This window comes from Streptomyces sp. NPDC002853 (assembly GCF_053591915.1).
The window spans coordinates 226,929-340,115 of the sequence record NZ_JBSFUS010000010.1 but is presented as its reverse complement, the minus strand read 5'-3'; the positions used below and the strand labels follow the sequence as shown (position 1 = coordinate 340,115).

General features: G+C 70.6%; 103 protein-coding genes, 2 tRNA genes and 2 pseudogenes (2 of these 107 running past the window's edge). 37 read left to right on the top strand and 70 right to left on the bottom strand.

Annotated features, from left to right (window positions below; genetic code table 11):
• Window positions 1-428, top strand: the 3' portion of a protein-coding gene (locus tag ACWD02_RS28490; protein WP_451215248.1) for a DUF3180 domain-containing protein. 58 nt of this gene lie to the left of the window's left edge; the window shows 428 of its 486 coding nt (coding positions 59-486); its start codon lies off the left edge, out of view; the stop codon is at window positions 426-428.
• A 7-nt stretch (window positions 429-435) separates the two neighbouring features.
• On the opposite strand, the gene folE is transcribed toward ACWD02_RS28490, so the two are convergent.
• From folE to dacB, 6 genes are all read right to left on the bottom strand, one after another.
• A complete protein-coding gene (folE, locus tag ACWD02_RS28485; RefSeq protein WP_344522535.1) occupies window positions 436-1,041 on the bottom strand; it encodes a GTP cyclohydrolase I FolE in 606 nt (201 codons plus the stop codon).
• Between the two features lie 132 nt (window positions 1,042-1,173).
• Window positions 1,174-3,198, bottom strand: a complete 2,025-nt coding sequence (ftsH, locus tag ACWD02_RS28480; RefSeq protein WP_363210592.1) for an ATP-dependent zinc metalloprotease FtsH — start codon at window positions 3,196-3,198, stop codon at window positions 1,174-1,176.
• Between the two features lie 204 nt (window positions 3,199-3,402).
• Window positions 3,403-3,963, bottom strand: a complete 561-nt coding sequence (hpt, locus tag ACWD02_RS28475; protein ID WP_451215247.1) for a hypoxanthine phosphoribosyltransferase — start codon at window positions 3,961-3,963, stop codon at window positions 3,403-3,405.
• Window positions 3,964-4,014: 51 nt separating this feature from the next.
• Window positions 4,015-5,139 (bottom strand): tRNA lysidine(34) synthetase TilS, encoded by a 1,125-nt coding sequence (tilS, locus tag ACWD02_RS28470; RefSeq protein ID WP_451215246.1) that lies wholly within the window; start codon window positions 5,137-5,139, stop codon window positions 4,015-4,017.
• A 236-nt stretch (window positions 5,140-5,375) separates the two neighbouring features.
• Window positions 5,376-6,494, bottom strand: a complete 1,119-nt coding sequence (locus ACWD02_RS28465) for a zinc-dependent metalloprotease (protein ID WP_365826079.1) — start codon at window positions 6,492-6,494, stop codon at window positions 5,376-5,378.
• A gap of 97 nt (window positions 6,495-6,591) precedes the next feature.
• Window positions 6,592-8,172, bottom strand: coding sequence for a D-alanyl-D-alanine carboxypeptidase/D-alanyl-D-alanine endopeptidase (gene dacB / locus ACWD02_RS28460; protein ID WP_451215245.1), 1,581 nt, complete (start codon window positions 8,170-8,172; stop codon window positions 6,592-6,594).
• 85 nt (window positions 8,173-8,257) lie between these two features.
• On the opposite strand from dacB, the gene ACWD02_RS28455 reads away from it, so the two are divergent.
• Window positions 8,258-8,746, top strand: a complete 489-nt coding sequence (locus ACWD02_RS28455) for an inorganic diphosphatase (RefSeq protein WP_135330561.1) — start codon at window positions 8,258-8,260, stop codon at window positions 8,744-8,746.
• A gap of 129 nt (window positions 8,747-8,875) precedes the next feature.
• Window positions 8,876-10,549, top strand: coding sequence for a threonine/serine ThrE exporter family protein (locus ACWD02_RS28450; protein WP_451215244.1), 1,674 nt, complete (start codon window positions 8,876-8,878; stop codon window positions 10,547-10,549).
• A 21-nt stretch (window positions 10,550-10,570) separates the two neighbouring features.
• Here the strand turns inward: ACWD02_RS28450 and ACWD02_RS28445 are convergent, their stop codons facing one another.
• Complete coding sequence (locus ACWD02_RS28445; RefSeq protein WP_451215243.1) at window positions 10,571-11,263, bottom strand: DedA family protein; 693 nt, start codon at window positions 11,261-11,263, stop codon at window positions 10,571-10,573.
• A gap of 139 nt (window positions 11,264-11,402) precedes the next feature.
• Between ACWD02_RS28445 and ACWD02_RS28440 the strand changes: the two genes are divergently transcribed.
• Window positions 11,403-11,771 carry a YbjQ family protein gene (locus tag ACWD02_RS28440; protein WP_451215242.1) on the top strand — a complete coding sequence of 123 codons (369 nt, stop codon included), beginning with the start codon at window positions 11,403-11,405 and terminating at the stop codon, window positions 11,769-11,771.
• A gap of 83 nt (window positions 11,772-11,854) precedes the next feature.
• Here the strand turns inward: ACWD02_RS28440 and ACWD02_RS28435 are convergent, their stop codons facing one another.
• Window positions 11,855-12,613, bottom strand: coding sequence for a MerR family transcriptional regulator (locus tag ACWD02_RS28435; RefSeq protein ID WP_451215355.1), 759 nt, complete (start codon window positions 12,611-12,613; stop codon window positions 11,855-11,857).
• A gap of 156 nt (window positions 12,614-12,769) precedes the next feature.
• Here ACWD02_RS28435 and ACWD02_RS28430 point away from each other — a divergent pair, with 156 nt between their 5' ends.
• On the top strand, window positions 12,770-14,197 hold the full coding sequence (locus ACWD02_RS28430; RefSeq protein ID WP_451215241.1) for a glutamate decarboxylase: 1,428 nt from the start codon (window positions 12,770-12,772) through the stop codon (window positions 14,195-14,197).
• Between the two features lie 13 nt (window positions 14,198-14,210).
• On the opposite strand, the gene ACWD02_RS28425 is transcribed toward ACWD02_RS28430, so the two are convergent.
• From ACWD02_RS28425 to ACWD02_RS28415, 3 genes are all read right to left on the bottom strand, one after another.
• Entirely contained in the window at window positions 14,211-15,038 is an 828-nt protein-coding gene (locus ACWD02_RS28425) for an ABC transporter permease (protein ID WP_451215240.1), read from the bottom strand.
• Window positions 15,035-16,009, bottom strand: coding sequence for an ATP-binding cassette domain-containing protein (locus tag ACWD02_RS28420; RefSeq protein WP_451215239.1), 975 nt, complete (start codon window positions 16,007-16,009; stop codon window positions 15,035-15,037). The genes ACWD02_RS28425 and ACWD02_RS28420 overlap by 4 nt, the downstream gene beginning before the upstream one ends.
• A 120-nt stretch (window positions 16,010-16,129) precedes the next feature.
• The gene (locus ACWD02_RS28415) at window positions 16,130-16,771 is read right to left on the bottom strand and encodes a PadR family transcriptional regulator (RefSeq protein ID WP_451215238.1); all 642 of its coding nucleotides are present in this window, start codon (window positions 16,769-16,771) and stop codon (window positions 16,130-16,132) included.
• 42 nt (window positions 16,772-16,813) lie between these two features.
• On the opposite strand from ACWD02_RS28415, the gene ACWD02_RS28410 reads away from it, so the two are divergent.
• The gene (locus ACWD02_RS28410) at window positions 16,814-17,407 is read left to right on the top strand and encodes a bleomycin resistance protein (RefSeq protein ID WP_451215237.1); all 594 of its coding nucleotides are present in this window, start codon (window positions 16,814-16,816) and stop codon (window positions 17,405-17,407) included.
• Window positions 17,408-17,416: 9 nt separating this feature from the next.
• Here the strand turns inward: ACWD02_RS28410 and ACWD02_RS28405 are convergent, their stop codons facing one another.
• The 3 genes from ACWD02_RS28405 to ACWD02_RS28395 all read right to left on the bottom strand — a co-directional run bounded on the left by ACWD02_RS28405 (window position 17,417) and on the right by ACWD02_RS28395 (window position 20,504).
• Window positions 17,417-17,962: a DinB family protein gene (locus ACWD02_RS28405; protein ID WP_451215236.1), complete on the bottom strand. Its 546-nt coding sequence runs from the start codon at window positions 17,960-17,962 to the stop codon at window positions 17,417-17,419.
• 159 nt (window positions 17,963-18,121) lie between these two features.
• Entirely contained in the window at window positions 18,122-19,579 is a 1,458-nt protein-coding gene (locus ACWD02_RS28400; RefSeq protein ID WP_451215235.1) for an aldehyde dehydrogenase family protein, read from the bottom strand.
• 61 nt (window positions 19,580-19,640) lie between these two features.
• A complete protein-coding gene (locus ACWD02_RS28395; protein ID WP_451215234.1) occupies window positions 19,641-20,504 on the bottom strand; it encodes a helix-turn-helix domain-containing protein in 864 nt (287 codons plus the stop codon).
• Between the two features lie 329 nt (window positions 20,505-20,833).
• Here ACWD02_RS28395 and ACWD02_RS28390 point away from each other — a divergent pair, with 329 nt between their 5' ends.
• Window positions 20,834-21,319 carry an ATP-binding protein gene (locus ACWD02_RS28390; protein ID WP_160506374.1) on the top strand — a complete coding sequence of 162 codons (486 nt, stop codon included), beginning with the start codon at window positions 20,834-20,836 and terminating at the stop codon, window positions 21,317-21,319.
• 86 nt (window positions 21,320-21,405) lie between these two features.
• On the opposite strand, the gene ACWD02_RS28385 is transcribed toward ACWD02_RS28390, so the two are convergent.
• The 5 genes from ACWD02_RS28385 to rpmG form a co-directional block, all read right to left on the bottom strand.
• Window positions 21,406-21,645 carry a DUF397 domain-containing protein gene (locus ACWD02_RS28385; protein WP_363210578.1) on the bottom strand — a complete coding sequence of 80 codons (240 nt, stop codon included), beginning with the start codon at window positions 21,643-21,645 and terminating at the stop codon, window positions 21,406-21,408.
• A 319-nt stretch (window positions 21,646-21,964) separates the two neighbouring features.
• A complete protein-coding gene (rpsR, locus tag ACWD02_RS28380) occupies window positions 21,965-22,204 on the bottom strand; it encodes a 30S ribosomal protein S18 (RefSeq protein WP_451215233.1) in 240 nt (79 codons plus the stop codon).
• Entirely contained in the window at window positions 22,205-23,365 is a 1,161-nt protein-coding gene (locus tag ACWD02_RS28375) for a CobW family GTP-binding protein (protein WP_451215232.1), read from the bottom strand. It lies immediately after the preceding gene.
• Between the two features lie 5 nt (window positions 23,366-23,370).
• A complete protein-coding gene (locus ACWD02_RS28370; protein WP_451215231.1) occupies window positions 23,371-23,616 on the bottom strand; it encodes a type B 50S ribosomal protein L31 in 246 nt (81 codons plus the stop codon).
• Between the two features lie 5 nt (window positions 23,617-23,621).
• Window positions 23,622-23,786: a 50S ribosomal protein L33 gene (rpmG, locus tag ACWD02_RS28365; RefSeq protein WP_009719228.1), complete on the bottom strand. Its 165-nt coding sequence runs from the start codon at window positions 23,784-23,786 to the stop codon at window positions 23,622-23,624.
• An 82-nt stretch (window positions 23,787-23,868) separates the two neighbouring features.
• Here rpmG and rpmB point away from each other — a divergent pair, with 82 nt between their 5' ends.
• From rpmB to ACWD02_RS28350, 3 genes are read left to right on the top strand one after another with little or no spacing between them, the layout of a single operon-like run.
• Window positions 23,869-24,105, top strand: coding sequence for a 50S ribosomal protein L28 (gene rpmB / locus ACWD02_RS28360; protein WP_451215230.1), 237 nt, complete (start codon window positions 23,869-23,871; stop codon window positions 24,103-24,105).
• Window positions 24,105-24,410: a 30S ribosomal protein S14 gene (rpsN, locus tag ACWD02_RS28355; protein ID WP_451215229.1), complete on the top strand. Its 306-nt coding sequence runs from the start codon at window positions 24,105-24,107 to the stop codon at window positions 24,408-24,410. Before rpmB ends, rpsN begins: the two co-directional genes overlap by 1 nt.
• A gap of 57 nt (window positions 24,411-24,467) precedes the next feature.
• Window positions 24,468-24,965: a hypothetical protein gene (locus ACWD02_RS28350; protein ID WP_451215228.1), complete on the top strand. Its 498-nt coding sequence runs from the start codon at window positions 24,468-24,470 to the stop codon at window positions 24,963-24,965.
• A gap of 67 nt (window positions 24,966-25,032) precedes the next feature.
• Here the strand turns inward: ACWD02_RS28350 and ACWD02_RS28345 are convergent, their stop codons facing one another.
• On the bottom strand, window positions 25,033-27,465 hold the full coding sequence (locus ACWD02_RS28345) for an FUSC family protein (protein WP_451215227.1): 2,433 nt from the start codon (window positions 27,463-27,465) through the stop codon (window positions 25,033-25,035).
• An 83-nt stretch (window positions 27,466-27,548) separates the two neighbouring features.
• Window positions 27,549-29,072 (bottom strand): DUF2786 domain-containing protein, encoded by a 1,524-nt coding sequence (locus tag ACWD02_RS28340; RefSeq protein ID WP_451215226.1) that lies wholly within the window; start codon window positions 29,070-29,072, stop codon window positions 27,549-27,551.
• Window positions 29,073-29,155: 83 nt separating this feature from the next.
• On the opposite strand from ACWD02_RS28340, the gene ACWD02_RS28335 reads away from it, so the two are divergent.
• The 3 genes from ACWD02_RS28335 to ACWD02_RS28325 all read left to right on the top strand — a co-directional run bounded on the left by ACWD02_RS28335 (window position 29,156) and on the right by ACWD02_RS28325 (window position 34,562).
• Window positions 29,156-29,977, top strand: a complete 822-nt coding sequence (locus ACWD02_RS28335) for an ABC transporter ATP-binding protein (RefSeq protein ID WP_451215225.1) — start codon at window positions 29,156-29,158, stop codon at window positions 29,975-29,977.
• Window positions 29,977-32,112 (top strand): FtsX-like permease family protein, encoded by a 2,136-nt coding sequence (locus ACWD02_RS28330; protein WP_451215224.1) that lies wholly within the window; start codon window positions 29,977-29,979, stop codon window positions 32,110-32,112. The genes ACWD02_RS28335 and ACWD02_RS28330 overlap by 1 nt, the downstream gene beginning before the upstream one ends.
• A gap of 734 nt (window positions 32,113-32,846) precedes the next feature.
• Window positions 32,847-34,562: a bifunctional 3'-5' exonuclease/DNA polymerase gene (locus tag ACWD02_RS28325; RefSeq protein WP_451215223.1), complete on the top strand. Its 1,716-nt coding sequence runs from the start codon at window positions 32,847-32,849 to the stop codon at window positions 34,560-34,562.
• A 13-nt stretch (window positions 34,563-34,575) separates the two neighbouring features.
• Here ACWD02_RS28325 and ACWD02_RS28320 read toward each other — a convergent pair whose 3' ends face one another.
• Window positions 34,576-36,651, bottom strand: coding sequence for a tetratricopeptide repeat protein (locus tag ACWD02_RS28320; RefSeq protein ID WP_451215353.1), 2,076 nt, complete (start codon window positions 36,649-36,651; stop codon window positions 34,576-34,578).
• 132 nt (window positions 36,652-36,783) lie between these two features.
• Here ACWD02_RS28320 and ACWD02_RS28315 point away from each other — a divergent pair, with 132 nt between their 5' ends.
• The gene (locus ACWD02_RS28315; RefSeq protein ID WP_451215363.1) at window positions 36,784-38,004 is read left to right on the top strand and encodes a hypothetical protein; all 1,221 of its coding nucleotides are present in this window, start codon (window positions 36,784-36,786) and stop codon (window positions 38,002-38,004) included.
• Here ACWD02_RS28315 and ACWD02_RS28310 read toward each other — a convergent pair.
• The 4 genes and pseudogenes from ACWD02_RS28310 to ACWD02_RS28295 all read right to left on the bottom strand — a co-directional run.
• Window positions 37,921-38,676, bottom strand: a pseudogene (locus ACWD02_RS28310) (AfsR/SARP family transcriptional regulator); the annotation flags it as partial. The gene ACWD02_RS28315 and the pseudogene ACWD02_RS28310 overlap by 84 nt on opposite strands.
• 440 nt (window positions 38,677-39,116) lie before the next feature.
• A complete protein-coding gene (locus ACWD02_RS28305; protein WP_451215222.1) occupies window positions 39,117-41,489 on the bottom strand; it encodes an ATP-binding protein in 2,373 nt (790 codons plus the stop codon).
• The gene (locus ACWD02_RS28300; RefSeq protein WP_451215221.1) at window positions 41,479-42,288 is read right to left on the bottom strand and encodes a response regulator transcription factor; all 810 of its coding nucleotides are present in this window, start codon (window positions 42,286-42,288) and stop codon (window positions 41,479-41,481) included. The genes ACWD02_RS28305 and ACWD02_RS28300 overlap by 11 nt, the downstream gene beginning before the upstream one ends.
• A gap of 85 nt (window positions 42,289-42,373) precedes the next feature.
• Window positions 42,374-42,769, bottom strand: a complete 396-nt coding sequence (locus ACWD02_RS28295; RefSeq protein WP_451215220.1) for a hypothetical protein — start codon at window positions 42,767-42,769, stop codon at window positions 42,374-42,376.
• A gap of 320 nt (window positions 42,770-43,089) precedes the next feature.
• On the opposite strand from ACWD02_RS28295, the gene ACWD02_RS28290 reads away from it, so the two are divergent.
• Window positions 43,090-43,605, top strand: a complete 516-nt coding sequence (locus ACWD02_RS28290; protein WP_451215219.1) for an FxLYD domain-containing protein — start codon at window positions 43,090-43,092, stop codon at window positions 43,603-43,605.
• 46 nt (window positions 43,606-43,651) lie between these two features.
• Here the strand turns inward: ACWD02_RS28290 and ACWD02_RS28285 are convergent, their stop codons facing one another.
• Complete coding sequence (locus ACWD02_RS28285) at window positions 43,652-44,245, bottom strand: TetR/AcrR family transcriptional regulator (RefSeq protein WP_451215218.1); 594 nt, start codon at window positions 44,243-44,245, stop codon at window positions 43,652-43,654.
• A gap of 98 nt (window positions 44,246-44,343) precedes the next feature.
• Here ACWD02_RS28285 and ACWD02_RS28280 point away from each other — a divergent pair, with 98 nt between their 5' ends.
• Window positions 44,344-44,616: an LppU/SCO3897 family protein gene (locus ACWD02_RS28280; protein WP_451215351.1), complete on the top strand. Its 273-nt coding sequence runs from the start codon at window positions 44,344-44,346 to the stop codon at window positions 44,614-44,616.
• Between the two features lie 67 nt (window positions 44,617-44,683).
• Here ACWD02_RS28280 and ACWD02_RS28275 read toward each other — a convergent pair.
• From ACWD02_RS28275 to bldG, 11 genes are all read right to left on the bottom strand, one after another.
• Window positions 44,684-44,757, bottom strand: a tRNA-Thr gene (locus ACWD02_RS28275).
• 103 nt (window positions 44,758-44,860) lie between these two features.
• Window positions 44,861-46,408 (bottom strand): alpha/beta hydrolase, encoded by a 1,548-nt coding sequence (locus tag ACWD02_RS28270; protein WP_451215217.1) that lies wholly within the window; start codon window positions 46,406-46,408, stop codon window positions 44,861-44,863.
• Window positions 46,409-46,521: 113 nt separating this feature from the next.
• Window positions 46,522-47,727 carry a DNA polymerase III subunit delta' gene (locus tag ACWD02_RS28265; RefSeq protein ID WP_451215216.1) on the bottom strand — a complete coding sequence of 402 codons (1,206 nt, stop codon included), beginning with the start codon at window positions 47,725-47,727 and terminating at the stop codon, window positions 46,522-46,524.
• A 118-nt stretch (window positions 47,728-47,845) separates the two neighbouring features.
• Entirely contained in the window at window positions 47,846-51,043 is a 3,198-nt protein-coding gene (gene tmk, locus ACWD02_RS28260; RefSeq protein ID WP_451215215.1) for a dTMP kinase, read from the bottom strand.
• Window positions 51,044-51,167: 124 nt separating this feature from the next.
• Window positions 51,168-54,008: a type I DNA topoisomerase gene (topA, locus tag ACWD02_RS28255; RefSeq protein ID WP_451215214.1), complete on the bottom strand. Its 2,841-nt coding sequence runs from the start codon at window positions 54,006-54,008 to the stop codon at window positions 51,168-51,170.
• A gap of 295 nt (window positions 54,009-54,303) precedes the next feature.
• Window positions 54,304-54,501: a hypothetical protein gene (locus ACWD02_RS28250; protein ID WP_363210556.1), complete on the bottom strand. Its 198-nt coding sequence runs from the start codon at window positions 54,499-54,501 to the stop codon at window positions 54,304-54,306.
• A 305-nt stretch (window positions 54,502-54,806) separates the two neighbouring features.
• Window positions 54,807-56,339, bottom strand: a complete 1,533-nt coding sequence (locus ACWD02_RS28245; RefSeq protein ID WP_451215213.1) for a DUF7059 domain-containing protein — start codon at window positions 56,337-56,339, stop codon at window positions 54,807-54,809.
• Window positions 56,340-56,515: 176 nt separating this feature from the next.
• Complete coding sequence (locus tag ACWD02_RS28240) at window positions 56,516-57,097, bottom strand: small secreted protein (RefSeq protein ID WP_351166883.1); 582 nt, start codon at window positions 57,095-57,097, stop codon at window positions 56,516-56,518.
• Between the two features lie 199 nt (window positions 57,098-57,296).
• Window positions 57,297-59,708 carry a sodium-translocating pyrophosphatase gene (locus ACWD02_RS28235; RefSeq protein WP_451215212.1) on the bottom strand — a complete coding sequence of 804 codons (2,412 nt, stop codon included), beginning with the start codon at window positions 59,706-59,708 and terminating at the stop codon, window positions 57,297-57,299.
• Window positions 59,709-60,037: 329 nt separating this feature from the next.
• A complete protein-coding gene (locus tag ACWD02_RS28230) occupies window positions 60,038-60,475 on the bottom strand; it encodes an ATP-binding protein (protein WP_451215211.1) in 438 nt (145 codons plus the stop codon).
• A gap of 114 nt (window positions 60,476-60,589) precedes the next feature.
• Complete coding sequence (bldG, locus tag ACWD02_RS28225) at window positions 60,590-60,931, bottom strand: anti-sigma factor antagonist BldG (protein ID WP_003975386.1); 342 nt, start codon at window positions 60,929-60,931, stop codon at window positions 60,590-60,592.
• A gap of 80 nt (window positions 60,932-61,011) precedes the next feature.
• On the opposite strand from bldG, the gene ACWD02_RS28220 reads away from it, so the two are divergent.
• Window positions 61,012-63,465 carry a DEAD/DEAH box helicase gene (locus ACWD02_RS28220; protein ID WP_451215210.1) on the top strand — a complete coding sequence of 818 codons (2,454 nt, stop codon included), beginning with the start codon at window positions 61,012-61,014 and terminating at the stop codon, window positions 63,463-63,465.
• A 303-nt stretch (window positions 63,466-63,768) separates the two neighbouring features.
• On the opposite strand, the pseudogene ACWD02_RS28215 reads toward ACWD02_RS28220, so the two are convergent.
• The 7 genes and pseudogenes from ACWD02_RS28215 to ssd form a co-directional block, all read right to left on the bottom strand.
• Window positions 63,769-63,984 (bottom strand): annotated as a pseudogene (locus ACWD02_RS28215) (Rv3654c family TadE-like protein); the annotation flags it as partial.
• 74 nt (window positions 63,985-64,058) lie between these two features.
• Complete coding sequence (locus ACWD02_RS28210; RefSeq protein WP_451215209.1) at window positions 64,059-64,451, bottom strand: TadE family type IV pilus minor pilin; 393 nt, start codon at window positions 64,449-64,451, stop codon at window positions 64,059-64,061.
• Window positions 64,438-64,641, bottom strand: a complete 204-nt coding sequence (locus ACWD02_RS28205) for a DUF4244 domain-containing protein (protein ID WP_451215349.1) — start codon at window positions 64,639-64,641, stop codon at window positions 64,438-64,440. Before ACWD02_RS28205 ends, ACWD02_RS28210 begins: the two co-directional genes overlap by 14 nt.
• A 73-nt stretch (window positions 64,642-64,714) precedes the next feature.
• Window positions 64,715-65,500, bottom strand: a complete 786-nt coding sequence (locus tag ACWD02_RS28200) for a type II secretion system F family protein (RefSeq protein ID WP_451215208.1) — start codon at window positions 65,498-65,500, stop codon at window positions 64,715-64,717.
• The gene (locus tag ACWD02_RS28195) at window positions 65,497-66,345 is read right to left on the bottom strand and encodes a type II secretion system F family protein (protein WP_451215207.1); all 849 of its coding nucleotides are present in this window, start codon (window positions 66,343-66,345) and stop codon (window positions 65,497-65,499) included. The genes ACWD02_RS28200 and ACWD02_RS28195 overlap by 4 nt, the downstream gene beginning before the upstream one ends.
• Window positions 66,342-67,517, bottom strand: coding sequence for a TadA family conjugal transfer-associated ATPase (locus tag ACWD02_RS28190; RefSeq protein ID WP_451215206.1), 1,176 nt, complete (start codon window positions 67,515-67,517; stop codon window positions 66,342-66,344). The genes ACWD02_RS28195 and ACWD02_RS28190 overlap by 4 nt, the downstream gene beginning before the upstream one ends.
• On the bottom strand, window positions 67,514-68,665 hold the full coding sequence (gene ssd, locus ACWD02_RS28185) for a septum site-determining protein Ssd (protein WP_451215205.1): 1,152 nt from the start codon (window positions 68,663-68,665) through the stop codon (window positions 67,514-67,516). Before ssd ends, ACWD02_RS28190 begins: the two co-directional genes overlap by 4 nt.
• 520 nt (window positions 68,666-69,185) lie before the next feature.
• Between ssd and ACWD02_RS28180 the strand changes: the two genes are divergently transcribed.
• Entirely contained in the window at window positions 69,186-70,025 is an 840-nt protein-coding gene (locus ACWD02_RS28180; RefSeq protein ID WP_451215204.1) for an HAD family hydrolase, read from the top strand.
• A 330-nt stretch (window positions 70,026-70,355) separates the two neighbouring features.
• Here the strand turns inward: ACWD02_RS28180 and ACWD02_RS28175 are convergent, their stop codons facing one another.
• Window positions 70,356-71,171 (bottom strand): oxidoreductase, encoded by an 816-nt coding sequence (locus tag ACWD02_RS28175; RefSeq protein WP_451215203.1) that lies wholly within the window; start codon window positions 71,169-71,171, stop codon window positions 70,356-70,358.
• Window positions 71,172-71,272: 101 nt separating this feature from the next.
• Between ACWD02_RS28175 and ACWD02_RS28170 the strand changes: the two genes are divergently transcribed.
• Entirely contained in the window at window positions 71,273-72,253 is a 981-nt protein-coding gene (locus ACWD02_RS28170; protein ID WP_451215202.1) for an ATP-binding protein, read from the top strand.
• Between the two features lie 28 nt (window positions 72,254-72,281).
• Here the strand turns inward: ACWD02_RS28170 and ACWD02_RS28165 are convergent, their stop codons facing one another.
• Complete coding sequence (locus ACWD02_RS28165; RefSeq protein ID WP_451215201.1) at window positions 72,282-73,562, bottom strand: hypothetical protein; 1,281 nt, start codon at window positions 73,560-73,562, stop codon at window positions 72,282-72,284.
• Between the two features lie 397 nt (window positions 73,563-73,959).
• On the opposite strand from ACWD02_RS28165, the gene ACWD02_RS28160 reads away from it, so the two are divergent.
• The 6 genes from ACWD02_RS28160 to ACWD02_RS28135 all read left to right on the top strand — a co-directional run bounded on the left by ACWD02_RS28160 (window position 73,960) and on the right by ACWD02_RS28135 (window position 81,874).
• The gene (locus ACWD02_RS28160; RefSeq protein ID WP_451215200.1) at window positions 73,960-76,323 is read left to right on the top strand and encodes a bifunctional SulP family inorganic anion transporter/carbonic anhydrase; all 2,364 of its coding nucleotides are present in this window, start codon (window positions 73,960-73,962) and stop codon (window positions 76,321-76,323) included.
• 49 nt (window positions 76,324-76,372) lie between these two features.
• The gene (acs, locus tag ACWD02_RS28155) at window positions 76,373-78,376 is read left to right on the top strand and encodes an acetate--CoA ligase (RefSeq protein ID WP_451215199.1); all 2,004 of its coding nucleotides are present in this window, start codon (window positions 76,373-76,375) and stop codon (window positions 78,374-78,376) included.
• 200 nt (window positions 78,377-78,576) lie between these two features.
• Window positions 78,577-79,986, top strand: coding sequence for a Na+/H+ antiporter NhaA (gene nhaA, locus ACWD02_RS28150; protein ID WP_451215198.1), 1,410 nt, complete (start codon window positions 78,577-78,579; stop codon window positions 79,984-79,986).
• A 98-nt stretch (window positions 79,987-80,084) separates the two neighbouring features.
• On the top strand, window positions 80,085-80,591 hold the full coding sequence (locus tag ACWD02_RS28145; protein WP_451215197.1) for a phage holin family protein: 507 nt from the start codon (window positions 80,085-80,087) through the stop codon (window positions 80,589-80,591).
• Window positions 80,588-81,535, top strand: a complete 948-nt coding sequence (locus tag ACWD02_RS28140) for an alpha/beta fold hydrolase (protein WP_451215196.1) — start codon at window positions 80,588-80,590, stop codon at window positions 81,533-81,535. Before ACWD02_RS28145 ends, ACWD02_RS28140 begins: the two co-directional genes overlap by 4 nt.
• A 150-nt stretch (window positions 81,536-81,685) precedes the next feature.
• Window positions 81,686-81,874, top strand: a complete 189-nt coding sequence (locus tag ACWD02_RS28135; protein WP_451215195.1) for a hypothetical protein — start codon at window positions 81,686-81,688, stop codon at window positions 81,872-81,874.
• A gap of 97 nt (window positions 81,875-81,971) precedes the next feature.
• Here ACWD02_RS28135 and ACWD02_RS28130 read toward each other — a convergent pair whose 3' ends face one another.
• From ACWD02_RS28130 to nth, 3 genes are all read right to left on the bottom strand, one after another.
• Complete coding sequence (locus ACWD02_RS28130; RefSeq protein WP_451215194.1) at window positions 81,972-83,174, bottom strand: MarP family serine protease; 1,203 nt, start codon at window positions 83,172-83,174, stop codon at window positions 81,972-81,974.
• A 49-nt stretch (window positions 83,175-83,223) separates the two neighbouring features.
• Entirely contained in the window at window positions 83,224-83,886 is a 663-nt protein-coding gene (locus ACWD02_RS28125) for an NUDIX hydrolase (RefSeq protein ID WP_451215193.1), read from the bottom strand.
• Window positions 83,887-84,127: 241 nt separating this feature from the next.
• Entirely contained in the window at window positions 84,128-85,171 is a 1,044-nt protein-coding gene (gene nth / locus ACWD02_RS28120) for an endonuclease III (protein WP_451215192.1), read from the bottom strand.
• A gap of 311 nt (window positions 85,172-85,482) precedes the next feature.
• Between nth and ACWD02_RS28115 the strand changes: the two genes are divergently transcribed.
• A complete protein-coding gene (locus ACWD02_RS28115; RefSeq protein ID WP_016642758.1) occupies window positions 85,483-86,157 on the top strand; it encodes a Crp/Fnr family transcriptional regulator in 675 nt (224 codons plus the stop codon).
• Between the two features lie 150 nt (window positions 86,158-86,307).
• Here the strand turns inward: ACWD02_RS28115 and ACWD02_RS28110 are convergent, their stop codons facing one another.
• The 4 genes from ACWD02_RS28110 to ACWD02_RS28095 form a co-directional block, all read right to left on the bottom strand.
• On the bottom strand, window positions 86,308-87,138 hold the full coding sequence (locus tag ACWD02_RS28110; protein WP_451215191.1) for an MBL fold metallo-hydrolase: 831 nt from the start codon (window positions 87,136-87,138) through the stop codon (window positions 86,308-86,310).
• A gap of 76 nt (window positions 87,139-87,214) precedes the next feature.
• Window positions 87,215-88,090, bottom strand: a complete 876-nt coding sequence (locus ACWD02_RS28105) for an NUDIX hydrolase (protein ID WP_451215190.1) — start codon at window positions 88,088-88,090, stop codon at window positions 87,215-87,217.
• A gap of 87 nt (window positions 88,091-88,177) precedes the next feature.
• The gene (locus ACWD02_RS28100; RefSeq protein ID WP_363210529.1) at window positions 88,178-88,648 is read right to left on the bottom strand and encodes a RidA family protein; all 471 of its coding nucleotides are present in this window, start codon (window positions 88,646-88,648) and stop codon (window positions 88,178-88,180) included.
• Window positions 88,645-88,806, bottom strand: coding sequence for a DUF4177 domain-containing protein (locus tag ACWD02_RS28095; RefSeq protein WP_010986011.1), 162 nt, complete (start codon window positions 88,804-88,806; stop codon window positions 88,645-88,647). The genes ACWD02_RS28100 and ACWD02_RS28095 overlap by 4 nt, the downstream gene beginning before the upstream one ends.
• Before the next feature lie 82 nt (window positions 88,807-88,888).
• Between ACWD02_RS28095 and ACWD02_RS28090 the strand changes: the two genes are divergently transcribed.
• The gene (locus tag ACWD02_RS28090) at window positions 88,889-89,869 is read left to right on the top strand and encodes an ArsA-related P-loop ATPase (RefSeq protein WP_365825913.1); all 981 of its coding nucleotides are present in this window, start codon (window positions 88,889-88,891) and stop codon (window positions 89,867-89,869) included.
• Window positions 89,866-91,329 carry an ArsA family ATPase gene (locus ACWD02_RS28085; protein WP_451215189.1) on the top strand — a complete coding sequence of 488 codons (1,464 nt, stop codon included), beginning with the start codon at window positions 89,866-89,868 and terminating at the stop codon, window positions 91,327-91,329. The genes ACWD02_RS28090 and ACWD02_RS28085 overlap by 4 nt, the downstream gene beginning before the upstream one ends.
• Before the next feature lie 93 nt (window positions 91,330-91,422).
• On the opposite strand, the gene ACWD02_RS28080 is transcribed toward ACWD02_RS28085, so the two are convergent.
• Complete coding sequence (locus ACWD02_RS28080; protein WP_167828965.1) at window positions 91,423-91,767, bottom strand: WhiB family transcriptional regulator; 345 nt, start codon at window positions 91,765-91,767, stop codon at window positions 91,423-91,425.
• A 417-nt stretch (window positions 91,768-92,184) separates the two neighbouring features.
• Between ACWD02_RS28080 and ACWD02_RS28075 the strand changes: the two genes are divergently transcribed.
• Window positions 92,185-94,461, top strand: a complete 2,277-nt coding sequence (locus ACWD02_RS28075; protein WP_451215188.1) for a transglycosylase domain-containing protein — start codon at window positions 92,185-92,187, stop codon at window positions 94,459-94,461.
• Window positions 94,462-94,703: 242 nt separating this feature from the next.
• Here the strand turns inward: ACWD02_RS28075 and ACWD02_RS28070 are convergent, their stop codons facing one another.
• Window positions 94,704-95,168 (bottom strand): GatB/YqeY domain-containing protein, encoded by a 465-nt coding sequence (locus ACWD02_RS28070; protein WP_451215187.1) that lies wholly within the window; start codon window positions 95,166-95,168, stop codon window positions 94,704-94,706.
• A 75-nt stretch (window positions 95,169-95,243) separates the two neighbouring features.
• Here ACWD02_RS28070 and ACWD02_RS28065 point away from each other — a divergent pair, with 75 nt between their 5' ends.
• The 3 genes from ACWD02_RS28065 to ACWD02_RS28055 all read left to right on the top strand — a co-directional run bounded on the left by ACWD02_RS28065 (window position 95,244) and on the right by ACWD02_RS28055 (window position 96,811).
• Window positions 95,244-96,170 carry a metallophosphoesterase gene (locus tag ACWD02_RS28065; protein WP_451215186.1) on the top strand — a complete coding sequence of 309 codons (927 nt, stop codon included), beginning with the start codon at window positions 95,244-95,246 and terminating at the stop codon, window positions 96,168-96,170.
• A gap of 133 nt (window positions 96,171-96,303) precedes the next feature.
• A tRNA-Pro gene (locus tag ACWD02_RS28060) sits at window positions 96,304-96,377 on the top strand.
• Between the two features lie 92 nt (window positions 96,378-96,469).
• Window positions 96,470-96,811 (top strand): MarR family winged helix-turn-helix transcriptional regulator, encoded by a 342-nt coding sequence (locus ACWD02_RS28055; RefSeq protein ID WP_451215185.1) that lies wholly within the window; start codon window positions 96,470-96,472, stop codon window positions 96,809-96,811.
• 249 nt (window positions 96,812-97,060) lie between these two features.
• Here ACWD02_RS28055 and ACWD02_RS28050 read toward each other — a convergent pair whose 3' ends face one another.
• Complete coding sequence (locus tag ACWD02_RS28050) at window positions 97,061-97,420, bottom strand: VOC family protein (protein WP_451215184.1); 360 nt, start codon at window positions 97,418-97,420, stop codon at window positions 97,061-97,063.
• 695 nt (window positions 97,421-98,115) lie between these two features.
• Here ACWD02_RS28050 and ACWD02_RS28045 point away from each other — a divergent pair.
• Both ACWD02_RS28045 and ACWD02_RS28040 read left to right on the top strand, forming a co-directional pair.
• Window positions 98,116-98,826: a TetR/AcrR family transcriptional regulator gene (locus ACWD02_RS28045; RefSeq protein ID WP_451215347.1), complete on the top strand. Its 711-nt coding sequence runs from the start codon at window positions 98,116-98,118 to the stop codon at window positions 98,824-98,826.
• 149 nt (window positions 98,827-98,975) lie between these two features.
• The gene (locus ACWD02_RS28040) at window positions 98,976-99,575 is read left to right on the top strand and encodes a GNAT family N-acetyltransferase (protein ID WP_451215183.1); all 600 of its coding nucleotides are present in this window, start codon (window positions 98,976-98,978) and stop codon (window positions 99,573-99,575) included.
• A 39-nt stretch (window positions 99,576-99,614) separates the two neighbouring features.
• Here ACWD02_RS28040 and ACWD02_RS28035 read toward each other — a convergent pair whose 3' ends face one another.
• On the bottom strand, window positions 99,615-100,454 hold the full coding sequence (locus tag ACWD02_RS28035) for a class I SAM-dependent methyltransferase (protein WP_451215182.1): 840 nt from the start codon (window positions 100,452-100,454) through the stop codon (window positions 99,615-99,617).
• Window positions 100,455-100,594: 140 nt separating this feature from the next.
• Here ACWD02_RS28035 and ACWD02_RS28030 point away from each other — a divergent pair, with 140 nt between their 5' ends.
• A complete protein-coding gene (locus tag ACWD02_RS28030; RefSeq protein ID WP_451215345.1) occupies window positions 100,595-102,370 on the top strand; it encodes a S9 family peptidase in 1,776 nt (591 codons plus the stop codon).
• 103 nt (window positions 102,371-102,473) lie between these two features.
• Window positions 102,474-103,304, top strand: coding sequence for an SURF1 family protein (locus tag ACWD02_RS28025; protein WP_451215181.1), 831 nt, complete (start codon window positions 102,474-102,476; stop codon window positions 103,302-103,304).
• Between the two features lie 218 nt (window positions 103,305-103,522).
• On the opposite strand, the gene ACWD02_RS28020 is transcribed toward ACWD02_RS28025, so the two are convergent.
• The 11 genes from ACWD02_RS28020 to ACWD02_RS27970 all read right to left on the bottom strand — a co-directional run bounded on the left by ACWD02_RS28020 (window position 103,523) and on the right by ACWD02_RS27970 (window position 111,813).
• Complete coding sequence (locus ACWD02_RS28020; RefSeq protein WP_451215180.1) at window positions 103,523-105,004, bottom strand: hypothetical protein; 1,482 nt, start codon at window positions 105,002-105,004, stop codon at window positions 103,523-103,525.
• Window positions 105,001-105,660: a SigE family RNA polymerase sigma factor gene (locus ACWD02_RS28015; protein WP_363210486.1), complete on the bottom strand. Its 660-nt coding sequence runs from the start codon at window positions 105,658-105,660 to the stop codon at window positions 105,001-105,003. The genes ACWD02_RS28020 and ACWD02_RS28015 overlap by 4 nt, the downstream gene beginning before the upstream one ends.
• A gap of 337 nt (window positions 105,661-105,997) precedes the next feature.
• The gene (locus ACWD02_RS28010) at window positions 105,998-107,062 is read right to left on the bottom strand and encodes an aspartate-semialdehyde dehydrogenase (RefSeq protein WP_451215179.1); all 1,065 of its coding nucleotides are present in this window, start codon (window positions 107,060-107,062) and stop codon (window positions 105,998-106,000) included.
• On the bottom strand, window positions 107,059-108,330 hold the full coding sequence (locus ACWD02_RS28005) for an aspartate kinase (RefSeq protein ID WP_249588720.1): 1,272 nt from the start codon (window positions 108,328-108,330) through the stop codon (window positions 107,059-107,061). Before ACWD02_RS28005 ends, ACWD02_RS28010 begins: the two co-directional genes overlap by 4 nt.
• A 239-nt stretch (window positions 108,331-108,569) precedes the next feature.
• Entirely contained in the window at window positions 108,570-108,752 is a 183-nt protein-coding gene (locus ACWD02_RS28000) for a hypothetical protein (RefSeq protein ID WP_451215178.1), read from the bottom strand.
• 3 nt (window positions 108,753-108,755) lie between these two features.
• A complete protein-coding gene (locus tag ACWD02_RS27995; RefSeq protein ID WP_451215343.1) occupies window positions 108,756-109,097 on the bottom strand; it encodes a globin domain-containing protein in 342 nt (113 codons plus the stop codon).
• Between the two features lie 161 nt (window positions 109,098-109,258).
• Complete coding sequence (locus ACWD02_RS27990; protein WP_451215177.1) at window positions 109,259-109,510, bottom strand: DUF397 domain-containing protein; 252 nt, start codon at window positions 109,508-109,510, stop codon at window positions 109,259-109,261.
• The gene (locus tag ACWD02_RS27985) at window positions 109,507-109,779 is read right to left on the bottom strand and encodes a Scr1 family TA system antitoxin-like transcriptional regulator (protein WP_451215341.1); all 273 of its coding nucleotides are present in this window, start codon (window positions 109,777-109,779) and stop codon (window positions 109,507-109,509) included. Before ACWD02_RS27985 ends, ACWD02_RS27990 begins: the two co-directional genes overlap by 4 nt.
• Before the next feature lie 277 nt (window positions 109,780-110,056).
• Complete coding sequence (locus ACWD02_RS27980) at window positions 110,057-110,800, bottom strand: DUF5063 domain-containing protein (RefSeq protein ID WP_451215176.1); 744 nt, start codon at window positions 110,798-110,800, stop codon at window positions 110,057-110,059.
• A complete protein-coding gene (recR, locus tag ACWD02_RS27975; RefSeq protein ID WP_125514107.1) occupies window positions 110,793-111,392 on the bottom strand; it encodes a recombination mediator RecR in 600 nt (199 codons plus the stop codon). The genes ACWD02_RS27980 and recR overlap by 8 nt, the downstream gene beginning before the upstream one ends.
• A gap of 79 nt (window positions 111,393-111,471) precedes the next feature.
• The gene (locus tag ACWD02_RS27970) at window positions 111,472-111,813 is read right to left on the bottom strand and encodes a YbaB/EbfC family nucleoid-associated protein (protein WP_125514106.1); all 342 of its coding nucleotides are present in this window, start codon (window positions 111,811-111,813) and stop codon (window positions 111,472-111,474) included.
• A 357-nt stretch (window positions 111,814-112,170) separates the two neighbouring features.
• On the opposite strand from ACWD02_RS27970, the gene ACWD02_RS27965 reads away from it, so the two are divergent.
• Window positions 112,171-112,977: an SLATT domain-containing protein gene (locus tag ACWD02_RS27965; RefSeq protein WP_451215175.1), complete on the top strand. Its 807-nt coding sequence runs from the start codon at window positions 112,171-112,173 to the stop codon at window positions 112,975-112,977.
• A 186-nt stretch (window positions 112,978-113,163) separates the two neighbouring features.
• On the opposite strand, the gene ACWD02_RS27960 is transcribed toward ACWD02_RS27965, so the two are convergent.
• A protein-coding gene (locus tag ACWD02_RS27960; RefSeq protein ID WP_451215174.1) for a hypothetical protein crosses the window boundary here: on the bottom strand, window positions 113,164-113,187 show its final stretch. It continues 627 nt past the right edge of the window; only the last 24 of its 651 coding nucleotides appear in the window; its start codon lies off the right edge, out of view — the gene reads right to left on this strand; the stop codon is at window positions 113,164-113,166.

The window sequence follows — 113,187 nt, the reverse complement described above, 5'->3', positions numbered from 1 at the left end:
CCTGGGCGGGCGCCCGGCTGTGGGACTCCGTGGGCACCCTCCCGCGGGTCCCGCTGGCCGCGCCCATCGTGCTCGCGGTGATCGCCGCGGTCCTGCTGGCCACGGCCCTCTCCCTGCGCGCCCGGCTGCGCGCACAGCGCGAGCGGCGCCCCGGAGCCAAGGGCGTCGAGCCGATGATGGCCGCCCGCGCGGTCGTCTTCGGCCAGGCGAGCGCCCTGGTGGCTGCCCTGGTCGCCGGGATGTACGGCGGCACGGGCGCCTTCCTCCTGGAGTATCTGGACGTCCCGTCCCGCCGCGACCAGGCGATCTACGCCGGCCTCTCCCTGGTGGCCGGCATCGCGGTCATAGCGGCCGCCTTCTTCCTGGAGCGCGTCTGCAGGCTCCCGGAGGACGACGACGAAACGGGCGGAACGGCCGCGGCCGCCTGACCTTCCGCTAGCGCGCCATGATGAGGCTCATCGCCTCATTGCGCGTCGCCGGGTCGCGCAGCTGCCCGCGCACCGCCGAGGTGATCGTCTTGGCGCCGGGCTTGCGCACCCCGCGCATGGTCATGCACATGTGCTCGCACTCGACGACCACGATGACGCCGCGCGGCTCCAGGATCTCCATCAGTGAGTCGGCGACCTGCGTGGTCAGCCGCTCCTGGACCTGCGGACGGCGTGCGTACACGTCCACGAGGCGGGCGAGCTTCGACAGGCCGGTGATCTTGCCGTCGGAGGACGGGATGTAGCCGACGTGCGCGACACCGTGGAACGGGACCAGGTGATGCTCACACGAGCTCTGCACCTCGATGTCCTTCACCAGGACCATCTCGTCGTGGCCGAGGTCGAACGTCGTCGTCAGGACGTCCTCCGCCTTGAGCCACAGGCCGCCGAATATCTCCTTGTACGCGCGTGCCACACGGCCCGGCGTCTCCCTGAGGCCCTCGCGGTCCGGGTCCTCCCCGACCGCGATCAGCAGCTCACGCACGGCGTTCTCGGCCCGCTTCTCGTCGAAAACGCCGATCGTGCCCTCGCCGTCAAGCGTCACGGGGTCGGTCATCTGTGCCTCGTTCCTTGCGTTCCATGCGTCACTGCGTACGAAAGCGCTGCCGCGTACGAAAAGCTGCGCCCCCCAGGCTAGAACCAGGGGGGCGCAGCTTCCATTCCGGGCCTGTTGAGGCGACCGGGGGGATCAGCCTTCGGGGCGATCCTCCTTGGTCACGTCGATCGGCGTCTCCGTCGGGCCGGCGGTCACCGCGGGCGTGGCGCCGTTCGCACCGTTCGTCAGTGACAGCTCCCGGGGGGAGAGCACCGGCGGGCGGGTCGAGGGCGTGCGCCGCGAGGAACCGGTCCACGCCGGGCGGGCCGGGCGCTTCACGATGCCGGCGAAGACCTCGGCGATCTGCTCCTTGTTCAGCGTCTCCTTCTCGAGGAGCTGCAGAACCAGGTTGTCGAGAACGTCGCGGTTCTCGACCAGGATCTCCCAGGCTTCGTTGTGCGCGGTCTCGATGAGCTTCTTGACCTCTTCGTCGACCAGCGCCGCGACCTCTTCCGAGTAGTCGCGCGGGTGACCCATCTCGCGGCCCAGGAACGGCTCGGTGTTGTCGCCACCGAACTTGATCGCGCCGAGCCGCTCGGTCATGCCGTACTGCGTGACCATGGCCCGTGCGGTCGCGGTGGCCTTCTCGATGTCGTTCGCCGCGCCCGTCGTCGGGTCGTGGAAGACGAGCTCCTCGGCCGCGCGCCCGCCCAGCATGTACGCCAACTGGTCGAGCATTTCGTTGCGCGTGGTCGAGTACTTGTCCTCGTCCGGCAGGACCATCGTGTAACCGAGGGCTCTGCCGCGCGACAGGATCGTGATCTTGTGGACCGGGTCCGAGTTGGGAGATGCCGCCGCGACCAGGGCGTGTCCGCCCTCGTGGTACGCGGTGATCTTCTTCTCCTTGTCGGACATGATCCGCGTCCGCTTCTGCGGACCGGCCACGACACGGTCGATCGCCTCGTCGAGCGAGTGGTTGTCGATCAGCTTCTTGTCGCCGCGCGCCGTGAGGAGCGCCGCTTCGTTCAGCACGTTCGACAGGTCGGCGCCGGTGAAGCCCGGCGTACGCCGTGCCACCGCACCCAGGTCGACGTCCGGGGCGACCGGCTTGCCCTTCTGGTGAACCTTGAGGATCTCCAGACGGCCCTGCATGTCCGGACGGTCGACCGCGATCTGACGGTCGAAACGGCCGGGGCGAAGCAGCGCCGGGTCGAGGATGTCGGGGCGGTTCGTGGCGGCGATCAGGATGACGCCGCCCTTCACGTCGAAGCCGTCCATCTCGACGAGCAGCTGGTTAAGGGTCTGCTCGCGCTCGTCGTGACCGCCGCCCATACCGGCACCGCGGTGCCGGCCGACGGCGTCGATCTCGTCGACGAAGACGATCGCCGGGGCGTTCGCCTTGGCCTGCTCGAAGAGGTCACGCACACGCGAGGCACCCACACCGACGAACATCTCGACGAAGTCGGAACCGGAGATCGAGTAGAAGGGAACGCCGGCCTCGCCCGCGACGGCGCGCGCGAGGAGCGTCTTGCCCGTACCAGGCGGCCCGTACAGGAGCACGCCCTTGGGGATCTTGGCTCCGACGGCCTGGAACTTCGCAGGCTCCTGGAGGAATTCCTTGATCTCGTGGAGTTCCTCGACGGCCTCGTCCGAGCCGGCGACGTCGGAGAACGTCGTCTTCGGGGTGTCCTTGGTGATCAGCTTGGCCTTGGACTTCCCGAACTGCATGACCCGGGAGCCGCCGCCCTGCATCTGATTCATCAGGAACAGGAAGACGACGACGATGAGTACGAAGGGGAGCAGGGAGAGCAGGATGCCGACGAACGGGTTCTGCTTCGACTCCGAGACGGTGTAACCGTCCGGGATCTTCTTGTCCTCGAACTTCTCCTGCAAGGTGTTGGCGATGGCGACGCCTTGGTCGCCGATGTAGCTCGCCTGGATCTTGCTGCTGTCCTTGACCTTCTGGCCGTCCTTGAGCTCGACCTTGATGGTCCGCTCGTCACCGGTCGTGAGCTTGGCGGATTCGACCTTGTCGTCGTTGATCGCCTGCACAACCTGGCCGGTGTCCACCGTCTTGTAGCCGCCGGACGAACCGACGACCTGCATCAACACGACCACGGCAAGGACGGCCAGCACGATCCACATGACTGGCCCACGGAAGTATCGCTTCACGTCCATCCATACGGAGCGATGACGCCCCGTCCCTCCTGCCATAGTGAGTTTGATAAAGACTGTTCTTCGGACGGTACCCCAGCATTGTCACCCGAAGCCGCACGGGACGGCTGACAAACCCGTCTTCGCATGCTTCAACGCGGGGAAACGGGTGAGGGTTCCCGGCCGCCTCCGACGAGTTGGCCGGGAGAGGGCCGGGAGGCCCGGTGATCAGCCGCCGTAGACGTGCGGGGCAAGGGTGCCGACGAACGGCAGATTGCGGTACTTCTCCGCGTAGTCCAGGCCGTACCCGATGACGAACTCGTTCGGGATGTCGAAGCCGACCCACTCCACGTCGATCGCGACCTTGGCCGCCTCGGGCTTGCGGAGCAGCGTGCACACCTTCAGCGACGCGGGCTCGCGCGAGCCGAGGTTGGAGAGCAGCCAGGACAGCGTCAGACCGGAGTCGATGATGTCCTCGACGATCAGGACGTGCTTGCCCTTGATGTCGGTGTCCAGGTCCTTGAGGATCCGCACGACACCGGAGGACTGGGTGCCCGCGCCGTACGACGACACGGCCATCCAGTCCATGGTGAGCGGGGTGGACAGCGCACGCGCCAGGTCCGCCATGACCATCACCGCGCCCTTGAGCACACCGACGATCAGCAGGTCCTTGCCCTCGTACTCCGCGTCGATCTTCGCGGCCAGCTCTGCCAGCTTCGCGTCGATCTCTTCCTTGGTGATGAGCACCGACTGAAGGTCGGTGCCCATGTCTTTCGCGTCCACCCGCATCACTTTCGGTCGTCCGTCACACCGGCTGTGCGAAGCCCAGGGGCCTCTCGGTCAACAGCCTTGCCGGATGACCAGTCTGCCACCCTGGCGCTGGGCGACGACTTTGCCCGGGAGATTGATGGCTCCCTGGCCGCGCCAGCCCGTGATCAGCCGGTCGACCTCTTCGAGGTGCCGGGCGAACAGCGCACCGGCCGGGGCGCCCGCCTCGATGGCGGCGCGGCGGACGATGCGGCGGCGCACGGCGGGCGGCAGGGCGTAGAGCTTGGCGCACTCCAGGAGTCCCGCGGCGTCGCGCACGGAAGCTTCCGCCTGTGCGGCCCAGTGGTCCAAGGCGTCGGCGTCATCCCGGGACAACTGGGCCGTACGGGCGAGTGCTTCCACGACGCCCTTGCCGAGGGCCTTCTCCAGGGCGGGCAGGCCCTCGTGCCGCAGCCGCGAGCGTGTGTAGGCGGGGTCGGTGTTGTGCGGGTCGTCCCACACGGGCAGCGACTGGACCATGCAGGCCTTGCGGGCGGTCTGCCGGTCGATGTGCAGGAAGGGGCGGCGGTAGCGGCGGTCGGCCCCCGGGCCGCCCGACACGGCCGCCATCCCGGACAGGGAGCGGATGCCGGAGCCGCGGGCGAGCCCGAGCAGGACGGTCTCCGCCTGGTCGTCGCGGGTGTGGCCGAGCAGGATCGCGGCGGCGCCGTGGCGCTCGGCGACGGCGTCGAGCGCGCCGTATCTCGCGTCGCGGGCCGCGGCTTCCGGGCCGCCGTCCCTGCCGACGTCGACGGCGACGGACTCGATCGGGTCGAGGCCGAGTGCGGTGAGCCGCGAGACGACTTCGGCGGCGCGCAGATCCGACCCGTCCTGCAGTCCGTGGTCGACGGTGACGCCACCGGCGCGGATGCCGAGCTTGGGGGCCTCGAAGGCGAGGGCGGACGCGAGCGCCATGGAGTCGGCGCCGCCGGAGCAGGCGACAAGCACGAGTGGCGACGTGGCCGGCTCGTGTGGAGGGTGGGGGTGAGCGGGGCGCGGGGGGACGAGCTCGGGCGTGCGCTGTGCGTCGGGGCGCCTCTGGTCGCGGCGCCGGGTGTCGGTGCGCTGTACGTCGGTGCGCTGTACGTCGGTCAGTACGTCGTGGAGTACGCGGCGAACCGCCAGGCGTATCGCCGCGACCGCAGGATGGGGACCCATGTCCGGTTCCCTTCATGAAGTTCGGGGGTGAGCCTCGGACCTGTCGCTGAGGACCACACTCGGGAGATCGGGCCTCAGGCAGATCCCCAGAGGTTAGTCACTCAGAGTGTGTCGATGGTGACAGAGCCGAGCCGTTCCCCGAGCATTGCACGCCTACCCATGGCTCACGGTCCCTCGGACGGGTGATTGCAGGGGCGTTCACGTGCCATCGGCCGCAACTCGCTCCCCTGCTGTCCTCACTCTCCCTTACGGTGCACCCGCGCGACCCAGTCCGCGGGTTTGGCGATCTCCGACTTGGTGGGCAGCGTGTTCGGCGAAGTCCAGACCCGGTTGAAGCCGTCCATTCCGACCTCGCCGACGACCGCGCGCACGAAACGCTCGCCGTCGCGGTATTGGCGCAATTTCGCGTCGAGGCCGAGGAGCTTGCGCAGGGCTTGGTCAAGGCGGCTCGCCCCGCGCGCCCTGCGCTGCTGGAATTTCTCCCGGATCTCGGCGACGGAGGGCACCACGTCCGGCCCGACTCCGTCCATCACGAAGTCCGCGTGGCCCTCGAGGAGCGACATGACCGCCGTGAGCCGGGCGAGGATCTCGCGCTGGGCGGGGGTCTGGACCAGCTCCACGATGGAGCGGCCCCCGTCGTCCTCCTCGCCCTCGGGGCGGCCGCCCGCGAGGGACTGGGCCGCTTCCCTGATGCGTTCCAGGACCGTCATCGGGTCGACCTCGGTCTCCGAGAGGAACGCCTGGATCTCGCCTTCGAGGTGGTCACGCAGCCAGGGCACGGCCGAGAACTGGGTGCGGTGCGTTTCCTCGTGCAGGCACACCCAGAGCCTGAAGTCATGGGGGTCCACGTCGAGTTCGCGCTCGACGTGCACGATGTTCGGGGCCACGAGGAGGAGCCTGCCGCCGCCGTGCTCCCCCGCGGGGAGGTCGCGGGTGGCCGGGGCGAAGGTCTCGTACTGCCCGAGGACGCGTGAGGCGAGGAAGGAGAGCAGCATGCCCAGCTCCACGCCGGTGACCTTGCCGCCGACCGCACCGAGCACGGCGCCCGGACCGCCGGAGCGACGGTCCTGCATCTTGTCCAGGAGGGGCTTGAGGATCTCCCGGAAACCGGCGACGTTCGCCTTGATCCAGCCGGCTCGGTCGACGACGAGCACCGGGGTGTCGTGAATGTCCTCCGTGCCCATCCGGGTGAAGGCCCGGACGTGCTCCTCCGAGGACTTCGCATGCTTCCGGAGCTCGGCGACGATGGCCCGTGCCTCGTCCCGGCTCACTTCTGGACCCGGCCGCACGAGCCGGGTCGCGGTCGCCACCGCGAGATTCCAGTCGACCATCTCCGCACCACCGATGCTCGTCATGCGTCAACGGTACGTGGTCGTGTCCGCCTGCGGAGGGGGTTGAACCCCGAGATTGCCCCACTCCGCGCCCGTAGGGGTCAACGAGGCGTGGCCAGCATCAGCGGCAACCGCACTTCGCCACCGCTGATGCCATCTCGTCCAGTGCCGCCTGGGCAGCCTTGGGGTCCGTCGTGCCTGTCGTCATGAAGGCGAAGACCAGGAGGCGGCCCTCCCTGTCGACGACCGTGCCCGCCAGGGTGTTCACGCCCGTCAGGGTGCCGGTCTTGGCGCGGACGACGCCGGTGCCCGGGGAGTCCTTGGGGTAGCGGTCCACCAGGGTGCCCGTGAAGCCCGCCACCGGCAGGCCCGTCACCACGGAGCGCAGTTCGGGGTGGGCGGGGTCGGCGGCGCGGGCCAGGAGCGCGGCGAGCAGCTCGGCCGAGCTGCGGTCGGCGCGGTCCAGGCCGCTGCCGTCGGCGAACTTCGTTCCGTCGAGCGGCAGCTGCGCCTTCTTGAGCTGCGCGTCGATCGCCCGGCCGGCGCCGTCGAAGCTCGCCGGCTCCTTCGAGGCGAGCGCCGTCTGGCGGGCCAGCGCCTCGGCGATGTCGTTGTCGCTGTGCGTCAGCATCCGCTCGACGAGCGCCGAGAGGGGCGGTGACTCGACCTTGGCCAGGGACTCGGCCCGGTCGCCCGCCTTGGACGGGCCGGGGTCCTTCTTGTCCTTCCCGACGGTGCCGGTCTCGATGCCCTCCTTCTCGAGGAGGCCGGCGAACTTCTTGGCCGCGTCGCCCGCCGGGTCGCCCGAGCGCGGGGCGGGGCCGCTGGAGGAGTCGTCGAGGCGGCCCTCGTCGGCCATCAGGGCGCTGACCAGGGTGAGGTTCTCGTTCGGGCCGATGGGGTGCTGCTGCTCCCCGCTGTAGAGCGAGGTGTCGTACGTCAGGGTCACTTTCTCGGTGCCGCGCTCCTTCAGGGCGCGGGCGGTGTCCTCGGCCAGCTCGCGCAGGCTGGCGGCGCTTCCCGAGAACGGGCCGTCCTTGCGTGCGGTGAGCGTGGGGTCGCCGCCGCCGACCAGGACGACCTCCTTGGAGTCCGGCTCGATGACCGTCTTCGTGGTGATGCGGTGGTCCGCTCCCGCCGAGGTCAGCGCCGCGACCGCCGTGGCGATCTTGGTGGTGGACGCGGGCGTCAGGGCCTCGCCGCCGCCCTTGCCGTAGACCCGCCGCCCGGTGCCCGCGTCGATCACGACCGCCGAGCGTTCGGGGCCCAGCGCCTTGGCCTTCAGGAGCGGATCGAGGACCCCGGCCACCGCCTTGCCGTCCGGAGCGGGCGCGGAGCCGCCGTGCGCGGAGCCGGCGGGCACTCCGAGGCCCTTGAGCACGGACGGGGCGCTCGGGGCGTCCGCGGGAGCCCGTCCGGACGTACGACCGCCGTGATCTGTGCCACCCCCGGCCTCCTGAGAAGCCGCCCAGTCCCGCTCGGCCGTACGCTGACCCGAGGAGTCCCAGGGGCCGGCCGCGGCCACGGCACCAGCCGCGATCGCGAGTCCGACAGTGGCCGCACCCGCCGTGAGCTGCAAGGTCTTGCGCTTCGCAGGAATCTTGAGAGCGGCGGAGATCTTGGGAGCCGACGGCTTGGGAAGCTGCTCCAGCAGCTTCCCGACCTGCTGCCGGGTCTGCTGCCAAGGCTTGAGCTCGGGCACGACGACCAGCCCCTTTCGCGATCACACATCTGCGTGAGGGACACTTAACCACCCGAAGTATGTGCTGATCATGGAGGAGCCACCCGTGGAGTTCGACGTCACCATCGAGATTCCGAAGGGTTCGCGGAACAAGTACGAGGTGGACCACGAGACCGGCCGGATCCGCTTGGACCGTCGCCTCTTCACGTCGACCAGCTACCCCGCGGACTACGGCTTCGTCGAGAACACCCTCGGCGAGGACGGTGACCCGCTGGACGCCCTCGTCATCCTGGACGAGCCGACCTTCCCGGGCTGTCTCATCAAGTGCCGCGCGATCGGCATGTTCCGGATGACCGACGAGGCGGGCGGCGACGACAAGCTGCTCTGCGTCCCGGCGTCAGACCCCCGTGTGGAGCACCTGCGCGACATCCACCACGTCTCCGAGTTCGACCGCCTGGAGATCCAGCACTTCTTCGAGGTCTACAAGGACCTGGAGCCCGGCAAGTCCGTCGAGGGCGCCGACTGGGTCGGCCGCGCGGACGCCGAGGCCGAGATCGAGAAGTCGTACAAGCGTGCGGAGGCCCAGGGTCACTGAGTGCCCCTGCCCCGCCTCTGACGGGCCGCGCGATCTTCACGAAGACCGCGCGGCCCGTTCGCGTATCTGTGCGCATACTGTTCGTACTGGAGGTGCACAAGGTACGTATGTGGGAGCGAGGCAGTGAAAGTGGCTGACCAGGAGGCCGAAGACCGCAAGCCACAGTCGGACGAGGCACGGAGTGCGTTCACTCAGCCCACCGGCGTGATGCAGCAGCCACCACCACCCGAGGACGAGTCGCAGACCACGTCCGAGTTCGCGATCCCGAACGGCTTCGCGACTCCCTCGACGACCACGCAGGAGACGGAGAAGTCGGCGTTCACCACGCCGCACACCTACAGCTCCCGCAACGCGCCGCCCGCGTTCACGCCCCCGCACGGCATACCCCTGGTGAAGCTCACCAAGGAGACGCCCTGGCAGGACCAGATGCGCACGATGCTGCGCATGCCGGTCGCCGAGCGGCCCACGCCGGAGGCCACGCAGAAGCACGAGGACGAGACCGGGCCCGCGGTGCCGCGTGTGCTCGACCTGACGCTGCGTATCGGCGAGCTGCTCCTCGCGGGCGGCGAGGGCGCCGAGGACGTGGAAGCGGCGATGTTCGCCGTCTGCCGCAGCTACGGCCTTGACCGCTGCGAGCCGACCGTCACGTTCACGCTGCTCTCGATCTCGCACCAGCCGTCCCTGGTGGAGGACCCGATCACCGCCTCCAGGACGGTGCGTCGCCGGGGCACCGACTACACCCGTCTCGCGGCCGTCTTCCAGCTGGTGGACGACATCAGCGACACGGACATCGACATCACCCTGGAAGAGGCCTACCGCCGTCTGGCGGCGATCCGGCGTAACCGTCACCCGTACCCCGGCTGGGCGCTCACGGCGGCCAGCGGGCTGCTCGCGGGTTCGGCCTCGGTGCTCGTCGGCGGTGGCGCGCTGGTCTTCCTGGTCGCGGCGTTCGGCGCGATGCTCGGTGACCGGCTCGCCTGGCTGTGCGCGGGCCGCGGCCTTCCGGAGTTCTACCAGTTCGTGGGCGCCGCGATGCCGCCCGCGGCGATGGGCGTCACGCTCAGCCTCGTGCACTCCCAGGAGGTCAACGCCTCCGCTGTGATCACCGGTGGCCTCTTCGCGCTGATCCCCGGAAGAGCCCTGGTCGCGGGTGTTCAGGACGGCCTGACCGGCTACTACATCACGGCGGCCGCCCGCCTGCTAGAGGTCTGCTATCTCGTCGTGGGCATCGTCTGCGGCGTCCTGCTCGTCCTGTCGCTCGGCGTGATGCTCGACGCGACGAGCCTGCAGCCGGAGACGGCGTTCGTGGCGACCGACTCGCGCCCGGTGATCCAGATCCTGGCGTCGATGGCGCTGAGTCTCGCCTTCGCGATACTGCTCCAGCAGGAACGTCACACCGTGCTCATCGTGACCCTCAACGGCGGTATCGCCTGGGTCATGTACGGCGCGCTCGCGCAGACCTCGATCGCGCTCTCGCCGGTGGCCGCGACGGCCGTCGCGGCCGGGCTCGTGGGTCTGTTCGGCCAGCTCTTCTCGCGGTACCGCTTCGCTTCCTCGCTGCCGTACGTCACCGCGGCCATCGGCCCGCTGCTGCCCGGTAGCGCCACGTACTTCGGTCTGCTGGCGCTCGCGCAGAACGACATGAACACGGGCATCAACTCGCTCACCAAGGCGGCGGCGACGGCACTGGCCATCGCGATCGGCGTGAACCTGGGGAGCGAGGTCTCGCGGATGATCCTCAAGATCCCGGGCGCCACCACCGCGGCGAACCGCCGGGCGGCCAAGCGGACCCGAGGCTTCTGACCCCGGGTCCCGGCGTCCGTCCTACCGCTTGGCGTGCCGGCCGCGGGAGGCCGGGGCCGCGCCGGGGGTCTCGCCCCCGGCTGCCGCGGCCTTCTTGGACTTGCTGCGGGCCCGCAGGAACTCGATCGCGATCGGCACCACCGAGATCAGGACGATCAGGATGAGGATCGCCTCGATGTTCTTGTGCACGAAGTCGATCTTGCCGAGCCAGGCGCCGAGCATCGTGACACCGGCACCCCACAGGATGCCGCCGATGATGTTGAACGTGATGAACGAGCGGTACCGCATGCCGCTGACGCCGGCGATGATCGGCGTGAACGTCCGCACGATGGGCACGAAGCGGGCCAGGACCAGCGACTTCGGGCCGTACTTCTCGAAGAACTCGTGCGCCTTGACCACGTTCTCCTGCTTGAACAGCTTGGAGTCCGGGCGGTTGAAGAGCGCGGGGCCGACCTTCTTGCCGAAGAGGTAGCCCGCCTGGTCGCCGAGGATCGCGGCGATGCAGATGAGGACGATGCAGAGCCAGAGCGGGAAGTCGAGCTGCTTCGTCGTGATCAGCAGACCCGTCGTGAACAGCAGCGAGTCACCCGGCAGGAAGAAGCCGATGAGCAGGCCCGACTCGGCGAAGACGATCGCGAGCAGACCCCAGACCCCGAACGTGTTCAGGAGGTAATCCGGGTCCAGCCAGCTTGGTCCGAGCGCAAGCGTCGTCACGGTTCGGGGCTCCTGTGGGTGAGAGGGCGATGCGGCGGGGGGGATGGCCGCCCAAAGCTATCAACGCGAGGTGACGTGCCCAGGTTCCAGTGTTCTCCCCAGGGTGCACTGTGCGTGTTCCGGGGCAAAGCTGTGTGCCATGGGTATCGAAGACTTCGGCGGTGGCACCGACCCGCTCTCCGACGTACTGGTCGTGACGACGAACGACGTACCGGGCTACCGCGTACAACAGGTTATCGGTGAGGTCTTCGGCCTCACCGTTCGCTCCCGGCACTTGGGCAGCCAGATCGGCGCCGGTCTCAAGTCCATGATCGGAGGCGAGTTGAAGGGACTCACGAAAACGCTGGTGGAGACCCGGAACCAGGCCATGGAGCGCCTCATCGAGCAGGCACGCGCGCGTGGCGCCAACGCGGTCCTGATGATGCGCTTCGACGTGACCGAGGCCGCGGACGTGGGCACCGAGGTGTGCGCCTACGGCACGGCAGCCGTGATCACCAAGGAAGCCTGAGAGAAGACGGGTAAGGGGCGCCCACCCATGGTGGACGCCCCTTACCCGCTCTCCCCGTACCCGCTCCCGCTCCCGCTCCCCGCTCAGCTGTTGCGCGCCGCGTTCGCCGAAATCGCGTCCCGCATGTAGACGGCGAGCCCGGGCCGGATCGCCTCGTAGGTGGCCGTGAACCGCTCGTCCGTCACGTACATCTCGCCGAGGCAGGTGTGGATCTCGTGCGAGCAGTCGTAGTGGAAACGGCAGATGGAGCCGCGGTGTTCCTCCGCGACGTCCATCGCCTCCCGGGAGTCCGCGGGCAGGCCCCGGGCGAGCGCGTCGGCCATGCGCGCGTGCACCGCGTCGAACGTGTCGTTGATCCGCTGCCAGTCCTCCTTGGTGTACGAGGCGGCCCTGCGCTGCGACTCCTTGTAGCCGTCGGTGTCGCCCCAGCGCCGCTCGACCTCCTCCGCGTACTGCTCGGGGTCGTGGTCCCCGAAGACCTCGAACTTCTCCTCGGGAGTGAGGTTGATGCCCATCTTCTTCGCCTCCATGGCGTTCTCGACGGCGGCGGCCATCTCCTGGAGTCTGGTGATCCGGGCGGTCAGCAGCTCGTGCTGGCGGCGCAGGTGCGCACGCGGGTCCGTGTCCGGGTCGTCCAGAAGGGCCGCCACCTCGTCGAGGGGGAAGCCGAGCTCCCGGTAGAACAGGATCTGCTGCAGCCGGTCCAGGTCGCCGTCGTCGTAGCGCCGGTGGCCCGCGTGGCTGCGCTCGCCGGGTGCGAGCAGACCGATCTCGTCGTAGTGGTGCAGCGTGCGCACCGTCACTCCGGCGAAACCGGCGACCTGTCCCACGGAATAGCTCACGTGGCTCATGGCTTGCGCCCCTCTCTCGGTACACGCCTCAGCCTGGATCCTCACGCCACGTGAGGTGCAAGTGCAGACCCCGGCAACCGCCCATATCCTCGCCAGAAGGGACACGAAAGGCACGCCAGAGAACCTCACGGCCCCGAGGAGACCGCCATGCCGCTCCACCGCAGCGAGGACCCGGACGGTGACTCCAAGGGGCGCACCCTCGCGGTGAACCCCTTCTACGGAGAGGCGAACCCGGTCAGCGGCATGACCGAGGCCCCGCCCAAGCACCGCCTCCCCGACGGGCCGCTGCCTCCCACGACGGCATACCAGCTGGTGCACGACGAGCTGATGCTGGACGGCAACTCGCGCCTGAACCTCGCGACCTTCGTCACGACGTGGATGGAGCCGCAGGCCGGCGTCCTGATGGGCGAGTGCCGGGACAAGAACATGATCGACAAGGACGAGTACCCGCACACCGCCGAGCTGGAGCGGCGCTGCGTGGCCATGCTCGCCGACCTGTGGCACGCGCCGGACCCCTCGCTCGCCGTCGGCTGCTCGACGACCGGGTCGAGCGAGGCGTGCATGCTGGCCGGGATGGCGCTCAAGCGCCGCTGGGCCAAGGACAAGCGGAACAGCGACCGCTACCCGTCCCGCACCGCGCGCCCGAACCTGGTCATGGGCGTCAACGTCCAGGTCTGCTGGGACAAGTTCTGCAACTTCTGGGAGGTCGAGGCGCGCCAGGTCCCCATGGAGGGCGACCGTTTCCACCTCGACCCGGAGGCCGCAGCCGAGCTCTGCGACGAGAACACGATCGGCGTGGTGGCCGTGCTCGGCTCCACCTTCGACGGGTCGTACGAGCCGGTGGCCGAGCTCTGCGCGGCCCTGGACGACCTCCAGGAGCGCACCGGCCTCGACATCCCCGTGCACGTCGACGGGGCGTCGGGCGCGATGGTGGCGCCCTTCCTCGACGAAGACCTGGAGTGGGACTTCCGGCTGCCGAGAGTGGCGTCCATCAACACGTCGGGCCACAAGTACGGCCTGGTCTATCCGGGCGTCGGCTGGGCGCTGTGGCGGGACGCGGAGGCGCTTCCGGAGGAGCTGGTGTTCCGGGTGAACTACCTCGGCGGTGACATGCCGACGTTCGCGCTGAACTTCTCCCGGCCGGGCGCGCAGGTCGCCGCGCAGTACTACACCTTCCTGCGCCTGGGCCGCGAGGGCTACCGCGCGGTCCAGCAGGCGGCCAGGGACGTCGCCCGCGGCCTCGCGGAACGTGTCGAGGCGCTCGGCGACTTCCGGCTGATCACGCGCGGCGACCAGCTGCCGGTGTTCGCCTTCACGACGTCGGACGACGTGAAGGCGTACGACGTCTTCGACGTGTCCCGGCGGCTTCGCGAGCGCGGCTGGCTGGTCCCCGCGTACACCTTCCCGGCCCACCGCGAGGATCTGGCGGTCCTGCGCGTGGTCTGCCGCAACGGCTTCACGGCCGACCTCGCGGAGCTCTTCCTGGAGGATCTGCGCAGCCTGCTGCCCGAACTGCGGCGCCAGCCGCATCCCTTCACCCGGGACAGGGACGCGGCGACGGGCTTCCACCACTAGCGCCCTTCTGACGCTACTTGCTGAGGCCGCCGAACCTGCGCACCGCGAGCGGCATGAACACCCCCACGAGGACCACGGGCCACACCACCGCGAGCAGTCCCGCGTGCTCGGCGGCCCATGAAGTGCCCACGACGCCGGGGTCGTTGCCGAACAGGTCGCGGACCGCCGTGGCCGTCGCCGACATCGGGTTCCACTCGACCGTCGCGCCGAGCCAGCCCGGCATGTTCTGCGGAACCGTGAAGGCGTTGGAGAGGAACCCGACCGGCCAGACCAGGATCTGCACGGCCATGACCAGCTCCGGCTTGCCCGCGACCATCGCCAGGTGGATGCCGATCCAGAGCATCGCGAACCGCAGCAGGAGCAGCAGCCCGACCGCGCCGAGCGCCGCCCCGAAGGAGCCGTGCCAGCGCCAGCCGATCGCGAGGCCGACGCCGATCATGACGAGCAGCGAGGCGAACGACTGCAGCATGTCCGCGACCGAACGGCCGACAAGCACCGCGCCGTTGGTCATCGGCATGGACCGGAAGCGGTCGATCACGCCCTTGTTGAGGTCCTGGGTGACGGCGACCATGGTCGCGTCCAGGCCGAAGGCCATGGTCAGTGCGAACATGCCGGGCACCAGGAACTCGGCGTAGTCGCCCGCGATGCCCTTCCCGCCGCCGATCAGGTAGTTGAACATCAGCAGCAGCATCACCGGGAAGACCAGGCCGACGAGCACCTGCACGGGCTGGCGCGCCCAGTGCGCGAGTTCGCGCCGCGTCATGGTCCAGGAGTCGATCGCGGCCCATCGGACGGGCGAGGAGCCCGCCCCCGGCGTACGGCTGATCGTCGTCGTGCTCACACGGTCTCCTTCGTACGTTCCTGGCCGCCGGTCGTGCGCTCCTGATCGTCCGCCCGGCCCGTCAGGCGCAGGAACACCTCGTCCAGGGTCGGCCTGCGCACCGCGATGTCCTCGGCCTCGACACCGGCCTCGCGCAGGGCCTGTACGACGCCGGTGAGCGCCTCCATGCGGTCGGCGACCGGGGCACTGGCGAGGCGGCGGTCGGCGTCCACGGTGGCGTCGCCGGGCAGGAGACCTGCCGCCAGCTCCAGTTGGGCCGCGTCGCGCACCACCACGTCGATGCGGTCGCCGCCCGTCTTCGACTTGAGCTCGTCCGCCGTGCCATCGGCGATGACCCGGCCCCGGTCGATCACCGAGATGCGGTGGGCGAGCTGGTCCGCCTCTTCGAGGTACTGCGTGGTGAGCAGCACCGTCGTGCCGCCGTCGACCAGTGAGCGCACCGCCTCCCAGACCTCCGTGCGTCCGCGGGGGTCGAGTCCGGTCGTCGGCTCGTCCAGGAACAGCACGTCGGGCTCCGTGATGAGCGAGGCCGCCAGGTCGAGGCGGCGCCGCATGCCGCCGCTGTACTGCTTGACCGCCTTGCGGCCGGTGTCCCCGAGCCCGAACCGCTCCAGGAGCTCGTCGGCCCGCACGCGCGCGTGGCGTGCGCCCAGGTGGTGGAGCCGCCCGAACATGTCCAGGTTCTGCCGGCCGCTCAACTCCTCGTCCAGGGCGGCATGCTGACCGAGCAGCCCGATGCGCCTGCGCACCTCGTCGGGACTGCGCCGCACGTCGTACCCGGCGACCTCCACCCGGCCCTCGTCCGCCCGCAGCAGCGTGGCGAGCACCCGCACCGCGGTGGTCTTGCCGGCGCCGTTCGGGCCGAGCACGCCGTGCACCGTGCCGCGCCCGACCGTCAGGTCAAGGCCGTCGAGCGCCCACTTCTCCCCGTACCGCTTCCGTGCGCCCTCGACAGTGATCGCGTCCGTCATCCGACTCCCTCCGAACCCCTGGCTCCCTGTAGTCAAACTTGACTACGAATCCAACGCGAGGGAAGGTATCCCCGAATCCCGAATTAGTCAAACTTGATCAGTGGTTGGATCGCCTGCGGCTCAGAGGTCGTCCCCCGCGTGCGGCTCCCCGGCCCCGAACGGGTTCTCCTCACCCTCGGCGAGGACGCCCACAAAGGGCTCCCCCTCCCCCGCGAACGTGTACGCCCCGCCCTCGATCCGTTCGATCAGTCCGCGTGTCCACTCCACGCCCCCGTCGGCCGTGTGGACCCAGAGGTTCATGATCTCGCCGATGTGCCCGAGCTGCTCCGGACCCTCCTCGGGCGTGTAGTACTCGGTCACGGACCTGCGCCACTCCTCGATGCCCGCCACCCGTTGCCTCAGCAGGTCGGCCGCCTCGGCACGGGGCAGGTCGACGATGAAGCCGAGCGCCGCGGAGAGCATGTCAGGCCGTTGGTCGTACGAGACGAGGTTCGACCGGAGCAGGTTCAGGAACTCCTCGGTGCCCGCCTCGGTGATCTCGTACTCCGTGCGCGGCGGGCCGCCTGCCGTCGAGGGGGCGATCTCGTGCGCGAGGAGCAGGCCTTGCTTGGCCATCTGCTTCAGCGCGTGGTAGATCGAGCCGGGCTTGGCGTTGGACCACTCGTGGGCGCCCCAGTACTCCAGGTCGTTGCGGACCTGATAGCCGTGGGCCCGTCCGTGCTGACGGACGGCGCCGAGGACAAGGAGTCGGATCGCCGACATCAAAGCCACCTCCTTCTAATCAATTTTGATTAGAGTAGCGGCATGGCCGAGACAATGATCCCTCTCCTGCCCTGCCATGAGCTCGACGAGACCCTTGATTTCTACAAGGCCGTCGGCTTCGAGGTCACCTTCTACCAAAAGGCCCCCAACGCGTTCGCCGTGGTGCGGCGCGACGACATGGAGCTCCAGTTCTTCCGCCTCAAGGGTTACGACCCGCAGGCCTCGTACAGCACCTGCTACGTCGTGACCGACCGCGTGGACGCCCTCCACGAGGCCTTCCGCACCGGGCTCAAACAGACCCTCGGCCGGATACCGACCCGCGGCCTGCCCCGGATCGGGACCGTGCGGGACATGAGCTACGGCGTCCGGCAGTTCCTGATGTCGGACCCGGCCGGCAACTGCGTACGCATCGGGCAGCCCATCGCCGAGTCCTTCGAGCACACGCCGGTACCGAGGGAGAGGTACGCGCGCGCCCTGCACCAGGCCATCCTCCTCGGCGAGTCCAAGCAGGACCACGCGGCCGCCCTCCGCGTCATCGACCGCGCCCTCGCCGCCGACGGCACCCCCACCCCCGACCAGCTGCGGGAGTTGCACGCCCTGCGGGCGGAGATGGCCGCACAGCTCGACGGCCCCTGACCGCAGGGTCTAGCCCCAGCTCTCCCCGCGCTCCAGGGCCACCAGCTCGAAGGCGGTCTTGCCGTCGAGGGTCTCGCGGATGATGTCGGCGTGGCCCGAGTGCCGGGCCATCTCGCTGATCAGGCGCAGCAGGACCCACCGCATCGACACGTCCTCCTTCGGGAACCACGGCTCGTCCGGAAGCGCGAAGGTCTCGTCGAGCGTGGGCCGGGAGCGGATGAACTCCTCCGTGCGCTCGGCTACTTGGCGCCAGTACGCGAGCGCGGAGTCGACCGTCTCGCCCTCGGTCAGGCGGAAGCACTCGTCCCAGTTCGCCTCGGTGCGCTCGATGGCGGGGGCGACACCCATGGCCCGCGAGATCCAGCTCTCCTCGACCTCCGCGACATGCTTGAGCAGCCCGGAGAGCGAGAGTTCACTGGCGCTCGGCTTCGTGGCCGCCTGCTCGTCGGTCAGGCCGAGCAGGGCCCGCCGGATGCCGCCGCGCTCCGCGTCGAGGAAGGCGAGCAGAGCGCCGCGCTCGTCGCCGGGGGCCTCTGCGTTGACGTGGGTGACCATGGGGTCCGCCTCTCTTGGAGGGCCAGGTGGAGCCTGCCGGGCTTTCCGACACCACGAACGTTACGGACCCTTGCGGTCAGGTTCTGTCCGCAAGGGTCCGCGAGTTCTCGGGTGGATCGGGTGGGTCGGGTGGATCAGGTGGCTCGTGGCCCGGGTGGCTCAGAAGGGGAACTGCGAGCGCCCGTGCTGCACCGAGATCCACTTCTGCGTCGTGAACGCCTCCACCGTCGAGTCGCCGTTCAGGCGGCCGACACCCGAGGCCTTCTCGCCGCCGAAGGGCACGATCGGCTCGTCGTGCACGGTGCCGTCGTTCACGTGGAACATGCCGCTGTCGATCCGCCGCGCGAACCGCACTCCGCGCTCGACGTCGGCGGTGTGAACGGCGCCGCTGAGCCCGTACGGGGAGTCGTTGGCGATGCGGACGGCCTCTTCCTCGCCGTCGAAGGGCATGAGCAGCGCCACCGGGCCGAAGATCTCCTGCCGCAGGGCGGGAGAGTCGGCCGGCAGGTCCGTCAGGACGGTGGGCGCCACCAGATTGCCCTCGGTGCGGCCGTGCAGCAGCGCCTTCGCGCCCGCCGCCACGGTCTGGTCGACGAGCTTCGTCACCGCTTCCGCCTGCGAGGAGTTGATCAGCGGGCCGATGTGGGTGGCCGGGTCCGCCGGGTCGCCGACGTTCAGCGAGGCGACCTTCGCGACGAACTTCGCGGTGAACTCCGCCTCCAGCGACCGGTCCACGAGGATGCGGTTGGCGGCCATGCAGACCTGGCCCTGGTGCACGAAGCGGCTGAAGACCGCCGCGTCCACGGCGTAGTCGATGTCCGCGTCGTCCAGGACGACCAGCGCGCTGTTGCCGCCGAGCTCCAGGATGGAACGCTTGAAGTGCGAGGCGCAGACCGTGGCGACATGGCGGCCCACGCGGTCCGAGCCGGTGAAGGAGATGACGCTCGGCACCGGGTGCTCGATGAACGCGTCGTTGATCTCGGCGATGTCGGTGATGACCACGTTCAGCACGCCGGCCGGCAGGCCCGCGTCCTCGAACACCTTCGCGAGGAGGCTGCCGCCCGTCACCGGAGCGTTCTGGTGGGGCTTGAGCACCACCGCGTTGCCGAGGGCCAGCGCGGGGGCGACGGTCTTGGTGGAGAGCAGGAGAGGGAAGTTGAACGGGCTGATGGCTCCGATCACACCCACCGGCTCGCGATAGAGGCGGTTCTCCTTGCCCTCGCCGGGCGACGGCAGGATGCGGCCCTCGGGCAACAGCGCGAAGTTCACCGCCTCGCGCAGGAACTCCTTGGTGAGGTGGAGCTCGAAGGCGGCCTTGAGCCGGGTGCCGCCCAGCTCGGCGACTATCGCCTCGGATATCTCTTCCTCACGGTCCTCGATGATGCGCAGGGCACGCTCGAGGACCGCGCGCCGGGCGTAAGGGCTGGTCGAGCCCCACTCCTTCTGCGCGCGCTCGGCCGCTCGGTAGGCCTGGTCCACTTCGTCGGCCGTCGCCACGGTGATCGACGCCAGCTTCTCCCCGTCGTACGGATTGAAGTCGATGATGTCCCAGGAGCCGGAACCGGCCTTCCACTCACCGTCGATGTACTGGTGAGCCAGGTCAGTGAAGAAGGACATGAGACCCCTTGCCGCAGACAGACGATGCAGACACCTGATTGCACGTCATCGTACTGACCGGTCACGTCAGTTGGAGCAGGCCCCGCAAAAGATCGCGACTATCGGCCGGATCGGGGCTGTCGCTCTGCAGCTCGCCGACCACCCGCTCGTACTGGCCGACTTCCTCGGGCTTGTCGAGGTACAGGGCTCCTGTCAGCTGCTCCACGTACACGACGTCCGAGAGGTCCGATTCCGGGAAGCGCAGCATGGTGAACGCTCCGCTCTCGCCCGAGTGCCCACCGAAACTGAACGGCATGACCTGGAGGGTGACATTCGGCCGTTCCGAGATCTCGATCAGATGCTGGAGCTGACCCCGCATCACTTCCCGGCTCCCGTACGGGCGTCGCAGCGCGGCCTCGTCGAGTACGCAGTGGAAGCGAGGCGCACGCTCGGAGATGAGGAGCTTCTGCCGTTCGAGGCGCAGGGCGACGCGGCGCTCGATCTCGGCCCTGCTCGCGCCCTTCATGCCGCGGGCGACGACCGCGTGGGCGTACGCCTCGGTCTGCAACAGGCCGTTGACGAACTGGACTTCGTAGACGCGGATGAGCGATGCGGCGCCCTCGAGACCCACGTACGTCTGGAACCAGCCCGGCAGGACGTCCGAGTAACTGTGCCACCAGCCTGCGAGGTTGGCCTCTTTGGCGAGCGAGAGCAGCGCGACGCGCTCGGCCTCGTCGGTGACGCCGTACAGCGTCAACAGGTCCTCGACGTCCCTGGACTTGAAGCTCACCCGTCCCAACTCCATGCGGCTGATCTTCGATTCGGAGGCTCGGATCGAGTAGCCGGCCGCTTCACGGGTGATGCCGCGCGATTCCCTCAGGCGCCTGAGTTGCGAGCCAAGGAGCATGCGCCGTACGACCGAGCCGCTCGACTCCCCTGCGGTCACTTCGCTCAATCCTCCCCATCACTTGGAAGCCAGCAGTCTGCCATTAAACGCTTCAGGCCGTACTCGTTCGGTTACAGAAACGGAAAGCCTTCGGAAGTCCTCCACAAGAAGTCGTAGGAAGAAATGGGCAAGAAGTGGCACGGGATCGACCAAGTCCGGCGCGTGCACGTGCATCTGCCCTTGCATCTGCTGTACGCATTCGGAACCATGGTCCGCGCGCCACCACTTGTTCACCGTCGCACCGAGCTGTACCGATGCGTCGCGGCGCCGCTGTACCGACCGCACCACCGCTCCATCGCTATGTACCGCGAAACCGGGGAGTGCCTCGCATGGGGACGAATGGATCGACCATGCTCGAGCCGTTACGGCAGGGGCTTCCCCCACTCGACCCCTCAGCCGTCTCCAGCGCCGCGTCCTGCTCGCTGCCCGCCCGCTACGAAGCGGTGGGCAGCGCACGGCAGTTCACCCGCAAGACGCTGTGTCAGTGGGAACTGGAAGAGCGCTTCGACGACATCGCCCTCGTCGTCTCCGAACTCGTCACCAACGCCCTCAGACACGCGCTGCCCTCGGACACCCCGCGCGACCACGGCCCGCCGGTGCGCCTGCACCTGATGCGCTGGACCTCACGCCTGGTGTGCGCGGTGCGCGACCCCAGCGACGACAGTCCGGTCGCGCGCGAGACCGACGACGACTTCTCGGCCGAGTCGGGCCGCGGCCTGTTCCTGGTGGACTCGTTCAGCGACAGCTGGGGCTGGCACCCGCTCGCGGGCGCGCTGCGGGGCAAGGTCGTGTGGGCGCTGTTCCAGCTGGCCTGACGTTCCGGCCGGCGGCTGCGATTCAGATTCAGTGGCGTGAACACTGTTCAGGTGCGGGGCCGGCCCCGCACGGCTGACCGAGCGGGTCAGCCGCCGATCAGATGGTCGAACTCCCCGTCCTTCATCCCGAGCAGCATGGCCTCTATCTCGGCGCGCGTGTAGACGAGCGCCGGCCCCTCGGGAAAGCGCGAGTTCCGCATGGCGACATCGCCGCCCGGCAACTTCGCGAACTCCACGCAGGCGCCCTGCGAGTTGCTGTGCCTGCTCTTCTGCCAGACCACCCCATGAAGCTCCGTGGCGGCCATGCCGTTATACACGTGATGCACAGTCGCTCCCCGGTGGTGCAGTGCCTGGTGTGGCTCTAGATCGCTCTAGATGCAGTGGTCAACTGTCCCGGATCATAGCTGTGTTCACATGCTGATGCATGGGCAGATGCACGTGCACGCGGGGTGCTCTCTTGGTTACAGCTCTGTCAGCACCTGCCCAAGTCGCCCCGGGCCATGCGAACACCGTCCAGGCCGAAGCCTTGACGTACTGCTTGGATTACCGCTTGCCGCTTGCCGTACTGGTTCGTGTATTAGGTAGAGACGCACGGCGTGCCCTTCCTGTTCCAACGTTTACGCAACAGCCTGACGGCGGTGCGGTTCAGCGGGCCGAGCCGTAGGGCAGCAGGGCCATCTCCCGCGCGTTCTTGATCGCGCGGGCAAGCAGCCGCTGCTGCTGGGCGGAGACCCGGGTGACCCGCCGGGAGCGGATCTTCCCCCGGTCCGAGATGAACTTGCGGAGCAACTCCGTGTCCTTGTAGTCGATGTACGTGACCTTCGCCTGGTCAAGGGGGTTGGGGCGCGGCTTCTGCTCGCGTCCGGACGGCTTGCGCGGGGACATTCAGACCTCCAGGAGAGTGTCGAAAGCGGGGGGCAGGTGTTTCCAGGCGGCGCGCCCGGCGGCGTACTCCTCGTCCGTCAGGAGGCAGGACTCCAGGACCATTTCGAGCCCTTCCCGGTCCAGGCCGGGCGAGACGAAGACCAGATGCTGGCAGCAGTCGCCGTGCTCGGGATGCCAGTCGAGCGCGGCAGCGGCCCGCCGCACCGGCGGCACCATCTCCCACGCGGCATCGGGCAGCGAGGCCAGCCACGGCCCCGCGCTCTCCACGCACAGCGCACCGCCCGCCGCGTCCCAGCCGAGCAGCGTGTCCGGGTGGTCGGCGAGCCAGAACCGGCCGCGGCTGCGGGCCGCCGCGCAGGTCAGATCCTCCAGGGCTTGATAGAGCCGCTCCGGATGGAAGGGCCGGTCCCGATGCCATACGAGAGTGGCGACTCCCGCCTCGTCGGCATCGGTCGGCAGCAGCGCGCAGGACGGATGCTGGGCCGCGGCCGCCGCCTCGACGTCGAATCCGGCGAGCGCGGCACCCGCCAGGTCCCCATGACCGCTGATCGGGACCTGTCGGGCGGTCGGGTGGAGCTGGGCGAGGAGCGCGCGGTCCTCGTCGTCGGCCTCGGGAGAGTCCGCGACGGCGAGCACCGGCGCGTATTCCAGCTGACGGGCCCAGGTGTCGGCGACCGTGCGGTGATCCGTGGCGGCCGCGGCGAGCCCGGCGTCCATCAGGTCGTCGCCGTTGCCGAGGTAGGGCAGCAGGAGCGCCGGGTCGACGGCCGTGATCACGCCGGTCAGCCGCATCCCCTCGCGGGCGTGCGACGTGATCACCTCGGCCATCGCCTTGGGCTCGACGGAGTCCCACAGCTCGACGATCGCGAGCCGCGTGAGACCGGAGTCCGCGAGCCGTTCGAGCTCGGGCACCAGGTCCTCGCGCAGGGCGCAGCACGCACAGTCGTTGACCAGCGGCGCTTCGCCGGAGGAGAGCACTCCGCCGGTGTCGCGCACGGTGCGTGTGACGGTGCCGTGCACGGCGGACGAGAGGTCGTGGTGGAGCGCGACGCTTCCGGGGACGGTGGCGAGGAGCCGCTCGACGGCCTCCTTGCGGGCGTCGGAGTGGAGGCCGGCGACGATCGCGACGTCCAACTGGTTCACCGGATTCACAGAGTTCACCGGGTTCACCGCGCGCCGTAACGGCGCTCGAAGCGCTCCACTCGGCCGGCGGTGTCCATGACCTTGGCCGTGCCCGTGTAGAAGGGGTGGCTCGCGGAGGAGACCTCGACGTCGATGACGGGGTAGGTGCGCCCGTCCTCCCACTCGACCGTCTTCTCGCTGGTCGCGGTGGAGCGGGTCAGGAAGGCGAAGCCGGCGGACTTGTCGCGGAAGACGACGGGGCCGTACGGCGGGTGGATGTCCTTGCGCATGGCGGTCAGCGCTCCTCTCGGAAATCGACGTGGCGCCCGACGACCGGGTCGTACTTGCGCAGCGTCATGCGGTCGGGGTCGTTACGGCGGTTCTTGCGGGTCACGTACGTGTAGCCGGTTCCGGCCGTGGACCGGAGCTTGATGATCGGGCGGAGTTCGTTGCGAGCCATGGCGCTAGTATATGAAAATGAATCCCGTTTTCAAAACGGTTCCGCAGGGGCCCCCGTCCCCACGACCGAGAGGTGCGTCACCATGTCCGCCCACTGCCAGCTGACCGGCGCCACGCCGGGCTTCGGCAACCAGATCTCCCATTCGCACCGGCGCACGTCACGCCGCTTCGACGTCAACGTCCAGCGCAAGCGCTACTGGCTGGCGAGCGAGGGCCGCCACGTACGGCTGCGGCTCAGCGCCAAGGGCATCAAGACCGTCGACGCCATCGGCATCGAGGCCGCCGTCGCCAGGATCCGTGCGCGTGGGGTGAGGGTCTGATGGCCAAGAAGAGCAAGATCGCGAAGAACGAGAAGCGGCGCGAGATCGTCGCGCGGTACGCCGTGCGGCGGGCCGAGCTGAAGGAGATCCTGCGCAGCCCCTCCACCGGCGAGGCCGAACGCCGTTCAGCGCAGGCCGAGTTGGCGCGGCAGCCGCGGGACGCGAGCGCGACACGCGTCCGCAACCGGGACAGCGTCGACGGCCGCCCGCGTGGCTACGTCGGGAAGTTCGGCCTTTCCAGGGTGAAGCTGCGTGACCAAGCGCACGCCGGATTCCTCCCCGGGGTGCGCAAGTCGTCCTGGTAGCTTGGCGCGCGGTTTCATCGACTGCCATGTCTGTCTTGCGGGGGGACTTCAGTGCGCATGCACGTCCGGAACGTACGTATCGGTGCCGCGGCGGCGGGTCTTGTCGCCGCCCTTGTCCTGACCGGTTGCAGCAGTGACGGCGGCGACGGTGAGGACGAGGGCAAGGACAAGGGCTCGAACTCGGCGGGTTCCTCCGCCGGGACCGACGGGTCCCCGACACCGGACGAGGGCGGCGCGGACTCCGGGGCCGATGACGGCAGCTCCGAGGGCAGCTGGGTGGCCACCGCCGACGGGAATCCGCTGGCGCTGGTCATCGCCGGGAAGCAGGCGACGCTGCTCGGGGAGAACGTCCTGTGCAGCGGGACCGCCGGTGGCGAGAAGATCCGGCTCAAGTGCGTCAAGGGCGACTCGGACCGTACCGAGGGCACGGTCGAGTCGGTCAACGGCACGTCCATGACGGTCTCTTGGCAGGGCGCGGGCGAGGACCAGTTCACCAGGACGAAGGGCGGGAAGCTGCCGGAAGGCCTGCCGACGGCGGGACTCCCTGAGTCCTGAGTCCTGAGCGGTGGGTGGTGCTCCGGGTGGGTGATGCTCCGGCTCGGAGCTGCTTGATGTGACGCGGTCAGCGGGCCGTGGGGCCTTGTTCGGGGCCCTGCGGTCCGTTGTCTGTTTGCGTGGTTGTTTCCGAGCCGTCCACCAGCATGGGCGGCGGTGCCGTGGACAGGGCGTCCGACAGTTCGTCGAGGGTCGCGAGGAGGAGCCCCGCTCCCCTGCGCACGACCCGGTCGGGGACGCCCTCGCCGTCCCACTCGCCGAGAGCCTCGCGCACGGCTTCCCACTTCGGCACGCGACGCTCGCGTACGGCCTTCGCGCCGTCTTCGGTCGCCTTGCGCAAGGCTTCCGCGAGGCGTTCGGCCGCGGGGACGGGGGTGGCGTCGCGGTCCGGTAGGTGAGCCTCCATCAGCATGGCCACGCGGCCGAGTTGGGCGAGGGCGTCCTCGGCGTCGGCGGCCGCGGCGCGGGAGAGGCCGCGGTGGCGTACCGGCTCGTTCTTGGCGCGGGCGCCCGCTTCCTGCCAGGCGATACGGGCGTCGCGGGCGGCCAGGAGCGCCTCGCGGACGTCCGGGCACGAGCTGCCGGCGGGGTCGGCGTAGCGGCTGACGACGGCCGCGGCGTAGCGGCCGTCCGCGATCAGCCAGTCGGCGAGGCGGTTGCGCAGGCGCGGGGTCTCCCAGGCCGGATACACGGCGTACGCGATCATCGCGAGGACGCCGCCGAGGAGCGTGAGGACGACGCGTTCCGGCACGGTCTGCGTCCACTGCTCGCCGCCCATGCCGAGCAGGAACACGACGTACGCGGCGACGCAGGCCTGGGCGGCGACCTGGCCCGTGCGCATCAGGAGGTACATCATCCCGGCGCAGAGCACGGCGAGCGCCGCGGAGAGCCCGGTGTCGGGGTGCGCCAACTGCACCACGCCCGTGGCCAGCGCGACGCCCACGAGTGTGCCGCCGAAACGGGCCACCGCGCGGGAGTACGTCTGCGAGAAGTCCGGGCGCATGATCATGACGGAGGCCATGGGGGCCCAGTATCCGTGACCGAGGGGAAGCCAGGTGCCGAGGAGATACCCCGCGGCGGCCACCCCGGTGACGCGGATCGCGTGCCGGGTGACGGGGGATTGGTGACGCCGGCGCAGCTCGGCCCGCATGGCGCGGAGGGCGGCGGGGAGGAGCGCGGGGAAGGTGGGGCGGAGGAGGGGGGTGGGGGTTGGAGGGGGTGGGTTTGGGGTTGTTGGGGGCGGGGTTGGGGTTGTTGGGGTGGGGGGCGCTGGGGCTGGGGTGGGCGGTGGGGGTGATGCGGCGGGGGCTGGGTCGGCGGGGGGTGATGCGGCGGGAGCCGAGTCGGCAAGGGGCGCTTCGGCGGGAGCCGAGTCGGCAAGGGGTGATCCGCCGGGCGCCGGGTCGCCAGGGGGTGATCCGCCGGGCGCCGGGTCGCCAGAGGCTGATCCGCCGGGCGCCGGGTCGCCAGGGGCTGATGCGGCAGGGGCCGGGTCAGCAGGGGCCGGGGCGGTAGGGGGTTTGCCTGCGGTTTCGATTACGTCTCTCAGGAGCGCGGCCAGGCGTTTCGCCGCTCGCTGCGCCGGGCCCGTGAGGATCGTGCCGGTGTCCGGGGTGCGCAGGGTGGCCACGGCCTCGGGTGGGATCTTCACCGGCTCGCCCTGCCGGATCGCCCTGGCCGCCGCGTCCAGGATCGCGCCCGACGCGGCCAGGATCTCGCGTACGCGGTCGCGTTCGGGGCCCTCTTCCGGGACGCCCACTGCGGGGTCGGCCAACGAGGCGAGCACCGGACGGATGCGTTCCGCGACGCCGCGGGCGCCGTGGAGTTCGGCGGGGCGGGTGCGGGCCTGACGCGGGGTGATGGTCGCCGCGTCGCGGGCCGCCATCAGGGGTTCCGGGTCGAAGTCGGCGTGGGGATCGTGGCGGAGGCGGCGGGCGTAGTCGGCCTCGGCCGCGAGCGCGTCGGCGAGGGCGTCCCGGTGGGCGCCCCATCTGCGTACGGGGAAAAGGATGACGAGGGCGGCCTGTACGGCGCCGCCCACCACCATCATCGCGGCGTGGCCGGCCGCGGCGGCGATGGAGCCGGGGAGGGTGACGGTGACCAGCATGATCGCGACATTGGACGAGGCGATGATGCCGATGGTCGGGCCCGCGGCCCAGCTCAGCCCCGAGAGGAAGGTCCAGAGGGAGAGGAGGGCCAGGAAGAGGAGGAGGTGGGAGCCCGTGAGGTAGCCGAGGAAGGTGGAGACGGCGAGGCTCGTGCCGGAGGCCAGGGCCAGTTCCGGGCGGGGGCGCCAGCTGCGTTGGAACGTGGCGATGGCGGCCTGGAAGGCGCCGAAGGCCGAGCTCGCGGCCACGGCCGGCCCGAAGAGGGTGAGGCTCAGGCCGATGACGACGGCGAGACCGGCTGCGCCACGGAGCGCGATCAGCGGCTCAAGCCGCTTCCGCTCGACGGTAAGCCCCGAGCGGCTGGTCTCCTTCAGCGCTCGAAGCCAGGTCACTCTGTGATGATACGGGGCATTTGGGGTGGCGTGGCGGGGGGCTGTGACGGGGGCGCCGTGACGCTGCGGGGTCACCCGGGGCGCTAGGGGAGGTGACGCCGCCCGGGGGCCACCCGCGCCTCGTCCGCCGCAGCCGTCCCATGCTCCCAACCCTCGCGATCCGTCGCGCCCCGCACCCGGGTGGTCGTGGTCCGAGGGAACATCCGCTCCGCATGCGACGTGACGGCCACGTCCCTCGCGGCCAGGACGGGGAGCAGCTCTCCCGCCTCCGGCGACCCCGCGGTCACGTCCTCCGCGGCGGCGGCCAACCGTGCACCGAGCCGGTTCGCGTACGCCAGGAGAAAGGCCTGACGGAACGTCTTCGTACGCTTCCGGCCGCCCGCCCGCTGCCCCGCCTCCGCCTTCGTCATCGCCGCCGTCCCCTGTACGAGGAGGGAGGTGTGCAGGAGTTCGACCACTTCCAGGTCGGACTCGAAGCCGACGACGGTCGAGAAGCCGTATGCCTCGTTCCACACCGCACGGCACCGGTTCGCCGTGGCGACCGCGTCCAGGAGGATCGCCTTCGCCGTCTCGTACGGGGCGTCCACGCCGATACGGCAGGCGCCCGGAGTGTCCTTGGCATGGGTGCGGGAGGCAAGCAGAGCCTCGTCGATGGTGTGCCTGGCCATGAGCTCCTGTGCCTTGGCGGTGAGCGCTTCCGCCTCCTCGGGAAACCCGGTGGCCTCGGCCTTGGCGAGCAGGGCGCGGATACGGGTGAGGATGCGGGGCTCGTCGTGCCCGGGCGGCGGGGGCGCGTGGAGCGGGGCGCCGGGAGCCGGGCCGACGGGCTCGATCGCGGGGAGGCGAAGGAGGAGCCGGTAGAGGGCGAGGGTGATGGTGGCCTGCGAAAAGCGATCCAGCTTCGGACCGGCCGGGGATGAGCGGTCGGCCCGGGGTCCGCCTGCGGAGGAACGGCCCGACTTCTCCGCTCCGGACCGAGACGAGCGGCCTGCCTTCGGACCTCCCGGGGACGAGCGATCCGCCCTCGCGTCGGACCTCCCGGACGAGCGGCCCGACTTCGGCCCGCCTGAGGACGAGCCGTCCGATCCGTCCGGCCACACGCCACCCGGAGACGAGCCGCCCGCCCTCGCGCCGGACCGGGACGAGCCGTCCGACCACGCGTCGGACCGAGACGAGCCGCCCGAGTTCGTGCCGGACCGGGGCGAGCCGTCCGGCTTCCCGGGTGTTGGGGTCGGTCGGTTCGGCCAGGTGACGGGGGTGACGTGGTGGGCCAGTTCGGAGAGTTGTGCGTGCCATCGTGGTGGGAGGGTGTCGCCGTACCGCCCGGTCTCCGTGGTGATCAGGCCTGCGGCCAGCTGGATCTGATGGGCGCGGTCGGCATCGTCCTGCCCACGGCCGACCATGCGTATGACGTCCGCCGGCTGCCAGCCCCGCTCCCATGCCCGGCGGACCAGCTCCTCGCCCCTGCGCCACAGCTCCGCGTCGGCCTCGGGGGCGGCCGCGAGGAGGGACGCGCCGGTGTCGAGTCCCTCGTCCCCGTCGGCGTACAGCGCTGCCGCGAACGCCTTGTCGATCACCTCTGTCACCTCGGCCACCGGATCATCCATACGTCAAGGGTATGGCTGGCCATACCCCCAGGACGCCCCCCAGTGGTCGTGCCCGGCGGGGCCGTGGGCGATTGGGTTGGGGCATGACCTCAACTGCCGTACGGCTCACCGCCGTCCGCCGCCACCACCACCGTGACGTGACCGCCCTCGACGGCGTCGACCTCGCGATACGTGCCGGCACCTTCACCGCGATCATGGGACCTTCCGGTTCCGGCAAGTCGACGCTGCTGCAGTGCGCCGCCGGGCTTGACCGGCCGACGTCCGGGACGGTCGAGGTGGGCGGCACGGAGCTGACGGGGCTGAGCGAACGGCGGCTGACCCTGCTGCGGAGGGACCGCATCGGCTTCGTCTTCCAGTCCTTCAACCTCCTGCCGTCACTGACCGCCGCGCAGAACGTCGCCCTGCCGCTACGGCTCGCCGGCCGCAGGCCTTCGCGCACGGAGGTGGGGGACGCGCTGGCCCGGGTGGGGCTCGGCGACCGCGCCCGCCATCGCCCGGGAGAGCTTTCGGGCGGACAGCAGCAGCGGGTGGCCCTGGCGCGGGCACTCGTCACCCGCCCCGCCGTCCTGTTCGGCGACGAGCCGACCGGCGCGCTCGACACGTCGACCAGCCGTGAAGTGCTCGCACTGTTGCGGGAGTTGGTGGACAGGGAAGGCCAGACGACCGTGATGGTGACGCATGACCCCGTGGCGGCGTCGTACGCGGACCGGGTGGTGTTCCTGGTGGACGGACGGTTGGCCGACGAGGTGCTCGCACCGGATCCGGGGGAGGTGGCCCGGCGGATGGCGGGGCTTGAGGCGGGTGCGGGTGCGGGTGCGGGTGCGGGTGCAGGCGTGGACGCCGGCGCGGGCGTGGGGCGTTCCGCCGTCAGCGGCACGGGCGCCCCGATCGTGGGTGGTCGGTGATGTTCTTCGCCTCCCTGCGTACCCCGTGGGTCGGTCTTCTGGGTGCGTTTGTCGCTGTCGCACTCGGCGTGGCCCTCACCGCCGCGATGGGGCTCGGACTTGCCTCGACGCTCAGCGCGCCTGAGCGGGATCCGGTCCGGTTCGCCGGGTCTCCCGTGGTCGTCATGGGCCAGAACACCCTGACCGTGCCTGTGCGGCGCGGCCCGGACACCACCCGCGTATCGAAGCCGCTCGCTCATCCACACCCTGTGGACATCGAACTGCTGCGCGACCTTCGGCGCCTCGGGCCGGTACGGCTCGACGGGACGAAGCGGGACGCAGTGGGGGTAAATGCCCCGGTCGGGAAGGTGCGGGACGTCGTCGGGGACCGGGCACGCGTCCTGACCGGCGGCGACCGGCGGCTCGCCGATCCGGAGCCGGGGCGTGACGCGGAAGCGTTGGTGGCGGTGAACTCGTTCCTCGGGACGGCGGGCGGGGTGTCCGCGTTCGTGTCCGTTTTCGTCACGGCGTCCACCTTCTCCTTCGTCGTGGCGCTGCGGCGGCGGGAGTTCGGGCTGCTGCGGATGGCCGGAGCGACACCGGGGCAGATGCGCGGGACGGTGCTCGCGGAGGCGCTGGCGGTGGGCGTCGTGGCCTCCGGGGCCGGGTGCCTGCTGGGGTCCTGGGGCGCGCCGGTTCTCGCCGATGCCCTGGTGGACGCGGAGATCGCTCCGGAGTGGTTCGGGATCGGCGGGGCGGTCTGGCCGTACCACCTCGCGTTCTGGGTGGGCGTATCGGTGGCCTTCTCCGGGGCCTGGATCGCCTCGCGGCGTGCGGGTCGCGTGGGTCCCGTCGAGGCCCTGCGGGACGCGTCCGTCGACACCGGGGTCATGCCGTGGAGCCGGCGCGTCGTGGGGAGCGTGCTGCTGGCGGCGGGGCTCGGGCTGATTGGCTGGACGCTGTGGAGCGATCCGTCCGCGCTGATGAAGCGGAAGACGTACACGACCCAGCCGATGATCCTGATCACGGCGCTCGCCGTGCTCACCCCCCTTCTCGTACGGCCCGTCCTGCGCGCCGTCCGCCTTCCCGGCGCGATCGGCCTCCTGGTCCGCGAGAACTCGGCGGCCTCCGTGCGCCGCACCGCGGCCGTCGCCGCGCCCGTCCTGGTGACGGTGGCTCTCGCGGGCTCGCTGCTCGGCTCGGCGGAGACGGCGGGCGAGGCGCGGGCGGCGGAGGCGCGGGAGCGGACCGGGGCCGAACTGGTGCTGACGGGCAAGGATCTGAGGCAACCGGAGCTGCTGGGGAGGACCGAAGGGGTCGCGGTGGCCGTGCCGTCCGCTTCTACGGCCGTGTTCGTACGGGAGGAGGGCTCGGCGCTCGTCCGGTCGGAGGCGCGGGCCGTGCGCGACCCGGCCGCGTTCGCCTCGGTTTCACGGCTTCCGGTGGTGGCGGGGGACGTACGCGATCTCGACGACCGGTCGATCGTCGTCAACGAGGAGTGGGAGCGGCGGCGGGTGGGCGAGTGGGTCGGCGTCTGGCTCGGGGACGGCAGACCCGCGCGGCTGCGGATCGTCGCGGTGCTGGCGCGGGGTACCGGGGACAACGGTGCATACGTCACGTCCGCGAACGCGGGAGCCGGCGCGGCGGTGGACCGCGTCGACGTGGGGCTACGGGACGGGGCGGACCCGGCTGCGGTGGCGGCGGACCTGCGGGAGCGGGGCGGGGGCGGGCTCCGGGTCCGCACGGCGGATGAATGGCTGACGGACACGCACCCCGCGACGAAGCCGCAGACACGGCTGGGGCTGCTGATGCTGCTGGGCATCGCGTTGCTCTACACGGCGATCTCCCTCGCGGGAACCCTGCTGATGGCGACGTCGGCACGCGGCCCTGAACTGCGCTCGCTGCGGATGGCGGGGGCCACGCGGTCACAGGTACGGCTGGTCGTCGCCGGTGAGTCCCTGCTGGCCGTGGCCGTGGGCGCGACCCTGGGCCTGGCGGTGACCGCACTCAACCTGGGCACGCTGAGCGCAGGCCTCACGCGCCTGTCGGCACCGGCGGGGGTGGCGGTCCCGTGGGAGATGGTGGGGGCGGCTGCGGGGGCCTGCGCGGTGGTGGGGCTGGCGGCGGGGGTACTGGGGGTGCGCCGGCGGGGGTGAGGAGCCGGAGGCTTTGCTTTGGCACTGCGGGTCGCCTGGTGTCGGATCGCCCGCGCGACCCGCCGCTCGGGGACACACCCCCCGACCTCCGGCACCCCAACGCCCGGACGTGGAGCATCCCGCCCTGCGACCCCGCGCCTCGGAGCGACCCGGACCCGCCGGCCGGGGTAAGGGGCCGGAGGCTTTGCTTTGGCACTGCGGGTCACCTGGTGTCGGATCGCCCCGGCGACCCGACGCTCGGGGACACACCCCCCGACCTCGGCACCCCAGCGCCCGGACGTGGAGCATCCCGCCTGGGGCCCCGCACCTCGGAGCGACCCGGACCCGCCGGCCGGGGTAAGGGGCCGGAGGCTTTGCTTTGGCACTGCGGGTCGCCTGGTGTCGGATCGCCCCGGCGACCCGACGCTCGGGGACACACCCCCCGACCGCCGAAACCCCAGCGCCCGGGCGTGGGGCATCCCGCCTGGGACCCCGCGCCTCGGAGCGACCCGGACCCACCGGCCAGATCGACCCAGCCCCGCTGGCCAGACCGACCCAGCCCCGCAGGCGAGTGGCCCCGGCCTGCAGGTGACCCGAACCTCGCAGCCCGGAGCAGCCAACCGTGAGCCCAGAACGCCCCAAGCCCCGCACAAGTCCCGCACAAGCCCCACCAGCAGCACCGATCCCTCCTGCCCCACCACCCCTCCCCACCACCTTCCGCCGCATTGTCAGTGCCTGCTGACACACTCGGGCGTATGACCGAAAGGTGGGCCCTTGCTGCCGCCGAGGCTGGTGGCGTCGTCCTTGCCCCCCTCGGGGACGACGGCCTGCCCGCGGGGCCGGTGCGGCATGAGCGGGACCTTGTCGCCGCCGTCCGTGCCAGGCCCGAGGTGAGCCGCTGGGTCTGGCGCTCCACCGCCGAGACCTATCCCGCGCTGCTCGCGGCAGGCGTCCGGGTGAGCCGGTGTTACGACATCGAGGACGCCGAGCTCCTCCTCCTCGGTCACGAGGGCCGCCTCGGCGAGCCCCGCTCGGCCGCGGCCGCCTGGGCCCGGCTGCACAACGCCCCGGTGCCGGCCGACCCTCCCCCCAGAGCGGCCTCCCCCGGCGCCCAGGACTCCCTCTTCGAGCCCGCCCCCTCGACGGCCCTCCCCTTCGACGCCCTCCTGGAGGTGTATGCCGCGCAGCAGCGAAGACACGAGGCCGCCGAGCACCCCGGCAGGATGCGGCTGCTCACGGCGGCCGAGTCGGCCGGCCTGCTGGTGGCCGCCGAGATGAACGTGGCGGGGCTGCCCTGGCGCGCCGACGTCCACCACGCCCTGCTCACCGAGCTCCTCGGCGAGCGCTACGCGGGCGGCGGCAGGAACGCGGGCGCGGCCGAACCGCGCCGCCTCGCCGAGCTGGCCGACGAGATCTCCGCCGCCTTCGGCCGACGCGTCCGCCCCGACCTGCCGAACGACGTCATCAAGGCCTTCGCGCAGGCCGGGATCAGGATCAAGTCCACCCGCCGCTGGGAGCTCGAGGAGATCGACCACCCGGCGGTGCGGCCCCTCGTCGAGTACAAGAAGCTGTATCGGATCTGGACGGCGCACGGCTGGAGCTGGCTCCAGGACTGGGTGCGCGACGGCCGCTTCCGGCCCGAGTACACCCCGGGCGGCACCGTCAGCGGCCGCTGGACCACGAACGGCGGCGGCGCGCTGCAGATCCCCAAGATCATCCGCCGCGCGGTCGTCGCCGACCCCGGCTGGCGGCTGGTCGTCGCCGACGCCGACCAGATGGAACCGCGGGTCCTCGCGGCGATCTCCCGCGACCGGGGCCTGATGGAGGTGGCCGGAAGCCACGAGGACCTCTACACGCGGCTGTCCGACCGCGCGTTCTCCGGCGCCCGCGACCACGCCAAGATCGCACTCCTGGGCGCCGTGTACGGACAGACGTCGGGCGACGGCCTGAAGAACCTGGCGGCACTGCGCCGCAGATTCCCCGCCGCGGTCGCGTACGTCGACGACGCGGCGAAGGCGGGCGAGGAGGGCAGGCTCGTACGGACCTGGCTGGGGCGCACGAGCCCGCCGGCGGCAGGTGCGGACGACTTCGACGAGGCGGGCATCCCGCAGGACACCCCGGCCGAAGTCCCGTCCCAGGACGGCGAGTTCACTCCCGGGTACGCCTCGAGCAACACCCGCGCCCGTGGCCGCTTCACCCGTAACTTCGTCGTCCAGGGCAGCGCGGCCGACTGGGCCCTGCTGATGCTGGCGGCGCTGCGTCAGTCCATCGCCGCGGCCGGACTCCGCGCCGAGCTGGTCTTCTTCCAGCACGACGAGGTCATCGTGCACTGCCCTCAGGAGGAAGCCGAGACGGTCACGGCGGCGATCCGCGCGGCCGGGGACCTGGCGGGGCGCATCACGTTCGGCGAGACACCGGTGCGTTTCCCGTTCACCGTCGCGGTGGTGGAGTGCTACGCGGACGCGAAGTAGCCGCCGTCCACGGTCAGGCAGGTCCAGGCCCCCGGCCGGCCCCCCGGTCGGCCCCCCGCCGGGGCTCGCCGGCAGGGCCCGTCAGCAGGCTCTTCAGCTCGCCGACCACCTCGCTGCTGTCCGTGCCGTCCAGCGCCGCCAGCGCCGACTTCCACTGGGCGTACGCCTCTTCCGCGCGCCCCTCCGCGTACAGCAGCAGCCCCAGCTGATGGCGGGCAAGACCCGCCATGTGGGCGTCGGCCCGCTGCTCCGCACGCTCCAGAAGACCGGCGCACTCACGCCCCGCGTCCCGCGTGCGGGACATCTCGCGCAGGGCGCGCACCATGCCCAGACGCACCTTGGACTCGTTGTGCCAGTCCTCGGCCTCGCCGTGGATGCGCAGGCTCTCCTCGAAGTGCCCGAGCGCCACGTCCGGTTCGCCGAGCACGAGGTGGGCCTTGCCCATGTCGCAGTGGAGCTCCTGGCGCAGACCCACATGCCCGAGGGTCTCGCCGATCGCGAGGCTCCGCTCGTAGTAGGAGATCGCGGCGCGCGCGTCGGTGTGTTCGAGGACGTTGCCCAGGGTGCTGAGGGCGAACGCCTCGCTCAGCGGGTCGTCCGCGGCCTTGGCGAGCTCCAGGCTGTGCCGCAGCGCCTCGGCCGACTCCTCGTAGCGGCCCAGCGCTTCGAGGAGCAGGCCGCGGTTCATGACGCCGCGGTGGACGCACGACATGCGGTCGAGCGACCGCCACAGGTCGAGGGCCTCGTCGATCAGGTCGAGCGCCGTGCCGCTGCGGCCCGACACATAGCTGAGCCCCGCGAGGTCGGTGAGGGCCTGGGCCTCGGCCGCCGTGTCCTGCCGGTGGCGGGCCGCCGTCACCGAGAGACGGTTCAGGAGGTCGGCCTCGGCGAGGCGGCCACGGCGCTTGAGGTACGAAAAGAAGCAGCGGACGAGTACGGGCAGGAGGGCGGACTCGCGGCCGTGGCGGTCGGCGAGAGCGATGACGTTCGCGAGTTCGGTGTCGCCCCAGGCGAAGGCGTCATCGGTGGACATCGGCGCCACGTCCGGTACCGGACGGCCGTCGTCGGTGTGCCGTGCCGACAGTTGGTCGGGGAGCTCCCCGAGCCGGTCGTCACGGTCGAGCCCCTCCGGCATGATCGCGAGCAGGGTCTGCCGCGCCGACTCCGCGTACCACCGCAGGGCCCGGTCCACGACGTCCGCGGCCGCCGACTCGTCCTGGTGGGCCGCCTCCCGAGCGAAATCGCGTACGAGGTCGTGCGGGGCATAGCGGCCGTAGGCCGTCTCGTCGAGTAGCGCGACGTCGACGAGACGGTCGAGTGCGGCCCCCGCGCGCCACTCCTCCAGGCCCAACAGGCGTGCGACGAGGGGTACTCCGTACGCCGGGAGGTCGAGCGCACCGAGCGCGGCGAGGGCGGCGGCCGCGTCCCGGTCGGACTCGCGCTCCGACGTACGCAGCGCGTCCAGGGCCACGGCCAGCGAGCGCCGGACGCTCAGGTCGTCGTGCTCCAGGTGGTGCAGCCGTCCGCCGCTTACCGTGAGGAGTTCGGCGAGGGCGTCGGGGGTGAGGGCGCGGCGGGCGGCGAGTCGGGCGGCGATGATCCGCAGGGCCAGCGGGAGCCTGCCCGCGAGTTCGACCAGGGGGTGCCCCTCGTCGAGCCCCGCGCGCCCGGAGACCGCGCGCAGCAGGGCGACGCTGTCCCCCTCGGAGAGCGGCTCCAGCGGGAAACGGCCCGCTCCGTCGAGCGCGGTGAGCGGTGAACGGCTGGTGACGATGACCGCGCAGCCGGGTCCCGCGGGCAGCAGCGGCCGCACCTGCGCGGCGGTCGCCGCGTCGTCGAGGACCACCAGGGTGCGAGTGGGAGCGAGCAGCGAACGGAGCAACGCGGCTGCCGCGTCCGGGTGTTCGGGACTGTGACTCGCATCGACGCCGAGGTCCCGGAGCAGGGCGGCGAGGGCCTGACTCGGCGTGAGGGGCGTCATGCCGGGGGTGGCCCCGCGCAGATTGATGTAGAGCTGCCCATCGGGAAACCGCGTACGCAGCCGGTGGGCCACGTGCAGGGCGAGGGCGCTTTTCCCTACGCCGGCCATGCCGGAGATGACGGCTACGGGTGGGGTGGGGGCGGGTGGTGCGGTGGCGGGTGGTGCGGGGGCCCCACGCCGGGGGCGCGCGCCGCTACCGGCGTCGCTGCCGCCACCGCTGCGGTAGCCGTCATCTCCGGCATGGTCGGCATGGCCGCCGAGCAGCTGCGCCAGGGAGCGTACGACTTCCTCGCGGCCGGTGAAGTGCAGAGGGGATGGCGGGAGTTGAGCGGGTGCGGCTTTAGCCGCACCCGCCCCGCCTACCACCCCCGCGACACCGGCTACACCTGTCCCGCCGGCAACCCCCACCGCACCGGCCGCACCGACCACACCAGCAAGGTCCACGGCACCGTCCGCACCCACGGCACCCGGGACACCCACGGCACCGCCTGCACCATCAGCACCCACGGCACCCGGAACGCCCACGGCACCGCCTGCACCATCAGCACCCACGGCACCCGGAACGCCCACCGCACCGCCTGCACCATCAGCACCCACGGCACCCGGAACGCCCACCGCACCGAGGACACCCGCCGCCCCTGCAACTCCCGCAGCACCCGTGACGCCCGCAGTCCCCGCAACTCCCGCAGCACCCCTGACGCCCGCAGCGCCGGGCGCACCCGCATCGCCCTCCGCACTCGCCGTTCCCCCAACACCCGGGGCACCCGCAGCACCCGTGACCCCCGTAACGCCCGTAGTCCCCGCAACCCCCGCAGCACCGAGCGCACCCACATCGCCCCCCGCACTCACCGCGCCCCCAACACCCAGGGCACCCGCCACTCCCACAGCCCCCGCAGTACCCGTAACGCCCGGAGCCCCCACGACTCCCACAGCACCCCCGACGCCCTCAGCACCGGGCGCACCCACACTCGCCGCGCCCCCAACACTCGTGACGCCCGCCACCCCCTCAACCCCTGCAGCACCCGCAGTCCCCGCAACTCCCGCAGCACCCCCCATGCCCGCAGCGCCGGGCGCACCCGCATCGCCCTCTGCACTCGCCGTTCTTCCAACACCCAGGGCGCCCGCCACCCCCACAACACCCGCAGCACCCGTACCGCCCGCAGCCCCCACAACCCCCGCAACACCCGCGACACCCGCGACACCCGCGACACCCGCAGTCCCCACAACCCCCGCAACACCCGCGACACCCGCGACACCCGCAGTCCCCACAACCCCCGCAACACCCCCGACGCCCGCAGCACCGAGCGCACCACCACCCCTCACCCCCACCGCACCGCGCCCCACCAACGCACCGCGCCCCACCAACGCCGACCCCGCAGGCTCCCGCAGGACCTCGCGATGCGCTTCCCGTATCGAGGCGCCGGGCTCCACGCCCAGTTCCTCCACCAGCCTGCGCCGTAGCTCGCGGTGGACGGCCAAGGCTTCCGCCTGGCGGCCCGTGTGGTGCAGCGCCAGCATCAGCTGGCGGTGGAAGGCCTCCCGCAGGGGATGCTCGGCGACCAGTTCCGCGAGCTCCGGCACGAGCCCTCCGCCACCGGCCCCGGACGCGAGCTCCGCGTCGTACCGCAGTTCGAGGGCGAGGAGCCGCGCCTCCTCGAGGCGCGGTACGAGCGCGTGCCCCGTCGCATCCGCGGGCACCCCGCCCAGCGGAGTACCGCGCCACAACCCGAGCGCGCCGGACGCGGCGTCCACGCAACCGTCCCAGTCACGTTCCGCGTGCGCCGCCCGGGCCCGTGCGACCAGCTGCTCGAAGACCCGTACGTCCAACTCCCCTTCGGCGACCCGCAACCGATACCCCGGCGGCACCGCCCGCAACCGGTCCGGGTCGTCCAGGAGTCGGCGCAGCCGCGTCACGTGGTTCTGCAGCGATGCGTGCGCGGACGCGGGCGGCGCCCCGCCCCACAGCGCGTCCTTGAGGGCCTCGACGGACACCACCCGGCCCGGTTCAAGCAGCAGCGCGGCCAGCAGGGCGCGGCCTTTGGCGCTCTGCACGGGCTGTGGCTCGCCCTTGGCGTCGTACACGGCAGGCGCGCCCAGGAGCCCGAACCGCAACCCGTCGCACCGTACGTCCACGCCATCTCCCGCCAACCGTTGGCCACATGTTAGCGATCGGTTGGCGAGCCCTGATGGGATCAGAACATCGGGCCCGGCCCCGCCGGTACTCGCGCTGAACGCGTAACTCGGGGGAGTGTCACCGTTGCGGCCGGGCCCGCTCAGTTTCCGCGAGGCACTCTTAACTTCCTGACGGGGTGGGGGAGTTGAGGTGCTCGCGGAACGAGAGCGGCCGCACGCGCGTCACCGTACGTACGCGGGGAGCACGGAGCCCCCGTGGGAAGCCCGGACGCACAGCCCCCGGCCTCACGCTCCGGCCACCGGATTCCGGCACCAGTTGCTCACGGATCGCCCACCATTCGCTCACGCGGGCCATCGGCGACAGCGCCCCTCCCGCCTCTCGCCTGCCGCCACCGACCGCCGTCTCCTGTCCCGTATCTCGTATCCCGCATTCCTTGTCCCTAAGACGACGACGGCTCCGGCGACTCGGGAACGTCCCTCGACTCCGGCGCCTCCGATGAATCCGATGAATCCGACGACTCCGACGACTCCGGCGCCTCCGGCGCCTCCGACGGCACCCGCACCGTGAACACCGCCCCCTCCCCCGCAGCACTCCGCGCCGTCACCGTCCCGCCGTGCCCCTCCACCAGCTGCCGGACGATCGCGAGGCCGAGCCCGCTGCCGCCCGTGGACCGCGTACGCGACTTGTCCGCGCGCCAGAAGCGGTCGAAGACGTGCGGCAGGTCGTCGGGAGCGATACCGGTACCGGTGTCGGCGACCTCCACCACCACCGCGTCGAGCGTGGCACGGCAGTCGATCGTGACGCTGCCGCCCTCCGGGGTGTGCCGGATCGCGTTGGAGACCAGGTTGCCGATGGCCTGGCGGAGCCGGAGCGGATCGGCGGTGAAGCAGGGGTCGCCGATCGTCGTCGCGCTCAGCCGTACCCCCGCCGCCTCGGCACCCGCCTGATGCGCCGCCGCGACCTGGTCCACGACGTCGGAGGCGTGCACGGGCTCGCGGTGCAACCGGAGGGTACCGGCGTCGGCGGCGGCGAGATCCTGCAGGTCATTGACGATGTGCTGGAGCAGCACGGCCTCTTCGAGGAGCGAGGAGACCAGCTCCGGGTCGGTGGCGACCACGCCGTCCTCGGCCGCCTCCAGCCACCCGCGGATGTTGGACAACGGCGTACGCAGCTCATGCGCGACGTCGCTCACCATGGCCTGGCGCTGGTCCTCCAGGGCCTTGCGGTGGTCCTCCAGGGCCTTGCGGTGGGCGGCCATGTCGTTGAAGGCGTCGGCGAGTTGGCGGATCTCCCCCGCCGACCCCGCCGAACGCGCGTTGACGGGTTCGGCCGCCTCACCGGTCTTCATTCGCTGCGTCGCGGTGGTCAGTGCCCGCAACGGCCGGGTCAGCCGGCTCGCGGCGAAGGCGGTCACGGCGACCGTCACGGCGAGGATGGCCGCGGAGAGGCCCGCGAGCCGGGTGGTGTTGGCCCGGGAGAGGCTGAACCCCGAGGTCTCGCCCGCGCGGGCCGCCGCGGAGCGCGAACCATCGGAGTCGGTCACGAAGAGGAGCGCGGGCGAGGAGACGTACGGGCCGAGCTGCTCGCGGCGGGCGCTGCCCAGGCAGGCCGCGGCCTTGGCGTCGGCCACCCGGGTGCCGTCCATGGGATCGGCGGGGACGGCCGCTCCGGTGGGGGCACGGCGGGCGGCGCTGCGGGGGTCCGCACCGGGGCCGTCCGGCTCGGTGGGGGTGGACTTGGGGGCGGGCGTGTACGTGGCCTCGGGGGTGGGGGTTGCGGCGGGCGTCGGGGCGCGAGTGGCGCGCCCCTCCGTCCGAAGCTCCGGCTCCGACCCCGGTTCCGGTTCCGCTTTCTGCTCCGGTTTCTGCTCCGGCCCCGGTTCCGGCTCCGCACGCATGCCCGACTCGGCGGGCGGACCCACCACACCCGGTACGGGGCCGACCCCTCCGTCCGACCGCCGCCAGGTGAGATCGAGCTCGACCGCGACGGGCGGCTGCGACCCACGGCGCAGGCACGCGTTGGTGAGTTCGTTGAGCCTCTTGAGTGCCTTGCTCTCCGTGCGGGTGGGGACGACGAGCCGCGTGTCGTTGCAGGTGAAGTCCAGGAAGCGGTTGGGGTCGTTGGCGGCCTCGATACGCGGACGCCCACCGGGCCCCTGGACGGAACGGGCGACGACCCCGAAGTCGTGCATGCAGCCGACGACGCCGGCGGCCACCTTCGCCAGTTCGTCCCGCTCCCGCCCCGAGAGCCGGAAGGGGCCGACGGCACGCGGATCGATGCGGTCGAGCCCCGCGGTGTCCTCGCCCCCGCCCCCGGCGTCGTCGCCGCTCCCCGCACCCGCGGTCAGCGCCCCGTCGACGGCGAGCGGATCGACGACGGCCGAGGCCTTGGAGGGCAGCTCGACACCGGCGCCACCGTCCTTGCCGTCACTCCCGTCACTCCCGTCACTCCCGTCACGCTCGTCACTTCCGGCACTTCCGGCACTTCCGTCACTCCCGCCCGTGCTCCGCGAGTCGGCGATGACGGCGCGGTCCTGGGTGGTCAGGGTGATACGCCGCCCGGTCTGCCGGGCCAGCTCCCGCACGGTCTTCTCGGCGCCCTGCCACCCGGGCGCGGTCGCCGCGAGGCCGAGCAACTCGTCGTAGACACGCGCGTCGTCGGCGAGCACCTGCCCCTGCTCCTGCCGGATGGCGCCGGACGTGGTCTGCGCGGCGAGCCAGGCGGTGGCGGCGATCGACACGACGGAGACGAGGACGGAAACGGCGAGCAGCCGGGGCAACAGGCTCTTGCGGAACGGTATGTCACGCGCCACGACGCGCCGCCGCCCCGATGGGCGCCCCGGGGGCAGCCCGGGTGGCCGCGCCGAGGGCCGCGCCCGTGAGCTTGTAACCGACGCCGAAGACGGTGACGAGATGACGCGGCCTGCGCGGATCGACCTCGATCTTCTTGCGCAGATTCAGTACGTGTACGTCGACGGTGCGCACCGATATGTACCCGGACGACCCATGAATACGATCGAGCAGCTGGGGCCGCGTGAACACCCGCTCCGGCTCCGCGGCCAGCGCCGCGAGCAGCTCGAACTCCCCCGGAGTGCACTCGACGAGCCGCCCTTCGACGGTCACCTCGTGCCGCACCGGATCGACGGTGAGCCCACCGACGCGCAGCACACGCGGCACGGCTTCGCCGCCCTCGACGACGGGATGGTGCGTGCCCTGGGAGCGCCGGAGCAGCGTACGGACACGGGCCATCAGCTCGCGGGGGCTGTACGGCTTCGTCAGATAGTCGTCGGCGCCGAGATCGAGGCCGAGCAGCAGATCGTCCTCGGTGGACCGGGCGGTGAGCATCAGAATCGGAATCCCGGGGGTGGGGGCGGGGCCGCCCCCACCCCCATGGCCGTGCCCGCCACGCAGCACGCGGGTGACGCCGAGCCCGTCGACGCGCGGCATCATCACGTCGAGCACGAGCAGATCCGGCGGCCTGCGCCGCACCTCGTCGATCGCGGCGCGCCCGTCGTGGACGACGGCGACCGTGTGGCCCTCGCGCTCCAGATAGCGGCGGACCAGCTCGGCTTGTTTCTCGTCATCCTCCGCGACCAGGACAAAAGCGCACATGGCGTCGAGCATAAGCGGGCCCGCACGGGCCCAACCGGAATCGGACAGCGGCCTGACAGGATCCACATAACTCCCGCCGGGCCACCTACGCCTCGTAAGGCACGACCACGACCTGGAACTCGTCCTCGTACACGACCCGCCCAGGATCCGAGGACCGCACCACCCGACACTCGACACCGTGCGCGTCCAGAATCTCCAGATAGCCGGGTACGCGCTCGATGAGATGGGTGGCGGTGACCTTGAACCAGGCGACGGCGCAGGGGTTCACGTCGTAGTCGTAAATGGTGGGATCAACGGTCGAGGGGTCCGGATAGGCGCTGTCGTACCAATCGTTGTTGGTACGCCGGAACAGTTCTTGCTCGGCAGTCAGCTTCCCGGCCTTGGCAAGGCCGTTGACCAGCCCGAACACCCCGGTGAAATGCCCCCGCTGATGGCGCGCGGGCGACTGAAACCGAACGTAGGACTCAACGTCAACACTCATCGCGGCATCCTCGCACTCCCCGACACACACGCAAGCAAAAACCTCCCCACCCATCCCCCCGCCACCACGCAACCACCCACCACCCCGCAGTCACCCCACCCGAGCAAATTTTTCCCACTTGCCGGCCCGATTGTCCGGCGGGAGCGGGATTTTTCTGCGGGTGAGGGCCGGAGGGCGCGCCCGGGAAGCAGAGGCGAGCGGGTGACCCGCGCGACGAGGCGAGCCTGGGAGGCGGAACCCCACGCAACCCCCTTACGCCCCCGCACCCATACGGCCCGCCCCACTCGCGCCCACCCCCCACCACCCCGAAGGTGGTCCGCATGACCCGCACCAATACCGACCGCACCCAACCCACCCGCACCAACACCGACCGCACCCACGCCACCCGCATCGCCACCGCCGCAGCCACCGCCGCCCTCATCGCCCTCTCCGCCACCGCCTGCTCGGAGAGTGACGTGGACAAGGCCAAGGACAGGGCCGCGTCCGCCACGGCCAGGGCGGGCGAAGCCGTCTCGTCCGCGACGGAAGCCGCCGCCTCCAAGATGGCCGAGGTGAAGGACGGGGTGGACTCGAAGGGCGACGTAAAGGTCGACGGCCCCACCAAGACCGAGAACGACCGGGCAACGGCCGAGATCACGGCCACCAACCCCAAGGACAAGAAGGCGGACTACACCATCTCCGTCAACTTCCGCGACGGCGACGGGAATCTCCTGGACACGGCCGTCCTCAACATCACCGACGTGGACCCCGGCAAGTCGAAGTCAGGCACGGCCCGCAGCAACCGTTCCCTCTCCGGCACCCCCAAGGCGGAAATCAGCAAGGCCCTACGCCACTGACCGCCCGAACGCCCACCCGGCCACCCGGCCACCCGGCCACCCACCCTCAAGGAACGATCGAACGCCAGATCCGCTCCGGCAGGACACGCGCGGCCTGATCGAGATCCACGTCGTCGAACCCGGCGAGCCAACGACGGGCGGTGGCGACGACAGGCCCCAGGACCAGCCCCTCGACCAGGGACATGGGAAGCGGGGCGACCTCCCCCGAGTCGACGTGCTGCTGCATCCAGGCGGTCAGCGGCGACAGCCTGGCCTCCTGGGCGTCACGGATCTGCCGGGCCTGAGCCATCCCGAGCCGGTCGGCGTACGAGGAGTGCAGGAGCCGGGCGGCCTCAGGGTTCTCCTGGATGAACTTCAGGTAGGCACGCACGAGGGCGCGGATACCGGTCCTGGCCGTACGGGACCGCTCCACGGAAGCGGCCATCTCGATGAGCAGCCGACCGAGCCAGCGCTGCAGCAAGGCGCTCATGAGCCCGTCGACGCTGCCGAAGTGGTGGTAGAGACTCCCGAGGCTGACACCACTGGCCTTGGTGAGCGCACCGACTGTCACACCTTGCTCGCCGGAGTCGGCAAACACGCGGAGCGCGGCATCCAGGAGTCGGTCGGCGGTCTCTTCGCCACGCTGTTGCTTGGGGCTCATGGTGCCCCAAGCCTAGAGCACCCACCCGCCAGGCCCCCGCACCCCACTTCTAGAACTAATTTCTAGAAACCCACTCCACCAAAGCCCCTGCAAGACACATACTGACCCGATGCCCGAACCCACATCACCAGCGCCGCCACCCGCACCACGACCAGGCCCCTCACGCGCCTCCGGCCCCGGCTCCACGGCCGTGCTCGGCGTCCGACGCCCACTACGAGGTGATCCAGACGATCCCCATGACCTCGGAGATGAGCCGCTGCAACGACAACCCCAAGACGCAGTACGCCTTCTCGTACCGCTACACCCTCAACGGCTCGACCATCAACGAGCACGTCTACTGCCTGATAGGCCTGGGCTCCTACGCCCGCTGAAGCCACCCCGCAAAACGGCAAAGCAAAAGCCCCAGGTCACGGCGAGTGAGTCCTGGGGCTTCCACAGAGCCGCCTTCGGGATTCGAACCCGAGACCTACGCATTACGAGTGCGTTGCTCTGGCCATCTGAGCTAAGGCGGCGCACGCGTCCCGCACCTATGGTGCGATCAGCAGCGACGCCAAGTCTACACAGTTTCCGGGGGTGCTCCGCACACCCCCGGTGCGCGGACCCCCTGGGCCCGCGTCAACCCTGTGAGCAGCGCTTTCCGTCGTCCGGGGCCTTGCCGTCCAGCAAGTAGGCGTTGATCGCCGAGTCCACGCACTTGCTGCCCCGGCCGTACGCCGTGTGGCCGTCGCCGTCGTAGGTGAGCAGCTTGCCGGAGGAGAGCTGGTCGGCCAGGGCCTCGGCCCAGCGGTAGGGGGTCGCCGGGTCGCGTGTGGTGCCGACCACGACGATCGGAGCCGCGCCTTCCGCCTTGATGCGGTGCGGCTCGCCGGTCGCCTTCACCGGCCAGTACGCGCAGTTCAGCGAGGCCCAGGCCAAGCCCTCGCCGAAGACCGGGGACGCCTTCTCGAAGTCCGGGAGCGACTTCTTGACGTCGGCGGCCGTCTTGAAGGCCGGGGGCAGGTCCAGGCAGTTCACGGCGGCGTTGGCGAACATGAGGTTCGCGTACGTCCCGTCGGCGTCACGCTCGTAGTAGCTGTCGGAGAGCGAGAGAAGGGGCGCGCCGTCCTTCTCGTTCATCGCGGCGGACAGCGCCGTGCGCAGTTGGGGCCAGGCGCCCTCGTCGTACATCGCTGCGATCACGCCTGTCGTGGCGAGCGCCTCGCCGAGCTTGCGTCCGTCGGAGTCGCCTGCGGGGAGCGGCGCACGGTCCAGTTCGTCGAAGAACGACTTGAGGCGCTTGCCCGCGTCCGTCTCGTCCCCCGTGCCCAGGGGGCAGTCCGACCTGCTCACGCACTCCTTCGCGAACGACGTGAACGCCGTCTCGAAGCCCGCCGTCTGGTCACGGTTCATGCGGCGCGCCGGCAGGGACGGGTCCATCGCGCCGTCCAGGACCAGGCGGCCGACGCGGTCGGGGTAGAGCCCGGCGTACGTCGCTCCCAGGAACGTGCCGTACGAGGCGCCCACGTAGCTCAGCTTCTCGTCGCCGAGGACCGCGCGCAGGATGTCCATGTCGCGGGCCGCCTCGACCGTGGAGACATGTGGCAGCACCTCGCCGGAGCGCTTCTCGCAGCCTGTCGCGAACTTCTGGAAGGAGTCCGACAGTTCGGCGGTCTCGCGCTCGTCGTCCGGGGTGACGTCCGTCTGCGTGTACGCGTCCATCTGCTTGCCGTCGAGGCAGGTGACGGGCTCGCTGCGGGCCACACCGCGCGGGTCGACCGCGGCCATGTCGTACCGGGCACGGACCTCCTCGGGGTAGCCGAGGGCCGCGTACGACTGGAGGTAGCCGATCGCCGAGCCGCCGGGGCCGCCCGGGTTGACCAGGAGGGAGCCCAGGCGCTTGCCGGGGCCCGTGGCCTTCTTCCGGGAGACGGCGAGCTTGATCTGCGGGCCGTCCGGCTTCGCGTAGTCCAGCGGCGCCCTCATCGTGGAGCACTCGAAGCCGGGGGCGCCGCATTCGCGCCAGCTCAGCTTCTGGCCGTAGTACGAAGACAGCTCCTGCGGGGTGGCGCGGGGCAGCGCGGCCATGGACGCGTCCGCCGTCGAGCTCCCGGCCGAGCAGCCGGAGATGAGCAGTCCGGCGGCCAGGAACGCGGTCGCGGGGGTGCGGAGTCCTCTGATGCGCATCACGTGAGCCTAACGCCAGGTGTTGGGCTTGTTACGCAATGTGCTCGTACGGGTGATTCCGTCAACCGCGTTCCGGCCGGGCTCGAGACCCGCGCGGTCGGCGGCCCCGCGTCCTAACCCGCTCGCAGCGCCACCGTCATCGCCTCCACCGCGAGCAGCGGCGCCACATTGCGGTCCAGTGCGGTGCGGCAGGCGCTGATCGCCTCGATGCGGCGCAGGGTGGACTCGGGTGATGTGCCGCGCGCCAGGCGCTCCAGCATGTCGAGCACCTCCGTGTTGGCCAGGGCCACGCGCGAGCCGAGCTGCAGGGTGAGCACGTCGCGGTACACGCCGGTCAGTTCGATGAGGGCGAGGTCGAGGCTGTCCCGCTGGGTGCGGGTCCTGCGGCGCTTCTGCCGGTCCTCCAGTTCCTTCATGACGCCGGCCGTGCCGCGCGGCATCCGGCCGCCCTTCTCCGCGCCGAGCGCCGCCTTCAGGTCGTCGGTCTCCTTGACGTCGACTTCCTCGGCGACCTGCTTCGCGTCGTCGCCTGCCGTGTCGATCAGCTCCTGCGCGGCCTTGAGACAGCCGCCGATGTCCTGCACCCGCATCGGCAGCTTGAGCACGGCCGCCCGGCGCTCGCGGGCCCGCGGGTCGGTCGCGAGGCGGCGGGCGCGGCCGATGTGCCCCTGGGTGGCGCGCGCGGCGGCGGAGGCGACGTCCGGCTCGATGCCGTCACGCCGGATGAGTACGTCGGCGACGGCGTCCACCGGAGGCGTACGCAGCGTCAGATGGCGGCAGCGGGAGCGGATGGTGGGCAGCACGTCCTCCAGTGAGGGCGCGCAGAGCAGCCATACGGTGCGGGGAGCGGGCTCCTCCACGGCCTTCAGCAGGACGTTGCCCGCGCCCTCGGTGAGGCGGTCGGCGTCCTCCAGGACGATGACCTGCCAGCGGCCGCCGGCGGGCGAGAGCTGGGCCCGCCTGACCAGTTCGCGGGTTTCCTTGACGCCGATGGACAGCAGGTCCGTACGCACCACTTCGACGTCGGCGTGCGTGCCGACCAGGCTCGTGTGGCAGCCGTCGCAGAAGCCGCAGCCGGGGGCGCCGCCGAGCGCGCGGTCGGGGCTCGTGCACTGGAGCGCGGCGGCGAAGGCGCGGGCGGCGGTGGACCGCCCGGAGCCGGGCGGTCCGGTGAACAGCCAGGCGTGCGTCATCTTCGACGACTCGGGCCGCGGGGAGCCCGAGGCCACGGCGGTGACCAGCGTGTCGGCGTCCCGGGCGGCGGCGCCGAGCTGCTCACTCACCCGCTCCTGGCCCACCAGGTCGTCCCATACGGTCATCGGTCACCGCCTCCGCCCTGCACACCTGCGTCGCACACGTCGCGCACGTCGCGCCTCACGCTGTCGAATTCATTGTGGAGCACGCCACTGACAACGCGGTCCGCTCGCCCGGCGAGGCTCAGCGCCTGTTGCGCCCCCGGCCGCCGCGGCCACCGCCCCGGCCGTCCTCGTCCTCGTCCCGATCCCCCAGCAACTCGTCCGCCAGGGAAGGCAGATCGTCCAGCGGAGTCTCCTCCGCCCAGTCCGAGCGAGGCCGCTGGACGGGCTCTCCGTTCTCGTCGACCTGGGGCAGCTCGCGGGTGCGGTCGTTGCCGCCGCCCTCGGGCGAAGGCGAGTGCGCGGGCGCGGCCTCGGGCCGCTCGTCGCGGAAGTACCCCGGCGGCACCTTGTCCTCCCGTACGGGAGGCAGCACGGCCGTCTCGTCGGCGGCACCCGGCACCGGCGGCTGCGGCAGCACCTCGGTCTCCTCCGAGCCGCGGGTGTCCTGCACCTGCGGAAGCACCGCGGTCTCGTCGGCCGCACCCGGCGCGGGAGCGGACGGAGCGGACGGCGCGGACGGAGCCGAGGCACCGGGCTTCACGACGGGCGTGGGAATCGTCGTCTCGTTGTCCGGCACGGCATCGGAAGGTGACGCGGACGGAGCATCCGCCGCCTTCGGAGCCGAAGCCGACTTCCGAGCCGGAGCTGACTTCGGGGCAGGAGCCGCCGCGCTCGCCGCAGCCGCGGCTGCAGCCGCCGCCGAGGCCGCAGCAAGCCGCCGCGCCTCCTCGGCCCGCAACAGCGCCTCTTCCGCCTTGCGCTGCTTCTCCAGGCGCCGCGCCTCGGCCTCGGCCCGGAGCCGCGCCTCTTCCTCCGCCTCCCGGCGGCGCCGCGCCTCCTCGGCCGCCCGCACCTTCTCCTCGGCGAGCAGGCGAGCCTGCTCCTCCTCGGCCTTGCGCTTGGCCTCCTCGGCGCGCTGCCTGGCCTCCTCGGCCTGGCGCTCGGCCTCGCGGCGCTGCGCCTCCTCCAGCTCGCGGCGCTTGCGCTCCTCCTCCTCGGCACGGAGCTTGGCGAGCTGCTCCTGGCGCTCGCGCTCGACCCGTTCCTCCTCGGCCTTGCGCGCGGCTTCCTCCTCGGCCTTGCGGCGCGCTTCTTCCTCGGCGGCCTTGCGGGCCTCTTCCTGTGCCTTCACCTCGGCCTCGGAGAGCGGCAGCATCAGGTCGAGCCGGTGCCTGGCCACGGTCGTGACCGCCTCCGGCTCCTGGGCGGCGTCGATCACCAGATAGCGCCCCGGGTCGGCCGCGGCGAGCGTCAGGAATCCGGACCGCACGCGCGCGTGGAACTCGGCGGGCTCCGACTCAAGGCGGTCGGGGGCCTCCGTGAACCGTTCGCGGGCCGCCTCCGGCGCCACGTCGAGCAGCACCGTCAGATGCGGCACGAGCCCGGCCGTCGCCCACCGCGAGATACGGGCGATCTCGGTCGGGGACAGATCGCGGCCCGCGCCTTGGTAGGCCACGGACGAGTCGATGTACCGGTCGGAGATGACGACCGCGCCCCGCTCGAGGGCGGGACGTACGACCGTGTCGACGTGCTCGGCGCGGTCGGCGGCGTACAGGAGTGCCTCGGCGCGGTGCGAGAGACCGGCCGACGACACGTCGAGCAGGATCGACCGCAGTCGCTTGCCGACCGGGGTCGCCCCCGGCTCACGCGTCACGACGACCTCGTGGCCCTTGGCGCGGATCCACTCCGCGAGCGCCTCTGCCTGCGTCGACTTGCCGGCGCCGTCGCCGCCCTCCAGGGCGATGAAGAACCCCGTGGCCGCTATTCCCTGCTCGGGGTCGTCGCCGCCGCGCAGCGCGTCCCGCAGGTCGTGGCGCAGCGGCACGCCCTGCCGGTCGTCGATCTTGGCGAGGACCAGCGCGGCCACCGGCAGGAGCAGAGCGCCCACCAGCATCAGCGTGAAGGCGGCGCCTCCGTGGTCGAAGACGAACTTGCCGTTGACGAAGCGGTGCGGCCCGATCGCCGCCGCGACCACGGGGGCCACGAGCGCGCCGAGCGCGATGAAGAGGCGTACGACCGCCTGGAGATGTTCCGTCGTGCGCGCCCGGCGGTAGTCCTCGACCTCCTGGTCGAGCAGCGCGTGCCCGGTGTGCGCGGCGATGCCCGCGGCCACCCCGGCGAGCGCCAGGAGCAGCAGCACGGTCGTCACGTCGGGCACGAGGCCCGCTGCGAGCAGTGCGACGCCGGTGAGGGCGATCGCGAGCGCGAGCAGCCTGCGGCGCGAGAGGGAGGGCAGCAGCGAGGGCGCCGTGCGGATGCCGACGACGGTGCCGCCGGTCAGCGCGAGGACGATCAGGCCGTACGTGACGGGCCCGCCGTCCAGGTCCTTGGCGTGCAGCACGGCGACTGCCACGGAGGCCGCGACGGCCCCGGCGATCGCGGCGCAGGCGGCGACGAGCAGCGGGATCGCGCCGGTGCGGCCCCGGTCGGTGCCGCTGCCGGTGCGCGGCCTGCGCAACCCTTCGAGCGGGCTACGCGCGCGTGGCGTCTGCGTGGCGGGAAGTTCGAGGAAGAAGACGATCGACAGCGAGGCCGCGAAGAGCCCGGCGGCGACGAACGACGCGAGCCCCGCCTGGTGCACCTCGAACCAGTCGATCCCGGCACCCAGGAGATTGCCGACCAGCGTGATGGCGACGAGCGCGGCGGCCGCGATGGGCAGCGCCACGAAGCCCGTACGCAGCGACAGGCGCCGCAGAGCGTCCATGTGGTCCGGCAGCGGCCGCACCGTGGCGCCCTCCAGAGGCGGCGCGGGCAGCAGCGCGGGCGCCGCGCTCTCCCGGCAGACCGTCCAGAAGCGTTCGGCGACGCCGATCACGAAGGCGGTCACGAGGAGCATCGCGAGCGCGTTGTCCGGGGCCCAGTCGATCCACAGCGGCGCGACGATCAGGAGCGCGGCCCGCAGCCCGTCCGAGACGACCATCGTCCAGCGCCGGTCGAGCGGCCCGTCCGGTGACGTGAGCGAGCTCAGCGGCCCGAGGAGCACCGCCCCGAAGAGCAGCGTCGCGAGGATCCGTGCCCCGAAGACGGCGGTGACCGCGAAAGCGACCCCGCGATAACCGCCCCCGAACGCGCCCTCGGCGATGGCCGCTTGCAGAGCGAGCACCACCAGGACGAGAAGGGCCAGGGCATCGCCGACACCGCCGACGAGCTGGGCGCTCCAGAGCCGCTTCAACTGCGGCACGCGCAGCAAGGCGCGGACAGCACGCTCTCGGGAATCTGCGACCAGGGCGTCGTCGGGGGCCGGGTTTCCGACCGTTGGCTGCTCGGCACGCGTCATCCGTCCAGCCTATCCGGACGGTGTGACACTCCGAAGGGGCGCCCGAACAAACGGGCGCCCCTTCGGTTCACACCTTCACAACTCACTCGTTCACAGCACCGGACGGAACGGCGCCGTGAACCGGCTACTCGGCGTCGGACGCCTTCGCGGCCGAAGCAGCGGTCTTCTTGGCGGCCGCCGTCTTCGTAGTGGTCTTCTTCGCGGCCGTCGTCTTCTTGGCGGCCGTTTTCTTCGCGGTCGAAGCAGCCGTCTTCTTGGCGGCGGTCTTCTTGGCCGGGGCCTTCTTCGCCGCCTTCTTGGCGGTCTTCTTGGCCGGACCCTTCGCCCGCTTCTCGGCGAGCAGTTCGTAGCCCCGCTCGGCGGTGATGTCCTCGACGCTGTCGGCGGCCCGCAGCGTCGCGTTCGTCTCGCCGTCCGTGACGTACGCCCCGAAGCGGCCGTCCTTGACGACGACGGGCTTCCCGCTGACCGGGTCCTCGCCGAGCTCCTTGAGCGGCGGCTTGGCGGCGGCCCGCCCGCGCTGCTTGGGCTGGGCGTAGATCGCGAGGGCCTCTTCCAACGTGATGTTGAAGAGCTGCTCCTCGGTGTCGATGGACCGCGAGTCCGTGCCCTTCTTCAGATACGGGCCGTAGCGGCCGTTCTGCGCGGTGATCTCCACGCCCTCGGCGTCCGCCCCGACCACCCGCGGCAGGGACATCAGCTTCAGGGCGTCCTCGAGCGTCACCGTGTCGAGCGACATGGACTTGAAGAGCGAGGCCGTCCGCGGCTTGACCGCGTTCTTGCCCGTCTTCGGGGTGCCCTCGGGGAGCACCTCGGTGACGTACGGGCCGTAGCGGCCGTCCTTGGCGATGATCTCGTGACCCGACGTGGGGTCGGTGCCGAGCGCGAAGTCACCGCTCGGCTTGGCGAGCAGCTCCTCGGCGTACGCGACGGTCAGCTCGTCCGGCGGCAGGTCGTCGGGCACGTCGGCGCGCTGGTGGCCTTCCGAGTCCTTCTCGCCGCGCTCGATGTACGGGCCGTAGCGGCCGACGCGCAGCAGGATGCCGTCGCCGACGGGGAAGGAGGAGATCTCCCGGGCGTCGATCGCGCCCAGGTCGGTCACCAGTTCCTTGAGCCCGCCGAGGTGGTCGCCGTCGCCGTTGCCCGCGCTGGAGGCGACACCGGAGTCGTCGCCCTCGCCGAAGTAGAACCGCTTCAGCCACGGCACGGACTGGGCCTCGCCCCGCGCGATGCGGTCGAGGTCGTCCTCCATGCGCGCCGTGAAGTCGTAGTCGACGAGCCGCCCGAAGTGCTTCTCCAGGAGGTTGACCACGGCGAAGGACAAGAAGGAGGGCACGAGGGCCGTGCCCTTCTTGAAGACGTAACCGCGGTCGAGGATCGTGCCGATGATCGACGCGTACGTCGACGGGCGGCCGATCTCGCGCTCTTCGAGCTCCTTGACCAGCGAGGCCTCGGTGTAGCGGGCCGGCGGCTTCGTGGCGTGGCCGTCGACGGTGATCTCGTCGGCGGTCAGCGCGTCACCCTCGCTGACCTGCGGAAGCCTGCGCTCACGGTCGTCGAGCTCGGCGTTCGGGTCGTCCGCGCCCTCGACGTAGGCCTTCATGAAGCCGTGGAAGGTGATGGTCTTGCCGGACGCGCTGAACTCGGCGTCGCGGCCGTCGGCGGCCGTGCCACCGATCTTCACCGTGACGGAGTTTCCGGTCGCGTCCTTCATCTGGGAGGCGACGGTCCGCTTCCAGATCAGTTCGTAGAGCCGGAACTGGTCGCCGGTCAGGCCGGTCTCGGCGGGCGTGCGGAAACGATCACCTGAGGGGCGGATCGCCTCGTGCGCCTCCTGCGCGTTCTTGACCTTCCCGGCGTACGTACGGGGCTTGTCCGGCAGGTAGTCGCTGCCGTAAAGCTGCGTGACCTGTGCGCGAGCGGCGGTGACCGCCGTGTCGGACAGCGTCGTGGAGTCCGTACGCATGTACGTGATGAAGCCGTTCTCGTACAGCTTCTGGGCCACCTGCATCGTGGCCTTCGCGCCGAAGCCGAGCTTGCGGCTGGCCTCCTGCTGCATCGTCGTCGTACGGAACGGCGCGTACGGAGAGCGGCGGTAGGGCTTCGACTCGACGGAACGGACCGCGAACCTGGTGTTCTCCAGGGCCGCGGCGAGCGCGCGGGCGTTGGTCTCGTCCAGGTGCAGGGTGTCGGACTTGAGCTGTCCGACCGAGTTGAAGTCGCGGCCCTGGGCGATGCGCTTGCCGTCGACCGCGGTGAGACGCGCGACGAGCTGCGAGGGGTCGGACGCGTCACCGGTGCGGCCGGTGCCGAAGGTGCCCGTCAGGTCCCAGTACTCGGCGGAGCGGAAGGCGATGCGCTCGCGCTCACGCTCGACGACGAGGCGGGTCGCCACGGACTGGACACGGCCGGCCGACAGGCGCGGCATGACCTTCTTCCACAGGACCGGCGAGACCTCGTAGCCGTACAGACGGTCGAGGATGCGGCGGGTCTCCTGGGCGTCGACCATGCGCTTGTTGAGCTCGCGCGGGTTGGCGACGGCGCCCTGGATCGCGGCCTTGGTGATCTCGTGGAAGACCATCCGCTTGACCGGGACCTTGGGCTTAAGGACCTCGAGGAGGTGCCACGCGATGGCTTCGCCCTCGCGGTCCTCATCGGTGGCGAGGAAGAGTTCGTCGGAGTCCTTCAACAGGTCCTTGAGCTTCTTGACCTGCGCCTTCTTGTCGGCGTTGACGACATAGATGGGCTCGAAGTCGTTCTCGACGTCCACGCCGAGCCGGCGCACCTCGCCGGTGTACTTGTCGGGTACCTCCGCGGCGCCGTTGGGGAGGTCGCGGATGTGCCCGACACTCGCCTCGACTACGTAGCCGGGGCCGAGGTAACCCTTGATCGTCTTCGCCTTGGCAGGCGACTCGACGATGACGAGTCGGCGGCCGCCCTTTGCGGTCTCGCTGGTCGGGGACAACTTCGCTCTTCTCTCCGGTCGGTACTCGGTGGCCGTGCTGCGCGGGCTCGTGGCCGCTCTGCGTGGCCTCGCTCGGTGCGCTTGAGTTGCGCTGACGCTGCGGAGTGTGACGGTACATCCCGCCCCCGTGTCAAACGGGAAAAGCCCGCAACGGCCACTCGAACGGTAACCCGACTACCGCCATTCCTGCCGCCCGGAGTGGCGACCTGCCCTTTCACCACCGGCTTCACCACCGGCTCGGCGCCGTCGCCGGGCCTACGGCCCGTACGCGCCCCGCGGCCACCGGCCACTCCCGTCAGAGGCGAGTGAAACACCACACTCCGAGCACCAGTGCACCCGATCCGGCGAGCGCTGCGAGTGTCGCCGATGCGACAGGGTTCACACCGTCGGCGACGGGCGCGCGGTGTGCCACGCGTGCTCCGGTCCACAGCAGCAGTCCCGCTCCGAACAGCGCGAACACCGTGCCCGCGAAGATCGCTGGTCCACTCTCCATGTCTTTGCCTCCCCGTACTGAGTTCCCGGATCGGCAAACTGACACGCCCGGGAATCCGGGGCGCGAACCTCGGGTGAACGGAGGGCGCCCGGCCTGAATCACCGGCCGGCGCCCGGCCCGACTCGACCGGAACCGATCGCCGCGGGGCTGGTTCGTACGGTCCACCTTCTCGATGTACGTCCAACGGTCGCCGATGTCCGTCCATCCCACCCACAACGCGGAGCCCATGTCCGCGAAACGTACGAGACACGCCGTACGCGTACCGCCAACGGCCCGGCGGCCCCCGCGGTCCCGCCGCACGCCGGTTACATGTCGACCGGCTCCAGGAAGCCCTGCTCGACGAGGAGCCGGATCTGCGCGGGCGTGCGGTCCCGCAGCAATACGGGGTCCTCTCCAACCAGTTGCGCGATGGCGTCGAGGATCCGTCCGGCGCTCAGCGTGCCGTCGCACACACCGGCGAAACCCGCGCCCACCGTGTCCACCTTGGTGGCCCGTCGCATCCCGCGGTGCTGGCGCAGCACGACATGCTCGGGGTCCTCGGCGCCGGGCAGCCCGACCTGCTCCTGCACCACCTCGGCCGCGAGCTTGAAATGCCCTGCGAGCAGCGCGGCGTCGTCGTGCGTCCGCAGGTAGTCCTGGCGCGCGAAGTGCTCCCGAACCGTCTCGCCCAGCGGCTGCTCGACGGGGTGCGGCCACTCCTCCACGGTCACGGTCGGCTCGGCGGACCCGGCCCCTGCCGCGGGCTTGCGCAGCGTGATCCACCCGAACCCGACCGCGCGTGTCTTGCGGGCGTCGAACTCGTCGAGCCACGCGTCGTACCGCGCCGCGTACTCCTCCGGGTCCGTGCGGTGGTCCCCTGCGTCCCGCAGCCACAGCTCGGCGTACTGCGTGACGTCCTGCACCTCACGCTGCACGATCCACGCGTCGCAGCCGCGCGGCACCCAGGACCGGAGCCGCTCGGTCCACTCCTCACCCTCCACGTGCTGCCAGTTGGCGAGGAAGTGCGCATACCCCCCTTCGTTCAACCGCTCCCCTGCCTGCTGAACGAGCGACCGGCACAGATCGTCCCCGCCCATCCCGCCGTCGCGGTACGTGAGACGCGCTCCGGGAGAGATCACGAACGGCGGATTGGACACGATCAGGTCGTACCTCTCCTCGCCCACGGGTTCGAAGAGGGAGCCCTCGCGCAGGTCCGCCTCGGGAGCGCCGGACAGCGCCAGCGTGAGCCGCGTGATGTGCAGCGCACGGGGGTTGAGGTCGGTCGCCGTCACCCGGGTCGCGTGTTGCGCGGCGTGCAGCGCCTGGATCCCGGAGCCGGTGCCGAGGTCGAGAGCGCCGGCCACAGGCGTACGTACGGTCAGACCGGCGAGCGTCGTCGACGCCCCGCCGACTCCGAGTACGACACCCTCGTCATGGCTGCCGATGCCACCGGCGCCGCCGACCGCGCAGCCCAGGTCCGAGACGATGAACCAGTCCTCGCCGCTCGGTCCGCCGTAGGGCCGTACGTCCACCGTCGCCTTCAGCGCGCCCTCACCGTCCGCCGCGGAAAGCCAACCGCTCTCCTGTAGAGGGCCGACCGGCAGAACGGCCGCCACGCGCGCGTGCGGCACGGAACGCTGCAGCAGGAAGAGCCGTACGAGCGTCTCCAGCGGCCCTTCGCCGCGGGTGGCCCGCAGCGCGGGCACGGTCTCGCTGCGGGCGAGCGCCGTGTAGGCAGGCGCCCCGAGCAGCTCCAGCAGCCCGTCAGCGGTGAAGTCGGCCGCCAGCAAGGCTTCCCGCAACTGAGCGGAGACATCGGCACGATCGGACGAGGGCAGGGGGGCGCTAGCGATACTCACCCCTTCATTGTGACCCGCATCCGACGGTTTCCCACTGTGGGCAGGCGTTCCGGAAGGGCGGAACGGGTGGGCACAGCCCGGAGCTGCCGGGCGCTGGTCGACGCAACGCTGCCCCGGACGCCGGGGGGTCTCCCCCCAGGCGTCCGGGGCAGCACGTCAAAGAAGGGGGCCAACCCCTAAGCGGCAGAAGGCGTGGCGCTGGCCGACTTGCAGCTGTCCTGCTTGCTCATCGCCTTGCCCACCTCGCCCTCCTGCAACTTCTCCAGGGCCTCGTTGCCGCTCTTGCTCAGCTTGTCCAGCTCGCCCGCGACGCTCTTGAGCCCGTCCGCGAAGTCCGCCTGGTTCTTGGTGTCCAGGCCGTCGACCTTCTTCTTCAGGTCGCCGTACGACTTGGAGATGGCGTTCAGTTCCTTGACCGCGTCGTCGGTCTTCTTCTGACCGCCGTCGACCGGCGGGGCGCCCGCGTCCTTCACCGCGGTGCCCATCGCCTTGTAGGCGTCGGACATGTCCTGGAACGCCTTGGAGTCGGTCTTCTGTACGTCCTCCGGCGAGCTGTTGTCCGAGGTCTCCTTCTGGATCGCGGCGTTGGCGGCGGCGATCTTCTTCGACTGCGGCTGAACCGAGTCACAGACGTCCTTGGCCCAGGAGTCCAGCTTCTCGTTGCCGTCGTCGCTGCAGCCCGACAGCGCCAGTACCAGTACCGCACCGCCGGACAGTGCGGCTGCAAGCTTCTTGTTCACCGGATTGGTCCCTTCCATGGCTCTCGGCCCCGGAACTTACACGCCAACTGGGCTACGACCGCATGCCGGGGGTCCGGTACCACCCCTATTGAAGCCATTTGCACCAAGGGAAGAGCGCATGAGAAGGCTCACCAGACGGCGCATCACACGCACGAAGGGCGGACGCCGCGTCAAAACGCGCCGCCCGCCCTCGTGTTGGGCAGAGTCTGACCCGGTGTTACGAAACCACGGTTGCCGGGTCAGTCGAATTGCCTACCCGCTCCGTACCACCTTCCTCCTCGTCGCCCACGGCGATGCCCCGCCTCTTGGAGACGTACACCGCGCCGATGATGACGAGGATCGAGAGCACCGCGATCAGTGCCCGCATCCCCGCGCTCGCGTCGTCCCCGTAGCTGAACTGGACGACCGCAGGCGCGATGAGCAGCGCCACCAGGTTCATCACCTTCAGGAGGGGGTTGATCGCGGGCCCCGCGGTGTCCTTGAACGGGTCACCGACGGTGTCACCGATCACCACCGCGGCGTGGGCCTCACTGCCCTTGCCGCCGTGGTGGCCGTCCTCGACGAGCTTCTTCGCGTTGTCCCAGGCGCCGCCGGAGTTGGCGAGGAAGACCGCCATCAGCGTGCCGGTGCCGATCGCGCCCGCCAGGAACGAGCCGAGCGCGCCGACGCCGAGCGAGAAGCCGACCGCGATCGGCGTGAGCACGGCGAGCAGACCTGGCGTGGCCAGCTCGCGCAGCGCGTCCTTGGTGCAGATGTCGACGACGCGCCCGTACTCCGGTTCCTCGGAGTAGTCCATGATCCCGGGGCGCTCGCGGAACTGCCGCCGCACCTCGTAGACCACCGCTCCGGCCGACCTCGACACCGCGTTGATCGCAAGCCCCGAGAAGAGGAAGACGACCGCGGCGCCCAGGATGAGGCCGACCAGGTTGTTGGGCTGTGAGATGTCCATCACGAGGTTCATCGGAGCGCCGTCGCCCATCTTCTCGCCGACGTCCTTGGCCGCGCTCGCGATGGCGTCGCGATACGAGCCGAAGAGCGCCGCGGCCGCGAGGACGGCCGTGGCGATGGCGATGCCCTTGGTGATGGCCTTGGTGGTGTTGCCGACGGCGTCCAGGTCGGTGAGCACCTGCGCGCCGGCACCTTCGACGTCACCGGACATCTCGGCGATGCCCTGCGCGTTGTCGGAGACCGGACCGAAGGTGTCCATCGCGACGATCACGCCGACCGTGGTGAGCAGGCCGGTTCCGGCCAGCGCCACCGCGAACAGGGCGAGCATGATCGACGTGCCGCCGAGCAGGAACGCCCCGTAGACGCCGAGCCCGATGAGGAGCGCGGTGTAGACGGCCGATTCGAGCCCGATCGAGATGCCGGCCAGGACGACGGTGGCCGGTCCGGTGAGGGACGTCTTGCCGATGTCCTTCACCGGACGCCTGGTGGTCTCCGTGAAGTAGCCGGTGAGCTGCTGGATCAGCGCAGCCATGACGATGCCGATCGCGACGGCGACGACCGCGAGGACCCGCGGATCTCCGTCATGACCGGCGATCGCCGCGTCCGTGACACCGTTCAGGTCGGAGTACGAGCCAGGCAGGTAGACGTAGACCGCCGCGGCCACGAGCGCCAGTGAGATGAACGCGGAGATGAAGAATCCGCGGTTGATGGCGGTCATGCCGCTGCGGTCGGAGCGCCTTGGCGCCACCGCGAAGATCCCGATCATCGCCGTCACGACGCCGATCGCCGGAACGATCAGCGGGAAGGCGAGTCCGGAGTCGCCGAAGGCGACCTTGCCGAGGATCAGCGCGGCGACCAGGGTCACGGCGTACGACTCGAAGAGGTCGGCGGCCATGCCCGCACAGTCGCCGACGTTGTCGCCCACGTTGTCGGCGATGGTCGCGGCATTCCTCGGGTCGTCCTCCGGAATGCCCTGCTCGACCTTGCCGACCAGGTCGGCGCCGACGTCGGCGGCCTTGGTGAAGATGCCGCCGCCGACACGCATGAACATCGCGATCAGCGCCGCCCCGAGGCCGAAACCTTCGAGGACCTTCGGCGCGTCGGCCGCGTAGACGAGCACCACACAGGAGGCGCCCAGAAGACCGAGCCCCACCGTGAACATGCCGACAACGCCGCCCGTGCGGAAAGCGATCTTCATGGCCTTGTGCGAAACGGCGGTGAGATCCTTTTCGGGTTCACCGGCCGCCGGAGTGGCCTCTCGGGCGGCTGCCGCCACACGAACATTGCTGCGTACGGCGAGCCACATGCCGATATAGCCGGTGGTCGCCGAGAACACCGCACCGATCAAGAAGAAGATCGATCGGCCGGCACGCTGATTCCAGTCGTCTGCGGGCAGCAGCATGAGCAGGAAGAACACCACGACGGCGAAAACACCGAGAGTGCGCAACTGCCTGCCTAGGTAGGCATTGGCGCCCTCCTGGATCGCCTTCGCGATCTTCTTCATGCTGTCGGTGCCCTCGTCGGCCGCGAGTACCTGGCGTACGAGCACCCAGGCGACCGCGAGAGCCGCCACCGCGACGGCCGCGATGACCATCACGATGAGGCGGTTGTCGTCGGTCAGTACTGCGGCTGCGAAGGTTGAGGGATGGTCAAACTGATGAGGGGTAGAAAGCCCCGCCATTCGTCCTCCTTGACGCTTGGGCTGAGCTCAAGATGTGGACGGATTGTAGGGAGCTGAACCTGATCAAAACAGAGCGCCGCAAACGGAATTGGCGCGAGATTGCTTCCCAGCAAATGATCGCGACCACAGATTGACCCCGAAAGCGGTAATGCCCCAAAAGCGTTGACGGCGACCGCCAGTCCCCAGGCAATTGACCGGGGCAATGATCCAAAAAGAAAAAGGCCCTGCTCCCGAGCGGGGAGCAAGACCTTGGTGTGGCGAGTGGAGCCGAAGCTTGCCGGGCCGGAGCCCGACTCGGGAACCGGCGCGTGGGCGGCTCGGGGATTGGCTCAGACGAGCGGCACCGGGGCCGTCGGCCACGTCATCCGGATGAGACCGCCGCCCTCGCCGGCGGTGACCTCCACGTCGTCCACGAGCCCGCTGATGACGGCGAGACCCATCTCGTCCTCACCCTCGGGGTCCAGATCATCGGGCGCTTCGGACCCCGATCCGGGTGCCCGGTCGCCGGGAGTCGCGTGGGGGGCCTCGTCGCCGACCTCGATGGAGAACTGCTTCTCGTCCTCGATCAGGGCCACTCGCACCGGCGCCGAGACGCCGTTGCTCTGGTGCAGCCCGACGGCGCGTGTGCAGGCCTCGCCGACAGCGAGCCTGACCTCGTCGAGGACGGCCTCGTCCACTCCGGCCCTGCGCGCGACCGCCGCCGCCACGAGCCGAGCGGTTCTGACGTGCTCGGGCAGCGCGCTGAAGCGGAGTTCAACGGTGGCCATGCATTCCCCCTCGGACATACGCGCGTGCTGTCAGGGGGCCGGGCCGAGGGCCCGGTCCCCTGCTGTACTGCCACCCCCGGGCCGCGCAAGCAGGCGACCCGGGACATCCGGCTCTCAGTCGGTGGCCGCGACCGCTTCCTCGACCGAGGTGTGAATGGGGAACACCTTGGTCAGGCCGGTGATACGGAAGATCTTCAAAATGCGCTCCTGGTTGCAGACCAGGCGCAGCGAGCCCTCATGGGCACGCACCCGCTTCAGGCCGCCGACCAGTACGCCGAGCCCGGTGGAGTCGAGGAAGTCCACGCCCTCCATGTCGACGACCAGGTGGAAACTGCCGTCGTTCACCAACTCGACCAACTGTTCGCGCAACTTGGGCGCGGTATAAACATCGATTTCGCCACCGACCTCGACGACCGTACGATCGCCGACGGTACGGGTCGACAGGGACAGGTCCACGGATCCTCCAGCACCTTGCTATCGAGCGGTCATCCCTCGGGACACCTCGGCAGAGCCCCCAGGACGGATCGCCAGCCGCGATGGCATTCAATCACTTACAAGCAGGCATGCACGACGCCTTGGGACCATTGTCCATCCCGCCAGTGACACACTCGGTGCCGATGGCCAACTTTTCTCCGCCCGGAGGACCCGCCACGGGCGCCCCGGTACGCACGTCTCCACGGACGGTCCTGGACCGGCTCACCGCGGGGCCGAGCCGTGCTTCGCGCGTCACTCATACGGAGCACTTGCCCCCGCGCGAGGCCCGGTATGCAGTTTGGCCTGATCGCATTCGTTCCGAGGTCGTCGCCGCGGTGCAGTCGGCCGGGATCGAGCACCCCTGGGCCCACCAGGCGCTCGCCGCCGAGCACGCCCTGGACGGCGAGTCGGTCATCGTCGCCACCGGTACGGCCTCGGGAAAGTCGCTGGCGTATCTCACTCCCGTGCTCTCGGCCCTCCTGGACGGCTCCGAGGCCCCCAACGGGCGTGGCGCGACCGCGCTGTACCTCGCCCCGACGAAGGCGCTGGCCGCCGACCAGCGCCGCGCCGTACGCGCGCTCGCGGAGCCCCTCGGCAACGCGATCCGCCCCGCCGTGTACGACGGCGACACCCCCGTCGAAGAACGCGAATGGGTACGTCAGTACGCCAACTACGTCCTGACCAACCCCGACATGCTGCACCGCGGGATACTCCCCTCCCACCCCCGCTGGTCCTCCTTCCTGCGCGCCCTGCGCTATGTCGTCATCGACGAGTGCCACACCTACCGCGGCGTCTTCGGCTCCCACGTCGCCCAGGTCCTGCGCCGCCTGCGCCGCCTCTGTGCCCGCTACGGCTCCGACCCCGTCTTCCTCCTCGCCTCCGCCACCTCCGCCGAGCCGGCCATCGCCGCGGAACGCCTCACCGGGCTGCCCGTGAAGGAGGTCGCCGACGACGCCTCACCCCGCGGCGACCTCGTCTTCGCCCTCTGGGAACCGCCGCTCACCGACCTCCACGGCGAGAAGGGCGCCCCTGTCCGCCGCACCGCCACCGCCGAGACGGCGGACCTGCTGACCGACCTGACCGTCCAGGGCGTCCGCTCGGTCGCCTTCGTACGGTCGCGGCGCGGCGCCGAGCTGATCTCGGTGATCGCCCAGGAACGCCTCTCCGAGGTCGACCGGTCCCTCGCCCGCCGTGTGGCCGCCTACCGGGGCGGATATCTCCCCGAGGAACGCCGCGCCCTGGAGCGCGCCCTGCACTCCGGGGAACTCCTCGGCCTCGCGGCCACCACCGCCCTCGAACTCGGCGTGGACGTCTCCGGTCTCGACGCCGTGATCATCTCCGGCTATCCGGGGACCCGCGCCTCGCTCTGGCAGCAGGCGGGCCGTGCCGGACGCTCCGGGCAGGGCGCGCTGGCCGTGCTCGTCGCCCGCGACGACCCGCTGGACACGTATCTCGTCCACCACCCCGAGGCGCTGTTCCAGCAGCCGGTGGAGTCGACTGTCCTCGACCCCGACAATCCGTACGTCCTCGCGCCGCACCTCTGCGCGGCCGCCGCGGAACTCCCGCTCACGGACGACGACCTGGCCCTCTTCGGCCCCGCCACCGAGGACCTGCTCCCGCAGCTTGAGGCCGCGAAGCTGCTGCGCCGCCGCACGAAGGCCTGGCACTGGACCCGCAGGGAGCGGGCCGCCGACCTCACCGACATCCGCGGCGAGGGCGGCAAACCCATCCAGATCGTCGAGGAGGGCACGGGCCGGTTGCTCGGCACCGTCGACGCGTCCGCCGCGCACACCGCCGTCCACGAGGGCGCGGTCCACCTCCACCAGGGCCGTACGTATCTCGTGCGCAGGCTGGACCTGGAGGACTCGGTCGCCTTGGTCGAGGAGGCCGGACCGCCGTACTCCACGACCGCCCGCGACACCACGGCGATCTCCATCCTGGAGACGGACACCGAGATCCCCTGGGGCTCCGGCCGCCTCTGTTACGGCTCCGTGGAGGTCACCAACCAGGTCGTCTCCTTCCTGCGCCGCAAGCTGATCACCGGCGAGGTCCTCGGCGAGACCAAGCTGGACCTGCCGCCCCGCACGCTGCGCACCCGCGCCGTCTGGTGGACGGTCACCGAGGACCAGTTGGACGCCGCCCGGGTGAATCCGGAGATCCTCGGCGGCGCCCTGCACGCCGCCGAGCACGCCTCCATCGGCATGCTGCCGCTCTTCGCCACCTGCGACCGCTGGGACATCGGCGGCGTCTCCGTGCCGCTTCATCCGGACACGCTCCTGCCGACCGTCTTCGTGTACGACGGCCACCCCGGCGGCGCGGGCTTCGCCGAGCGGGCCTTCCACACGGCCCGGGAATGGCTGACGGCCACCCGTCAGGCCATCGCCTCCTGCGAGTGCGAGGCCGGCTGCCCCTCCTGCATCCAGTCCCCGAAGTGCGGCAACGGCAACGACCCCCTGCACAAACGCGGCGCGATCCGCCTCCTCACCACCCTCCTCAAGGACGCGCCCACGCCCTGAGGGGCCGCGTGTCGTCTTCCTCGGATCTCGCTCTTGGCCGGCATGTCGGTGTGCGGGGCCCGGACCCGCCTCCTGCCTCCGCCCAGCAAGCCCCACGAGGGCGTCTGGCCGCCCTCCGGCGCCACGCGACGCCCGCGCCTCCGGCCGCCACCCGGTGGGCGCCACAGCCCCTGCTCCCGGCCTTGGCTCCGGTTTCGGCTCCGGCTCCGGCTCCGGCTCCGGCTCAGCAGCGACCGGTCCCGCCGGGCCCGCCCGGGATCTGACCTCCGTCACGAACGGGCCGAAGCCCGCCGCCGCCGTGACGTCCGAGATCTCGCCGTGCACCGCGCACCGCACGAGCCTCGCCCCTTGCGCCTCGGCCACCCGACCGCCCGTGGCACATGCCCCCGAGCGCCCGTCCATCCAGTGCTCGGCGGCCGCAAGTGCCGCCAAGTCCGCCGCACCGCCCGCTCGATGGCGAGCCACGATCACCTGCCCCATCGCGAGCACCGCGCCGCAGACCACGCACAGCACGGCCATCACGACGACCACCCACACCGTGGCGGCTCCCCGGTCCGACGCCCTTCCGGCAGCCCGCCGTCCGGCCCGCCCAATCACGCGCCCACCCCCACCGTCTCCTCCGCCAACGCCACCGCCTCCGACCGCAGACGCAGCCCGAGTCCCAGCGCCCCTGGCCCCGGTGAGTCCGCCACGACCTCCACCCGCACCAGATCGCCGTCACGCCGCACGGCCACCGCCGCGCCCCGCGGCGCAGCCTGTTGAGCCGCGGCGACGGCCGCGCTCACGGGGTCCTGCCGGGCCATCACCCGCGCGCCCGCCCGAGCCGCGTCCACGCACTGGATCTGCGCGGACGCGGTCAGCAACGCCCAGACCAGCGCCATCGTGAACAGCACGAGCGTGGGCAGCACCACGGCCGCCTCCGCCGTCACGAAGCCCTGGTCACCACCGCGACCCCGGCCACCCCGCGCCCGCTCAGAACTGGACATCGAGCGCCTTCTCCACGACCGCCTGCAACGCCGCCCTGACCTGCCCGCTCGTCACCACCTTGTAGAGCAGTCCGGCGAACCCCACCGCCGCGATGAGCCCCATCGCGTACTCCGAAGTGACCATCCCCGCGTCCCCTCGCACCACGCGCGACCTGCGCTTCAACGCCCGCGCACACAGCTGTCCCCACATTTCGACCCCCGTGAAATTTCCGTACGTTCCGGCATCTGTCATCTGTCATCGGGACTTCGATCGGTCGAGCCGTTCAGCCACCGCTCAACAACCCACCTGCCAGGCCGATCAGCACCGGCAGCACCCCCACCGCGATGAACGCGGGCAAGAAGCACAGCCCCACCGGCGCCGTCATCAGCACCCCGGCCCTGCGCGCCGCCGCCGTCGCCGCACGGCTCCGTTCCGCCCTGCAGTCCGCCGCGAGACGCGCCACCCGCTCGGCTGCCGGAGCCCCCGAGTCCCCCGCCCGCTCCAGCAGCCGGGCCAGCCCCGCAGCGCCCGGTATCGCGCCCAACCTCCGCCAGGCGTCGACTGGTTCGCCGCCGAGCCGCATCTCCGCCGCGCCCTGCGCCAGCCGTTCCCCGACCGGCCCCTTCAGCGCGTCGCCGACAGCCCGAGCAGCCACGACAGGCCCCGCCCCGGCGGCCACGCAGGCCGCCAAAAGATCTGCGGCAAGCGGCAGTTGCCGAGCAGCCTCCGCCGCGTCGAGTTCAGCGACGCGGGCCCCTTGCCCCCGCCACCAACGCCACACCCCGTACCCGGCACCCGCCCCCACCAGGCACCCAGCGACACCGCCCACCAGCACCCACCCGGCGCTCACCGCCCCGGCCACCGCCAGCCACCCCCGCATCGCGCCCCGCCACCGGAACCGATGCCTCCGCCGATCCCCCGGCAACCGCTCCACCACCCCGAGCACGGCTCCCGTACGCCCCCGAACGAGCCGCTCACGCCGCGCGGCGAGCGCGGCCGACATCAGCCACAACACGGCCGCCACACCCCACACGGCAACGCCCAGCCGGTGGACAACAACAAGGTTCATCGCTCCTCCGCCCCTCGTACGATCCGCAGCGCCCACCACACGCCGGCCACCTCCAACACCCCGCCCACCGCCAGGCATCCGAACCCCGCCCCGGTGTGCAGCAGCACCCGCAAGGGCTGCGCGCCCAACGCGCTCCCCATCAGCAGCCCGAGGGCCGGCAGCCCCGCGAGCATCACCGCTGTCGACCGGGCACCCGCCAACTGAGCGCGCAGATCAGCGCGTTGGTCCCGCTCCACCCGGAGCGCGCCCTCCAGCCGCTCGAGCCCCGCCGCGAGCCCGGCGCCACGGTCCACCGCCACCCGCCAGCACGCCGCGAGCCCCGCAAGCCCCCGCGCCCCCGGCTCGCGCGCCGCATCCTCCAGCGCCCCCGGCACATCACCGCCGAACCGCGCCGCCGCCAGCACCCCGGCCCGCGCCTCACCGAGGCCGGCACCGGTTCCGGCCACCGCGGTCCGCAACGCCTCCCCCGGCTGCCGCCCGGCCCGCACCTCGCCCGCGAGCGACCCGCACAGCGCGATCACCTCGGTGGCCCGGCGTTCCTCTTCGAGCCGTGCGTCCCTGCCCCGCCGTACACGCCGTATCAGCGGCACCCCGGCCGCTCCCAGGGCCAGCGGCAGCACGGACTCCCCGAGCAGCGCGACCGCCGCCCCACCCGCCAGCGCCCACCACTCGTGCCGCACCCGGCCGCCGACGCTGTTCCTTGCCCGCCGCCATGCCGAAGGCCCCGTCGAGACCTCGCCCCCGAGCACCGCCCGCGTCCGCTGCCGCCACCCGCGGTCCCGGCCGACCACCAGGAAGGCCGAGCCTCCCGCGCACACAGCCGCCGCCAAGCCCATCGCGCTCATGGCCCCTCACCCCAACCACCGTGCACCAGAAGCGACTTCAGCTGCTGCCATCCCCGCTCCCGGACGAACTCCTTCTCGCCCCACCGCAGCGCCGGCACCGTCACCACGAGGCCGGAGGGGTCGCGTTCCAGGACGTGCACCTCGGCGATCCGCCGCCGGCCTGCCCGGTCCCGTACGAGATGGAGGACCACGGACAGCGCGGCCGCCAACTGGCTGTGCAGCGCCGCCCGGTCGAGCCCTGCCGCCGTCCCCAGCGCCTCCAGACGGGCGGGCACATCCCCCGCGGCGTTGGCGTGGACCGTGCCGCACCCGCCCTCATGCCCTGTGTTCAGGGCGGCCAGCAGATGGACCACCTCCGCGCCGCGCACCTCGCCCACGACAAGCCGGTCGGGGCGCATCCGCAGCGCCTGCCGCACCAGGTCGTCGAGGCCCACCTGACCGGCCCCTTCCTGGTTCGCGGGCCTGGATTCCAGGCGCACCACGTGCGGGTGATCGGGGCGCAGCTCGGCCGAATCCTCGGCGAGCACGATCCGCTCGTCCGTCCCGACGAGACCTAGAAGGGCACTCAGGAGCGTCGTCTTGCCCGAGCCCGTGCCGCCGCTGATCACGTACGAGAGCCGGGCGTCGATCAGCGCTCGCAGTACCCGGTCACCGCCCGGCGGCACCGTCCCCGCCGCGGTCAGTTCCGCGAGGGTGAAGGCCCGGGGGCGTACGACACGCAAGGAGAGGCACGTCGATCCGACGGCGACCGGGGGCAGCACCGCGTGGAGGCGGGTGCCGTCGGGGAGCCGTGCGTCCACCCAGGGCCTGGCATCGTCGAGGCGCCGCCCCGCGACGGCCGCGAGTCGCTGTGCGAGCCGCCGCACGGCCGTCGCGTCCTCGAAGGACACTCCGGTCAGCTCCAGGCCGCCGCCGCGGTCCACCCACACCCGGTCGGGCGCGGACACCAGCACATCGGTCACCGAGTCGTCCGCGAGCAATGCCTCAAGGGGTCCGGCGCCCACCAGCTCCGACCGCAGGCGCGCGGCCGTCCCGAGGATCTCCGCGTCGCCGAGCACCCTGCCCTGGGCCCGCAACGCCTCGGCGACGCGGGCCGGGGTCGGCTCCGTGCCGTTCTCCGCGAGCCACTGGCGCACCCCGTCCAGCATCCTGGCCCCGACGACGGCGCTCATGAGGTGCCCTCGGTGGCGTCCACCGGAACCCGGTCCCAGAAGGCCGTGCAGAACCGGGCCAGCGGTCCCCGCGCGAAGCCGCCGGGCGGAACGCCCCCGGCCTGCGCGGCCAACAGGTCCGTTTCCCTCGGCACTTCGCCGACGAGCGGCAGTCCGAGCAGCCGCGCGACCTCTTCCGCGTCGAACTCTCCGAGACCGTCACGCCCGCCGAGTCCGCCGCCTCCCGCGCGTCCGACGCCGCCCCGGCCGACCACCACCCGCAGGTCCCGCAGCACCATCCCCACCGCTGAGGCGACCCGCCGGGCCCCCGCGACCGCGCGCAGTTCCGCGGGCACCACCATGAGCCCCAGATCAACCTGGGCCAGCGCCTCCGCGACGCCTTCGTCCACGCGGCGCGGCAGGTCCACAACCACCACCCCGCCCCGCCTGCGGGCCGCGGCGACCACCGCCCGCATGGCTTCGGGCGCGATGACCACCGCATCACCCCGATCCCAGCTCAGGACCCGCAGGGAGTGCAGCTCGGGCAGCGACTCCTCGAGCGCGCCCCCGCCGACCCGGCCCCTGGACTGCGCGAAGGCGGGCCAGCGGAGTCCGTCGGCGGCCTCGCCACCCAGCAGTACGTCGAGCCCGCCGCCGAGCGGATCGGCGTCCACAAGCATCGTGCGCCGCCCCGCGCGGGCCGCCGTGACGGCGAGGGCACACGCCAGCGTCGAGGCTCCGGCGCCTCCGCTCCCGCCGATCACCCCCACCGTGAGCGCGGGCCGCCCCACTCCCTCTGCAACATCGGCGATGCGGTCCACCAGCCAGCGCTCGCCGTCGGGCAGGACCAGCACGTGGTCGGCCCCGATCTCTACGGCGCGCTGCCAGACTCCGGAGTCGTCCTGATCCCGGCCGACCAGGACGACCCCGCGCCTGCGCACGGCGCCCCGCACCCGGTCCACCGCGTCGTCCCCGACGAGGATCAGCGGCGCCGCGTCCCAGCCGCCTCTGCGCTCCGGCACGCCGTGCTGCACCTCGGGCCGCGCCCCGGCCGCGGCGCACAGCCGCAGCAGGTCGTCCAGCAGGTCCACATCTTCCGTGACGATCAGCGGTCCGCCCTGCCGTCCGTCGGACGACGGCGACCCGTCACGTGTCATCACTCCGGCCACGATCTCCAGCCCCCTCTCACTGCAAGCCCGTTGAATGCCGCGTTCCACATGAGCGATGAGCCGGCCAAAGCAATCCGGCCATGAACTTCGCGTGCAGAAGCAGCGGAATCAGCGTGCAGCGGTCCCGGATAACGTGTGGATCTTGGTCAATAACTGTGGACAAGGCGTGGGCTGTGAATATCCCCTTCACCCATACCGGTGACATCTCGAAGACTTCCGCAGAGCAGCCTGGCGACTACACACCGTGACGGATCTTGGACATGCGAAAGATCGCCCAAATCGGCCGTCAGACGGCGCCGGGCGATCAGATGAGGGTCGAGAGAGGTCCGGAAAACCCATCCGGACATGCGACGACCCCCGCCGGGGGGGAGAGCGGGGGTCGTCCCCACGGTCCGACTCGGGGGGGGAGGAGCCAGACCGGGTTAGCACGGTCGCGAACGATCCGTGACTTCCATGGTGTACCCGAGAGCCTTCTCAGGCAAACCCACGCGCCTCACCTTACGCCGAATGGTGGGCGCCTATGCTCGGCCTCGTGGAAAACCACTCCTTGCCTCGCACAGCTGCCTTCTTTGACCTGGACAAGACGGTCATTGCGAAGTCGAGCACACTCACCTTCAGCAAGTCGTTCTACCAAGGCGGGCTGATCAACCGCAGGGCGGTTCTGCGAACCGCATATGCACAGTTCGTCTTCCTCGCCGGCGGAGCCGACCACGACCAGATGGAGCGGATGCGCGAGTATCTCTCCGCGCTGTGCCGTGGATGGAACGTGCAGCAGGTCAAGGAAATCGTCGCCGAGACGCTGCACGACCTGATCGACCCGATCATCTACGACGAGGCCGCGTCCCTCATCGAGGAGCACCACACCGCGGGCCGTGACGTCGTCATCGTCTCCACTTCGGGCGCCGAGGTCGTCGAACCGATCGGTGAACTGCTCGGCGCGGACCGGGTGGTGGCGACCCGGATGGTGGTCGGCGACGACGGCTGCTTCACCGGCGAGGTGGAGTACTACGCCTATGGCCCCACGAAGGCGGCCGCAATCAAGGAACTCGCGGAATCCGAGGGATACGACCTCGACCGCTGCCACGCCTACAGCGACTCCGCGACCGATGTCCCCATGCTCGAATCCGTGGGATATCCGCATGCGGTCAACCCCGATCGGGCCCTTCGCCGCGAGGCTCTCGCGCGCGGGTGGCCGATTCTCGACTTCCACCGCCCGGTGCGCCTGAAGGAGCGGCGCCAGAAGCCCTCCCGGCCCGCGCTCGTCGCGGTGGCGGCCGTGGGTGCCGCCGCGGCGACGGCGGGCCTCGTGTGGTTCGTGAGCCGCCGCCGGACGCCAAGCGCCCGATTCACCCTTGTTTGAACCTAAAAGTAAAGAAGTAGTGCCAGGACTTCCGCTTGCCCCAGGACAGGAGTACAAAGGAGTCAACGGCCCGCGAGACCAAGGACATCCGAGAGGATTACCTTTAAACGCAACCAAGGCCCCACGGACCGAAGCATGAACACCGAGCACCCACGCGACGTCGACCCGTCGATTACGGGCCAGCCGCACCAGGTGACGGGCAAAGTTCCCGACCTGATGGGCAACCTTCGAGGACGCTTGGTAACCCGGTGAACATGCCAGCGGCGGTACGAGAAGTTTCGTGCCGCCGCATCCCTGTGCAGGGTCGCCGTATCCCCGCGTGAGGATCTTCTACGCGGCGCCGCGCTGCATCGCCTCGCAGACCGCCGTCGACTCCCTGGCCCCCAGTTCGATGGCACGCCCGCAGTGGGCGATCCAGGCCGCCATCCCTTCCGGCGTCCCGGACGCGTAGCCGTCGAGCGCCCCCACGTAAGCCGCGCGCCCCTCTTCCGCGTGACCCGCCTCCGCCGGGCAGACGGACTTCGGGTCGAGACCGCTGCCCACCAGGACGATGCGCTCGGCCGCCCGCGCGACCAGGCCGTTGTGCGAGCCGAAGGGGCGCAGGCTGAGCAGTTCGCCGTGCACCACGGCCGCTGTCACGAGAGCCGGCGCGGAGCCGCCCGCGATGATCAGCTGCGACAGACCCTCCAGACGACCCGCGACCTCGTCGGAGTCCGGCACGGCCAGTTCGACCAGCGGCTCGTCGACCGGCTCGCCCGCCAGGCGCGGCCGCCCCGCCGCCTCGTCGTTCTCGGCGGCGGCCACCAGGTGGAGGCGCGCGAGAACGCGGAGCGGCGACTGCCGCCAGATGGACAGGAGTTGACCGGCTTCCGCGGTCAGCCGCAGGGCCGCGCCGATCGTGCGGGCCTCGCCGTCGCCGCCGAAGTCGCTGCGTCGGCGTACCTCTTCGAGTGCCCAGTCGGCACCGGAGAGCGCCGCCGAGCCGCGCGCGCCGCGCAGCGCCGCCTCGGAGGTGACCTCATTGCTGCGGCGCCGCATGATCCGGTGCCCGTAGACCCGGTCCACGGCCTTGCGCACGGAGTCCACGGAGTCGGCCACGCCGGGCAGTGCGCCCAGGGCCGCGAGCGGATCGGCTGTCGTACTCATGAGTACGACCCTACGCACCCCGGGCGCCCGCCCCACGAAGGAGTGGTCTTCTTCACGCCGGATCGATACGCCAGGTGATCGTCCGGCTACCCTTGGTGAACATGAAGATCGCTTTCGTAGGGAAGGGCGGCAGCGGCAAGACCACGTTGTCCTCGCTCTTCATCCGACACCTCGCCGCCACCGGAGCGCCGGTCCTCGCGGTGGACGCCGACATCAACCAGCACCTGGGCCCCGCGCTCGGCCTCGACGAGGCGGACGCCGCCGCGCTGCCCGCCATGGGCGCGCGCCTTCCCCTGATCAAGGACTACCTGCGGGGCTCCAACCCGCGGATCGCCTCCGCCGACACGATGATCAAGACGACACCGCCCGGCGAGGGCTCGCGGATCCTGCGGGTGCGCGAGGACAACCCCGTGTACGACGCGTGTGCGCGGCCGGTGGAACTCGACGACGCAGCCGTGCGTTTGATGGTCACAGGGCCGTTCACCGAAGCCGATCTCGGTGTCGCCTGCTACCACTCCAAGACGGGGGCGGTGGAGCTGCTCCTGAACCACTTGGTCGACGGGCGCGACGAGTACGCGGTCGTGGACATGACCGCGGGTTCGGACTCCTTCGCCTCCGGCATGTTCACCCGCTTCGACATGACGTTCCTGGTGGCCGAGCCGACCCGGAAGGGGGTCTCCGTCTATCGCCAGTACAAGGAATACGCACGGGACTTCGGCGTCGACCTCAAGGTCGTCGGCAACAAGGTGCAGGGCCAGGACGACATCGACTTCCTGCGCGAGCAGGTCGGCGACGACCTCCTGGTGACGGTCGGGCACTCGGACTGGGTGCGCGCCATGGAGAAGGGCCGTCCGCCCCGGTTCGAGTTCCTGGAGGACGACAACCGCCGTTCCCTGCGGGCACTTCAGAGCGCCGTCGACACCTCGTACGACCGCAGGGACTGGGACCGCTACACCCGTCAGATGGTCCACTTCCACCTGAAGAACGCGCAGAGCTGGGGCAACGAACGGACGGGTGCCGACCTGGCTGCCCAGGTCGACCCCGACTTCGTACTGCGTGAGCGGACCGTCGCCACGGCCTGAAGCGCGCCAAGGGCGCTGCGGCGAAGGGCTACGGCTTGGCTGCCGGAGCGCCCGGTACGCCCTTCGGGGCCGGTGCGGGCCTGGCGGAGAGGAAGGACTTCCAGCCCTCCTTCGGGGCCTTGCCGACCGGGAGCTTGGTGAGGCGCTGAACGGTCTGCGGGTCCTGGGCGTCGAGCCAGTCGGCGAGTTGGCGGAAGGAGACACAGCGCACTTCGCGCTTGGTGCAGACCGTCTCGATCGTCTCCTCGATGGCACGCATGTACGTGCCGCCGTTCCAGGACTCGAAGTGGTTGCCGATGATCAGTGGGGCGCGGTTGCCCGTGTAGGCGCGGTCGAAGCCCTGGAGCAGCCCGTCACGCATCTGGTCGCCCCAGTACTCGTGCTTGCTGGGGTCGCCCTGAGACGTCGTGCCCGACTGGTTCACCATGAAGTTGTAGTCCATGGTCAGCGTCTCGAACTTGCGGCCGGGGACGGGGACCAGCTGCATCGACAGGTCCCAGAGGCCTTCCTTCTTCTTGGGCCAGACCTGGTTGTTGACGCCGCTGGTGTCGTAGCGGAAGCCCAGTTCGCGGGCCGCCCGCATGAAGTTCTTCTGTCCTTCGAGACAGGGCGTGCGGGCGCCGATGAGTTCCTTGTCGTAGTCGAAGGGCAGCGGCTGCGCCTTCTTCATGCCCGTGTTCGTCTTCCATGCCTTCACGAAGGACTTGGCCTGCTCGATCTCGCTCTTCCAGTCGTCGACCGACCACTCACCCACGCCGCGGCCCGGGCCGCAGAAGTGGCCGTTGAAGTGGGTGCCGACCTCATTGCCCTCGAGCCAGGCGCCGCGGAGCTGCTCCACGGTGTCCTTGATTCCCTTGCGGTCGTTGAAGCCGATGTCCGAGCTGCCGGCCATGTGCTTCGGCGGGTCGTAGAGCTTCCGCTTCGCCTCGGGGAGCATGTACACGCCGCTGAGGAAGTACGTCATCGTGGCGTCGTTCCGCTTGGCCACCTTGCGGAAGTGCGAGAAGAGTTTCTGGCTGTCCTCGCCGGCGCCGTCCCAGGAGAAGACCACGAACTGGGGCGGCTTCTGGCCGGGTCTCAGCCGGGCGGGATCGGGCAGGTGCGGCTGGCGGCCGGTGAAGGCCGTGGAGCCGTCGCCGATCATGCGGACCGCGCTCTTGGGGGCCGGGGCGGGAGATGCTTTCTTGGCGCCCGGGGCGCCTGACTTGGCGCCGGTGTCGCCGCTGGAGCAACCGGCCAGTACCGCGACGCATGCCACGAGGGCGGTGGTGCCCGCGGCGATCCGCTGGGTCCTCTGGGTGGCGGCCATCTTCCGCCCACCTTCTTCCTTCAAGTCGGCTTCGAATGGGGCACGGCTGCAGGGGACTGCAGGAGCCCACGGGGGCACTTCAGCGGTCACCACCGGGACGCGATTGGTCCGCAATTGCCCGGGAATGAACCGCAGCGCCGCCAACGTCGCACGGGGCCGTGAGCCAAGTGGTACGACAAGCCGACAAAATGCTTTATTCACCCTTCGGAGTGATCTAATGCCCCATTTGCCCCGCTTGTCTATCCATAGCCTTTACTCTCCATTACGATTCGTTTACCGAGAGTTGATAAATCCCGCCGCTGCAACGCCGTGACCCACGGCCGCGACCCCGCCCGCCGGAGACCCTCCGGAGGGCCCCCTGTCCCGCGACCGCGCTGCCCCGGAGGAGACGGGAAACATGTCTGCCTGCGTCCCCACCCATGCCACCGACCCGGCCCACGACTCACGCGACCACGAGCCTCACGCGCCGCCGCCCGGCAAGTTCCGCAAGGGCCGCAAGTTCCGCATCGCCGGTGCCGACGTCTCCGCGTCGATCGCCGTCTTCTTGATCGCCCTTCCGCTGTCCCTCGGCATCGCGCTCGCCACCGGCGCGCCGCTCCAGGCGGGCCTCGTCGCCGCTGCCGTCGGCGGGCTCGTCGCCGGATGGGTCGGCGGATCGCCGCTGCAGGTCAGCGGACCCGCCGCAGGGCTCACGGTCGTCACCGCCGACCTCATCCACCAGTACGGCTGGCGGACCACCTGCGCCATCACCGTTCTCGCCGGGTTCTGCCAACTCGCCCTCGGCTGCCTGCACGTGGCGCGCACGGCGCTCGCCGTCAGCCCGGCCGTCGTACACGGCATGCTGGCCGGCATCGGTGTCACCATCGCCGTCGCCCAGCTGCACATCGTGCTCGGCGGCACCCCGCAGAGCTCCGTGCTCGACAACCTCCGTGGACTGCCGGCCCAGTTGGCCGACGTACATCCGGCGGCCCTGTCGATCAGCCTGCTGACCCTGGCGTTGCTGCTGCTCTGGCCGCGGATCCCCGGGCGTACGGGCAAAGCCCTGCGTGTCGTACCAGCACCCCTGGTCTCCGTCGCCGCCGCCACGGCCGTCGCCGTGGCCGCCGGGCTGAGCGTGGCCAAGGTCGATCTGCCGTCATGGCGCAGTCACGCGCTTCTCGGTCTGCCCGAAGGGCCCGCCCTCGGGCTCGTGGCCGCCGTCCTCACGGTCACGCTGGTCTGCAGTGTTCAGTCGCTGCTCGGTGCCGTCGCCGTGGACAAGCTGGTCTCCGCGCGCCGCGACCCGAGCGCCGGCGGCGTCCGCTCCGACCTCAACCGCGAACTGCTCGGCCAGGGCGCCGCCAACGCCGTGTCCGGAGCGCTCGGCGGGCTCCCCGTGGCCGGCGTCGCGGTGCGCAGCGTGGCCAATGTGCGAGCGGGTGCCGTCAGCCGGAACTCCACGATGCTGCACGGCGTTTGGGTAGTAGTGGCCGCCCTGCTGCTGGTCCCCCTCCTGGAGCTGATCCCGCTCGCCGCGCTCGCCGCCCTGGTGATGGCGGTCGGCATCCAGATGGTGAACCTGAACCACATCCGCACCATCACCCGCCACCGCGAGATCCTCGTGTACACGACCACGACACTCGGTGTGGTCCTCCTCGGGGTGCTCGAAGGCGTGACCATCGGCGTCGCCGTGGCCGTGGCCGTCGCGCTGCACCGCCTCGCCCGCACCCGGATCACCCACACCGAGGAGGACGGGGTCCACCACGTGCGCGTGCGCGGGCAGTTGACCTTCCTCGCCGTGCCGCGCCTCAGCAGGGCGCTGCATCTTGTGCCGCACGGCGCTTCGGCCGTCATCGAGCTGGACGGATCATTCATGGACCACGCCGCGTACGAAGCATTGCAGTGCTGGCAGGACGCGCACACCGCGCAGGGCGGCGCCGTCGAGGTGACCGGGCGTGCCGGGACGCGGATCGCCGAGCCCGCCAGTTCGTCGCACTCCTGCTGCCGGCCCTGGACGGCATGGCGCAACCACCACTGCGACCGCCCCCAGGAGGCACCGCAGGGCGAGACAGGGCCGAGCGGGTATCAACTGGCGAGCGGAATCAGCGCGTTCCAGCGGAACACCGCGCCGCACGTGCGAAGGGAGCTCGCCCGGCTCGCCCGCGAGGGGCAGCAGCCCTCGCAGCTCTTCTTGACCTGCGCCGACTCCCGGCTCGTGACCTCGATGATCACGTCGAGCGGCCCTGGCGACCTCTTCGTCGTGCGCAACGTCGGCAATCTGGTGCCGCTGCCGGGCGCCGAGAGCGGCGACGACTCGGTGGCCGCGGCGATCGAGTACGCGGTGGACGTGCTGCGGGTGCGGTCCATCACCGTGTGCGGGCACTCCGGGTGCGGGGCGATGCAGGCACTGCTCACCACTCCGCCCGGGGGCGCCCAGACGCCCCTGAAGCGGTGGCTGCGGCACGGGATGCCGAGCCTCGAGCGCATGGCGGCCCACGAGCAGGAGGGCTGGGCGCGGCTCGCCGGGCGGGCGCCCGCCGACGCGGTCGAGCAGCTCTGCCTGACCAATGTGGTCCAGCAGTTGGCGCATCTGCGTGGCCATGAGTCCGTGGCGCGGCGCATCGCCGAGGGCTCCCTCGAACTGCATGGCATGTACTTCCATGTCGGCGAGGCGCAGGCCTATCTGCTGACCGACAGCCCGGACGACGTATTCGACCAGGTGACGCCGTCACCGCACCAGGGAGAACCCCACGAGGAGCCGCCGAGGCGAGTAAAGGTCTAAACCAATTTTCGGCAAGCTCTTGTCACCAGGGGTTCGGGTCTGATGAGCTGTGGCTTTGGACACAACGGACACCCTGGGAATGGGAGATGTCGTGAGCAACGAAAGCCTGGCCAACCTTCTTAAAGAAGAGCGAAGGTTCGCGCCGCCGGCCGACCTGGCGGCCAACGCCAACGTCACCGCGGAGGCGTACGAACAGGCCAAGGCTGACCGGCTCGGCTTCTGGGCCGAGCAGGCCCGCCGGCTGACCTGGGCCACCGAGCCGACCGAAACGCTCGACTGGACGAACCCGCCGTTCGCGAAGTGGTTCGCCGACGGCAAGCTGAATGTCGCGTACAACTGCGTGGACCGGCACGTCGAGGCCGGTAATGGCGACCGTGTGGCCATCCACTTCGAGGGTGAGCCCGGCGACAGCCGGGCCATCACCTACGCCGAGCTCAAGGACGAGGTCAGCCGGGCCGCCAACGCGCTGACCGAGCTGGGCGTGCGGCAGGGCGACCGCGTCGCCGTCTATCTCCCGATGATCCCCGAGGCGGTCATCTCGATGCTGGCCTGTGCCCGTATCGGCGCCGCGCACTCCGTGGTCTTCGGCGGGTTCTCGGCCGATGCCATCGCCAAGCGCGTGGCGGACGCCGACGCCAAGGTCGTCATCACCTCCGACGGCGGCTACCGCCGCGGCAAGCCCGCCGCCCTCAAGCCCGCCGTGGATGACGCCGTCGCGCGCGAGGGAAGCTCCGTCGAGCACGTCCTGGTGGTGCGCCGCACGGGTCAGGACGTGGCGTGGAGCGAGGGCCGCGACGTGTGGTGGCACGAGCTGACCGAGCGCCAGTCGTCCGAGCACACGCCCGAGGCGTTCGACGCGGAGAACCCGCTCTTCATCCTCTACACGTCGGGCACGACGGGTAAGCCGAAGGGCATCCTGCACACCTCCGGCGGCTATCTCACCCAGGCCGCCTACACCCACCACGCCGTCTTCGACCTCAAGCCGGAGACCGACGTCTACTGGTGCACGGCCGACATCGGCTGGGTCACCGGGCACTCGTACATCACGTACGGCCCGCTGGCGAACGGCGCGACGCAGGTCATGTACGAGGGCACGCCCGACACCCCGCACCAGGGGCGCTTCTGGGAGATCGTCCAGAAGTACGGCGTGAGCATCCTCTACACCGCGCCCACCGCGATCCGGACGTTCATGAAGTGGGGCGACGACATCCCCGCGAAGTTCGACCTCTCCAGCCTGCGGGTCCTCGGCTCTGTCGGTGAGCCGATCAACCCCGAGGCATGGATGTGGTACCGCAAGAACATCGGCGCCGACAAGTGCCCCATCGTGGACACCTGGTGGCAGACCGAGACCGGCGCCATGATGATCTCGCCGCTGCCTGGCGTCACCGAGACCAAGCCGGGCAGCGCCCAGCGCGCCCTGCCGGGCATCGCCGCGACCGTCGTCGACGACGAGGCCCGCGAAGTGCCCGACGGCGGGGGCGGCTACCTCGTCCTGACCGAGCCGTGGCCCTCCATGCTGCGCACCATCTGGGGTGACGACCAGCGCTTCCTCGACACCTACTGGTCGCGCTTCGAGGGCAAGTACTTCGCCGGCGACGGCGCCAAGAAGGACGACGACGGCGACATCTGGCTCCTGGGCCGCGTGGACGACGTCATGCTCGTCTCCGGGCACAACATCTCCACCACCGAGGTCGAATCCGCCCTCGTCTCGCACCCCTCGGTCGCCGAAGCAGCCGTCGTGGGGGCCGCGGACGAGACCACCGGTCAGGCCATCGTCGCCTTCGTGATCCTGCGCGGCACAGCCAACGCCGACGACGAGGGCCTCGTGGCCGACCTGCGCAACCACGTGGGCGCGACCCTTGGGCCGATCGCCAAGCCCAAGCGCATCCTCCCGGTGGCCGAGCTGCCCAAGACCCGCTCCGGGAAGATCATGCGGCGCCTGCTGCGGGACGTCGCCGAGAACCGCGAGCTGGGCGACGTCACCACGCTCACGGACTCCTCCGTGATGGACCTGATCCAGACCAAGCTGCCCGCCGCGCCGAGCGAGGACTAGTCAGGCCTACGCCAGAGAGGGGCATCCGGCACCGCGCCGGGTGCCCCTCTTGCGCATAAAGTGAAGATCGCCGGATAGGTCCGGTCGCAAGTTGGGTACGCTGAGGACCGCGTCAACAGCGCGACAAGAAGAACCTAGGTGCGCCGGGAAGTCTGGTCGGCAAGTGTTTTGTCCTGCCTACCGACCGGAGGTCGACCCCCGTGGCCGCGCCCGAACCCCGCAACGCACCCCGCAACAACCGCAAGGTCCTGGGACGGCTCTCGCTGCCCGAACGGACCTTCGTCGCCAACGCGCTGCGTGCCGAGACGGTCGGTGGCGTCCTCCTCCTCGTGGCCGCCGTCACCGCGCTGATCTGGGCGAACACCGCCGGTGAGTCGTACAGGTCCGTGAGCGGATTCCACCTCGGGCCCTCCGCCCTCGGCCTCGACCTCTCCCTCGCGCACTGGGCGGCCGACGGACTGCTCGCCGTCTTCTTCTTCGTCGCCGGCATCGAACTCAAGCGTGAGCTCGTCGCGGGCGATCTGCGCGACCCGAAGGCCGCGGCCCTGCCCGTCATCGCCGCGCTCTGCGGCATGGCCGTACCGGCTCTCGTATACGTCCTGGTCAACACCGTCGGCGGCGGCTCCATGAACGGCTGGGCGGTGCCGACCGCCACCGACATCGCCTTCGCGCTCGCCGTCCTCGCGGTCATCGGCACCTCGCTGCCGTCCGCGCTGCGCGCCTTCCTGCTCACGCTCGCCGTCGTCGACGACCTCTTCGCGATCCTGATCATCGCGGTGTTCTTCACCAGCGACCTCGACTTCGCGGCGCTCGGCGGCGCGGTGATCGGCCTCGTGGTCTTCTGGCTGCTGCTCCGCAAGAACGTCCGCGGCTGGTACGTCTACGTTCCGCTGGCCCTGGTCATCTGGGGCCTGATGTACAACAGCGGCATTCACGCCACGATCGCCGGTGTCGCGATGGGCCTGATGCTGCGCTGCACCCGCCGCGAGGGCGAGGAGCACTCGCCGGGCGAGCACATCGAACACCTGGTGCGCCCCCTCTCCGCGGGACTCGCCGTACCGCTGTTCGCACTGATGAGCGCCGGTGTGGCGGTGTCGGGCAGCGCACTTCGCGACGTGTTCGGCCAGCCCGAGACGCTCGGTGTGGTGCTCGGCCTCGTGGTCGGCAAGACGGTCGGCATCTTCGGCGGCACCTGGCTCGCTGCCCGCTTCACCAAGGCCGAACTCAACGAGGAACTCGCCTGGGCGGACGTGTTCGCCGTCGCCTCGCTGGCCGGCATCGGCTTCACCGTCTCGCTCCTGATCGGCGAACTCGCCTTCACCGAGGACCCGCTCCTCACCGACGAGATCAAGGCAGCCGTCCTGATGGGCTCTCTCATCGCGGCCGTGCTCTCGGGGATCCTGCTCAAGGTGCGCAACGCCCGCTACCGCGCGCTGTACGAGCACGAGGAGCGCGACGACGACCTCGACGGCATCCCGGACGTGTACGAACAGGACAAGCCGGAGTACCACCTGCGGATGGCCGCGATCTATGAGAAGAAGGCGGCCGAGCACCGCAGGCTTGCCGAAGTGTCGGCCGGGGCACGCGCCGAGGACGACGGTCCGGCATGATCTGAGCAGACTTGACTGCGCAGACTGAGCTGAGCGGTCGTACCGGAACAGACGTATGTGAGCAGGCTTACGCAGGCTTACGGAGAAGGGGAGAAGCGATGAGCGCACCCGACGGGCCCGTCGGCACCGAACGCAGCCTCGGCCAGCTGGTCTCCACGGCGACCAGCGAGATGTCGGCGCTGGTGCACGACGAGATCGCGCTGGCCAAGGCCCAGCTGCGGCAGGACGTCAAGCGGGGTGCGGTCGGCGGCGGCGCGTTCGCCGCCGCGGGGGCGGTGCTGCTCTTCTCGCTGCCGATGCTGAGCTTCGCCCTGGCGTACGGCATCCGTACCTGGAGCGGCTGGAACATGGCCATCTGCTTCGTGCTCTCCTTCGCGGCGAACGTGCTGGTGGCGGGCGTGCTCGCGCTGATCGGCGTCGTCTTCGCGAAGAAGGCCAAGAAGGGCAAGGGGCCGCAGAAGGCCGCTGCCTCGGCCAAGCAGACGGCTGCCGTACTGCAGAACGTGAAGCCGCACCCGCGTTCGGTCGGCCCCGCGCCTGCCGTGGGCGCCACCCTCGACCGTGGCAGTGAGAAGCCTGCGGCTGTGGCACGCTCGTCTTCATGACGGACCCCGCCACGCCCGCCCCCCATCCGGCCCAACCCGCGTCACTCGTACGCATCGAAGGCCCGTGGACCCACCGGGACGTCGCCGCCAACGGCGCCCGCTTCCACATCGCCGAGATGGGCGACGGGCCGCTCGTGCTGCTCCTGCACGGCTTTCCGCAGTTCTGGTGGACCTGGCGGCACCAGATGGTGGCGCTCGCCGACGCGGGCTTCCGGGCGGTCGCGATGGACCTGCGGGGCGTGGGCGGCAGCGACCGTACGCCGCGGGGTTACGACCCGGCGAACCTCGCGCTCGACATCACGGGCGTCGTACGGTCGCTCGGCGAGCCGGATGCCGCGCTCGTCGGACACGACCTGGGCGGCTACCTCGCGTGGACGGCGGCCGTGATGCGGCCCAAGCTGGTGCGCCGCCTCGCCGTCTCCTCGATGCCGCACCCGCGGCGCTGGCGCTCGGCGATGCTCTCGGACCGCCGGCAGACCGCCGCGGCCTCGTACGTGTGGGGCTTCCAGCGGCCGTGGGTGCCGGAGCGTCAACTCGTCGCCGACGACGCCGCTCTGGTGGGGCGTCTGGTGCGGGACTGGTCGGGGCCGCGGCTGCCGGACGATGAGTCGGTGGAGACGTACCGCCGTGCCATGACGATCCCGTCGACGGCGCACTGCTCGGTCGAGCCGTATCGCTGGATGGTGCGGTCGATGGCCCGACCCGACGGCATCCAGTTCAACCGGCGCATGAAGCGCCCCGTGCGGGTTCCCACGCTGCATCTGCACGGCTCGCTGGACCCCGTGATGCGCACGCGCAGTGCCGCCGGCTCGGGCGAGTACGTCGAAGCGCCCTACCGGTGGCGGCTGTTCGACGGTCTGGGGCACTTTCCGCAGGAGGAGGACCCGGTCGCCTTCTCCACCGAGCTGGTCAACTGGCTGAAGGACCCCGAGCCGGACCGGTAGGTCGCACGGGGCCTGAAACAGGGTCAAGGGAAGGCCGGAGGACGACCCAAGGGAACACCTGTTCTTCGAACGGCCAATTGCCTCCCGCATAGGCCAATTGGGGCCCGTGGGCGCGATTACCGACCTTGGGGCACGGGCAAACGTCGGGGTATGGGCTGGACGCACGACTACAGTGACGCAGCACGCAACCGCCGCTCAGCCATCGCGCTGAACAGCCGTGAGAGGGGCGGCCCCCATGATCCGGGCCATGAAGGCCCCGCTCAAGGCATCGGCATCCCCCGCATCCTGCGCCGCAGGGCCCGCTGGGTCTCGGCGCGGCTGAGGCATACACGCGACTGAGGCCAACGCGCGACCGGACCAGGCGTACGCGGCTACACCAGGCGTACGCGGCTGATCCATCCGGACCGATCCGGCTGCTCCCCCGCCTGCGCGCCGTCTAGAGCGCGCAGCCCTCGCTGTCGACCTCTTGGTTGGCGGTGCGGCCTGCCTTGATGTCCTCGCGGACCTCGTCGGCGGTGAGGGCGTATCCGGTGTCCGGGTCGTCGAGCGACTTGGCGAACACCACGCCGTAGACCTTTCCTTCGGGCGTGAGCAACGGGCCGCCCGAGTTTCCCTGGCGGACGGTCGCGTAGAGCGAGTACACGTCGCGGCGCACGGTGCCCCGGTGGTAGATGTCCGGGCCGTTGGCCGTGATGCGACCACGCACGCGCGCCGGGCGGACGTCGTACGGGCCGTTCTCCGGGAAGCCCGCGACGATCGCGTTGTCACCGCTGACCGCGTCCTTCGACGTGAACTGCAGCGCGGGCGCATCGAGCGTCGGCACGTCCAGAACGGCGATGTCGCGCTCCCAGTCGTAGAGCACGACCTTCGCGTCGTACGTCCTGCCGTTTCCGCCTATCTGCACCGTCGGCTCGTCCACGCCGCCGACCACGTGCGCGTTGGTCATCACGCGGCGCTCGGAGAAGACGAAGCCGGTGCCTTCGAGGACCTTGCCGCAGCCGCGCGCCTCGCCCTGCACCTTCACGATGGAGCGCCGGGCCTTCGTGGCGACCTCGCTCTTGGCGAGCTTGGGGTCGGGGGCCTGGACCTCGGTGATGGGCTCGTTCGAGAACGGGCTGAAGACCTGCGGGAAGCCGTTGCGCGCGAGGACCGAGGAGAAGTCCGCGAACCAGGTGTCGGCCTGGTCGGGCAGCGTGCGCGAGACGCCGAGCAGGATCTTGGAGTTGCGTACTTCCTTGCCGACCGTCGGCAGCGTCGTGCCCGCGAGGGCGGAGCCGATCAGCCAGGCGACCAGGAGCATCGCCAGTACGTTGACCAGCGCGCCGCCCGTGGCGTCCAGGGCGCGGGCCGGCTGCCAAGTGATGTACCGGCGGAGCTTGTTGCCCAGGTGGGTGGTGAGGGCCTGGCCGATGGAGGCACAGACGATCACGATGACCACGGCCACGACGGCGGCCGTCGTGCTGACCGCTCCCTCGTCGTCCGTGAGGGCAGCCCAGATGACGGGCAGCAGGTACACCGCGACGAGTCCGCCACCCAGAAACCCGATCACCGACAGGATGCCGACGACGAATCCCTGGCGATAGCCGACGACCGCGAACCATACGGCGGCGACCACCAAAAGGATGTCCAGCACGTTCACCGATTCAATCCTCGCCTCGCATCGCGGTCGCCACGTCCCCGCAACCTTGTCATGCGCGCCAGTCGAGCGGCACCTGCTTGGTGCGGTCCCAGGGGCGCTCCCAGCCTGCGAAGTGCAGGATTCTGTCGATCACTCCGGCCGTAAAACCCCAGACCAGAGCCGATTCGACGAGGAAGGCCGGGCCTTGGTGGCCGCTCGGATGAACTGTCGTCGCGCGGTTGCCGGGGTCCGTGAGATCGGACACGGGGACCGTGAAGACGCGGGCCGTCTCGGCCGGATCGACGACGCCCACGGGGGTGGGCGTGCGCCACCAGCCGAGCACCGGGGTCACCACGAAATCGCTCACCGGGATGAAGAGCTTGGGCAGCACGCCGAAGAGCTGAACGCCCCGGGGGTCGAGTCCGGTCTCCTCCTCGGCCTCACGCAGGGCGGCGCGCAGGGGGCCGTCGGCGAGGGGATCGCCGTCCTCGGGGTCGAGGGAGCCGCCGGGGAAGGAGGGTTGTCCCGCGTGCGAGCGGAGGCTTCCCGAACGCTCCATCAGGAGCAGCTCGGGGCCGCGTGTGCCCTCTCCGAAGAGGATCAGCACGGCGGACTGGCGCCCGGCGCCGCTCTCCGGGGGCAGGAAGCGGCTGAGTTGCGTCGGTCGGACCGTCTCGGCCGCGTGTGCGACCGGATCCAGCCAGGCGGGGAGGCCTTCGGTGCTGAGGCGCACGTGTCCGATGGGGCTGCCAGTGCGGCCGGGGTCGTGACCGTGGCCGCGCTCCTGACCAGGGTTTCGGCCCAGTTCCTGACCAAGACCCCGTCCGAGTCCCTGGCCGGGCCTCTGGAAGCCGTTTCCATCTCTCATGTGCGTATCGCTCGTGTCGGTTGTCTCGCTCGTGTCGCTCGCGTGCGTCATCGGCACCCCCGTCCAACTGTGGACAACGCCTGTGGACCCTCGGTTGGTTCCTCGCTCATGCGGCGCCCAGCGGGGGCGCGGCCTTCCCCGGATAGTCCGGCGGGGGCTTGAGGCGCTGGCCCGGCAGGCCGCCCATCTCGTACTTCAGGAGCTTCTTCGCCTTCTCCGGGTCGGTCTCGCCCTCCCCGTACGCCGGGCAGAGATCGGCGATCGGGCAGGCGCCGCAGGCGGGCTTGCGAGAGTGGCAGATCCGGCGGCCGTGGAAGATCACGCGGTGCGAGAGCATCGTCCACTCGCTCTTCGGGAAGAGGTCAGCGACGGCGGCCTCGACCTTCACCGGGTCGGTCTCCTCGGTCCACTTCCAGCGCCTGACGAGGCGTCCGAAGTGGGTGTCCACGGTGATGCCGGGGACTCCGAAGGCGTTCCCCAGCACGACGAACGCGGTCTTGCGTCCTACGCCGGGGAGCTTGACCAGGTCCTCTATACGGCCGGGGACCTCGCCGCCGTGGTTGTCCCTGAGGGCCGTGGCGAGCCCCATGATCGACTTCGTCTTGGCCCGGAAGAACCCGGTCGGCCGGATCAACTCCTCGACCTCCTCGGGGCTGGCGGCGGCGAGGTCCTCCGGCGTCGGGTACGCGGCGAAGAGGCGCGGGGTCGTCTGATTCACCCGCAGGTCGGTCGTCTGCGCGGAGAGGACCGTGGCGACGAGCAGCTCGAAGGGGTTCTCGAAGTCCAACTCGGGGTGGGCGTACGAATACACCTCGGCGAGCTCACGGTTGATGCGGCGGGCTCGGCGGACGAGGGAGGTGTGCGACTCGGGCTTGGCCTTGGTCTTGGTGCTGGTGGCGGCCCTGGTCGTGGTGGTGGCCTTAGTCGTGGTGGTGGCCTTAGTCGTGGTGGTGGCCTTGGCTTTCGCTGGAGCGGCCTTCTTGACTGCCGCGGCCTTCTTGACTGCCGGGGCCTTCTTGACTGCCGGGGCCTTCTTCGCCGCGGGCACCTTCTTGGCCACAGGGGCCTTCTTTGCCGCGGGGGCCTTCTTTGCCGGGGTGGATTTCGCCGTGTCGGCAGTGGCCTGATCTCGCTCCGATGGCTTGCTCACCGGTGGCACCCTTGTCCCTTTTGTCGCATTCTCTGGCTCAGTGGATGTATGTTCGCCCACAGCGGAATCCGGTTGGGCTGTAGCCTTCCCGGTACCCCTGGCCTGTGCTCCCACCGGCTTTTTGGACACCCGGCCAGCCTAGAGCCCGACACTGACATCCGCCCTGGACCCCATGGATCGGCCCCCAATTGGCCCCCTCCCGCACAGCATGCGACGTCAGTGCGGCAGACTTGTGACTGATCACACTGTTTGGACCGTCCGGCAAAATGGGGAGCACGGTCCCCTGATGCAGGTCGACAAGGAGAGAACTCGTGGACGACGTTCTGCGGCGCGCCCCGCTCTTCGCGGCGCTCGATGACGAGCAGGCCGCGGAGCTCCGCGCCTCCATGAGTGAGGTGACGCTCGCGCGCGGGGATGCGCTTTTCCATGAAGGTGACCCCGGAGACCGCCTTTACGTGGTCACCGAGGGCAAGGTGAAGCTTCACCGCACCTCACCCGACGGCCGCGAGAACATGCTCGCGGTGCTCGGCCCCGGCGAGCTCATCGGTGAGCTCTCGCTGTTCGACCCGGGTCCGCGTACGGCCACCGCCTCCGCGCTCACCGAGGTCAAGCTGCTCGGCCTGGGCCACGGCGACCTCCAGCCGTGGCTGAACGCACGGCCCGAGGTGGCCGCGGCGCTGCTGCGTGCCGTCGCGCGGCGCCTGCGCAAGACGAACGACCAGATGTCCGATCTGGTCTTCTCCGACGTGCCCGGGCGTGTGGCCCGCGCCCTTCTCGACCTGTCGCGCCGCTTCGGCGTGCAGTCCGAAGAGGGCATCCACGTCGTGCACGACCTCACGCAGGAGGAGCTGGCCCAGTTGGTCGGCGCGTCCCGCGAGACGGTCAACAAGGCTCTGGCGGACTTCGCCGGGCGCGGCTGGCTTCGGCTCGAGGCTCGCGCGGTGATTTTGCTGGACGTGGAGCGGTTGGCCAAGCGTTCTCGCTGACGCTGTTTCGTACGCGGATGGGGTCCCGTCTCTTTGAGGCTGGGCCCCATCCGCGTTCTCGCACATGCTTTTCCCACTGACCAACCCGATCGCCCCGCGGTGTGGGGTGGCCCAGTGGGCGGGTTCCAGGTGGCCAGGTGGGCGGGTGCGCTAGATCAAGCCGTGTTCCCGCAAGTAGTCCAGTTGGGCCCTGACCGACAGTTCCGCTGCCGGCCACAAGGAGCGGTCCACGTCCGCGTAGACGTGGGCGACCACGTCCGAGGGGGCCGCGTGGCCGTTCTCCACGGCCGTCTCGACCTGGGCCAGGCGGTTCGCCCGGTGGGCCAGGTAGAACTCGACGACGCCCTGGGCGTCTTCCAGGACCGGACCGTGGCCCGGCAGGACCGTGTGCACGCCGTCGTCGACCGTCAGGGACCGCAGGCGCCGCAGGGAGTCCAGATAGTCCCCCAGGCGGCCGTCAGGGTGCGCCACGACCGTCGTACCGCGACCCAGGACCGTATCCCCCGTCAGGACCGCCTGCTCGGCCGGGAGATGGAAGCAGAGGGAGTCCGCGGTGTGGCCCGGCGTCGGGACCACCCGGAGTTCGAGGCCGCCCGTCGTGATCACGTCACCCGCGCCCAGCCCTTCGTCGCCCAGACGCAGCGCGGGATCGAGGGCCCGGACCTTGGTGCCGGTCAGCTCGGCGAAGCGGGCGGCGCCCTCCGCGTGGTCGGGGTGGCCGTGGGTGAGGAGGGTGAGCGCGACCCGCTGCCCGGCCTTCTCGGCCGTGGCGATGACGTGCTGGAGGTGTCCGTCGTCCAGGGGCCCCGGGTCGACGACGACCGCGAGCCCGGAGCCCGGCTCGGAGACGATCCAGGTGTTGGTCCCGTCCAGCGTCATCGCGGACGCGTTGGGGGCGAGGACGTTGACCGCGCGGGCGGTGGCGGGACCGCTGAGGACTCCGCCCCGGGGCTGCCCGGGAAGGGCGGCGGCTTCGGTCATGCGGGGGTGACTCCCGTCCGGTTCGTGGCAGGCAAGGCGGCAGGCAAGGACGTGCTCATGAAGGGCGTGGCCACGGTCATGCGGAGCCCCTCGTAGGGATGTGCTTCGTGAACTCTTCGTGACCCGGCCAGGTCAGCACCAACTCACCCTCCTCCAGGCGCGCTTGCGCCAGGACCGGGGTGAGGTCGCGCTCCGGGGCGGCGGCCAGGGCGTCCGCGGCCGACCCGTAGGGGCTCAGTTGGCGCAAGGTCGCGATGGTGGGCGGCATCATCAGGAGGTCGCCCTTGTCGTAGCCCGCCGTGGCCTCCCCCGGGGCGATCCACACCGTACGGTCGGCCTCCGTGGAGGCGTTGCGCGTGCGCTGCCCCTCCGGGAGGGCCGCCACGAAGAAGAACGTGTCGTAGCGCTTCGGCTCGAACTCCGGAGTGATCCACCGGGCCCAGGCGGCGAGCAGGTCGCTACGGAGGACCAGGTCCCTGCGGTCGAGGAACTCCGCGAAGGAGAGCGCGCGGGCCACCAGCGCCTCGCGGTCGGCCTCCCAGTCGTCGCCCGTGGTGTCGCCGACGACGCTCGACGGGGTCGGCCCCGCGAGCAGTACGCCCGCCTCCTCGAACGTCTCGCGCACGGCGGCGCACACGATCGCCTGGGCGCCCGGCTCGTCCACGCCGAGGCGCGCCGCCCAGGTAGCGAGGGACGGGCCCGCCCAGCGCACGAGACGGTCGTCGTCGCGCGGGTCCACTCCGCCGCCCGGATATGCGTACGCGCCCCCGGCGAAAGCCATGGAGGCGCGTCTGCGCAGCATGTGTACGGCGGGGCCCGCCACGGAGTCCCGGGAGTCCCGCAGGAGCATGACCGTGGCCGCCCGGCGCGGAGTGGCGGGCGTCAGTTCGCCGCTGCTCAGCGCACGGATGCGGTCGGGCCACTCCGGGGGGTACCACTGCCCATTTGCCATGGGCGGAGGCTATCCCCTGGTGGGCGGATGTTCGAGAGGCAATCATCGGGTGCCGGAAGGCAGCGACAAGGCCTCCTTGCGGCTGCCCTACGCCTCGGTCAGCTCCACCTGGATCTCGACCTCGACCGGCGCGTCCAGGGGCAGGACCGCCACGCCCACGGCGCTGCGGGCGTGCACGCCCTTGTCGCCGAGCACCTCGCCGAGCAGCTCGCTCGTGCCGTTGAGCACCGCGGGCTGGCCCGTGAAGTCCGGGGCCGAGGCCACGAAGCCGACGACCTTCACGACGCGGGCGATCCGGTCGAGGTCACCGGCCACGGACTTCACCGCGGCGAGCGCGTTCAGCGCGCACGTGCGGGCCAGTTCCTTGGCCTCCTCGGGGGTCACCTCTCCGCCGACCTTGCCGGTCATCGGAAGCTTGCCCTCCACCATCGGGAGCTGGCCCGCGGTGTAGACGTACACACCCGACTGGACAGCCGGCTGGTAGGCGGCGAGCGGCGGCACGACCTCGGGCAGCGTCAGGCCGAGTTCGGCCAGCTTCGCCTCGACGTTGCCGCTCATGCCTGCCTCTCCCGCTTCAGGTAGGCCACGAGCTGCTCAGGGTTGTTCGGCCCGGGCACGACCTGGACGAGCTCCCAGCCGTCCTCGCCCCAGGTGTCCAGAATCTGCTTCGTGGCATGGACGAGCAGCGGCACGGTTGCGTATTCCCACTTGGTCATATGGCCGACTGTAGCCGTTGTGAGGCACTGCTCACGGTGGCCTCCTGCTTAGCCCGGACGGCGACTGGTTAGGCTCGGAAGTGTGAGCAGGCTCCAGGTCGTCAGCGGCAAGGGCGGTACCGGCAAGACCACGGTGGCCGCCGCACTCGCGCTCGCCCTCGCGACGGAGGGCAAGCGCACCCTCCTCGTGGAGGTCGAGGGCAGACAAGGCATCGCGCAGCTCTTCGAGACCGAAGCGCTGCCGTATGAGGAGCGGAAGATCGCCGTCGCTCCCGGGGGCGGGGAGGTGTATGCCCTCGCCATCGATCCAGAACTGGCGTTGCTCGACTACCTCCAGATGTTCTACAAACTGGGGGGCGCGGGACGCGCGCTCAAGAAACTCGGCGCGATCGACTTCGCCACCACGGTGGCTCCTGGTCTGCGGGACGTCCTGCTGACCGGCAAGGCCTGCGAGGCCGTACGCCGCAAGGACAAGAGCGGGCGTTACGCGTACGACTGCGTGGTGATGGACGCGCCGCCCACCGGCCGCATCACGCGCTTCCTGAACGTGAACGACGAGGTCGCGGGGCTGGCCAAGATCGGCCCCATACACAATCAGGCGCAGGCCGTGATGCGCGTCCTGAAGTCTCCGGAAACAGCGGTCCACCTGGTGACGCTCCTCGAGGAGATGCCCGTCCAGGAGACCGCCGACGGGATCGCCGAGCTGCGCGCGGCCAAGCTCCCCGTGGGGCGCGTCATCGTGAACATGGTGCGGCCCGCGCTCCTCGACGAGGCATCCCTGGAGCTCGGGCTCGACCAGGCCCCGCGTACCGCCATCGCCAAGTCCCTGTCCGCCGCCGGTCTCGGCGGGGCCCGCCGCGGCGGCGTCGCCGAACGCCTCGTGGACCCGCTCCTGGAGCAGGCCGCCGAGTACGCCGAGCGGCACGCCCTGGAGGGCTCCCAGCGGGCCGTTCTGGGCGATCTCGGCCTCCCCCTGCACGAACTCCCCCTGCTGGCCGGGGGAATGGACCTGGCGGGGCTCTACGAACTCGCCACGGAACTGCGGAAGCAAGGGATCGCATGACCTCGGACCCGGCACGACACCCGGACACGACACGCCCCCTGGACCCGGCCCGCACGCTCGACGTGGACGCCCTGCTCGACGACCCGAAGACCCGCATCGTGGTGTGCTGCGGCTCCGGAGGCGTCGGCAAGACGACCACGGCGGCCGCGCTGGGCCTGCGTGCGGCCGAACGGGGCCGCAAGGTCGTCGTCCTGACCATCGACCCGGCGCGCCGGCTCGCCCAGTCCATGGGGATCGATTCGCTCGACAACGTCCCGCGCCAGGTCAAGGCCATCGAGGGCGCCTCAGGCGAGGGCGAGCTGCACGCCATGATGCTCGACATGAAGCGCACCTTCGACGAGATCGTCGAGGCGCACGCGGACAAGGAGCGCGCGGCCGCGATCCTCGGCAACCCCTTCTACCAGTCGCTTTCGGCGGGCTTCGCGGGCACGCAGGAGTACATGGCGATGGAGAAGCTGGGGCAGCTGCGCTCCCGTGACGAGTGGGACCTGATCGTCGTCGACACGCCGCCGTCGCGTTCCGCCCTGGACTTCCTCGACGCGCCGAAGCGCCTCGGCTCCTTCCTGGACGGGAAGCTGATCCGGGTGCTCATGGCCCCCGCGAAGGTGGGCGGCCGGGCCGGGATGAAGTTCCTGAACGTCGGGATGTCGATGATGACGGGGGCCCTGGGCAAGCTGCTCGGCGGTCAACTGCTGCGCGACGTCCAGACGTTCGTGGCCGCGATGGACACCATGTTCGGCGGCTTTCGCACCCGCGCGGACGCCACGTACCGGCTGCTCCAGGCACCTGGCACGGCGTTCCTCGTGGTGGCGTCGCCGGAGCGGGACGCGCTGCGGGAAGCGGCGTACTTCGTGGAGCGCCTGGCGGCCGACGACATGCCGCTCGCCGGTCTCGTGCTGAACAGGGTGCACAGCAGCGGCGCCGCTCAGCTCTCGGCCGAGCGGGCTCTCGCCGCCGCGGAAAATCTTGATGAGAGCCGCATTGTGGATCAGGAGGACGGGAAGGAAGGTGTTCGTAACTCCCGCGAGGCTTCCCCCGAGGCATCTCCCGAGGCTCCCGGCAACTCTCACGAAGCCCCCGGCAGTTCCGAGACCCCCGCACCTTCTGACACACCTTCCGAAGAGACCTCTGACGAAGAGACCTCTGAAGCCTCCGCCGAGGAAGCTTCTGCTGAAGAAGCCTCTGCAGAAGAAGCCTCCGCAGCAGCCTCAGCCGCACCTCATGACGCTCGGCAGCCCGTGGCACAGCTGACCGCCGGTCTGCTGCGACTGCACGCGGAACGCATGCAGCTGCTCGCGCGCGAACAGCGCACGCGTGATCGCTTCACCGCGCTTCACCCCGAGGTGGCAGTGGCCGAAGTGACGGCGCTGCCGGGCGACGTGCACGACCTGGCAGGCCTTCGGGCCATCGGGGAACGGCTCGCGGCCGGTGCTGATGGTGATTCGGCCGGAGCAGCCTGAACAGCAGGTCTCACCCACTGCCACGCGGTCGGTGGGGGCACTCCCTCACCGGTCGGTGGGGGCACTCCCCCACCGCCACGCGGCCGACGGGCGCTAACCCACTGCCGCGTAGCTCTCGTACGTCTCGTCGTCCTCCAAGTCCACGGGCAGCAGGCCCGCGCCACGCTCGTACTCGGAGCGCGCCGTCTCCAGCAGACGGCGCCACGAGGTGACCGTGGGACGCCTGCGCAACAGTGCGCGGCGCTCCCGCTCAGTCATGCCACCCCACACGCCGAATTCGACGCGGTTGTCCAGCGCGTCGGCCAGGCACTCCGTGCGCACCGGGCAACCGGTGCACACCGCCTTGGCCCTGTTCTGCGCTGCTCCTTGAACGAACAGTTCATCTGGATCGGTAGTGCGGCAGGCCGCCTGCGCACTCCAGTCGGTTACCCAGCCCATACCGGCGCCGTCCTCTCCCGAATCGAGGCTCCCCCACGGCGGCAGCGGCATATTCACCGCCGCCAGTTGAGGACGTTACGGAAGGTGGGCACAGCGCAACACCCCCTTCGGGCCCAATCTTGAATGGCCCGAACGGACTATGCGTAAGCGGCAGATCACCCGACGGAGTGAGCTGGCGACATGCGTGATTAACCCGGCAAATGCGGGCACTTCAGCTGAGTCACAACGGGCATCGAATGCCGCATGAGGCGAATTCGGGCACTTCCCCGGGCCATCTGGACGAGCAGAGGGGGGACCCTGTTCGGGATTCGGGACCGAGGGAGGGGTTGTTGCCGAACCGCACTGCTGTGACAGTTGAGAGCAGCTTAGGCCAAGGCATTGAGGCGTGTCCGGCGAATCAGAACGTAGGCTGCCCCCATGGGAAAGAAGCGCTCGGGCGGTGGTCTGTCACCAACTCAGCAGGCCGCGAAGTTCCTAGGTGTCAGCGTGCTCGCGGGGGCCGTGCTGGCAGGCATCGCCCTGCCCGCGGCCGGCGCGCTCGGCCTCGCGGCGAAGGGCTCGGTGGAGGAGTTCGACGAGATCCCGTCCAACTTGGAGCAGCCGCCGCTGAGTCAGCGCACCACGATCCTCGACAGCGAGGGCGGCTCCATCGCCACGGTCTACTCGCGTGACCGCACGGTGGTCCCCCTCAAGGAGATCTCGCCGTACATGCAGAAGGCGATCGTCGCCATCGAGGACTCGCGCTTCTACGAGCACGGTGCGATCGACGCGAAGGGCATCCTTCGCGCGCTGAACCAGAACGCGCAGAGCGGCGGCGTCTCCCAGGGCGCGTCCACACTCACGCAGCAGTACGTGAAGAACGTCTTCGTCGAAGAGGCGGGCAACGACCCGACGAAGGTCGCCGAGGCCACCCAGCAGACCCTCGGGCGCAAGATCCGCGAGCTGAAGTACGCGATCCAGGTCGAGGACAAGCTGGGCAAGAAGCGCATCCTCAGCAACTACCTGAACATCACCTACTTCGGGCAGCAGGCGTACGGAGTCGAGGCCGCGGCCCAGCGCTACTTCTCCAAGCCCGCCAAGGACCTGCAGGTCCAGGAGGCCGCGCTGCTCGCCGGCATCGTGCAGTCCCCCAGCCGGTACGACCCCGTGAACGACTCGGAGGAAGCCACCAAGCGCCGCAACACCGTGCTGCAGCGGATGGCGGAGACGCACGACATCACGCAGGCGGAGGCCGCGGAGGCGAAGGAGAAGCCGCTCGGCCTCAAGGTGAGCAAGCCCAAGAACGGCTGCATCACCGCGGTCAGCGGCGCCGGGTTCTTCTGTGACTACGTACGCGAGGTCTTCCTCTCCGACCCGGTCTTCGGCAAGACCCAGAAGGAACGGGCCAAGGTCTGGAACCAGGGCGGTCTGCGGATCAAGACGACCCTCGACCCGAAGGCCCAGCAGTCCGTGCAGGCCTCGATAAAGGATCACGTCAACCAGAAGGACGACGTGGCGACGGCAGCCACGATCGTCGAGCCGGGCACCGGCAAGATCCTGGGCATGGGCCAGTCGCGGCCCTACGGCATCAATCTCAAGGCCAACGAGACCTCGATGAACCTGTCCGTGGACCACGCCATGGGCGGCGGCGCGGGCTACCAGCCGGGCTCGACCTTCAAGCCGATCGTGGCGGCGGCCGCCCTGGAGGGCGGGATGCCCGCCACGAAGAGCTACGACTCTCCGTACGAGATGCCGTATCCCAGCAGCGTCGCGGCGTGTGACGGCAAGAAGTGGCTGAACTCGGGGGGCGCGAAGCTCACCAACGAGAACGAGACCGAGGTCGGCCCGTACGACATGCGGGAAGCGACCGCGAAGTCGGTCAACACCTACTACGTGGAGATGATCGGCGACATCGGGATCTGCCCGGTGACTCAGATGGCCGAGAAGATGGGCGTCGAGCGGGCCGACGGCAGGAAGATCGACCAGGCGCCGTCGATCGCGCTCGGCACCCAGGAGATGTCGCCGCTGACGATGGCGGGCGCGTACGCGACGTTCGCCGCGCGCGGTAAGTACTGCTCGCCCGTCGCGATCGAGTCGATCGCCGCTCCGGGCGGCAAGACGCTGCCGGTCCCGAAGTCGACGTGCTCGCGCGCGATGTCGACGAAGACGGCGGACACGATCAACACCCTCCTGAAGGGCGTGGTCGAGGACGGAACCGGCAAGCAGGCCGGCCTCGGCTCCCGCGCGAGCGCGGGCAAGACGGGTACGACCGACTTCCGCTACGCCGCCTGGTTCGTGGGCTACACCCCGAACATGTCGGGCGCGGTGTGGGTCGGCGACCCGCAGCACAAGCGGCGGATGGTCAACATCCCCATCGGCGGAGTCACGTACGACAAGGTCTTCGGCGGCGAGGTCCCGGGCCCGATCTGGCGGGACGCGATGAGCGGGGCGCTCGCGGGCAAGCCGGCGCCGGGCTTCAACACCGTCCATATCCCGGGCGGCGACAAGGACAAGGACAAGCACGACGAGGACAACAAGCCGCCGGGCAACGGCGGTGGCGGCAACGGTGGTGGCGGGGGCGGCAACAACGGCGGGGGCGGCGGGGGCGGCGATCCCTGGCCGGACATCTCCCTGCCGCCGGACGTCATCGGCGGGGGCGGGAACGGCGGGGGCGGGAACGGCAATGGGGGCGGGATCGGGGGTTGGGGGCGTTAGTGGGGGTTGGGGGCGTTAGTGGGGTGCTTCCGTAGCGGCACTCTCCTTGCGGCGCTCCCGTAGCGGTCCCGTAGCGGCACTCTCGTTGCGGCGCTCCCGTTGCGGCGCTCCCGTAGCGGCACTCTCGTTGCGGCGCTCCCGTAGCGGCCGTGCGTCGACCTGTTCTCCGTCTGCCTACTCGCTCATACGTGAATGGGGGCGCCTCCCGAAGCCGGGAGGCGCCCCCATTTCGCGTTGGCTCGTCAGCCCGCGAGCAGCTTCTTGACGACGGCGGCGACGCGGCCGCCCTCGGCCAGGCCCGCGACCTTCGGGTTCACGATCTTCATGACCTGGCCCATGGCGCGCGGCCCCTCGGCGCCGGCGGCCTTGGCCTCCTCGACGGCCTGGGCGACGATCGTCTGGAGTTCGTCCTCGGAGAGCTGCTTCGGCAGGTACTCGGCGAGGACCTCGCCCTCCGCCTTCTCCTTGGCGGCCTGCTCGGCGCGACCGCCCTGGGCGAAGGCCTCCGCGGCCTCGCGGCGCTTCTTGGCCTCGCGGGCGATCACCTTCTGCACCTCGTCGTCGGAGAGTTCGCGGGCCGTCTTGCCCGAGACCTCCTCCTTCGTGATGGCGGTGAGGGTCAGCCGGAGCGTGGAGGAGCGCAGCTCGTCACGCCCCCTGATCGCGGCGGTGAGGTCTTCCTGCAGCTTCGACTTGAGCGTGGTCATGCCGTGATTGTCGCAGGTGCGCACGGCCCGACGCCCGCCGATTTACGGGGCCTTCGGGTCTGACACGATGGGAGGATGCGCGCGCAATACGCAGTACCCCTGGGAATCGCGGCGACGGCCGCCGCCGGTCTGGCCTACTCGGTGGGCTTCGAAGCCCGCTTCTTCCGACTGCGAAGGATCACGGTGCCGGTCCTCCCGCCCGGGATGCGACCGCTCAGAGTTCTCCAGGTGTCGGACATCCACATGGTGTCGGGGCAGCGCAAGAAGCAGCGCTGGCTGCGTTCGCTCGCGGGTCTTCGCCCCGACTTCGTGATCAACACCGGGGACAACCTCTCCGACCCCGAGGGCGTGCCGGAGACGCTGGACGCGCTCGGCCCGCTGATGCAGTTCCCCGGGGCGTACGTCTTCGGCTCGAACGACTACTACGGCCCCAAGCCGCGCAACCCCGTCCGCTACCTGGTCGAGAAGTCGCAGGGCAAGCACGGCCTGAACGGCAACGCACCGGCCGTCGGCGTGATCCACAACCCGTGGGAGGACCTGCGCGACGGCTTCGACGCCGCGGGCTGGGTGAACCTGACGAACACACGGGGCGCCCTGAAGATCGAGGGCTACGAGATCGGGCTCACCGGCCTGGACGACCCGCACATCAAACGCGACCGGTACGCGCGCGTGGCGGGCGGTCCGGACACGGGCGCCGACTTCTCGATGGGCATCGTGCACGCCCCGTACCTGCGCGCGCTCGACGCCTTCGCGGCCGACGGCTACCCCCTGATCCTCGCGGGCCACACGCATGGCGGCCAGGTCTGCATCCCCTTCTACGGGGCGCTGGTCACCAACTGCGACCTGGACACGGAGCGCGTGAAGGGCCTCTCGAAGCACGAGGCGCAGGGCCGGACGTCGTACATGCACGTCTCCGCGGGCTGCGGCGCCAACCGCTACACCCCGATGCGCTTCGCCTGCCCTCCGGAGGCGACGCTGCTGACGCTGGTGGCGGGGGCCTGAGGCTGGGCCGGGGGCGGGCGCGGGCCCGGAACCCCGGCCCGCGAAAACCGGATTTCGTCTCCGGGCGCCGGTCCGCTAAAGTAATCGATGTCGCCACGGCCAGCAGCAATGCGGGCAGGTGGAGCAACGACATCGGGGTGTAGCGCAGCTTGGCAGCGCGCTTCGTTCGGGACGAAGAGGTCGTGGGTTCAAATCCCGCCACCCCGACAGCTGAAACACCAGGTCAGGCCCGGTACTGAGAGATCAGTGCCGGGCCTGATTTGCGTGCTGGCCCACTTTGGGAGCCGTTTGACCTGTACGTGCTCAACGTCCTGGAGCTGGCCGGCCCGCTGACGCCCGGCGAGCTCGGTGCCCGTACCGGGCTGACCACCGGGCCCACCACCCGGCTGATCGATCGCCTTGAGCAGGCCGGATACGTACGCCGTGCCGCCGATGCCACCGACCGCCGCAAAGTGATCGTCGAGCCCATCGGCCAACCGGCCGAGCTCGACGAGGTGATGGCCCCCGCCCGCGAGCAGATCGCCCAGATCCTCCGCGGCTACAACCCCGACCAGCTGAAAGTCCTGTTCGACTACTTCCACCGCGCGGCCGACGCCTACCAGCACACGGCCGAACAGCTGCGAACGACCCACCCCTCCTGAAGCCACGGCGGATCTTTGGTGGCGGAAACGCCTGGAGGGCCCCTGACGCGGTGGAAACGGTGGGGCCCCCGGACGCGGTGGAAACGCCGGGAGGGCCCCTGACCGGTATCGCTGGTCAGGGGCCCTCAAGCGTCATGGTCAGTTGTGGTAGCTGATGCTGCCTCGCCCGGCCTGCGGCGTCGCCGTCTTCGCCGCTGTGTGCGTTCTGGCGCTGCTCCTCCACGCACCGGGACCGTGCAGGCCGTACGACTACTCGGCCCGCGCCGGCGCATCCTGCGCTGCCCACTCGACGAACTGGACTATGACGCCGTTCGGGTCGGTCAGTTGGAAGAGCCGCTCGCCCCAGGGCTCTTCGCGCAGCGGCATGGTGATCGGGGCGCCGGCCTCGCGCAGGCGCCGTTCCTCGGCCTCGATGCCGGTGACCGTGAGCGCGAAGATCAGGCCCGTGGCCCGCTGGTCCCGCTGTTCGGGCGGGAGCACCTCGCTGCCGCTACGAAGCAGCACGATGTCGGCGGCTCCGTCACCGCGCGTCAAGGACGCGAAGCCGTCGGCGGCCATGGCCACCTGATAGCCGAGATGAGTGCAGAAGAACTCGCGCGAGGCGTCCACGTCGGCGACGGTGAGGGAGAGGGTGGAAGCGGTGACGTTCAGGGCAACTCCAGACAGGTCGGGGCGTGGTGGGTTCGAGCGGTGGGCGAGCGCTTTGACGCTTCTCCGGGCCGGACTCAGCTCAGCGGCCTCGGCCAGCAGTTGAGCGAGCGGACCTGCGCCGCGGCAGCGGCAGATCCCGGGCCCGGATGCCCGCTTGCGTCTGCTCGCCGGGGTGAGCGGGTCCCCGTCGGCGGGCTCTACTGCCGGGGACGGGTTCGTGAGCGAGCGGGAAGGGGCGGTCTGCTGCTGTCGGGCGTACGGGGCTGCCCATGGCCGTGGCCAATGAACAGGCCGTGCGTCCCGCGAGCCGGCGCGGCCGCCGCCGCTGCCGTTGGCGCGGCCGCCGCCACTGCTTCTGCCGCTGCCGCTGCCACTGCCGCTTCGAAGCCAGCAGGGCGTGGGTTCGCCAACTCCTCGGTCAGGAAAGGCAGCAAGTTATCCGTGACGTGCGGGGAGGTGGCGGTTTCGAAGACACCGTCGACGGTGGCGGCAGTGGAGCACTTGAGCTGCGGCTGGAGCTTGTACGGCTGGGGCAAATCTGAGTCCGTTTCCTCGGGGTAATTTTGCAACGGACGTAACTTTAGCCATGACCACCCACTCGGTCAAGCATATTTTTACCTCGGATGTAAGATTCCCTCATGACCACCACCGAGATGGGACTCCGCGAGTCCAAGAAGCAGGAGACCAGGCAACTGATCTCCGACTGCGCCACCAGGCTCTTCATCGATCAGGGCTTCGAGCAGACCACCATCGCCGAGATCGCCGCCGCGGCCCGCGTGGCCAAGAAGACGGTGACCAACTACTTCCCTCGCAAGGAAGACCTGGCCCTCGACCACCACGAGGCGTTCACCGAGGGCCTGGCCCGGGCCGTCGCCGAGCGCGAGCCGGGCGAGGAGCCGCTCGCCGCCCTGCGACGCACGTTCCGCGCCGCCCTCCTCGCGCACAGCCCCGTCGTCGGCTTCACCGGCCCCGCGTTCGCCCGCATGGTCGCCGAAAGCCCCACCCTCACCGCCCGCCTGCGCGAACTGCACGACCTGCGCGAGGAGTCACTCGCCGTCGCGCTGGCCGCCGCGTCCCCGGGTGCCGACCCGGACCCCGCCCCGAACACCGACCCGGAGACCATCCCGGACACCGCCCCGAACACCGCCCCGCCCATCACGCACCGTGCCGACGCAGCCCTGATCGCCGCCGCGGACCGGCTCCTGTTCCGGCGTATCCAGGAACTCACCCTGGCCGGACACACCAACGACCACATCGAGGCCACGCTGCTCCCGGAAGCCGATCACCTACGCGCTCTCCTCGCCGCCGCCCTCGGCGATCGCGGACGGACGGACAGCGGCCCGCCGCACTCGCAACGGGCGTGACGGGCATGGCGGGCGCCTTCACGCAGCCGTGACTTCAAGTGGCCCCCACACGCCCCGTTCCGCTCGTCGTTCCGTGGTGTCACCATGCGGAGTCCAGGGGTGTCGAGGGGTGTCGAGGGGACCCTCGGCGGGGGCGGGCGGAGGAACGAATGACTGAGGTGTTCTTGCGGCGGCTGACCCGGTGGCAGGCGGAGCAGCAGCGGGAAGCGATCGCCGATGTCTATGTCGCGGCCTACGAAGGGGACGCGGGCGCCGAGTACCGCGACCGGCAGGGGTTCCTGCGGCTTTTCGAGAACACCGTGCAGCGGCCCGACTTCGACATGGTCGTCGCCGACGCGGCGGGACTCGTCGGCTGTCTCTACGGCTACCGCGCGGCGCGTACCGGCGACTGGTGGGAGGGCTTCAGGGGCGTTCTGCCCCCGGAGGTGGAGGAACGCACGGCCTCGGGCCGGGTCTTCGTCCTGACCGAGCTGATGGTGGTGCCCGCCTACCGGCGCCTGGGCATCTCGGAGCGCATGCGCACCCTGCTGCTGATACGGCACGCCACGGATCTGGTCGTCGCGGTCATCAAGCGGGACGACGACCTGGGGCGCGAGATCCTGCGCTCGTGGGGCTGGACGAAGCTCGGCGAGTTCGATCCGGCCGGCCCGGGTTCGACGGCCCCGCCCCGCCGGGGGGAGAGCGAGGCGGCGAAGCCCGACGGGCTCGTGTGGGAGGGGTGGCTGCGGCCGACGGACGCGCGGCCCTGAGCTGCGCGCCCGGGGACGCGCTCGGGGACGCGCTCGGGCTCAGGCCCTCGCTTTGCGGTCCTTGCTCGCCCTCAGGGAGTACATGAGCGGGATACGGGGGCGAGATGCCGGGAACTGATAGGTGCCGTCCCGGAGTTCGAGGGTGCCGAAGCGTTCGAAGAGTGTCGTGTCGTGCTCGTGGAGGAATTCGATCCGCAGGCCGGCCGCCGCCAGCGCCGAGACGACCTCCCCCACCGGATGCTGCCACTCCACGGTGCGGTTGTGGACCGTGGGGGTGGTGTTGTCCGCGTAGCCGCCGGGGGTCTCCTCGATCCAGGCGTCGCGGGCGAAGTAGTCGTGCTCGATCCGTGAGCCCGTGGCGTCGTCCAGGATGTCCGCGAGAGGGTGGAACTCCGAGAGGTAGAGGAAGCCGCCGGGCGCGACGAGCGCGGCCGCGGTCTCGGCCCACCGCTGGATGTCGGGGAGCCAGCACAGGGCGCCCACCCCGGTGTAGACGATGTCGTACGAGGAGTCCGGCACCGCGTCCGCCGCGTCGTACACGTCGGCGGCCACGAAGGACGCCTGGTCGGCGCTGAGGCCGAGCTCGGCGGCGAGGTCGCGGGCCGCGTCCACGGCGGGTTCGGAGAAGTCCAGGCCGACCACGCGGGAAGCCCCGTGCCGGGCCCAGGAGAGGGTGTCGAGGCCGAGGTGGCACTGGAGGTGGAGCAGGGAGCGCCCGGTGACGTCACCGACCTCGGCGAGCTCGAAGGCGCGCAGCGGGTCCTGTCCCGCGCGGAAGGCCGGAAGGTCGTAGTAGTCGCTGGCCAGGTGGAGAGGGACCCGCTCGTCCCAGCGTTTTCGGTTGGCCTCGCGCCAGTCGGACGGGGTCGGTGAGTACATTCCAGAAAGTTATCCACAGGCTGGGGACCCTCGCCAGCGGATTGTCGGCGCGTACGTGCACTATGGGGTCCATGAGCGACTTGGGTGCGGGTGCAGGGAAGACGACGCCGACGGCTGCGGGCGGGGACGCGGGTGCGCCGATGCCGGACTGGGAGAAGCGGTTTCGTGCGCCGCGGGTCTCCCTGCCGGACTGGGCGGAGGACGCCCCCGACCGCTCCTTGTTCGTGTCGAACGCGACAGGGACATACGAGTTGTACGCGTGGGACCGCGCGACCGGCGAGCAGCGCCAGGTGACGGACCGGCCGAACGGCACGACGGACGGGGTGCTCACGCCGGACGGCGAGTGGATCTGGTGGTTCAACGACACGGACGGCGACGAATTCGGCGTGTGGATGCGCCAGCCGTTCGCGGGCGGCGGCACCGACGAACCCGCGGTGCCGGGACTCGACCCGTCCTATCCGGCGGGCCTCGTCCTCGCGCGGGACGGACGGATGTCCGTCATCGGCCGCTCGACGGACGACGAGGGCTCGACGATCCACGTCGTACGGTCCCCCGGCGCTGACCCCGTCGAGATCTACCGCCATCGCGAGTCCGCGGGCGTCGGCGACCTCTCCCACGACGGTTCGCTGATCGCCGTCGAGCACACGGAGCACGGCGACGCGATGCACTCCACCCTCCGGGTGATCAGGCCGGACGGCTCCACGGTCGCCGAGCTCGACGACACCGAGGGCGGCACGGTCGAGCTGGGCCTGGAAGTCCTCGGCTTCGCGCCGGTCGACGGGGACACGCGGCTCCTCGTCGGGCATCAGCGGCGCGGCCGCTGGGAGCCGATGGTGTGGGACGTCGCGACGGGCGAGGAGACGGACCTGGCGCTCGACCTGCCGGGTGACGTGAGCGCCGAGTGGTATCCCGACGGCTCCGCCCTGCTCATCGCGCACAGCTTCGAGGCCCGCAGCGAGCTGTTCCGGTACGGGTTCGCCGCGGGTGACCTCGTCAGGGTCGAGACGCCCGCGGGGTCGGTGTCGGGGGCGACGGCACGGCCGGACGGCAGCGTGGAGTACCTGTGGTCGTCGGCCGCCGAGCCGCCGGTGGTGCGCTCGACGTCGGGCGGCGTCGTGCTCGACCCGCCCGGCATGAAGGCCCCGGCCTCCGTGCCGGTGGAGGACGTGTGGGTGGAGGGTCCCGGCGGCCGGGTCCACGCCCTCGTACAGAAGCCCGCCGACGCGACCGGCCCCCTCCCCACGGTCTTCGAGATCCACGGCGGCCCGACGTGGCACGACAGCGACGCGTTCGCGGCGGGGCCCGCGGCCTGGGTGGACCACGGTTATGCGGTGGTGCGCGTGAACTACCGCGGCTCGACCGGGTACGGCAGGGAGTGGACGGACGCCCTCAAGCACCGCGTCGGCCTGATCGAGCTCGAGGACATCGCCGCGGTGCGGGAGTGGGCCGTGACGTCGGGCCTCGCGGACCCGGACCGCATCGTCCTGGCCGGCGGCTCCTGGGGCGGGTATCTCACGCTCCTCGGCGTCGGCACGCAGCCCGACTCCTGGGCGGTGGGCCTTGCCGCGGTCCCCGTCGCGGACTACGTGACGGCGTACCACGACGAGATGGAGGCCCTGAAGGCCATGGACCGCACGCTCCTCGGCGGTACGCCCGAGGAGGTCCCGGAGCGCTTCGAGGCCTCGTCCCCGCTGACGTACGTGGACGCGGTGAAGGCCCCGGTCTACATCTCCGCGGGTGTGAACGACCCGCGCTGCCCGATCCGCCAGGTCGAGAACTACGTGGACCGGTTCAAGGCGCGGGACGCGGTCCACGAGGTGTACCGCTATGACGCGGGGCACGGGTCACTTGTCGTGGACGAGCGGATCAAGCAGGTGCGGTTGGAACTGGACTTCACCGAGCGGCACCTTCGCTAGCCGGACCGCGGGGACGGGGAGGGCGGGGGCGGCGGGTTCGCGGAGCGGCGGATTCGGCAACCCCGCGGCCTCTCCCCCGCGGGCGCCCCCGTACCGTGGGGGTGTGTACCGGTTCCTGCTGACGCCCCGCTGGTGGGGGATCAACGTCTTCGTACTGCTGGCCATCCCCGTCTGCGTCTTCATGGGGTCATGGCAGCTGGGGCGGTTCGAGGACCGCGTCGAGGCGCATGACGCCGCACAGCAGCAGGCGGACCGGCAGGCCTCACCGACCCGGTCCGAGGAGAAGCCCCGGCCACTGAACTCGATGCTTCCCGTGGACCAGGAGACGTCCGGGGAACAGGTGTCGGCCACGGGGCGGTACGGCAAGCAACTGCTGGTTCCGGGCCGGGAGTTGGACGACAAGTCGGGGTACTACGTCCTGACTCTGCTGCGCACCGAGAACGGCAAGGACCTGCCCGTCGTACGCGGCTGGCTCCCCGGCAGGGCGAGCACGGCGAAGGCTCCCGCGGCGCCCTCCGGTGAGGTCACCGTGACGGGCGCGCTCCAGGCCTCCGAGAGCCCTGGTTCGAACGGGGTCAGCGCGGCCGGCGGGCTGCCGGACGGGCAGCTGGGCGCCATCAGCGCGGCCTCGCTGGTGAACGTCGTCCAGGGCGATGTGTACGACGCCTGGGTCACCCTGGCGAAGGGTGACTCCGGGATGAAGGCGGTGCCCGCGGCCGCGCCGGAGAACTCCGGGCTCGACCTCAAGGCCTTCCAGAACCTCGGTTACACCGGCGAGTGGTTCGTCTTCGCGGGGTTCGTCGTCTTCATGTGGTTCCGGCTGTTCCGGCGGGAGCGGGAGTTCGCGCGGGACGCCGAGCTGGGGCTTCTGCCGGAGGATCCCGCCGCGGGCGGTGGAGCGGCCGACGCACCGGCCGGGGTCCGCGCGGGCTGACTCCCGCTCCCCCACACACTCGCCGCACCCGCCGCACCCACCTACACAGTCGGCGCACCCACACACCCGCCACACGCACCTGCACCCACACCCGCACCCACACGACGACGGCCGGGTCGGAACCTTTCACAGGTTCCGACCCGGCCGTCTCTGTCCGTCGTGCCGACCGCCGTTCCGACAGTCGTGCCGACCGTCCGTCGGCCGTCCGTCGGCCTCGCCTACGACGCCGACAGCATCCCCGTCCGGTACACAGTCCCCGCGCACGCGTTGACGATCGTCGCGCCCGCGGCGGGCGAACCCTGGGCGGCGGTCAGGGAAACCGTCACGCCCCCGTCCAATACGCCGCCGTCCTCGCGCACCATCTGGGGCTCCACGCCACCCGTCGTGCCGCCGTCCGTGCCGCCGCCGTTCTCGGTGGGGGTCGGGTCGGGCGAAGGCTCTCCGCTGTCCGTCGGACACGCCTCCGATGGCACCCAGGCGAACTTCACCTCGTACGCGGCGCCCGGCTGGAGGACCAGCGAACTGACCGCCTGCGACGGGTCCGGGAGGCCCGTCGCCGCGTCGCCCGCCACGTGGTCGGTGACGACGATCTTGGCGGGATCGGCCGCCCCCGTCGTCGCCGTGCTCACGCTGCCCGGGGCGCTGACCGTGCAACTGCTGCCGGAGACGTTGGCGACGCGGAACGTGCCGTACACCTTGCCCTCGGCGTCGGCCACACCCGCGCTGCCCGAGGCGTTGCCGAGCTGGTCCACCGCGCAGGCGGGCGAGCCCGCGGACTCCGTGCCCGCCGGGTCGGGGCCGCCGGTCGCGCCGCCGCTAGCCTCACCCTTCCCCTTGCCGTCCTTCTTGCCCTTCTTGTCCTTCTTGTCCTTGGACTTGGAGGGGCCGGAGCCGCTGCTCTCGCCCTTCTCCCCGCCGCCGGGACCCTTGCCCTGGCTCGAACCGCCCTGCGTCTGCTCGCTGTTGCCCGCGATCGACGGCCGGTCGTCCGAGCCGCCGCCGGAGTTCGTCACGTGCACGAGAGCCGGGATGGCGGTGCCGATGAAGAGAGCGGCGGCCGCCATGCCGACCACTGCATGCCGCTTGCGCTGCCTGCGCGCCGGCACCGCGTGCCGCAGGCGCTCCAGGGCGCGGTCTCCCGGCTCGATCTCCTGGACCGCCGAGCGCATCATCCTGCGCAGCGCCAGCTCGTCGGAACCGTCGTCACCGCCGAAGAGGGAATCAAGCGGGGACCCCGCCCCGGAGCCCTTGCTCGCGGCGGGCTCGGCGACCTCAGCGGGCCCGGCGGCGGCCGGAGCGGTCTCGGCAGCCGCGACGGCGTTGTCGTTCTCAGCAGCCGCGACAGTCTCGTCGCTCTCCGCACCCCCGTCGGCCCCATCGGCCCCCGAGTCACCGACCCGAGGGCCCGCGGCCCCAGACTCCCCCGCCCCAGAGCCTTCAGCCCCAGACTCCTCGGTCACGGACAACGCATCGGTCCCGGACGACGCCTCGGTCGCGGACGACGCCTCGGTCGCGGACGACGCCTCGGTCGCGGACGACGCCTCGGTCGCGGACTCTTCGGTCCCGGAACCGTCGGCCCCTGTCCCGTTCTCGGAGGCGGTGGGCTCGTCACCCTGGCCGTGTTCCACAGTTCCGTCCCCAGCACGCTGCTCAAACTCGGCGCTCTCGTCCCGCTCACGCCCGTACTCCTGCTTGCTCATGCCGGTGCCTCCATGGCGACCCGCAGAGCCGCGATCCCGCGCGAGCCGTATGCCTTCACCGACCCCAGCGATATGCCCAGGGTCTCGGCGACCTGCGCCTCGGTCATGTCCGCGAAGTACCGCAGGACCAGAACCTCGCGCTGGCGGCGCTGGAGGCCACGCATCGCCTTGATCAGCTCGTCCCGCTCAAGGAGGTCGTACGCACCCTCCTCGGCGCTCGCCATGTCGGGCATCGGCTTCGAGAGCAGCTTCAGCCCGAGGATGCGGCGACGCAGCGCCGACCGCGAGAGGTTCACGACGGTCTGCCGCAGATAGGCGAGCGTCTTCTCCGGGTCCCGGACGCGTTTGCGCGCCGAGTGCACCCGGATGAACGCCTCCTGCACCACGTCCTCGCAGGAGGCCGTGTCATCGAGAAGCAGCGCCGCCAGGCCGAGCAGCGACCTGTAGTGGGCGCGGTAGGTCTCGGTCAGGTGGTCGACTGTGGTGCCGGCGCTCATCGCCTCCTCAGCGCCCTCGCGCTGCGTCGGGATGCGGGCCGATCTCGTGGTGGGCATGGGGGCGATCACCGGCATGCCGGCGGGCGCACGGGGACGGCGGGGCGGGCGCAGGGTCGCACCCCTCGCCTGAACCGCTGTGAAATCGAGAACCTCTGCCACGCCAGTTGGACACGCCTACCCCCTGGAGGGTTGTACGCATCGCGCGGCGCGTTTGCGGCAGGCAGCGTCGCCGTCGGTGACGCTGCATCAATTGCCCCCATGCGTACCAGCTCTTCCCCTATGCCCAATTTTCGCAGCGCTCAGGTCACGCCCCCGGGAGGGCGCTCGCAAAGACGCGCCCCGCCCTGCTGCTGGTTGCAGAGGACGGGGACGAATATCTTCGAACGCTTATTGCGAATCTTCGAACGCGGCAATGGTCCAGATCAAGCGATCCCGGCCACCAAGTTGGACACAGAATTTACACAGATCCCACAGAGGCTCCCGCGCCGGGGACCGGTCAGGCCTGGCGCCCGGTGAGTTCCGCCGCCACCAGCTCCGCGATCTGGGCCGTGTTCAGCGCGGCCCCCTTGCGCAGGTTGTCCCCGCACACGAACAGCTCCAGGGCCGTCGGATCGTCCAGTGCGCGCCGCACCCGGCCCACCCACGTGGGGTCGGTGCCCACCACGTCCGCGGGCGTCGGGAACTCCCCGGCGGCCGGATCGTCGAACAGCACGACGCCCGGGGCGGTGGCCAGGATCTCGCGCGCGCGGTCCACCGTGACCTCGTCCTCGAAACGCGCGTGCACGGTCAGGGAGTGCGTGGTCACGACCGGCACGCGTACGCAGGTCGCCGCGACCTTCAGGCCGGGCAGGCCGAGGATCTTGCGGGACTCGTCCCGCACCTTCATCTCCTCGGACGACCAGCCGTCGTCACGCAGCGTCCCGGCCCACGGCACCACGTTCAGCGCCACCGGCTCCGGGAAGGGCCCGGTGTCGTCGCCGACAGCACGTCGTACGTCACCGGGGCTCGTGCCGAGCTCCGAGCCGGCCACCAGCTTCAGCTGGCGGCGCAAGGTGTCCACGCCGTCCCGCCCGGCGCCGCTCACGGCCTGGTACGAGGAGACGATCAGCTCGCGCAGACCGAACTCGGCGTGCAGCGCGCCGATGGCCACGATCATCGAAAGGGTCGTGCAGTTGGGATTGGCCACGATGCCGCGCGGGCGTACGCGCGCGGCGTGCGGATTGACCTCCGGGACGACCAGCGGCACGTCCGGGTCCATCCGGAAGGCGGCGGAGTTGTCCACGACGACAACGCCCTTGGACGCCGCGATGGGCGCCCACTGCGCGCTGACCTCGTCGGGGACGTCGAACATCGCCACGTCTACACCGTCGAAGACTTCCTCGCCCAGCGCGAGGACCTCGATCTCCTCACCGCGCACGGCCAGCTTCTTGCCGGCCGAGCGCGGTGAGGCCACGAGTCGGATCTCGCCCCAGATGTCGGCGTGCTGCGACAGGATCTGGAGCATGACCGCGCCGACGGCCCCGGTCGCTCCGACGACCGCGAGCGTCGGCTTTCCGGTCATCGCCCGGTGCCTCCATAGACCACGGCCTCGTCCGTGTCGGAGTCGAGGCCGAAGGCGGTGTGCACGGCGCGCACGGACTCGTTCGCGTCATCGGCGCGGGTCACGACCGAGATGCGGATCTCGGAGGTCGAGATCAGCTCGATGTTCACGCCCGCGTCGCTGAGCGCCTCGAAGAAGGCGGCGGTGACGCCGGGGTTCGTCTTCATGCCCGCGCCGACCAGCGAGATCTTGGCGATCTGGTCGTCGTAACGGAGCGAGTCGAAGCCGATGGCCGAGCGCGTCTTCTCCAGGGCGTCGATCGCCTTGCGGCCCTCCGCCTTGGGCAGGGTGAACGAGATGTCCGTGAGTCCGGTCGAAGCGGCCGAGACGTTCTGGACGATCATGTCGATGTTGACCCCGGAGTCCGCGATGGCGCGGAAGATCGAGGCGGCCTCACCCGGCTTGTCCGGCACGCCGACGACCGTGATCTTGGCCTCCGAGGTGTCGTGCGCGACACCGGAGATGATGGCCTGCTCCACCTTGCGGTCCCCTTGCGGTTCGTTGCTGACCCACGTGCCCTGAAGTCCGCTGAAGGACGAGCGCACGTGAATCGGGATGTTGTAACGGCGGGCGTACTCCACACAGCGGTGGAGCAGCACCTTGGACCCGGAGCTCGCGAGCTCCAGCATGTCCTCGAACGAGATCCAGTCGATCTTCTGGGCCTTCTTCACCACACGGGGGTCGGCGGTGAAAACGCCGTCCACGTCCGTATAGATCTCGCAGACCTCGGCGTCGAGCGCGGCGGCGAGGGCGACAGCGGTCGTGTCCGACCCACCTCGGCCCAGCGTGGTGATGTTCTTGCCCTCCTGGCTGACACCCTGGAACCCCGCGACGATGGCGATGTTGCCCTCGTCGATGGAGGCCCGGATGCGGCCCGGCGTGACATCGATGATCCGCGCTTTGTTGTGGACGGAGTCGGTGATGACACCGGCCTGGCTGCCCGTGAACGACTGGGCCGCGTGACCCAGGTTTTTGATCGCCATGGCCAGAAGGGCCATGGAGATCCGCTCCCCGGCGGTCAGCAGCATGTCGAATTCACGCCCGGCAGGAATCGGGGAAACCTGCCCGGCAAGATCGATCAACTCATCCGTCGTGTCACCCATGGCGGACACCACGACAACGACCTGATGGCCGTTCTTCTTGGCGTCGACAATCCTCTTGGCGACCCGCTTGATGCCCTCGGCATCGGCTACGGAGGAGCCTCCGTACTTCTGCACGACAAGGCTCACGTGCGCTCCTCGCTCAGTCCGTCTTCACCGCACTGCTGCGGTCGGCTCAGTCTAACGAGCGGCCGAAATTCGCCGCACGGATATCGCATGGTGAGATGTCCCGCCCACCAGGTGATCATCCGCCGGCATACGCTCCCGCTGATCGGGACGTACGTTTCGACCGCTCGGCTTGGCACATGCCCGTTTGGCAGGGGGCCACTCGCAAAGTGGGGCGGGTCACAGGGTCGCCGGGCCCGGCGTCAGCGCGTTCCGGAGCCTTGCCCGCCCTGGGGCCACTGCCGACGCGGTACCTCTCGCAAGGGATGCAGCTCGTCGTCGCTCGCGGCGTGCGAGTTCTGCTGGGCCACCCGGGTGCCGAACTCGATGTGCGAGCGCACCGCACCCAGGAACGGCTCGTCGTCGGGCAGTCCCGCCTCCCGCAACGACTACAGGTAGAGCGCGGCGAACCGCTCCCGCTGCTCGTCGGTGATCTTCAGATTCCGGTGTACGTCGATGAGGTGCCCGAAGCCGAGCTCGCGCGTGAACCGGTCGGGGCCGCCGAAGGACTCGGCCGTGAACCACGTCAGGCGGTCGACGTGGTGCGGACGGCGCCGCGGGAAGAGGGTGCGCAGTACGGGGTCGGCGAGAGAATTCGTATAGAAGATCTCCTCCAGCCGGTGGAGGGCTTCCTCTCCGCCGGCGTGCTCGTAGAGGCTCGCTCGGGGCGGGCCGCCTGCGCTGCCCTCGCGGTCCTTGCCGTCCTTGCCGTCCTTGCCGTTGACGCGCAGCTCAACTCCCGTGTCGGGCTGGTTGGTTGGATTTCATCTCCTGACCAACCAACCCAGGGAGGAGCTCGGGGCTCGGGGCCTGGGGCTCGGAGCTTGAGCTCCGGGGTGAAGTGCAGAAATGTCCCGCGTGGGGCCCGTAAATGGCCTTCGGTGGCGGGATTTTATTGAGAACGGGTGGCGTACGCGAGGAAGGCAGACCAGGCGGACGCCGGGAGGGCCAGGCGAGGGCCGGTCTCCGGGGGGAGCTTGGAGTCGCGTACGTGGATGGCGGTGGGGCAGGGGGCTATCTCCAGGCAGGCGCCGCCTTCGTCATCGCTGTACGTTGACTTGCGCCAGTCGAGGGCGACTTCGACGCAGGCATCCCCTTCAGGGCCGCTATAGCTGGACTTGAACCACTGCAGCTCGTCACTCACAGCTCATCCGCCATCCGCTCGATAACGCGAGCCGAGTCCTCGGCCCCGAGGGCCTCCATACGGATCACGCCAAGCCGCTCCGTGTACGCACTCACCACCTCGGCATCGGAAGTGAGCTGACTCACCGATGAGCCGTCCGCGTATGCGAATCGTTCACGATCACGCATTTCCATCAGGCTCAGCTGTCCCATGAGCCCGGAGGAGACTGCCCGTTCGTGGGGGCAGGACTTGGATCGAGACGTTGTTTCGGCGCCCCAGCTCCAGCAGATGAACCAGCAACGTCGAGGTCTACGCGCTGCGGCTCAGCGAAGGGCCGGAGAAGACACGGCGTGCGGCGCGGGCCGAGGTGGTGCCCACCGTCCTGTTCACCGGGGGCCTCCTCTGGTGGGGCGTCGACCTGGTCAGCGATAGCTGCGCCCCGCCCGCGCGGGTGGCGCAGGCAGGGCGGGTGGCGCAGGCAGGGCGAGTGACGCAGGCAGCGCAGGCGGCGTGGACGGCAGGGCCTGAGCGGACGGTGGTGCGGCCCGCGGCCCAGGACGGGGTCGGTTACTGCACCGACCGCAGGCCCAGTGGACCGGCGATCTCCTCGGCCATGACCTTGCCTGCTGCTTCGGCGAGGGCGTCGTCGGCCAGGTCCTCGTCCGTGTCCAGGCCGTCGAGGTCTTCGAGGGGCTGGTTCAGGCGGACGTGGGCCACCAGGGACTGGAGGGCACGGAGGGTGGCCGAGGCCGTGGAGCCCCAGTTGGAGAAGTACGAGAACTGCCACCACCACAGGGCCTCGGTCGTGCGGCCCGCGCGGTAGTGGGCCAGGCCGTGGGAGAGGTCCGCGACGACGTCCGCGAGGTCGTCGGAGATGCGGGCCGCCACCGGGGCCTTGCGCGGTTCGTACGGGTCGAAGACCTCGGAGTAGACGTCCACCGGCTCCAGCATGACGGCCAGGCGTTCGCGCAGGTCGTCCACGTCGCGCTCCGGGCCGAGGTCCGGTTCGTAGCGCTCGTCGGGGACGATGTCCTCGTGCGCGCCCAGGCGGCCGCCGGCGAGGAGGAGCTGGGAGACCTCCAGGAGGAGGAAGGGCACGGCCGAGTCCGGCTCGTCGCCCTTCGCGACCTCCGTCACCGCCACGATGAAGCTCTCGATCTGGTCCGAGATCTGCACCGCGAAGGAGTCCGGGTCCTGGGCGGAGGCATGCAGCAGGACGGCTGGCTCGGGGGCCGGGACCGCGGCCGGGGTGATGGCCGTGGCCGGAGTTTCTGCCGGATTCGTGGACTTCTCTTGCTGGTTCTCAGACATCTAGGAGTCGTCTCCCCTCGAAGGCGCGGCCCAGGGTGACCTCGTCCGCGTATTCCAGATCTCCCCCGACAGGGAGCCCGCTGGCCAGGCGGGTGACCTTCAGGCCCATGGGCTTGATCATCCGTGCGAGGTACGTCGCCGTCGCCTCGCCCTCCAGGTTCGGGTCCGTGGCCAGAATCAGCTCGGTGACCGTGCCGTCCGCCAGGCGCGCGAGGAGTTCTCGTATGCGCAGGTCGTCCGGGCCGACCCCTTCGATCGGGCTGATCGCTCCGCCCAGTACGTGGTACTTCCCCCGGAACTCGCGCGTACGCTCGATCGCCACGACATCCTTCGGCTCCTCGACCACGCAGATGACGCTGAGGTCGCGGCGCGGGTCGCGGCAGATGTTGCAGAGCTCTTCCTGCGCGACGTTCCCGCAGGTCGCGCAGAAGCGGACCTTGTCCTTCACCTCGAGGAGGGCGTGGGCGAGGCGGCGTACGTCCGTCGGCTCCGTCTGCAGGATGTGGAAGGCGATCCGCTGCGCGCTCTTGGGACCGACGCCGGGCAGCCTGCCCAACTCGTCGATGAGGTCCTGAACCACGCCTTCGTACACGGGGTGCCTTTCCCTTTCCTGTTCCTGGTCTTGCCGAGTATGGAGCTTTGATACGTACGGTAGTTGGCCGGTGGCCCTCTTAGAAGGGAAGGCCCGGGATGCCTCCGCCGCCCAGGCCCTGCGCCAGCGGGCCCAGCTTCTGCTGCTGGAGCGTCTGCGCGTTCTCGTTCGCCGCCTGGACCGCCGCGACGACCAGGTCCGCGAGGGTCTCGGTGTCCTCCGGATCGACCGCCTTGGGGTCGATCACCAGGCCGCGCAGCTCACCGGAACCGGTGACCGTGGCCTTGACGAGGCCGCCGCCCGCCTGGCCTTCGACCTCCGTGCGCGCCAGTTCCTCCTGCGCGGTCGCGAGGTCCTGCTGCATCTTCTGGGCCTGCTGGAGCAGCTGCTGCATGTTGGGCTGGCCACCACCGGGGATCACGATCAGCTCCTGTTTTCGTCGGTCTGTCGGCGGGTCTGCTGGTGGGTCCGGCAACGCCTTTTCCACCTGGAATGAGCCTACGTGGTCGAGGGGGCCCTCGCCCCAGCACTCTTTCGAGTGAGACCGGCCGCCCTCCTATACCTGATCAAGAACCTCTTCCGGGCGGAAATCCCGTGAAAACGGGCTCATGGCCACCCATTGGGCGGTAGGACTGGGGCTGCGCATGCGCATGAGCAGATGACATCAGTCGCGTCAGCACCAGAAGTGGCATCAGTACCAACTGTCACAGTGCGAGCACGGTACGGAACCGCCGCAGGTGACAGTCAGGGATCTCGTAGAGGTAAGAGGGAGTGCCGGGTGAGCCAGCCGGAGATGCAGCCCGAGGGGGTGCCCCAGGAGGGGCAGGGTGCCGGGGCGGGTGCGCACCAGGGCGGTCCTGGAGGTGTTCCCGGGGGTGCTCCCGGTGGGATCTCCGGGGGTGGGGACGGCTCCCGGGCCGGGGATCTGACGGGGCGGGCCTTTCCCCTCGGCGACTGGGGCGAGCCCGCCCAGCGGCTCGACGAGCTGTACCGGTGGGTGGAGCGGGGAGCGCTCAACACCGCGGAGTGGTACCTGTCCGACCGGGCGTGGAAGCGGCGCGGGGCGCGGCTCGCGCGGGTGGGGGCGGCGGCGGGGGCCGTGGGCGCGGGGGTGCTTCCGCTGCTCGATCTGGCGGGGGCGGTGGCGGGTGTCGCCACCTGGGGGTTCGTCTCGTTGCTCGCGGGTGCGGCGTGCGTGGCGTGCGACCGGTTCTTCGGGCTCACGTCCGGGTGGATGCGGGACGTGGCCACCGCGCAGGCCGTGCAGCGGCGGCTTCAGGTGCTGCAGTTCGACTGGGCGTCGGAGAGCGTGCGGGAGGTTCTCGGGCCCACCGAGGGGACCGCCAGTGAGGCTGCCGAGCGATGTCTGGGGGTGCTGCGGCGGTTCTCGGAGGATGTGACGGAGCTTGTGCGGGCCGAGACCGCGGACTGGATGGTGGAGTTCCGGTCGGGGCCCGCGCCGTTGGCCATGCAGGCGGTGGTGCCCGCCTCCCGGGGGGAGGCGGGCGCCGCTCCCGTCCGGGCCGCCTTGCCGCCGGGGGCGCGCCCGAACATGCCTCGGCAGCGTCCGCCCGAGCCGCGGTGAGGGGCTCGGGCGGATTCACCTGCGGGGTGGGGGTCCCTGCGGGGTGAGGGTCCCTGCGGGGTGGGGGTCCCTGCGGGGTGAGGGTCCCTGCGGGGTGAGGGTCCCTGCGGGGTGGGGGTCCCTGCGGGGCTCTCCCCGATCCCACCCCGTGCCGAGAGACCGGGGCTCCGCCCCAGGGGCCGGTGACTAGCTGTAGATGATCATTGAGCC

What these genes read in the sequence shown, in the direction of transcription:
- folE (WP_344522535.1), bottom strand. Translation starts at nt 1,041, where the DNA reads ATGACCGACCCCGTGACGCTTGACGGCGAGGGCACGATCGGCGTTTTC.
- ftsH (WP_363210592.1), bottom strand. Translation starts at nt 3,198, where the DNA reads ATGGACGTGAAGCGATACTTCCGTGGGCCAGTCATGTGGATCGTGCTG.
- hpt (WP_451215247.1), bottom strand. Translation starts at nt 3,963, where the DNA reads ATGCGGGTGGACGCGAAAGACATGGGCACCGACCTTCAGTCGGTGCTC.
- tilS (WP_451215246.1), bottom strand. Translation starts at nt 5,139, where the DNA reads ATGGGTCCCCATCCTGCGGTCGCGGCGATACGCCTGGCGGTTCGCCGC.
- ACWD02_RS28465 (WP_365826079.1), bottom strand. Translation starts at nt 6,494, where the DNA reads ATGACGAGCATCGGTGGTGCGGAGATGGTCGACTGGAATCTCGCGGTG.
- ACWD02_RS28440 (WP_451215242.1), top strand. Translation starts at nt 11,403, where the DNA reads ATGGGTATCGAAGACTTCGGCGGTGGCACCGACCCGCTCTCCGACGTA.
- ACWD02_RS28430 (WP_451215241.1), top strand. Translation starts at nt 12,770, where the DNA reads ATGCCGCTCCACCGCAGCGAGGACCCGGACGGTGACTCCAAGGGGCGC.
- ACWD02_RS28420 (WP_451215239.1), bottom strand. Translation starts at nt 16,009, where the DNA reads ATGACGGACGCGATCACTGTCGAGGGCGCACGGAAGCGGTACGGGGAG.
- ACWD02_RS28415 (WP_451215238.1), bottom strand. Translation starts at nt 16,771, where the DNA reads ATGTCGGCGATCCGACTCCTTGTCCTCGGCGCCGTCCGTCAGCACGGA.
- ACWD02_RS28410 (WP_451215237.1), top strand. Translation starts at nt 16,814, where the DNA reads ATGGCCGAGACAATGATCCCTCTCCTGCCCTGCCATGAGCTCGACGAG.
- ACWD02_RS28405 (WP_451215236.1), bottom strand. Translation starts at nt 17,962, where the DNA reads ATGGTCACCCACGTCAACGCAGAGGCCCCCGGCGACGAGCGCGGCGCT.
- ACWD02_RS28400 (WP_451215235.1), bottom strand. Translation starts at nt 19,579, where the DNA reads ATGTCCTTCTTCACTGACCTGGCTCACCAGTACATCGACGGTGAGTGG.
- ACWD02_RS28390 (WP_160506374.1), top strand. Translation starts at nt 20,834, where the DNA reads ATGGGGACGAATGGATCGACCATGCTCGAGCCGTTACGGCAGGGGCTT.
- rpsR (WP_451215233.1), bottom strand. Translation starts at nt 22,204, where the DNA reads ATGTCCCCGCGCAAGCCGTCCGGACGCGAGCAGAAGCCGCGCCCCAAC.
- ACWD02_RS28370 (WP_451215231.1), bottom strand. Translation starts at nt 23,616, where the DNA reads ATGCGCAAGGACATCCACCCGCCGTACGGCCCCGTCGTCTTCCGCGAC.
- rpmG (WP_009719228.1), bottom strand. Translation starts at nt 23,786, where the DNA reads ATGGCTCGCAACGAACTCCGCCCGATCATCAAGCTCCGGTCCACGGCC.
- rpmB (WP_451215230.1), top strand. Translation starts at nt 23,869, where the DNA reads ATGTCCGCCCACTGCCAGCTGACCGGCGCCACGCCGGGCTTCGGCAAC.
- rpsN (WP_451215229.1), top strand. Translation starts at nt 24,105, where the DNA reads ATGGCCAAGAAGAGCAAGATCGCGAAGAACGAGAAGCGGCGCGAGATC.
- ACWD02_RS28350 (WP_451215228.1), top strand. Translation starts at nt 24,468, where the DNA reads ATGCACGTCCGGAACGTACGTATCGGTGCCGCGGCGGCGGGTCTTGTC.
- ACWD02_RS28340 (WP_451215226.1), bottom strand. Translation starts at nt 29,072, where the DNA reads ATGGATGATCCGGTGGCCGAGGTGACAGAGGTGATCGACAAGGCGTTC.
- ACWD02_RS28335 (WP_451215225.1), top strand. Translation starts at nt 29,156, where the DNA reads ATGACCTCAACTGCCGTACGGCTCACCGCCGTCCGCCGCCACCACCAC.
- ACWD02_RS28330 (WP_451215224.1), top strand. Translation starts at nt 29,977, where the DNA reads ATGTTCTTCGCCTCCCTGCGTACCCCGTGGGTCGGTCTTCTGGGTGCG.
- ACWD02_RS28325 (WP_451215223.1), top strand. Translation starts at nt 32,847, where the DNA reads ATGACCGAAAGGTGGGCCCTTGCTGCCGCCGAGGCTGGTGGCGTCGTC.
- ACWD02_RS28320 (WP_451215353.1), bottom strand. Translation starts at nt 36,651, where the DNA reads ATGGCCGGCGTAGGGAAAAGCGCCCTCGCCCTGCACGTGGCCCACCGG.
- ACWD02_RS28315 (WP_451215363.1), top strand. Translation starts at nt 36,784, where the DNA reads ATGGTCGGCATGGCCGCCGAGCAGCTGCGCCAGGGAGCGTACGACTTC.
- ACWD02_RS28300 (WP_451215221.1), bottom strand. Translation starts at nt 42,288, where the DNA reads ATGTGCGCTTTTGTCCTGGTCGCGGAGGATGACGAGAAACAAGCCGAG.
- ACWD02_RS28295 (WP_451215220.1), bottom strand. Translation starts at nt 42,769, where the DNA reads ATGAGTGTTGACGTTGAGTCCTACGTTCGGTTTCAGTCGCCCGCGCGC.
- ACWD02_RS28290 (WP_451215219.1), top strand. Translation starts at nt 43,090, where the DNA reads ATGACCCGCACCAATACCGACCGCACCCAACCCACCCGCACCAACACC.
- ACWD02_RS28285 (WP_451215218.1), bottom strand. Translation starts at nt 44,245, where the DNA reads ATGAGCCCCAAGCAACAGCGTGGCGAAGAGACCGCCGACCGACTCCTG.
- ACWD02_RS28270 (WP_451215217.1), bottom strand. Translation starts at nt 46,408, where the DNA reads ATGCGCATCAGAGGACTCCGCACCCCCGCGACCGCGTTCCTGGCCGCC.
- ACWD02_RS28265 (WP_451215216.1), bottom strand. Translation starts at nt 47,727, where the DNA reads ATGACCGTATGGGACGACCTGGTGGGCCAGGAGCGGGTGAGTGAGCAG.
- tmk (WP_451215215.1), bottom strand. Translation starts at nt 51,043, where the DNA reads ATGACGCGTGCCGAGCAGCCAACGGTCGGAAACCCGGCCCCCGACGAC.
- ACWD02_RS28250 (WP_363210556.1), bottom strand. Translation starts at nt 54,501, where the DNA reads ATGGAGAGTGGACCAGCGATCTTCGCGGGCACGGTGTTCGCGCTGTTC.
- ACWD02_RS28240 (WP_351166883.1), bottom strand. Translation starts at nt 57,097, where the DNA reads ATGGAAGGGACCAATCCGGTGAACAAGAAGCTTGCAGCCGCACTGTCC.
- ACWD02_RS28235 (WP_451215212.1), bottom strand. Translation starts at nt 59,708, where the DNA reads ATGGCGGGGCTTTCTACCCCTCATCAGTTTGACCATCCCTCAACCTTC.
- ACWD02_RS28230 (WP_451215211.1), bottom strand. Translation starts at nt 60,475, where the DNA reads ATGGCCACCGTTGAACTCCGCTTCAGCGCGCTGCCCGAGCACGTCAGA.
- ACWD02_RS28220 (WP_451215210.1), top strand. Translation starts at nt 61,012, where the DNA reads ATGGCATTCAATCACTTACAAGCAGGCATGCACGACGCCTTGGGACCA.
- ACWD02_RS28210 (WP_451215209.1), bottom strand. Translation starts at nt 64,451, where the DNA reads ATGTCCAGTTCTGAGCGGGCGCGGGGTGGCCGGGGTCGCGGTGGTGAC.
- ACWD02_RS28205 (WP_451215349.1), bottom strand. Translation starts at nt 64,641, where the DNA reads ATGTGGGGACAGCTGTGTGCGCGGGCGTTGAAGCGCAGGTCGCGCGTG.
- ACWD02_RS28200 (WP_451215208.1), bottom strand. Translation starts at nt 65,500, where the DNA reads ATGAACCTTGTTGTTGTCCACCGGCTGGGCGTTGCCGTGTGGGGTGTG.
- ACWD02_RS28195 (WP_451215207.1), bottom strand. Translation starts at nt 66,345, where the DNA reads ATGAGCGCGATGGGCTTGGCGGCGGCTGTGTGCGCGGGAGGCTCGGCC.
- ACWD02_RS28190 (WP_451215206.1), bottom strand. Translation starts at nt 67,517, where the DNA reads ATGAGCGCCGTCGTCGGGGCCAGGATGCTGGACGGGGTGCGCCAGTGG.
- ACWD02_RS28180 (WP_451215204.1), top strand. Translation starts at nt 69,186, where the DNA reads ATGCTCGGCCTCGTGGAAAACCACTCCTTGCCTCGCACAGCTGCCTTC.
- ACWD02_RS28175 (WP_451215203.1), bottom strand. Translation starts at nt 71,171, where the DNA reads ATGAGTACGACAGCCGATCCGCTCGCGGCCCTGGGCGCACTGCCCGGC.
- ACWD02_RS28170 (WP_451215202.1), top strand. Translation starts at nt 71,273, where the DNA reads ATGAAGATCGCTTTCGTAGGGAAGGGCGGCAGCGGCAAGACCACGTTG.
- ACWD02_RS28165 (WP_451215201.1), bottom strand. Translation starts at nt 73,562, where the DNA reads ATGGCCGCCACCCAGAGGACCCAGCGGATCGCCGCGGGCACCACCGCC.
- ACWD02_RS28160 (WP_451215200.1), top strand. Translation starts at nt 73,960, where the DNA reads ATGTCTGCCTGCGTCCCCACCCATGCCACCGACCCGGCCCACGACTCA.
- ACWD02_RS28145 (WP_451215197.1), top strand. Translation starts at nt 80,085, where the DNA reads ATGAGCGCACCCGACGGGCCCGTCGGCACCGAACGCAGCCTCGGCCAG.
- ACWD02_RS28140 (WP_451215196.1), top strand. Translation starts at nt 80,588, where the DNA reads ATGACGGACCCCGCCACGCCCGCCCCCCATCCGGCCCAACCCGCGTCA.
- ACWD02_RS28135 (WP_451215195.1), top strand. Translation starts at nt 81,686, where the DNA reads ATGGGCTGGACGCACGACTACAGTGACGCAGCACGCAACCGCCGCTCA.
- ACWD02_RS28110 (WP_451215191.1), bottom strand. Translation starts at nt 87,138, where the DNA reads ATGACCGAAGCCGCCGCCCTTCCCGGGCAGCCCCGGGGCGGAGTCCTC.
- ACWD02_RS28105 (WP_451215190.1), bottom strand. Translation starts at nt 88,090, where the DNA reads ATGGCAAATGGGCAGTGGTACCCCCCGGAGTGGCCCGACCGCATCCGT.
- ACWD02_RS28100 (WP_363210529.1), bottom strand. Translation starts at nt 88,648, where the DNA reads ATGAGCGGCAACGTCGAGGCGAAGCTGGCCGAACTCGGCCTGACGCTG.
- ACWD02_RS28095 (WP_010986011.1), bottom strand. Translation starts at nt 88,806, where the DNA reads ATGACCAAGTGGGAATACGCAACCGTGCCGCTGCTCGTCCATGCCACG.
- ACWD02_RS28085 (WP_451215189.1), top strand. Translation starts at nt 89,866, where the DNA reads ATGACCTCGGACCCGGCACGACACCCGGACACGACACGCCCCCTGGAC.
- ACWD02_RS28080 (WP_167828965.1), bottom strand. Translation starts at nt 91,767, where the DNA reads ATGGGCTGGGTAACCGACTGGAGTGCGCAGGCGGCCTGCCGCACTACC.
- ACWD02_RS28075 (WP_451215188.1), top strand. Translation starts at nt 92,185, where the DNA reads ATGGGAAAGAAGCGCTCGGGCGGTGGTCTGTCACCAACTCAGCAGGCC.
- ACWD02_RS28070 (WP_451215187.1), bottom strand. Translation starts at nt 95,168, where the DNA reads ATGACCACGCTCAAGTCGAAGCTGCAGGAAGACCTCACCGCCGCGATC.
- ACWD02_RS28065 (WP_451215186.1), top strand. Translation starts at nt 95,244, where the DNA reads ATGCGCGCGCAATACGCAGTACCCCTGGGAATCGCGGCGACGGCCGCC.
- ACWD02_RS28045 (WP_451215347.1), top strand. Translation starts at nt 98,116, where the DNA reads ATGGGACTCCGCGAGTCCAAGAAGCAGGAGACCAGGCAACTGATCTCC.
- ACWD02_RS28040 (WP_451215183.1), top strand. Translation starts at nt 98,976, where the DNA reads ATGACTGAGGTGTTCTTGCGGCGGCTGACCCGGTGGCAGGCGGAGCAG.
- ACWD02_RS28035 (WP_451215182.1), bottom strand. Translation starts at nt 100,454, where the DNA reads ATGTACTCACCGACCCCGTCCGACTGGCGCGAGGCCAACCGAAAACGC.
- ACWD02_RS28030 (WP_451215345.1), top strand. Translation starts at nt 100,595, where the DNA reads ATGCCGGACTGGGAGAAGCGGTTTCGTGCGCCGCGGGTCTCCCTGCCG.
- ACWD02_RS28020 (WP_451215180.1), bottom strand. Translation starts at nt 105,004, where the DNA reads ATGAGCAAGCAGGAGTACGGGCGTGAGCGGGACGAGAGCGCCGAGTTT.
- ACWD02_RS28010 (WP_451215179.1), bottom strand. Translation starts at nt 107,062, where the DNA reads ATGACCGGAAAGCCGACGCTCGCGGTCGTCGGAGCGACCGGGGCCGTC.
- ACWD02_RS27980 (WP_451215176.1), bottom strand. Translation starts at nt 110,800, where the DNA reads ATGTCTGAGAACCAGCAAGAGAAGTCCACGAATCCGGCAGAAACTCCG.